Here is an 81639-nt window from a genome sequence, read left to right on the forward strand (position 1 = left end):
TTTGATCTCGCCGGGGCTTCTGCGGAAGAGGTCTTAAAACTCTGGCAGGGACTGGGGTATTATTCCAGAGCACGAAACCTTCATGAAACAGCCAGGTATGTGGCAAATGATCTGGATGGTGAATTTCCCCGAAACTACAAAGGTCTTATAAAATTAAAGGGTGTTGGAGATTATACGGCCAGTGCAATTGCTTCAATCTGCTATAATGAACCAGTGGCCGTGGTTGATGGAAATGTTTATCGTGTTCTTTCCAGAATTTTTGGAATAGATACCCCTATAAATACAACAAAAGGGAATAAAGACTTTAAGGCTCTGGCCGAAGAATTACTGGATAGGAAAGACCCGGCTACCTTTAATCAGGCACTAATGGAATTTGGAGCTCTGCATTGTAAACCTCAAAATCCGGCATGTGAGGTTTGCCCATTCAATGATAAATGTGTGGCTTTAAAGAATCATAAAGTCCGGGAATTGCCAGTCAAGCTTAAAAAGACAAAGGTGAAAAAAAGGTATTTTAATTACCTGGTTTTTGATCTTGAAAATAACAGGACTGTTCTCGAACAGCGCACAGGAAAGGGAATCTGGAATGGTCTATACCAGTTTCCTTTAGTTGAATCGGAAAAACTTCTGGAAGAAAGGGAGCTCATTTTAAAAAATGACTTCAAAACAATGGTTGATGGTAACTTTTGTATTGAACTTTTTAATGAAGAACCGGTGGTTCACAAATTGTCCCATCAGCATTTATATACGCGTTTCTGGCTCGTGAATGCTTCAGGAATGTCTAAAGAAGCAGTTGGCCTGGAGCAGGTGATGGATTATCCGGTACCAGTGCTGATTGAAAATTTTCTAAATGAATTTCTTCCTGAGGAGTATAAGTAATTCCTTGTTTATATCTTTGGCTGTTTTTGCAGATTTAGGTAGAATTTTTTAGTATTTTAGTTCTAATAAGGTTTAAAGCCAATAAAAAATAAAGAAATGACAGGTACATTGAACAAAGTAATGTTAATTGGGCATACAGGAGATGACGTGAAAATGCATTATTTTGAAGGCGGTGGCTCCATTGGGCGATTCCCTCTGGCTACTAATGAAAGTTACACTAATAGAACTACCGGAGAACGGGTGACCAGCACAGAATGGCACAATGTGGTGGTTCGTAACAAGGCCGCCGAGATCTGTGAGAAATACCTGAAAAAAGGAGATAAGGTCTATATTGAAGGACGTATAAAGACCCGTAAATGGCAGGATGACCAGGGGAATGAGAGGTATCAAACAGAGATTCACTGTTCCGAGTTCACCTTTTTAACTCCTAAAAATGAGTCTGGCGCTGAGCCTTCCGGAAACTCTCAAGCTTCTGCAAGTAAATCTGCAAAGCCTAAGAAGGATGACTATTCAAATCGTAATGAGACATATTCTCAGGACGAAGAGGAAGACGATTTGCCATTCTAAGTTTAATTTAAAATTTTGCCTTTGGATTCGGAACCTCCCAGTTTGCTTTTGTTTTGGGCCACAATGGGAATCACCCAGTTTATCAGCTTGATATTTTTATTCGTGCTACTACTATGCTCTGCTTTGATCTCAGGAGCTGAGGTGGCATTCTTTTCTCTAACCCCGGCTAATTTTATTACCGAAGATGGGAAAAGGACCAAAACCCAGAATATAGTTATCAACCTTCTTGAAAAACCCAAGAAGTTGCTGGCAACTATTCTTGTTGCTAATAATTTCATCAATATTGCCATTGTCCTGCTGTTTGATGATCTTGCCGACGATTTGTTTGCAGGAGTGAATACTGAGGTATATGGTGTTGATTTGCGTCTTTTTTTTGAAGTTGGGCTGGTGACCTTTCTTATCCTGCTTTTTGGTGAGATCCTTCCGAAGGTATATGCAAGCAGAAATAAGGTGCAGTTCTCCAATTTTATGGCTCATCCTATTAATTTCCTGGACAGTTTCTTTTCGCCCCTAAGTACACCTATGCGGGCAGTGACCTTGTTTTTTTATGAAAAATTGGGGAAACGGCGCTCTTTTATAAGTATTGATCATCTTTCACAGGCTCTGGAGCTTACAAGTGAAGAAGATACAACACGGGAAGAGCAGAAAATACTTCAGGGTATTGTAAGTTTCGGGAATACCGATACCAAGCAGGTGATGCGCCCCAGGATGGATATCTTCGCCCTGAACGAGGAAAGTCCGTTTAATGAGATCATCCCGGAGATAATAGAAAATGGATATTCCCGGATCCCGGTCTACAGGGAAAATGTAGATAATGTAATAGGTATACTTTACATCAAGGATTTATTACCGCATCTTGGCAGGAAAAGCTTTGACTGGAAAGGTTTATTGCGTGAACCCTATTTTGTTCCTGAAAACAAGAAGCTGGATGATCTTTTAAACGAATTCCAGGACAAGAAAAATCATCTTGCCATTGTTGTAGATGAGTATGGCGGGACCAGCGGACTTATCTCACTGGAAGATATTATAGAAGAGATAGTAGGGGATATTAGCGATGAATTTGATGATGAAGATCTTATTTATTCAAAACTGGATGAAAATAACTTCGTCTTTGAAGGGAAAACACCTTTGAAGGATTTCTATAAGATCGTTAAAATTGATGATCCTTCGGTTTTTGAAGATCAAAAAGGGGAGGCTGATACCCTGGCGGGATTCCTGCTTGAGATCTCTGGTGGTTTTCCAAAAAAGAATGATGTGATCACCTTCCTTAATTATGCCTTTACCATTGAAGTGATGGACGACAGGCGTATTAAACAAATTAAATTGAGTATAGCGCCGGTATGAGAAGACTGAATATGGCTTTCTGGGGAATCCTGTTTCTGACTATCTCGGCATGTAAGGATGATCCTAAGCCAAAACCTAGAGGTTTTTTAGCCCTTGAATATCCAGAACCTGAATACAGGAGGGTGGATATTGGCTGCCCCTACACTTTTGAAAAGAATGATCTTGCGGAAATAGCGCCTTCCAGGAACCGGATACCCTGCTGGATCAACCTGGAATATAAATCTATGAACGGGGCTATCTTTATCACTTATCAGCGGGTTGATAATAACCTCGACTCATTACTTAGGGACGCCCAGAAACTGCCTTTGCAGCATACTATAAAAGCCGACGTAATAGAGGGGGATATCTATACCAACGATTATAATAATACCTATGGAATGTTCTATGAAGTAGATGGGGACGCAGCCTCCCAGGCTCAATTTTACCTTACAGACAGTACAGACCATTTCCTTACAGGATCGGTTTACTTCAATTCACTTCCCAATTTTGACTCCATCGTTCCCGCAGCAGATTACCTTAAAGAAGACATAAGACATTTAATGGAGAGTTTAAAATGGGAAAGGAATAATTAGCCGGAATACCTTTTTCTTCGGATAAGAATGCCGATTTTTGCCGTTTCAATCGGTAAATATGCTTGCTAAAAATCTTAAATGGATATATCTGATTATACTTTCCGTAGTCTGGGGGAGTTCTTTCATACTTATAAAAAAAGCGCTTATAGGACTCACGGCCTTTCAGGTGGGGTCTTTACGAATAATTTTTGCGGCCCTTTTTCTTATCCTGGTGGGTTTTAAAAGTATAAACCGGCTAACCCGAAGACAATGGAAATGGATAATCATCTCAGGTTTCCTTGGTTCCTTCTTTCCTGTCTACCTTTTTTCTTTTGCTGAAACCGAGATCGATAGTGCAGTGGCTTCTATCCTGAATGCTACCACGCCTTTACTCACGTTGATTATTGGAGCTGTTTCTTTTCGGGCTGTATTCACTCAGAATAAGGTGCTGGGTGTTATAATTGGATTGATAGGAACGGCAGGGCTTATCTTCAGCGGAGCCAGTATTAACCCGGATCAGAATTATTTATATTCCTTTCTTGTAGTTATCGCAGCCGGCTGTTATGCGATGAATGTGAACATCCTGAAAAGCAGGATGAGCGATATTTCGCCTCTGGGTATTGCAGCGGGGAATTTTTCTGCTCTGCTGATACCGGCAGTGCTAATTCTTTATTTCACAGGTTTTTTTGAGCTTGCTGAATACTCTTCAAAAACTGAATGGTCTGTAATATATGTTGCTATGCTTGGAATAATTGGAACAGGGTTAGCTATGATCATATTCAATAAGCTGGTGCAGATATCAGACCCGGTCTTCACAACATCTGTTACCTACACCATTCCGGTAGTGGCTTTAGGCTGGGGGGTACTTGATGGTGAAGTCTTTAGTTTATGGCAGCTTATCTCGGCGCTAATAATTCTTGGAGGTGTATTTATTGTTAATCGATCTAAGGATATTATCTCCAGGTTCAGGAAACAGGCGACATAAAATTGGGGAGCTTCTTTTATCTCCGTGTAATTATTGGTGATGCCGTCATGGTTTGTGTTTAATCAGCCATATCTTCAAAAGAATTTAGTCAATACCGCCTGCGGTTTTTCTGTGATTTTTTCATTTGAACCAATTAAAATTAAGTGAGAACGCTAAAAAGTTTACAATTTGTTGGTGAAAGCCTTCAAAGAATGCGAAATGTGTTAAAATTAACAAGCTATTAAGGCAAAAAGAGGTTCATTTTTAGGAAATTTACTTTTAAATCATACTGTTTTATGACACATGTAAAAATTCCAATTCTATATGGCTTTATTATAGCGGCTTGTTTGGCTGCCTATTTTCTTATTCTTTCAATATTCGGGTTACACATAAATCCGGTCTATAGTATATTTAATGGTTTTATAATGGCTGTAGGACTGTGGATGGCACTGAAAGCATATAGGAAAAGCAAGGGGAATAAGTTCAAATATCAAAAAGGCTTTTCTCTCATCTTTATTACCGGAATTAATGCAACCATCATTTTCGTGATTTTCTTCGGATTCTATGCCACCGAGCTGAATCCAGGATTTTTAGATCAGCTCATTAATATGTGGGCAACATTTTATAATACGACTATTGGTATAGTCCTCTTCACAATTGCCTTAATGGGCTTTTCAACCAGTATTGTACTTGCGCTGGCCTATATGCAATTATTCAAGGATTCCTGGAATACCAAAGAAGGAAAAAAGCATACCTATTAGATCTGGTTTGAAAAAATAAAAAACCTTTGTCAATTAATTAATTAGGATTATATTTGCACCCGCTTGCGTGAAAACGTGGGTGTTATATTTGTATCAAAATTAATTAATCATACGCTATGTACGCAATTGTAGAGATAGCAGGGCAGCAGTTTAAAGTTGCAAAAGACCAAAAGGTATTTGTTCACCGTTTGGATGGTAAGGAAGGCGACAGTGTCTCTTTTGACAAAGTTCTTCTTACCGCAGACGGAGATAATGTAACCGTTGGCGCCCCGGCTATAGAAGGAGCTCTTGTAGGAGCCAAGATCAATCGTCATCTAAAAGGTGATAAAGTGATCGTTTTCAAAAAGAAAAGACGTAAAGGTTACCGTGTTAAGAACGGTCACCGCCAGGCCTTGACCGAGATCCTTATCGAAGGAATCGATCTTAAAGGAGGTAAAAAAGCAACTTCGGCTAAGAAAGAAGAGCCTAAAAAAGAAGAAGCTAAAAAAGAGTCTAATAAACAGGAGCCTAAAGCTGATAAAAAATCAGAAGACCTTAGCAAGCACACGGTAGTGGAGCTTAAAGAAATGGCTAAGGAAAGAGGAATTGAAGGTTATTCTTCCATGAAGAAAGCCGAATTAATTGAGGCTCTTAGCTAAATTTAAACTACTAAAAACGAAATAAAATGGCACATAAAAAAGGAGTTGGTAGTTCCAAGAACGGTAGAGAATCAGAATCGAAACGCTTAGGTGTGAAGATCTTTGGTGGTCAGGCTGCCGTTGCTGGTAACATTCTTGTAAGACAACGCGGATTCACTCATCATCCAGGTGATAATGTGTATGCCGGTAAAGACCATACATTACATGCCAAAATAGATGGCCTTGTAAAATTCACTAAGAAGAAAAATGATAAATCTTATGTTTCCATTGAGCCTTTTGAAGCTTAATTAGAAACCGATTTACCAAATATAAACCCTCTTCATCACGATGGGGGTTTTTTATTTTCTGTATTTAATGAGATCTTTAGGTATGCCGTCCACCGGATATGTGAGTTTCAGAGTTCTGTCATTTAAAGGGGATTGTAGAATGTATTTAATAACAGTTATATTTATGAAATCAATATTCGGTAAATCCAGATCATGAAAAATTTTTTATCTAAAAAGATTTGTCTGCTTTTTCTTATGGTATTTATAAACCATAGTTATTCCCAGCAGGCTGTAAAAGTAGAAACTAAATACGGAACACTTGAGGGAGTCCATGATAAAGAAAAAGGGATCGACCTTTTTCTTGGGGTTCCTTTCGCTGAACCTCCTGTGGGCGAATTACGCTGGAAAGCTCCCCGGCCTCCTAAGAAATGGCAGGGTATAAAACCTGCAAGAGAGTTTGGCCCGGCAGCAGTACAAACCAATGTTTTTGGAGATATGGTTTACCGGGGAAAAGGGACTAGCGAAGACTGTCTTTATTTAAATATATGGACTCCTGAGGCAAATGAGAATAAAGCACTTCCCGTGCTGGTCTATTTTTATGGCGGTGGATTGGTGGCAGGCGATGGCTCAGAGCCAAGATATGATGGGGCTTCAATGGCACAAAAAGGGATAGTGACGGTTACGGTGAATTATCGTCTCAATGTTTTTGGGTTTTTAGCACATCCTGAATTAACAGAAGAAGCTCCTTATGGTGCTTCTGGGAATTATGGGCTGCTTGATCAGAATGCAGCATTAAAATGGGTATACGAGAATATTGAAGAATTTGGAGGTGACCCTGAAAGAATAACCATAGCAGGGGAATCCGCTGGCTCCATTTCAGTAAGTGCTCACATGGCCTCGCCTTTATCCAGGGATCTTCTTGCCGGGGCGATTGGAGAAAGTGGTGCTTCTATAAAGCCCACGCTTGCTCCGGTTCCTCTTGCAGAAGCCGAAAAGACAGGAAAACAATTTGCCGGGAATATAGGGCACCCTTCTCTTAAAGAATTAAGATCGCTTAGTACTGATGAACTTTTTAAGCTTTATAACGAGTCCGGAAGATTCGGTTTTCCAACCGTGATAGATTCGTATTTCCTCCCTCAGTCCTTACCTGAGATTTTTAAAAACGGGGATCAGGCACAAATTCCGCTTCTTGTTGGCTGGAATTCTGCCGAAATGCCGTCGGTTAGTTTGATGCAGGGACAGGAATTTTCAGAGTCTAATTATAAGGAAAAGATTAAGGAGCTCTATCCTGAGAATTTTGATAGGGTTATGGAGTTATATCCTGCATCTCCTGTAAATGAAATCAGAAGCTCTGCAACAGCATTGGCTTCAGACAGGTTTATTGCCTATAGCACTTGGAAATGGGCCGATCTTCATTTAAATAATTCTGATCAGCCTGTGTACAGGTATATTTTTAGCCGAATCAGGCCATCAACGCAGGAAAATCCTTCATATAAACCTGAAGGTGCTCCTCATGCTTCCGAAATTGAATATTTCATGGGTAACCTGGGTTTGATAGACAATCCTAATTTAACCGAAGAAGATTTTCAAATTTCCGGAACCATTCAAAAGTATCTCGTCAATTTCATTAAAACCGGGAACCCTAATTCTCAGGATCTGCTTAATTGGCCATCTCTTAGGGAATCTAATGGCATCATTCCTGTAATGATAATGGATTCGGAATTTAAAGTTATTCAGTCCCAGGAGGAGGATAGATATGAGTTTCATGATGAGTTCTATGGAAATAACTAAACAAAAAATCCCTGTGTAAACAGGGATTTCAAAAAACCAAACAAAAAGGGGAAATCAATCCAAAGCAAAACTGCTTATTAAACTAATTTCGTTACCCTTGTAGGAGTACTGGTAAAGTATATTTTCCCCGACCATAAGCAGCTTATCCTCTAAAGGGATAACATCGTAGGTGCTAACGTTGCTGAATTGATCTATTAACCTTAGGTCGGGGGTGTCCTGAATATCGTAGACCTTTAAGCCTGCGTCACCATCGCATACAAATAACCAGTCGTCTTTGACGCCTAATCCGTAAGGATTATTCATTTGATAGGTCTTTTCTATAAACGGATTTGTCTTATCTGAAATATTTACCACATCAAGCTGGTTGAAATTCTGTCCGCACAGGTTCCCCCCGCGAATGGTAACATAGGCATAATCCTCTTTAACAACCACAGGATCGCAGCCTAATACATGTTGTAAATATGATATTTGTTGTGGAGAGGAAGGGTCTTCTATACTGTATATATACATTCCTCTGTCACTTCCCAGATACAAGTGGTCTTCATAGTTAAAAATTGTTTCGATATTCCAGCCAACCTGCAGGGCGCTAACCCGGTTCGTAGCTGAAGGATTAGAAATATCGAACGCTGAAAGTTTTGACTCATCAGCCACATACAGGTAATTGTCCTTTATACTGAATCTGGCCATACTTCCGCCTGTGCCCGCATTTCCCCTTCCGGCATCTGTTGCCATTTCAAATCTCCCCCAGTCGGGCTGTGCATATTCAATCTTTCTTGTTTCCAGAACATAACCAACGATCACTTGCCGGGCAGGATCAAAATTTTCAAAATCTACATAATGGGCACCTTCCGGTGCTACAGTATAATAATTGGGAAAAACATCCTTAACCCGGGCAATCTCCTTGATCTGGTTTATATCGCTTATGTCAAACACAACCAGGTCCATTCCGTTATCTGCATATAGCTTTTCGTCTTTTATGGCTATATCCATATTCCTTGGGATCTTAAGGAATTTTATATTTTCCGGGTTAAAAGGATCGGTATTATCAATTATATGAACCCCTTCATTTTTATCATTGACGAAAATATAGTCCCGCCAGGCATATATCTTGCCCGATTCGGCAATGATCCTCGGCTCCTGGATCTTGACGGAAGCCCTGAAATCGGCTACAGACTGGGTCACGGGAACAGCTACGGTAGATAATTGCGGATCTTCCTCATCGCTGCACGAAGTAAGAATTGAAAGTGCAAAAAATAAAGGAAGAAATAGTAGCTTTTTCATTTTTCAGGTCAATTAGTTATCTATTAGATGTCCGGAATTTGAAAAGGTTGCGTTTGAGTTTATAAATTTTTTTCTGTCACTTTGTCAGAACTCACTTTAGCCCTATCTTTGCCAATCTAAAAACCGAAAGGTTATTGAAGAATTATGGAGAAGATAATAGACGAGAAAAAACAGGGAAACTCTTTGGTAATGGAGGCTAAGTCAGAGAACAGTCGTAAACTTTTTATAGAAAGTTATGGCTGCCAGATGAATTTTAGCGATTCAGAAATAGTAGCTTCCATCCTGTCTAAAGAGGGCTTTAATACCACCCAGAATCTTGAGGAGGCCGATCTGGTTTTGGTGAATACCTGTTCAATTAGAGAGAAAGCTGAACAGACCGTACGTAAACGTCTGGAAAAATACAATGCTGTTAAAAGAATAAACCCGGGAATGAAAGTAGGTGTGCTTGGCTGTATGGCCGAGCGACTGAAAAGTAAATTCCTGGAAGAGGAAAAGATCGTGGATCTGGTGGTGGGCCCTGATGCCTATAAAGATCTTCCAAATCTTATCAATGAAGTTGAGGAAGGTCGTAATGCTGTGAACGTAATTCTTAGTAAGGAAGAGACCTATGGTGATATTTCACCGGTTAGGCTCCAGTCTAATGGAGTTTCGGCATTTGTTTCCATCACCAGGGGTTGTGACAATATGTGTACTTTTTGCGTGGTGCCTTTTACCCGCGGCCGCGAGCGTAGCCGTGATCCGCAGAGTATAGTTGAGGAAGTGAACGATCTGGCGGCAAAAGGTTATAAGGAAATAACCCTGCTTGGACAGAATGTGGATAGTTATTTATGGTACGGAGGTGGTTTAAAGAAGGATTTCAAGAATGCTAGCGAAATTCAGAAAGCTACCGCTACTAATTTTGCCGGACTTTTAAAATTTGTAGCCGAAGCTCAGCCAAAAATGCGAATCCGGTTCTCTACTTCCAATCCGCAGGATATGACCTTGGATGTGATAGAAGTGATGGCCAATTACAGGAATATCTGTAATTATATCCATCTTCCGGTGCAGAGCGGAAGCGATCGTATCCTGAAAAAGATGAATCGTCTTCATACCAGAGAGGAGTATTTCACCCTTATTGATAATATCAGGAAACTAATTCCTGATTGCGGAATCTCCCATGATATCATTACCGGTTTCCCGACCGAAACTGAGGAAGATCATCAGGATACTCTTTCTTTGATGGAATATGTGAAGTATGATTTCGGATTTATGTTTGCTTATTCCGAAAGACCAGGCACTATGGCAGAGCGTAAATTCGAAGACGATGTTCCGGAAGAAATCAAAAAAAGAAGACTGACTGAAATTGTGAATCTTCAGCAAGAACATAGCAGACACAATACTCAAAAATTCATCGGGAAGACAGTTGAGGTTTTAATCGAAAAGGAATCTAAGAAATCTGATGCTCACTGGAGCGGAAGGAATTCTCAGAATACTGTAGTGGTATTTCCTAAAGAGAATTACCAGGTAGGTGATTTTGTAAATGTAAAAATCAATGACTGTACCAGTGCTACCTTGATAGGAGAGGCAGTGGGATATAGTAAAAACAACTAAAAAAAGGTTAGGGTATATAGTTGTTAGTTTAAAAAACTTATTACTATTTACTGCATACTGAATACTTGGAAATGGAATCAGTTCAGGCAATAAAACAAAGATTTGGGATCATAGGGGACGATCCTAAACTGAATCGCGCTGTTGAAAAGGCGATCCAGGTGGCTCCTACAGATATCTCTGTACTCGTGACAGGGGAAAGCGGGGTTGGAAAGGAAAGTATTCCCAAGATCATCCATGCGCTTTCACATAGAAAACATGGGAAATATATAGCTGTTAACTGTGGGGCGATCCCTGAAGGTACTATAGACAGCGAATTGTTCGGGCATGAAAAAGGTGCCTTTACCGGGGCTACTCAAACCCGTAGCGGTTATTTTGAAGTGGCCGATGGCGGTACAATCTTTCTTGATGAGGTAGGTGAATTGCCTTTGCCAACACAGGTAAGGCTGCTTCGTGTGCTGGAGAACGGAGAATTCATAAAGGTAGGTTCTTCCAAGGTGCAGAAGACGAATGTGAGGATTGTTGCAGCTACGAATATTAACATGTTTGAATCCATTAAAAAGGAAAAATTCCGTGAAGATCTTTATTATCGTTTGAGTACGGTAGAGATTAATCTTCCACCCTTGCGCGAGAGAAAGGATGATATTCATCTGTTATTCAGAAAATTTGCTTCCGATTTCGGACTTAAATATAAGATGCCAACCATCAAGCTCGAGGATGAGGCAGTAGAGCTTTTGAAGAAATATCGCTGGGGTGGAAATATACGTCAGCTTAGGAATATCGCCGAACAGATCTCAGTTCTTGAACAGAAGAGAAGCATCAATGCAGAAGAGTTAAGACATTATCTTCCAGATGTGGGAAGCAATCTTCCGGCGGTAATTTCAGATAAGAAGAAGGAAGGTGATTTCAGCAACGAAAGAGAGATCCTTTATAAAGTGCTTTTCGACATGAAGAACGACCTGAACGATCTGAAAAAACTCACCTTAAAGCTGATGCAGGAAGGTGATACCAAACAGGTGCAGGACGAGAATGAGGGTCTTATACAGAAGATCTATGGGAACAGTGGTGGAGATATAGATGAAGCTGATATTGATGAAGATAAGCTGGAAGTGCTTCAGATCCCTCAGCAGAATGCTAACCAAAAACAGGAGGAAAAGGATAAGTATTACTTTGCCGAAGAGATAGAGGAAGAGGAGACGCTTTCTTTACAGGATAAAGAACTGGAACTGATCAAAAAATCCCTTGAAAGGCATGGCGGGAAACGAAAGGCCGCTGCGGAAGAACTTGGTATTAGTGAGAGAACCCTTTACCGAAAGATCAAACAATATAATTTGTAGCATCAGGTTTTAAGTCTAAAGCAAAAAGCTTTATTTAGTGTTGCTAAAAAAGCTTACAGCCTTAAACTTTAAGCTTTAACTTTCAAAAATGATTAAAAGAACACTCTTTATATTCTGTTCAGTTTTATTGTTCACTTTCCAGTCCTGCGGAATTTATTCCTTTACCGGTGCTGATACCGGGGAGGCGGAAACCTTTCAGGTGAACTTCTTTCAGAATAATGCCGATCTCGTGGAGCCGGGGATAGACCGGGCTTTTACCATTTCATTGCAGGATCTTATTCAGAATCAGACCAGTCTGAGCCTGGTGAACAATAATGGAGACCTGATATTTGAAGGCGAAATCACCGAATATTATATTTCCCCCATGTCAGCCACGGCCCAAAATACCGCCGCTCAAAACAGGCTTACTGTTACGGTGAATGTTCGTTATTACAATACCCTGGAGCCGGAAAAGGATTTTGAGAACCGTTTTTCTTTCTTTTATGATTATCCGGCCGCAACCCAGCTGGTAGGATCGAACCTGGAAACTGCCCTGGATGAGATCTACACCCGTTTGACCCAGGATATATTCAACGCAGCTTTAACCGACTGGTAATGGATGTAAAAGCTCTCACATATTTACTGGAAAATCCGGGGGAGATCACCGCGGAGCAAACCCGTGAGATCGAAAAAATTCTTGAAAAAGCACCATATTTTCAGGCTGCCCGGGCGATAAGATTAAAAGGGCTTAAAGAACATCAGGAATTCAGTTATAATTCAGCTCTAAAAAAGACGGCAGCCTATACCACAGATAGGAGTATACTTTTTGATTTTATCACTTCCGAAGAATTCCATCAGAACCAGATCGCCAGGCAAATCCGGGAGCAGGAAGAACGACTGAAGGATATAACCGTCTATGAACCGGAAGAGGTGCATGGCCGGAAGAGCATCGATATTAATGAGGCTATCCGGATGAAACAATCTGAGTCTGAAAGGGTGATGGACCCTGCTTTATTTGAAAGAGTTGAAAAACCTGATACTGAGATGCAAGCCGGAGAGGTGGAAAATGAGGATGCTACTTCAGAAGAGAAACTGGGTATAGGGAAGCCACTGGAGTTCGACCAAAAGGAATCCCATTCCTTTTCTGAGTGGTTGAAGCTTACCAAAGCACAACCTATAGAGCGGGAAAAAAATGATAGTTCTGATGAAGATACTGATGAGAATCGTTCCCGGAAATTTGAGCTTATCGAGGAATTCATCTCTAAGAATCCAAGAATAAAACCCGGTAAAACTGCCGCCAAAGTGAATCTCGCAGAGCAGAGCATGGCTGCGCCTGAATCCTTAATGACAGAGACTTTAGCGAAGGTTTATCTGGAGCAGAAAAATTATAAAAAGGCCATCCAGGCATATAAAATATTAATTTTGAAAAATCCCGAAAAAAGTGGTTTCTTTGCAGACCAAATTCGGGCAATAGAGAAATTACAGGATACTAATAACGAATAAGAATGAGTACATTCACTATTTTTTTAGCTTTAATAATTATCGTGGCATTTTTGCTGGTAGTTGTGATAATGGTTCAGAACCCAAAAGGAGGAGGACTTTCTTCTTCTTTCGGAGGTGGTGGTCAGCAATTAGGAGGTGTTAAGAAAACAACCGATTTTCTTGACAAAAGTACCTGGACACTTGCTACCTTACTTTTGGTTCTTATCTTACTTTCTAATGTGACCATTATGGATGCTCCGGGAGAAGTCGGGCCTGATGTTTTTGAAAGCGATGAACCTGTAGAAACTCAAGTTCCTGCTACACAAACTCCGGCGCAACAACCCATGGAAACTGACAGCGCTCAGTAGTTTTAAGAAAATATTACAATTTAAAAATGCCAGCTTATGACAAGCTGGCATTTTTTGTTGGCTATTGGCAGAAATAAGCCGCTGGCATAATTTTAGAAATATCCCTAACCGACTTTAAAAATTGATTAACCTAAAATAAAATTTGTAAAAAATGGGACTAAACATTAAACCGCTTTCAGACAGGGTTGTTATTGAACCTGCTGCTGCAGAGAATAAGACAGCATCTGGTATTATTATTCCTGAGACTGCTAAAGAAAAGCCACAAAAAGGTAAAGTAGTGGCAGTTGGTGCGGGAACAAAAGACCACAAGATGACCGTTAAGGAAGGCGATATGGTACTATACGGTAAATATGCCGGTACCGAGCTTAAACTTGAAGGTACAGATTATCTTATCATGCGGGAAGATGATATACTTGCAATAGTATAAGTTTCACCTCAATAATTTTCCCGGTATTCTGTCGGGAACAATTCATTAAAAAAATAATTAACCAGATTTTTTCAAAGTTTAAACGACTCTTGAAAAATTAAAATTTAATAAAATGGCAAAAGATATAAAATTTGACATCCAGGCCCGTAACGGGATTAAACGTGGAGTAGATGCATTGGCAAATGCCGTAAAGGTAACTTTAGGACCTAAAGGACGTAATGTTATTATTAGCAAGTCTTTCGGAGCGCCAACTGTAACCAAAGATGGTGTTACTGTTGCAAAAGAGATTGAACTTGAAGATCCACTTGAGAATATGGGAGCCCAGATGGTTAAGGAAGTCGCTTCCAAAACCAATGATCTGGCAGGTGACGGTACCACTACTGCGACTGTTCTTGCCCAGGCTATCGTGAAAGAAGGCTTGAAGAACGTGGCTGCAGGTGCAAACCCAATGGATCTTAAGAGAGGTATAGACAAAGCCGTGAAATCTCTAACTGCAGACCTTACTAAACAAACCAAGGAGGTTGGAGACTCTTCTGAAAAGATCAAGCAGGTTGCTGCTATCTCTGCAAACAATGATGATAAGATCGGTGACCTGATCGCCCAGGCTTTCGAAAAAGTAGGGAAAGAAGGAGTTATTACCGTTGAAGAGGCCAAAGGAACTGAAACTCACGTAGACGTTGTAGAAGGAATGCAATTCGACAGAGGTTACCTTTCTCCTTACTTCGTGACCAATTCGGAAAAAATGACTGCAGATCTTGAAGATCCTTATATCCTTCTTTTTGATAAAAAGATTTCTTCAATGAAAGATCTTCTTCCGGTACTTGAGCCGGTAGCTCAGTCTGGAAAGCCATTATTGATAATTGCTGAAGATGTAGACGGAGAAGCTCTTGCAACCCTTGTGGTGAATAAACTTCGCGGATCACTTAAGATCGCTGCCGTTAAGGCTCCAGGTTTTGGTGACCGAAGAAAAGCAATGCTTGAAGATATTGCTATTCTAACCGGAGGTACCGTGATTTCTGAAGAAAGAGGATTCACTCTGGAGAATGCAACTATCGATATGCTGGGTACTGCTGAAAAAGTGGCCATAGATAAGGATAATACAACTATCGTAAATGGAGCCGGAGATGATAATGCAATCAAGGAACGCGTAAACCAGATTAAAGCTCAGATCGAATCTACTACTTCAGATTATGACAGAGAGAAGCTTCAAGAGCGTCTGGCCAAGCTTGCCGGCGGTGTTGCCGTACTATATGTAGGTGCAGCTTCCGAAGTTGAAATGAAAGAGAAAAAAGACCGTGTTGATGATGCCCTTCATGCAACCAGAGCTGCAGTGGAAGAAGGTATCGTTGCTGGTGGTGGGGTGGCCCTGGTAAGAGCCAAGGCTGTTCTTGATAAGATAAAAGCTGAAAATGCTGATGAGGCTACAGGAATCCAGATTGTGGCCAGAGCTATTGAATCTCCTTTAAGAACTATTGTTGAGAATGCAGGAGGAGAAGGTTCTGTAGTTATCAATAAAGTGCTTGAAGGTAAGAAAGACTTTGGATACGATGCGAAAACCGACACATATGTAGATATGATGAAGGCTGGTATCATCGATCCCAAGAAAGTGACCAGAGTAGCTCTTGAGAACGCTGCTTCTGTTGCTGGAATGATCCTTACTACCGAGTGTGCACTGATGGATATTCCGGAAGATAATGCCGGTGGTGGTGGAATGCCACAAGGTATGGGAGGCGGAATGCCCGGAATGATGTAATTTCAAGCTTACTATAAATCAAAACCCGTTTCCATTGGAAGCGGGTTTTTTTAGGAATAATTATTTAAAGAATCTATTCTTTATCTTTTTTGCAATCACTTTCAATCTCTTCAAGGTGTCCCTGGTTGATCCATTCCATATCGCAGCAATGTCTGGCTGCGTCCAGGGTATCCTCGATCAAAAACATTTCAACATCATTATCCTTTACCTTTTTAGCAATTTTTTCAATCTCTTTATCTCTTTTATCAGGTGAAACATCCCTAATATAAATCGCTTTGATCCTGCCGGGATATTTTTCAACAATCTGGCTGTAAATCTCCGGGTCATGCTGACCGCTGTCCCCAATACAAATAAAATTTAGATCTGGATAGGTTTCCAGAATATGGCTGATCCTTTCCTGCTTATATTCGTTCTTATTGATAGAGAATTTGCCTTTGGTGCCTTTATCTTTAAGTAATAATGGACCTTTAGGTATTTCCTGGTATTCAAAGAAATTTACCAGCAGGTCGAAAAGATTCCATTCGCTTCCTGAAACGTAAAATAATGCATTTCTGCCACTACCATCTGCTCCTTTCAAAAGGGCCCGTAAAAATGCAGCTATCCCGGGAAAAGGACTCCTTTCTGAGGCATCTTTAAGAAGCATTAGACGAAGTTTGGAAATAAAATCGGTGATCTGTGAGACCAGTACGGTGTCGTCTATATCTGAGATAACCCCAAACTCGGCGTCCTTATCAGGTACAAAAATTCTTGCCCTGGCTTTCATTTCATCATCTTCTGTCTTTGAATCCATTAATTCCAGTGCTACCTCAAAACCATGCTTTTCATAATCTATAGGTTCGTCAAATTCGAATTCAAAGTCAAAGAAACCTTCTTTATCTGTCTCTATTTTTAATTCTTTACCGGCATAAGTTGCTTTTACTAGAATGTTGGGAATTTCATCGGTCTCATAGCGTTTATAGGTGTTTCGAATATGCTTTAGCTTACTAACACCTTCTTCCTTGCTTTTAACCTTTTCCTTTTCCAGAACCCTGCCTTTAACAAAAATGTATTTCTCATTGCCATAGCCATAATAGGGCATGATTTTTATAGGTTCAATAAGATCCAGATGATCCTTAATACTGTATTTGGCTTTCGATATTTCGTTTTCTGCTTTTGTAATCGCTTGCAGAAGTCGATCTTTAATTCCTTCGGTCGTACTAATCATAATTTTTTTCTGATTCACTGTAAGTGAGGTATTGATTTAAATAATTTGTCAGCAGCCTCTTAAATTCCATTTTTATACACTGAAAGTCTTTTTCACGGGCAGGTCCCTCACTCGCTGGCCCGTCGCGGCATAAATTGCATTAACGATAGCTGCTGAAGTAGCACCCTGGGCAGCCTCGCCTGCGCCTAAAGGCGGTTCGTAAGGCCGATCAATAATCTGTACTTCCATATGAGGGATATTTGCAATTCGGAAGATTGGGTAGTCTTGCCAATCCAGGCTGGTCACATGGGTTTTGTCAAATTTCACTTCTTCCATCATGGTCCAGCTTGCAGACTGGATCATACCTCCTTCGGTTTGATTTTTTAGGCCATCAGGATTGATGACCTCCCCTGAATCTATTACGCCCCACATATTTTTGATCCTTATCCTCTGGTCTTTTTCCCGGCTTACTTTTACCGCAGCTCCAAAATATGAATCGGTGTTCTTATACCTGGAAAAGGCAAATCCTAATCCTTCATTTCCTGCCAAATGCAGGTTAGAAGTCATCTCCTTCAATTTATTCAATATATCTATCGCCCGTTGGTCTGTAAGATGATCAAGACGGAATTCAAGAGGATCCTTTCCTGCCTTTTCCGCCAGCTCATCCATAAAGCTTTCAATGGCAAAAATATTGGCATAGGCTCCAAGACTCCTTAAAGCCGAAACTCTTAAAGGGCCCTCGAAAAAATGTGCGTCAATTTTTTTATTTTGTATGGTATAGTAAGGCTGTGCATTCCTGTAAGCCCCTCCAAGATAGCCTTGAGAAGGTCCGGTTCTGGTTCCTTCATAGTAAGAAGTGGGCAGTAGATTTTCCTTTCTTCCCCCAGGACGTGTACTATGGGTGTCAGACCATAACTCGTATTTCCAGTTGTTAATCTTCCCATTCTTATCAAGGTTCCCTTCCAGCTCCATAAGCATTGCAGAGCCGTAGGGTTCCCAGCCGTGTTCATCACTCCTTGACCATTGCAGCCGAATATGCTTTCCGGGATTTTCCAGGGCAAGTATAGCGACTTCAGCAGATACATCATCAGCAGCGTTGTGGCCATAGCAGCCGGAGCCCGGTACTCCGGTTACTTGCATTTTGCCTTCGTTGATATTCAGAAGGTCGGCAACTGCCCCCTGTAATGGATATACTCCCTGACTATGGGTCCAGATCTGGAGTTTGTCCCCGTCAAAGAACCCAACAGCACATGAAGGCCCAATAGACCCATGCATAATATAAGGTTTCGAATAAAAAGCCTTGACGGAATTATCCCTGAAGTTCAAATTTCCGGTACTTTCGACATTTTCAGATTTTGACGAAATTTCCTTTATATAATCTTTCCAGGCATCAGTTTGAGGTAAGCTGGCAGGGACAGACCATTTACAATCCCTTTCAAGGATTTCTTTGGCCTTCTGCGCCTGATATTCATCGCCGGCAAGTATCCCGATAAAATTGTTTTTCCTGATAATATTAATGATAGTACTAAGTTTTTCTGCTTTTTCCGGTTTAAATTCTTCCAATACAGAGTTATATGCCGGAGGTCTTATTACACGGGCATGGATCATATCCGGAAATCTAAGGTCCTGAACATATACAGGTTCACCGGTAACCATTTTAAGAATATCTTTCCTGGGAACCGGGGTTCCCACAAGCTGGTATTCAGATTTCCGTTTTAATTTTATTTCTGAAGGGATGGCAGCCTCTATCTGTTTTCCCTGAAGAACTTCTGGAAAGGAATAAGCTTTGCCATTTTCTTTATTGAGGATCTTGCCTTTTTGAAGAATTAGGGATTGTTTCTGTAAATTATATTTTTCTGAAGCAGTTTCAAGGAGTATATCTGCAGCAGTCGCTGCAGCCTTTCTTACATTCATGGCACTTTGGGTGATAGAACGGCTCCCCGCGGTATATCCTTCATTGGGTGTTGTCTTGGTTTCGGCAAGGTGTACTTCAACTTGGTCTATATCCATATTGAGTTCTTCTGCAGCCACCTGTGCGATCGCGATCCGTATTCCCTGTCCCAGTTCCATTTTACCGGTGAAGATGAGTATCCTGCCATCTTCCAGAACCTGGAACCAGTCCTTTACCCTTGGGTCCTGCATAATGACTTCTTCAAAACCACAACTTTCATAAGAAAGGACAGTCTCTGGGATCATGCTGAAACCAATGGCAACATAACCGGTGTTTTTAATAAAAGTTCTGCGGGTGATCTTCATCTTAATCGGCTTTTAGCTGCAGCTTTTTCAACTGCCTTTATAAACCTGCTGTGAGTTCCACACCGGCAGAGTACTCTTTTCAGTCCTTCATCAATGGCGGCCCTATCGGGATCGGGATTTTCCTTCAATAATGAAATCGTGGAGATAAGCATTCCGTTAAGGCAGTATCCGCATTGGGCTGCCTGTTCTTCAAGAAATGCTTCCTGTACAGGATGTAATTTGTCCCTGTTTCCCAGTCCCTTCAGGGTTATGATATCTCTATTCTGAACTACACTTACGGGAATCCTGCAGCTGGGATAGGCTTTATCGTCCAGCAGGACCATACATGCGCCACATTGTTCATAACCACAGCCGTATTTAGGCCCGTTCAATTCCAGCTGATTTCTAAGTACGTAAAGCAAAGGGGTTTCCGGATCCGTTTCCAGTTGATACTTTTTAGAATTTACGGTAAGAGATATTTTATCCATGCTTTCGCTTATTTAGGGATTGTGCCGGTGATTCCTAAATATAACGAAAATATAAATATCTGAATTTAAGGTTTTTATGGTTTGATGTTACGAGTTCTTCATGAAGTCGAAAGCTCCTTTCCTTAGATTGATATCATATTCAAGATAAGCCTTAAGGCAGGCCAGGAAATTTGCCCATCCTTCAGAATTTCTTCCAAACCATTCAATCCCTTTATCATTGGTATCCATTTTCCCTTCCGTAATTCTTACCAGGGTGTTGTTATCAGCTCTGGATTCAAGTTTGATGTCTACATTCAGCTTTTTACCCGGGGCTCCTTCCCATTCAAAAGCAATTAGCTGCGGCTGTATCACTTTGGTTACTTCTATATTAAATTTGTCATCAAATTCAGGGAATTTCCAGGTAATGGTTTCTCCCTCAATCATTTTACCACTGCCTTCTGCAATAAAATAATTAGACATTTTAGCCGGATCTATAATGGCGTCAAATACTTCATCTACTGGTTTCGAGATTTGAATGGCGGTTTTTATTTCAAGCTGTGTCATAAGATTTATTTAGGTAGAATTTTAAAGTTCGGAAAAATTATTCTTTTTACTAATTATTTATGCCTGGAAGTAAAGATGCGACGCATCAGATGAAGCCTTATTATTTTATTTATCTTGGTTGAGAAAACTGACTGACCTCATGAATCAAAATATTAAAAGACTCATTCTGCTTCTGGGCCCTTTGATGTTTATTTTATTACAAATACTGGGAAGACCGGCATCAATGCCCGAAGAAGCGTTTGAAGTATTATGTGTTACTATCTGGATGGCCCTGTGGTGGGTCTTTGAGGTCATACCTATTTCGGTAACTGCGATTTTACCAATAATCCTTTTTCCTTTAACCGGTGCGGTTGATATTGAAACAACTACCGCTGCATTCGGTCATAAATACGTTTTTCTCTATCTGGGAGGTTTTATACTAGCTGTGGCAATAGAAAAATGGGACCTTCATAAAAGGATCGCACTTTCAATTATCAATCTGATTGGAACCAATATCAAACTTATTATCCTGGGTTTTATGGTAGCTACAGCCTTTTTGTCTATGTGGATCTCCAATACAGCTACAACTGTTATGATGCTTCCTATCGGGACAGCGATAATTTCCCAGTTAAAGGATAATCCCAGTACCGCTGAGGATGAAAACAAAATTTTCGGAAAGGCACTAATGCTTGCCATAGCTTATAGCGCCTCTATTGGCGGGGTTGCCACCTTAATTGGAACGCCTCCCAACCTTGTTTTTGCAGGAATAGTAGAAGAACTCTATGGTATTGAGATCAGTTTTCTTAAATGGTTAATGCTTGGCTTACCTATTTCTATTGTACTTCTTTTCCTGTGCTGGAAGTATCTCACTGTAAAAGCCTTTAATTTTGGTCAAAGTCGGTTCCCGGGTGGGAAAGAGGAAATACGACGTCTCTTGCAGCAGCTCGGGAATCTGAATAAGCAGGAGAAAAGAGTATTACTGGTTTTTAGCCTGACAGCTTTCTGTTGGATCAGCCGAAGTTTTTTGTTGCAACCATTTCTGCCTTTTATAGACGATACCATAATAGCCATGTCAGCGGCGGTTGTCCTTTTTATAATTCCTTCGGGTAAACCAAAACAAAAACTTATTAGCTGGGAAGAAGCAGTTAAAATTCCATGGGGTATTATTCTGCTTTTTGGTGGAGGCATGGCACTGGCTAAAGGTTTTAGCGATTCCGGTTTGGCAGTGTGGATAGGAGAGCAGCTCGTAAACCTTGAAAATTTACCTCTATTCCTTCTCGTTGTAGTACTCATAGCTGCCGTGAATTTTCTAACAGAAGTCACTTCCAATCTGGCAACAACGGCCATGCTGTTACCTATACTGGCTCCCATGGCTGTGGCTCTTGATTTGCACCCTTATTTTTTGATGGTCGGCGCCACGCTTGCAGCTTCCTGTGCATTCATGCTTCCGGTGGCCACACCTCCCAATGCGGTGGTTTTTGGATCCGGTTATCTGCACATCCCCGATATGATAAGAACGGGAATATGGATGAATATAGTTTCGATAATTATCCTGAGCCTGGTGGTATATTTTGCCTTACCTATAATCTGGGATTTCGATCCTGAAGTGATACCCAAGAAATTTGAATTGTCAAAAATCTAATTCGTATCTCCTTGTATTTCCTCTTCTGAGTGATTTTTCTTTGACTTTAAAAAGTATTTTGGACTCACCCCATATTTTTCTTTGAATATCTTCGAGAAGTAACTGCGATTGTTCAGCCCAATAGATGTCACGATCTCAGAAATGTTCTTTTCGGAAAGCATCAGCATTTCTTTGGCAGCCTCAAGCTTTACATGCTGCATGTATTTGTTCACCGTAAGATTATAGACATACTTAAAACCATCCTGGAGTTTATTCACATTGGTACCCGCTTCTTTAGCAAGAGACTCAACAGTATGATTTGTGCTAAGATCTCCCTGGATGCGTTTGGCTACATAATCTACTTTTTGGATGTCAGATTTTCTGAGGATCTTTGGCAGGTTTTCACCGTTCTCATCGTCTTCATACTGAGCTATCTGTATTACCATCATCTCAAAGGCTTTTCCTTCCAAAAAGAGACTCCTCAGAAAACCGGTATAATCCTTAGTGTTGATCGCGTCCATAAGATCTGCCGCTTTAATACTGTAATTCCCCTGGTAAAAAAATTGGTTTTTAGAAACCGCGTCCTTGAAAAGTTCTTTCAGTGTAGGGTCCAGATCTTTGAAATCATAATTAGAACGGTGGGCAAAAATAGACCTTATAATTTCCAGACTTGAAACGTGAGTGGGAACATTCTTTTTGAAGTATAATATATGACCATCGTAGCCACTACTGCTCACTACGATATTTTGATACGGATCAATTTTATGGACCTTATCGCTCTTTTGAAAACTATGTTTAACGCTCCCTTCTGAACAGAAAATGAATTTAAGCGGATGCACGGTATTGATAGAGAAATGGATCTCTACGTCTTCATTAAATTTACAATTGTAGTTGACAAAACCTATTCCGGAATCAAAACTGCATCCCCTGATATATCCTTCACCTAGTTCTGAAGGAATCTCAATAGTCAGTTCACCACTGCTGTTTTTCAATTCCGTCTCCAAACAACCAGCAATATCTTCCAGGATCTCATTTACCGGTAAAGTTTTTACATTTATTCTCATATGCAGTAGTGGTGCTAATAACGCCCATTTAAAGTTAAGCGTTTTTAACAAATTATTTAAAAATATTGGTGGCGTAAAATTATAATTTGTGTGAAAAAATTAAGAATCGGAAAGAAATATATTATTCTTTGAGATAATTGTAATGCGAAAAACGTTATTCACAATCTTCCGAAAGCTATTATTCAGGCAGGTTTCAGTTTTATGAGGTCAAATTCCCGAATGAAAATAATTTGTTAAATGTTACTGCTGTCTTCTTAGTAGGTCCTTTTTATTTTAAATTCAGGAAAAGTAATATTATGAGTAAACATGACAGATCTTCACCGGTGCCTACCAAGCATCGTGAATCGGAAGAAGGAAGAAATCAATCAACAGAGACAAGAACCGATAAGTCCAGATCAAAATTATGGATCGTTATACTTATTGTTATTGTATTTTTACTTATTATTCTTGCCGTAACAGGCGTTGTAACCTTATAAAACTGATCGCCTTAATTTTTCGTAAATATTTTAAATGCTTAAAGCATAATTGATTCGCTATGTCTAAAAATTATTATGATCCTGCCGATTTGAGAAAATTCAGGGAGATAACTGAATGGAGTGAAGAACTGGGTACTAAATTCTTTGATTATTATGGAAAAGTGTTCGAGGAAGGAGCGCTATCTGCCAGGGAGAAATCCCTTATCGCCCTTGCTGTTTCGCATGTGGTGAAATGCCCTTATTGCATTGATGCCTACACCAAGGATGGGTTGCAGCGTGGGATTACCAAAGAAGAGATGATGGAAGCCGTTCATGCCGGTGCAGCCATAGAAAGTGGTGCGACCCTGGTCCATGGCGTGCAAATGATGAATAAATACAAAAAGCTGAGCATGTAAGTTAATTCAGAAAAACTGAACTAACTAATACTCAAGAAAACCTGTTTATGACAATTAAGTCTTTAAAAGCCAGAAAGGACGATCTTTCAAGCCCTGAAAACCAACTCGAATTTTTAAGTAATGGGATCTTTAAGAAAGGGGAACTGCCTCTTTTTAAAGAAAAGATCGCTGAATCTGGAAAATATCCTTTAAAGCCCAAAAAGCTTGAAATATTACAGATCAACCTTGGTTATATGTGTAACCAGGTTTGTTCACATTGCCATGTAGATGCGGGCCCTGACAGGAAGGAGATCATGACACCGGCAACAATGAAGCAGTGTCTGGAAGTGATCAAAAACACAGGAGCACATACGCTTGATCTTACCGGCGGTGCTCCGGAAATGAACCCTAATTTCAGGTGGTTTGTGGAAGAAGCTTCCAAAGCCGGGATCAAAGATTTTATCGTTCGTTCAAATCTTACCATTATTCTTGCTAACAAGAAATATCATGATCTGCCCGAATTTTTCAGGCAACATAATGTGCATGTGGTTTCTTCCCTTCCTTTTTATAAAAGGGAAAAGACAGATAAACAGCGTGGGAGTGGTGTTTTTGACAAGTCTATCAAGGCGCTTCAGATGCTGAATAAAGTGGGATATGCGCAGGAAGGGACTGGCTTGAAACTGGACCTGGTCTATAACCCGTCAGGAGCATTTCTTCCAACCAATCAGCAGGCCATGGAAAATGATTTTAAAGTGGCATTAAAGGAGGATTTCAATATAGATTTTGACAATCTCTTTGCAATCACAAATTTACCAATAAGTCGTTTTCTGGAATATCTTATCGCTTCAGAAAATTATGAAGATTATATGTATTCTTTGGTGGAGGCCTACAATCCTTCGGCTGTTGAAAACGTAATGTGTACAAATACGATTTCGATAAGCTGGGACGGCTGGTTATACGATTGCGATTTTAATCAGATGCTGGACCTTAAAGTGAATAGCAAGGTGAAGCACATCAGTGAATATAATGAAGACCTGTTAAACGATAGAAATATTATCATTTCTCAACATTGCTACGGTTGCACAGCAGGAGCCGGTAGTAGTTGTCAGGGAAGCGTTGCATAGGATTTTGGATATGATGAAGCCCCATTTATTTCTTTTGATACTTATGTCTGCTTTGCCTTCGTTGTACGCACAGCAATCTATCGGTGATCTTTTGGAAAAATATAACTCCGGGAATGTCCCGTACATTTCTGTCGAGGAATTAAGAATGCAGCAGCTGGATAGCAATGTGATCATCCTGGATGCACGTGAACAGGAGGAATTTGAGGTAAGTCATATTAAAGGTGCTCATTTTATAGGCTATAATGAATTCGATATTTCCCGGCTTAATAATTATCCTAAGAACAGGAAGATAGTGGTCTACTGTTCTATTGGGGTAAGATCAGCCAAGATCGGGGATAAGCTCCAGAATGCTGGCTTCAAAAATGTAAGAAATCTTTACGGCGGAATCTTTTCCTGGAAAAATAAGGGATATGAAGTTATGAATTCTGAAGGAAAGCAAACAGAGAAAGTGCATGCATACTCAAAGCACTGGTCAAATTGGTTAAAAAATGCCGAAAAGGTTTATTAAGTGAATAAAGAGAATCTACTTATAATTTTTACCAAAAATCCCGTTAGGGGTAAGGTGAAGACGAGGCTTGCCAAAGACCTTGGAGAAGAGAATGCACTGGAAATTTATAAATTCCTTTTAAAACATTCTTTTGATATAACTGTCTCTCTTGAGGTGACTAAACAGGTGTATTATTCAGATGAGATACCTGAGAAAGATATGTGGAATGATGGGAATTTCATTAAAAAACAACAGAAAGGAAATGATCTTGGCGAACGGATGGAGAATGCTTTTAAAGATGGATTTGCAGATGGTTTTCAAAGAATTGTAATCATTGGGACAGATCTTATCGAGCTGAAGACAGATGATATTAAGGAAGCTTTCAGGCATTTATATGATAATGATTATGTAGTGGGTCCTGCGGAAGACGGAGGATATTATCTTCTAGGTATGAATTCTTTAAATTCGGAAATCTTTAAAAATAAAGAATGGAGTACTTCCGGTGTTCTGAGAGATACATTGAAGGATATGGAAGGCTCTAAAATCAAATTATTACGAACCCAAAACGATATAGATGTGCCTGGTGACATTGAAGCTCACCCGGTCTTTCAAAAAATTATAGAATATGAGCGACAGAATTGATGAATCTGTAGACTATTTAAAATCCAAAGGCTTTGGCAAGCCTGAAATAGGTATTATCCTGGGAACCGGCCTGGGTCAGTTACTGGATGAAATCGATATTGAAGTAGAGACAAGTTATAACCATATTCCCTATTTTCCAACGGCTACCGTAGAATTTCACAAAGGGAAACTTATTTACGGTAGCCTGGAAGGAAAGAAGGTTGTGGTGATGCAGGGAAGGTTCCATCTCTATGAAGGCTACAGTCTTTTTGATGTAACCTATCCCGTAAGAGTCATGAAAAGACTGGGGATAAAAAGAATGCTGGTTTCAAATGCTTCCGGGGCGATCAACCTTGATTTCCAAAAGGGCGAACTAATGCTGATAGATGATCATATTAACCTGCAGGGAGGTTCACCTCTGGCTTTTCATGGGGTAGATCGTTTGGGAGAGCGTTTCGTAGATATGAGCGAGCCTTACGATCCCGATATGAACAGGCTTTTTGAAGAATCTGCAAAGGAGAATAATATCACTTTACATAAGGGAGTATATGCCTCAGTACTGGGTCCGCAACTGGAGACCAGGGCAGAGTACAGATACCTTAAAATCATCGGCGCAGATGCGGTAGGGATGAGTACCGTTCCCGAGGTGATTGTAGCCAATCACCTTGAGATTCCCGTTTCGGCAATTTCAGTGATAACAGATCAGGGAGATCCTGATAATCTTGAAAAGGTGAATATAAAGGATATCCTGGCCATGGCTGCGAAAGCGGAACCCGATATGGTAAAATTATTTAAAGGAATACTAAATAAAATTTAAGAATAAATTGATTTGAGGCATTTTGGAAGCTATCCCGGGAGATAAGGCTTTAATCTGATAGGAAGAATTCGCCACGAATATAAATTTCAAATTCTCAAATCATCCCATTGATAAATTAATAAATGAGCTATTTAGAAACGACAAAAGATGTATACAGGGAGGCGGCTTTAACGCCTGATGTTGGATTATGCTGCACCACCAATCCCATCTGGGAATTACCTGGATTAAAGATCCCGAAGATCATGCAGGAAATGAACTATGGTTGTGGAACCACTGTACATGCCAGGGACCTTACCAATAGTCCCAAAACGCTGTATGTAGGTGTGGGCGGAGGAATGGAATTGCTTCAGTTCGCTTATTTTTCAAGGCAGGAATCCGGGGTGGTAGGAGTAGATGTGGTGGACGAAATGCTGGAGGCTTCGAGAAGGAATTTTAAGGAAGCCGAGGAATTGAATCCCTGGTTCAAATCTGAATTCGTAGATCTGAAAAAAGGAGATGCCACAGATCTTCCGGTGGAGGACAATTCCATTGATGTGGCTGCCCAGAACTGCCTTTTTAATATTTTCAAGACCGAAGAGCTTACAAAAGCTTTAAAGGAAATGTATCGTGTTCTGAAACCTCATGGCCGGCTGGTGATGAGCGATCCTACCTGCGAGCAGGAGATGAACGAAGAGCTAAGGAATGATGAAAGGTTACGTGCCTTATGCCTTAGCGGAAGCCTTCCTATTAAGGATTATGTAAAAGCGCTGACGGATGCAGGCTTTGGTACCATTGAGATTCGTGCCAGGAAACCATATAGAATCCTGGATCCTAAAAACTATCCTACCAAAAATCTCGTATATATAGAGTCTATTGAAGTGGCCGCGATCAAAGATCCGATGCCGGAGGATGGTCCCTGTGTTTTTACGGGAAAAGCAGCGATTTATTACGGTGAAGATGATCATTTTGATGACGGGGCAGGTCATATTCTCATTAAGAATCAGCCTTTGGCGATCTGTGATAAAACTGCCGGAGCACTGGCTTCTCTGGGGAGAGATGATATATTTATTAGTGAGTCTACCTTCCATTACGATGGCGGGGGTTGTTGCTAAGAGATGTTTTGCCAGGCTGAGCTGAGTCGAAATCCATATTTTAAAAAGATATTATGAAAAAGCTTATTCTGATTTTTGCACTCCTGATTTGCGGAGTCTTCGCTTTTGCTTCCTGTAACCTTATTTCCAGCGCAGGTTTTAATAGTAAAGGGCTTCCAAATCCTGATGTAAATGATGAAATAAGGGCAGAAATGGGATCAGAGGTTCAGCTTGATCACGGTGCCTGGAATTCGCTTCTTCAGAAATATGTGGCTGAAAACGGCCTGGTGAATTATAAGGCTTTTAAGAAGGACAGAGAGAAGCTGGATGAATACCTGAAAATGTTATCAGATCAGGTTCCTGATGATAGCTGGTCTGATGCTGAGTTACTGGCCTACTATATCAATCTTTATAATGCCTATACGGTAGATCTTATCCTGAGGAATTATCCGGTAAAGAGTATCAAGGATATTGACGGCCCATGGACAAATGAATTCGTCAGGGTTGGTGATGCCAATATCTCGCTTGGTGCATTAGAGAACAGTATCCTCAGAAAGATGAATGAGCCAAGGATACATTTTGCGATTAATTGTGCGTCCATATCCTGTCCAAAATTAATGGATGAAGCCTATACGGCAGAAAAGATAGAAGAGCAGCTTGAAAAGGCTACCAGGGAATTTATCAATTCCGATAAGAATGAGATCACTGCCAATTCCGTTAAGCTATCATCGATCTTTGACTGGTATAAAGGAGACTTTACTGAAGATGGCATGACGCTTATAGACTATGTGAACCAATATTCCGACACCAGGATTAATTCAGGTGCCTCCATATCCTTTAAAGAATATGACTGGAATCTTAACGAAGCCAAGTAGTTGACTGATGATCAGTCTTGTTATTCCAGTCTATAATGAAGAAGAGCAGCTTCCGGTTCTTTTAAACCATCTGGAAAAGGTTTCAGCTGGTAATATTTCAGAAATTATAATCGTTGATGGTGGTAGTAATGATGGTACGGCAGAGGTTGTAAAAAATTTCGAAAAAACAGTTTATATAAATTCAGAAAAGGGACGTGCTATTCAAATGAATAAAGGTGCACAGGCCGCGAATTCTGATATTCTCTATTTCCTTCATGCAGATAGTCTTCCGCCGGAGGAATTCGATAAACTTATCCTGGAGCAGGTAGAAAAAGCTAATAAAGCCGGTTGTTTTCAGATGAAGTTCGATAAGGACCACTGGTGGCTTAATTTAATGGGTTGGCTTACAAGAGTAAATCATATCTCCTGCCGGGGTGGTGATCAGTCTCTTTTTGTGGAAAAGGAACTTTTTGAAAAGATCGGAGGCTTTGATGAATCCTATAAGGTCTATGAAGATAACGAGATCGTAAAACGTTTGTATGAGCAGAACCAATTTGTGATCATAAAGAGCTGGCTTACAACATCAGCACGCCTTTACGAAAAATTGGGCGTATGGAAAACACAGCTTCTTTTTGTGGAGATCTACTGGAAAAGAAGGTTCGGTGCAACAGCCGAGGAACTCTACACTCACTACTACAGGAGGCTTAATTCCTGAATTTCCTGTAATATTCCCTAACCACCTTTTCGGCAGGTTTATTTTGTGGTGTAAAGCGATTGTTCTCAATTCCTCCCGCTTCTTCATGCTGATGCCATTTCCATAAAAAACCTCCTGCAAACCAGTTCTCGGTCCAGAACTCTTCGTAGATTACAGAAAGTGCCCTTGCCTGCAGGTTATGGTTTATACTACTGATCTCTCTTTCCGAATTCCAGGGTTCTTTTAACGCGAAATCAACATTTCGGTAACCATATTCGGTAAACATAACCGGAATACGATGAGTGGAAGAAAGTTCTTTAAGCATTTCTTTGTGCTGTTTCCAGCCTTCCTGAATTTCTTCCTGGTTTGGGGATATTTTTTCACTTAAGGGGAAATAGGCGTCTGCACCAATATAGTCGAGGTCTTCCCAGATATCAGTTTTATCCACTTTATCCCAGTTCTCAGCATAGACTAATTTGCCATCGTATGTCATTCTTAATTCGGCGATCAGATCCTTCCAGAATTCCGGTCGTTCATTCACGAAATTGAATAGTTCCGTTCCAATACAAAACAGTTCAACATTATGTTCTGCGGCAATGGAAGCATACAAAAGAATATATTGGCGATATGAAGATTCAAACTTTTTCCAGTCCGCTTCAGAAGAAAAATCAAGATCTCCCGTAAACTGCCCGTTCCTTATCCAGATCTGAGGTTTTACCATGATCTTAAGATTCCTTGCCTGAACCAGTTTAATAGCCTGCTCAATCCCTTCTGCCCTTTCTCCAAACCATTGTCTATCAAGATTAAAATAAAGTTCGGCTTCATTGGTGTGCCGCATAAAGGCAAAGGGCATGAGAGCGACTGCATTTGAGTTTATATCAAGGATTTTTTCAATATGATCTTTAGTAAGACTATCCCTGGAAGCAACCAGGCTCAGGCCATTCAACTTTTTAGCATTGAGGGGAATATCAGCCTGGCAGGAACATAAAAATGTTCCGACTATATAAATGAAAAGTTTAAAATGCTTTTTCGGCAGGGTCATGTCTCAGCTATTATTTAAGCACAGTACTTGGGATTCTGGCTATTTTCTGCTTACTTTACTCGAATACAGTTCTGGCAAAATCAGCCTTGCCAAATTATGAAAAATTAATGGAGCATATCGTAATTATTGGAAATGGCATTTCCGGGATCACTGCCGCCAGGCATATCCGGAAAAGATCTGATAACAGGATCACTGTGATCTCTGCTGAATCTGACTTTTTCTTTTCCCGTACCGCCCTTATGTATGTCTATATGGGCCATATGAAGTGGGAACATCTGAAACCTTATGAAGACTGGTTCTGGGAAAAGAACAGGATTGAGTTGAAGAATGCCTGGGTTGAAAATATCGATTTTGATAAAAAGGAGCTTAATTTTTCTGAAGGGGATTCTATGACTTATGATAAACTGGTGCTGGCGACCGGCTCGGTCTATAACAAATTTGGCTGGGAAGGTGAAGACCTTGAAGGCGTACAGGGACTGGTGAGTAAACAGGATCTGGAACTGCTTGAGAAGAATACAAAATTCACAAAAAAGGCGGTCATTGTCGGTGGCGGACTGATAGGCGTTGAACTTGCTGAAATGCTGCGTACCAGAAAGATCGAAGTGACTTTCCTTGTGCGTGAGCAGGCTTTCTGGCATAATGTTTTGCCTCTTCCTGAAGGTGAGATGATATCCGATCATATTAAAGCCCACGGCATAGACCTAAGACATAATGTTGAACTTGATAAGATCCTTTCTGACGGAAACGGTAGAGTGAGGGCAGTAACTACCAGTGAAGGTGAAGAAATTGAATGCCAGTTAGTAGGTTTATGTACAGGTGTACGTCCCAATATTGAGTTTTTAAGGGATACTCCGCTGGAGACAGATAAAGGCATACTTGTCAATGAATATCTGGAAACGAATATCCCTGATGTATATGCCATTGGTGATTGTGTGCAGCATCGCCAGATTTCTGGTGGAAGAAAAGCTGTTGAACAGGTATGGTATACCGGCAGGATCATGGGGGAAACACTCGCGCAAACTTTAACGGGAAACCCCACGAAATATACTCCCGGGAACTGGTTCAATTCAGCTAAATTCTTTGATATAGAATATCAGACCTATGGCTGGGTTTTACCAAAATCCACGGCCAACGAATCACATTTTTACTGGCAGCACCGCAAGGAACTTAAGGCCATTACCATTGCATATAATAAGGATTCGGGGGAATTTATAGGGATCAATACTTTTGGAATCAGGATGCGGCATGAAGTTCTCGATAAATGGCTTACCGAAAAGAAGAGCATAGAGTTCGTTCTGGCCAATCTGAAACAGGCCAATTTCGATCCCGAATTCTACGACCACCATGAAAAGGAAATTTTCAGAAGTTTTAAGAATAATCTACAGGAAGCATAAAAATGTAAAGACCTCACTGGTCTTAAAACCTGTGAGGTTTAACTAAGAAAGATGCAATACGAACCATTGATAGCAGACAGATATTACCACGTTTTTAACCGTGGTAATAACAAACAGCAGATTTTCTTTGAAAGGGAGAATTATCATTATTTTTTAAAACTCATTAAAAAATATCTGGTCCCTGTTTGCGATGTCTACGCCTATTGCTTAATAAGTAATCACTTCCATTTACTCATAAAAACAAAAGGGGAGATTGCTGATAAGGCTATTTCCCAGGCTTTCTCTAATTGTTTTAACTCTTATACAAAAGCCATTAATAAATCTTATAATAGAAGTGGGAGCTTGTTTCAGGATAGGTTTAAAAGAAAAGTGGTGCAAGAGGAGAAGTATTTGCGTAAGTTGATTATTTATATTCATTTGAACCCGGAGCTTCATCAATTAATTGAAGATTTTACCAATTATGATTTCTCTTCTTTTAAAAGTTTCCTGACGGTAAAACCAAGTTTATTGAAAAGAGAGGAAGTTCTAGGTCTTTTTGGTGACCTCGAGAATTTTAAGTTTGTACATGCAGAACGAAATTTTGAAATTGAACAAAACAAAGAGGAGCTATTCTTAGAATAAAGGAGACCTCACAGGTTTTTAAAACCTGTGAGGTCTAAAAAAAAATTATATGAGCAGACTAGAACATAATATGGCAATGACGGGGGATGCGCCCGCCACACTTTCGGGAAAGCAGAAACTGGCTACCGGAATTGGCGTCGCAGGTTTATTTATACTAATACTTGCCATTGCTAATGTCAATTTTCCTAATAAAACCCTGTTTCTTTCTCTTTCTTTAGGTCTTATTGCCGCGGGAACCATCATTTTCGCCAATGATGCTTACCTGGGAAAACACAAAGGGGTAAAAAATGATGGAATCTGGTTCCGGTCTATGACGGGCCGGGGTTTCTGGGCCTGGATCGCGGGGATTTCCCTGACTCTTTTTTACATTGTTTTATACTGGTATCCCGAGTATTTAGGTTTGAATCCTGATGGGGAGAACACCGGGATAGTTGCCTTATTCGATCCCCTGAGCAAACTGATCAATGGCGGCCCTGCGAGTCAGTGGTTTGTTTATGGAACGCTGTATACCCTGGCGATCCTGGTCTTTGGATATAAGTTCATTCTTAAATACCGCCACAACAGGTATGAGGTGATAAGAACTTTTTCGGTCATGTTCTTTCAGCTTGGTTTTGCCTTTTTGATCCCTGAGATTCTGATCAGGTTAAATAAGCCTTATTATGACTTCAAGAATATCTGGCCGCTTAATTATGACCTTTTTGCCGGATATAAACTTGAGGAATTTCTTTCCGCCGGGAACCTGGGAATGTTCATGCTGATCTTTGGAATTGTTTCCATCTTTGTGATTACTCCCATCCTTACCTATAAATATGGAAAACGATGGTATTGTTCCTGGGTGTGTGGATGTGGAGGACTTGCCGAAACTGCCGGTGACCCGTACCGGCATCTGTCAGATAAGTCACTTTTTGCCTGGAAAGTGGAGCGCTGGGTGATACATAGCGTTCTGGTCTTTGTAACGGTAATGACTATCGCAGTTGTCTATAGTTTCCTGGGTGATGAGTCCCAGGGATACTGGCTAACCAAAGATGTTTTCCTTTGGGCCAGCGCTCTATTGCTTACCCTGGTTTTTGCACTTATCATGATCTTTAAAAGAGAAGAGCTTGCAAAAGACGCTAAAATAGGAGCGGTCTCCTATTTCGTGATCATACTGGCCATCATAGGGATCAATTATTTCAGCGGGAATTACAAGATCTTCTTCTTTGATGCCTACCTGTTAAGACAATGGTACGGATTCCTGATTGGTGCTGCTTTTTCAGGGGTTATCGGGGTTGGCTTTTATCCAATCTTCGGAAGTCGTGTGTGGTGCCGTTTTGGTTGTCCTTTTGCAGCGATCCTGGGAATGCAGCAACGGCTTTTCTCCAAATTCAGGATAACCACTAATGGAGGACAGTGTATCTCCTGTGGGAATTGTTCCGTTTACTGTGAGATGGGTATCGATGTACGCGCATATGCTCAGAAAGGTCAGAATATTGTAAGATCCAGTTGTGTAGGCTGCGGAATCTGTTCAGCGGTATGTCCCAGAGGTGTGCTGAAACTTGAGAATGGTTCAAGAAAGGACAGGATCAGATCTGAGGAAGCTGTGATGAGCGATAATGTAGATCTGATGGATTTAATCGACGAGAGTAGTAAATAAATGCCAAGCTTGTTCTAAATTTGCGCCCTTAAACTTCGCATAAAATAGAAACCAACTGCATGCCCCAGCATATAAAAGTTATAATCCCGGCCTTTAACGAAGCTGATTCAATTGCCCATGTTATTGGTGATATCCCTGATTTCGTGGAAGAGGTGATCGTGGTGAACAATAATTCCAGCGATGATACCGAAAAGAATGCGGCGCAGGCGGGAGCTACTGTTCTTACCGAGAAAAGAAAGGGGTATGGCTATGCATGCTTAAAGGGGATGGATTATATCGCTTCTCAAAAGCCGAAACCGGATATTATTGTGTTCCTGGATGGGGATTATTCTGATCATCCTGAGGAAATGGGCAGGGTGCTGCAACCGATTATTGAAGAAGATAAAGACTTTGTAGTGGGAGCCCGGGTGAAGAGATGGAGGGAAAAAGGTTCAATGACCGTTCCGCAGATATTTGGTAACTGGCTGGCCACAACCCTGATGAAATTATTTTTTGGTTCCACCTTTACCGATCTTGGTCCCTTCAGGGCGATTAAATATGAAAAACTGATTCAGCTGGAAATGCAGGATAAAACTTATGGCTGGACGGTTGAAATGCAACTCAAGGCTTTACGACAAAACCTAAGCTATGCCGAGGTGCCGGTGCACTATAAAAATCGTATTGGCTTCTCAAAAGTTTCAGGAACTGTGAAAGGTGCTATCTTTGCAGGAATAAAGATCCTCGGCTGGATTTTTAAATATAGTTTTAAATGATAGATTTAGCGGTAATTACAATTTATACTCTTGCCTTACTCGTTATCTTTATTTATAGCCTTTCCCAGCTTCATCTGCTTTTCAATTATCTAAAGGCCATAAGAGCTACAGATGATTCAGAGAAATTTGATTTTTCGGGCAAAGATGAATTGCCGCAAGTAACCATTCAGCTCCCTCTGTATAATGAATACTATGTAGTGGAGCGACTTTTAAGAAATATCGCTCAGATCAATTACCCTAAAAACAAACTGGAGATACAGGTGCTGGATGATTCTAACGATCATTCCGTGGAAAAGACCAGAGACCTGGTGTCAGAGATCAGTTCAAAGGGATTCGATATACAGCATATTAGAAGAATTGATAGAGAAGGTTTTAAAGCCGGAGCCCTGAAGGAGGGACTGAAAATTGCAAAAGGAGAGTTTATCGCGGTTTTTGATTCCGATTTTATGCCTGGCGAAGACTGGCTTTTAAAGACCCTTCCCTATTTTAAGAATGAAAAGATTGGCGTGGTGCAGACCCGCTGGGGGCATTTAAATCGGGATTATTCCCTGCTGACTAGGATACAGGCCTTTGCACTAGACTTTCACTTTATCCTGGAGCAGACAGGCAGGAACTTTGGTCGCAATTTCATCAATTTTAATGGTACCGCTGGTATCTGGCGTAAGGAGTGCATTATAGATGCAGGAAACTGGAGCGGGGATACCTTAACGGAAGATCTTGACCTTAGTTACCGTGCACAAATGAAAAATTGGGAATTCAAGTATCTTGAGGATGTGGAAACCCCGGCTGAACTACCGGTAGTCATCAGCGCGGCGAGGAGTCAGCAATTCAGATGGAATAAGGGCGCTGCCGAAAACTTCAGAAAGAACTACGGAAAACTCCTTAAAGATCCTTCGGTTTCATTCAGTACCAAGTTCCACGGTTTCTTCCATTTGCTTAATTCCAGTATGTTCCTGATTGTACTGCTGCTGGCTGTAATGAGTGTTCCCGTACTATACATAAAAAATACAAATCCCGATTTTAGCTTGTATTTCAATGTGCTGGCGGCATTTGCCGTGAGTACAGTAATCTTCTTTGCCTGTTATTATGTGGCCTATGTAAAAATTCACGGAAAAGGAATAAAGAATTTTTTCAGGTTCATTGGAATGTTCTTTACCTTTTTTTCAATCGCGATGGGCTTCTCGGTACATAATTCCCTGGCTGTGCTGGAAGGTCATTTCGGAAAGAAATCTGAATTTATCAGGACCCCCAAGTTCAATATAAATTCTTTGAAGGATAGCTGGAAAGGGAACAGGTACCTTAACAATAAATTTTCGGCTAATCTTATTATTGAAATATTGCTCTTTCTCTATTTTGGCTTTGCGATATTCAGTGCCTTTAAACTGAATGAATACGGCTTGCTTTTATTCCATCTAATGCTTTTCAGTGGCTTTGGTTTTGTGGTTTTTAAAAGCCTGAAAGCTGAAGTTTGATTAATTTAGCAGGAAGCTGACCAGATTCCCATGGATTTCCGAAAACTAAAACTCTATCAGACCCCGATTATCTTAAGTCTGGGCTGTATGGCTTTCTACCTTTCCTTTGCTTATGACCTTGACCGGAGTGATTTTATAAAACTGGCAGGACTCTATGGAGCTTTGTTTTTTATGAGCTTTAAACTTATCCAGGTCCAGAAGCATAACTTCTGGATACTGGTTTCTATTGCACTTATTTTCAGGCTGCTCTTTATCGTTTCGCTTCCTAATCTATCCCAGGACTATTTTCGGTTTATATGGGACGGAAGATTACTTGCAAATGGCTGGAACCCTTACGAATTTATCCCGATGGAACTTATAGGAGCGCAGGGTTTTACGATAGCACAAGCCAGGGAACTGCTGCAGGGGATGGGAAGTCTCAGCGCGGGAAATTTTACTAATTATGCACCGGTAAATCAATTGATCTTTTCCTTTGCCGGATGGCTAGGTCCAACCAGTATTTTATTCTCCGTAATTCTTTTAAGAATAGTGATCATCCTGGCCGATTTTGGCACCCTGTTTTATGGGAGTAAACTACTAAGGTCTCTGGGATTACCCGAATACCGGATCTTCTGGTACATACTAAATCCTTTTATCATTATTGAACTTACCGGGAACCTGCATTTTGAAGGGGTTATGGTTTTCTTCCTGGTCTGGTCGCTTTATCTCCTGCATAAAAAGAAATGGATATGGAGCGCCATTATTTTCGGGCTTTCGGTTTCAGTAAAATTACTGCCCCTGATGTTCCTGCCATTACTGTTCAGGTATTTTAAGACTTCTACTTCGCTTAGCCGTATAAATGATTCAAGCGGGACCAGCAATAGCATAAAAAGAAGTCGCCCCGATCGATGTCCGGAAGTCTTGAACATCAGGAAACTGATTCTTTTTTACCTGATCGTTCTCATCATTTTTATAGCTTTCTTTTCCCCTTTCTATTCCCCCGAAGTCATTCAGAATTTCACTCAGAGTATCGGACTATGGTTTGGAAAATTCGAGTTTAATGCCAGTATTTATTATATAGTTCGATGGATAGGATTCCAGGTGAAAGGTTATAATATTATTGAAACTGCCGGTTTGGTACTGGCGGTTATTACTTTTTTAATAATTCTGGCACTAAGCTTTTTCAGAAAAAATGCCACTACCAGGCAGCTTATTACCAGTATGCTTTTTGCGATCACTGCCTACCTGTTCCTTTCCACTACCGTGCATCCATGGTATCTGGCTATTCCTCTTGTGCTTTCAGTATTCACTGAATTCAGATATATGATAGTTTGGACAGCGGTGGTCATTCTCAGTTATTTTACCTATTCCAATGCTGAATTTCAGGAAAGCCTTTGGCTGCTGGCACTGGAATATATCATCGTATTTAGCTTTTTAGGATGGGAATTATTAAAGCCTGGGAAAACGATTAAGGTTTGATTTCGGCATCATACGGAATATAATTATTCCATTCCCAGGGAGTGTAAACATCTTTCAGGGCTACTTCCAGTAATTCTTTAAAAATACTTTCTCCGTTTTCGCTATTGGTCATTATTAAAATACCTTTTCCTACTTCCGGAAACAATACTGAAAAATGCTCAAAGCCGCTTCCGTGGCCACCCTTCGATGCTGCCCATCCATAAGGAGTTCTATATAAACCCCAACCCAGGCCATAAGAAAGATTAATATCATCGTTCAGGTTACCATCTTTTTCTGAAAGCGGCCCAAATTGCCTTAAAGAGCGTATCCTGATCTGTGGCCTGAATATCTCCTTCCAGGAATTCTCTGTAATAATTTTTTGATTAAGAGCAGCCAATAGAAATTTATTGTAATCTTCTATGGTAGTTTCCAGAGTACTTGGTGCTCGCGGTTCATTATCCTTATCTTTCTTATAAGCCTGTTCTAATTTATTATGCCCGTTTGCATAATCATTTTCGAATTCAGGTTGCCATTTAAAGCTGGAATTTTCCATTTTGAGTGGCTGGAAAACTATTTCCTGTGCAAGGTCTTCAAAGCTTTTTCCTGTTAGCTTCTCGAGGACTACCTGGAGATACACCATGCCTTCTCCGGAATACATGTACCTGCTACCCGGTTCCTGTTTTACCCTGAGTTTTTTATCCGGTTCAAAAAATCTCCAGTTAGGGAATCCACTGGTATGGGCCAGGCACATCCTTCCAGTTATCTTATGATAAAGGGTATCATTTCTAAGATCTGAATAATCATCATGCCATTTGGCCTGGGGCTCATACTCATAAATTTTCTTTGGTAAATAAGATTCTAGTGGAATATCCAGATCAATAACATTATCCTCTACCAGCTTCATTACAATCACACTAAAAACCGCTTTACTTAGCGATGCCCCATACATGTTGGTGGTTTCATTAAGAACGAGGCCTTCATTATTATTTCTGAAACCAAAACTTTTGGTATAGGCAATTTCATCATTATTAAATACACTTAAACCAATGCCGGTCACCCTGGCTTCCTGCATCAGGTATTCGATGTGCCTCTTTAGTGAATCCCTGGTAATAGTGGAATTATCCAGCCTTTGGATATTTTGCGAATAGCTGGAAAATGCCGTGGAAAAAACCAAAAAGATCACAGCTGCCGCGGTTTTGTTATTCTTATTGGAAATATTCTTTCTTTTTGAAATGAAGGGAATAGATAAAGGATAAAAACAGGTGCCTTTATTTACAGCAGAAATAACATTTAAAATCATAACTATAGCTGCCAAAGGAAGAATAGCAATGAATAGGAAAAAGCCGACCCCTTCTACCGAAACCAAAGCGATGAAAGAAATCAGGAATAGCAGGGTAATGGTGATCTGGAAATTAATCACTTTTCGGCCATGATTATCATAGACCGGATTGTCGTCTCGTTTGTGGATCCAAACAAAAAGAGGGATGAAGATATTAAATAGCGGTAATATAAAACCCAGAAAGGGAGTGGCATGAATCATCAGAAGCCATTTTTTTTGAATATTTTCCTCTTTCGGATCTTGTAGAGGTAGCAGATCTTCAACTTCGATCTCCAGTGCTGCAGCAAGTAGTTTTACCGTTTGGAGATGAGGTTCTGATTCCCCTTTTTCAATACGCTGAATGGTCCTTACAGTTACGTTTGTCTTTTCGGAAAGATCTTTTTGAGTAAGACCTTTTAATTTTCTTTGGTAAACCAGATTGCCTGAAATTGAATTTTGAGTTTCCATCTTTAATTTGTTTGGAACAAAACTAGGTTCAAAACCTTGAAATAAGGACGACATTTGGGTGTCATATAAATGTCATTTCACCTCAAAAAGCCTGATAAGTATGGTTTTGCGTAAAATGGTTCCTTTAAAACTGAAAAATACCAAAATAAAATGAAGACCGTATTTAGAATACAGATATAAAAAAAGCTGTCCGCAAATAGCGGACAGCTTCCCTCATTGAAAGTCGAGTGGTTTACATATCCAGAAGATATGCAAAGACCAGGGGGGCGACTATTGTCGCATCGCTTTCAATAATATGTTTAGGGGTGTTGATGTCAAGTTTCCCCCAGGTGATCTTCTCATTAGGAACGGCACCGGAATAAGATCCGTAACTGGTGGTGGAATCTGATATCTGGCAGAAGTAGCTCCAGAAAGGAGTATCTGTTCTTTCCATATCCTGATACAGCATTGGTACCACGCAAATTGGGAAATCTCCGGCAATTCCTCCGCCAATCTGGAAGAAGCCAATTCCGTTGCTGGAATTATCTGTATACCAGTCGGCTAAGAAGGTCATATATTCTATTCCGGACTTCATGGTGCTGGCTTTCAATTCACCTTTCAACACGTAAGAGGCGAAAATATTCCCAAGAGTACTGTCTTCCCATCCGGGAACTACCATTGGTAAATTCTTTTCGGCTGCCGCATACATCCATGAATCTTTCAGGTCAATCTCATAGTGTTCTTCCATAACCCCGCTTAACAAAAGCTTATGCAGAAATTCATGCGGAAAATAACGTTCACCTTTTTCCTCGGCATCTTTCCATATCTTGAAAATATGCTCCTGGATTCTTCTGAATGCTTCTTCTTCAGGGATACAGGTGTCGGTCACACGGTTGAGCCCTTTTTCCAGAAGATCCCATTCCTCCTGAGGAGTAAGATCCCGGTAATTTGGAACTCTTTTATAGTGTGAATGCGCTACAAGGTTCATTACATCTTCCTCCAGGTTTGCACCCGTACAGGAAATGATATGCACTTTATCCTGGCGAATCATTTCGGCGAAGATCTTTCCCAGCTCGGCTGTACTCATCGCACCAGCGAGGGAAACCAGCATTTTGGAGCCTTGCTCCAGCTGCTTTTCATAATCTTTTGCCGCATCTACCAGAGCAGCTGCATTAAAGTGTAAATAATATTTTTCTATGAACTGAGAAATCTGTCCTTTACTCATCTTCGTCGTCTTCGTTGTAATTTTGATATTTGAATTTATAGCTTAACATCTTGTAGTAAAGCTTTGCCGCAAGAAAGTCTGATGATTTTTCATTTTCATTAGGGCAAAGTTCCACGATATCAAAGCCAACCACATTTTTCTTTTTGAACAAGAGCTTCAGGAATTCCAGGGTTTCATACCAGAACAAGCCACCCGGCTCGGGTGTACCTGTAGAGGGTAAGATACTTGGATCAAAAGCGTCCAGATCTATGGTAATAAAAACATTAGGCGTCATCTGGCCAATGGCGTCATCCTGCCAGTCTTCGTAGAGGTCATGAGCAAAATACACCTGATTCTCATCCATATGATCCATTTCTGAAATGTCCATGGACCGGATTCCCACCTGTATAAGGTTAGTGGTTTTGCTGGCCTCGTGAACGGCACAGGCATGATTGCATTTGGAGCCTTCATATTCGGGTCTAAGATCGGCATGAGCATCGATCTGAACCACGGTGAGATCTTCAAAAGACTCATTAAAGGCTCTGATGCTTCCTATTGAAATGGAATGTTCACCGCCGAATAGGGTGACGAACTTGTCCTGTTTTATGTAGTTTTTTGTGGTTTTGTAAACAGCTTCTACCATTTTTTCGGGAGAAGAATTCTCACTTACAGGAGGAGCAAGGTAGACACCTTTCTTATAAACCTCACTTCGGGTCTCAATATCGAACAGCTCCATATTCTCGGAGGCATTCAAAAATGCATCAGGGCCTTTGTCGGCCCCTTTTTGCCAGGTACTGGTACCATCGTAGGGAACAGGAATCAATACCACCTTTGCTTCGTCTATGCGAGCATATTTATCGGGTATCCCGGCATAATTCTTTTTGCTCATGGCTAATTGAATTGTTTAGTTAGTTGATTTTTAAAGTTATAAAATATTAATTCTTTCCATTATAACCCAGAATCTTCAGCATATCTTCAGCATCCTGCTGTTTACTGAATAAACTGGTTTTAAGTTCTCCGTTTTCATCCCTGTCTATCAGAATATGTTTAGGCTGGGGTATCAAACAGTGCTGTAAACCTCCAAAACCTCCTATAGTGTCCTGATAGGCTCCAGTGTTGAAAAATCCTATATATAAAGGTTTATCCTTTTTAAATTTCGGAAGATAGATGGCGTTGGTATGTTGCTCTGAGTTGTAATAATCATCAGAGTCGCAGGTAAGTCCGCCCAGTAGCACTCTTTCATATTCATCGTTCCAGCGATTGATGGCCAGCATCACGAATTTCTTGCTTATCGCCCAGGTATCTGGCAGGGTGGTGATAAAAGATGAATTGATCATATTCCATTTCTCCCTGTCGTTTTGCTGCTTCTGGTAAAGCACTTCATAGATGGCCCCGCCGCTTTCGCCAACCGTAAAGCTGCCGAACTCGGTAAAGATATGTGGAGCTTCAACTTCTGCTTCCTCACAGGCCAGCTGGATCTGGTTGATGATCTCATCAACCATATACTGGTAATCATATTCAAAAGCCAGTGAATTCTTTATTGGGAAGCCGCCGCCAATATTCAGACTGTCCAGTGTTGGACAGATCTTCTTTAAGGCGATATATACTTTCAGACATTTATTCAGCTCGTTCCAGTAATAAGCAGTGTCACGAATCCCGGTATTGATGAAGAAATGCAGCATTCTAAGATCTACCTGCTCATTATCTTCCAGTTGCTTTTTGTAGAAGGGAACAATATTCTTGTAACCTATTCCAAGCCTGGAGGTATAGAACTCGAATTTTGGCTCTTCCTCTGAAGCGATCCTGATGCCCACCTGGAACTTTCCGTCAATATTTTCTGAAAGCAGATCCAGTTCTTCATAGTTATCTATGATAGGAAGGCAGTTCTTGTGTCCGCCGTTTAAGAGCCGGCTTATATTTTCAATATACTGGTCTCTTTTAAAGCCATTGCATAAAACCCAGGTTTCGTCGGTGACCTTCCCCGATTGTTTTAATTTTTCCACGATATTGATATCGAAGGCCGAAGAGGTTTCAATATGAATATCATTTTTTAAAGCCTCATTAAGAACATGCTCAAAATGTGAGCTTTTGGTACAATAACAGTAATTATAAGAACCCGGGTAATTATATTTCTCGATCGCGTTCCTGAACCAGTCTTTTGCGCGGTTAATATTATCGGAGATCTTCGGTAGATAGGTGAACTTCAGGGGAGCCCCATATTTATTCACCAGTTCCATCAGATCTATATCGTGAAATTTTAACTGGGAACCATCTAGGCTAAATTCTTCCTGGGGGAAGTAATAGGTTTGGTCAATTAGGTTGTTGTACTTGGTGTTCAATTTTTTGAAAAATTTAAAGGCTAAAAATTAGATAATAATTTATAGGGTCAAAAAAATCGACTGGTAAATTAATGTTAAGAATAGGTAGCATGGAAACAACAGGTTGTCAAAGAAGTGACTTTGAACGCTGGTGTGAATTTTGGCTGAATGATTTTCAACCTTTAAAAAAGTGATCTTTTCCAATTACATAAAAATCGATTGGAAGTCTTGTTGTTCCGACTTCTTTTTTGACCCGGTAAATGTATTAAAAAAATAAAATGAATAGCCTAAAAAAATCACTAGAGCATTCCAAGGTTAATTACCTCCTGCTCAGTTAGATTCCTATGTCTTCCGCGAGGCAGGTCCTTCTTGGTTAGACCGCCAAAAACCACACGGTCCAGGCTCTCCACTTCATAACCCAGGCTTTTGAAGATACGGGTTACTATATGTTCCTTTATACTGTTAAGTTCTATCCCGACTTCATTATGAGGGCGGTTTTCAATATAGCTAATGTCTGTGATAATAACTTTAGACCCTTCTATATAGACTCCTTTTTTCATGGAGTCCATATCTTCCTGGCTAAGATTCTTATCCAAGGTGACCTGGTAGATCTGTCTTATTCCATTCTTAGGCTTGGCTAGTTTCTTGGCGAGAGTACCATCATTGGTAAATAGTAGCAGGCCTTTTGCCTGGTTGTCGAGTTTGCCAACCGGACTAACCTTTGCTTTAGTAGCTTTAGAAACCAGTTCCATTACTGTTCTTCCTCCTTTTTCAGGATTTCCGGTTACAAAGAAACCAGCGGGTTTGTTAAGCAGGATGTATTCAGGTTTTTCCGGGTTAAGGCGTCTGCCATCAAAACGTACATCATCTTCCAGTTTTACACGGTAGCCCATTTCTGTAATGGTCTCTCCGTTCACCGTTACGTTTCCGGCAGCGATATACATATCGGCTTCCCGGCGTGAGCACACTCCGGAGTTTGCGATATATTTATTCAGTCTTATTCCGTCAGCATTGGACAAAGGACTTTTCTCCATTTTCTTTTTAATGGGTGCATTTCCTCTGGCATAAGATTTTTTCCTCTGGCCTCCGCCCTGTCTTCCGCTTTGCTTTCCACCGGAAGTTCTATCGCCTCTACTGCCTGAAGGTTTATTGTTTCTCCTACCTGAAGATCTGTCGTTCCTGCTCATCCTTAAATTTTTTGCAAAGATACATCATCGCCAATGAGCAAGCCAAGTATTTGAGAAAAGTTTTAGAATGAGGGGGTTAACTAGAAAACCCTGTTTAATACCTCGTCCAGATCTATGAGAAGAATACTGAAGACCCCTGCAACTATGATCAGTTTCAGGATATTATGTAAAATCAGGTATTGCCATTTTGCGGTGCTGAAGTAAAGAAGCAGCAAAAAGATGATCAATAACAGGAAGGAAGAGTAGAAGTAATAGTCCATATAGCCTATCTCATACCAGTTTACCAGTAAGTAGATGGGAAGAACTGCCAGAAGAGTACAGACGGCAAGAAAAAATTTGCTCCATTTCTCCCCGTATACCAAAGGGATGGTATGATAGTTCTGTACCAGGTCTCCCTGCATATTTTCCAGATCCTTTACCAGTTCCCGCATAACGATCATCAGGTAAAGAAAAGTGGCGTGGATAAAAATCACCGTTTCAAAATTCTTGTAGTATACAAAGACAATAAAGAATGGGGTGATGGTAAGTATTGAGGCTACCAGGTTTCCTAAAAAGAGTATTCTTTTAAGACGGTGGGAGTAAAGCCAGATCACGAATATATATATGGAAAAGAACACTACTGCTCTGAAGGATACGTAACTGGCAAAGAATATAGAAGCGAAATTCAGGATAAAATAGACCGATAATTTTGTGCGCTGACTTACCACACGGTCCAGCATGGTCTTTTTTGGCCTGTTGATCAGGTCTTTTTCACTGTCATAGAAATTGTTGATTATATAACCCGATGCGATTACACTGGCCGAAGCAAGTATTAGAAAGAACAGGTTTGGATCAAAGAGAATCTGGCTTATCGGGAGGTCTGGCGCAAGGATAAATGCCGAGGTAAGGTACTGGGCGATCACTACCACCAGGATATTATATCCCCTTACCACAGAAAACAGACTGAGTATTTTCAGTAGTAAGCGCTTGTTAGCAGAAGACGCCATGAACCGGATTTAGAAGTTGTAAACTACCTCCAGGTTATAACCTTTCAGGGATTTTCTGGCTTTTTCAATATCCTCGGTGAACCCGAGAATATATCCTCCGCCACCGGAACCACATAATTTAAGATAGTAATCGTTGGTTTCGATCCCTTTCTTCCAAAGCTTATGGAATTGTGCAGGGATCATTGGTTTGAAGTTATCAAGCACCGTATGTGAAAGTTTCTTCACATTCTTGAATAGTGATTTTACATCACCTTTAAGAAAATCATCCACGCAGGCATCGGTATGTTTAACGAACTGGTTTTTCAGCATTTTTCTGAAAGGCTCCTGTTTCATGTTCTCCATGAAGATACTTACCATGGGGCCTGTTTCGCCGGTAGTCCCGCTGTCAAGTAGGAATACGGCTCCAGTGCCGTTCTCTGTTTGAGAAGGGATGCCCGCAGGTTCAATATTTTCCCTGGAGTTTATAAGGATAGGAATGCTTAAATAGGAATTCAACGGATCCAGTCCCGAAGACTTTCCATGGAAGAAAGACTCCATTTCTCCGAAGATCTTTTTAAGTTTTAAAAGCTTATCTCTGGTAAGGTTCTCAAGAACGGTGATCTTATCATTGGCATATTTATCATAAATAGCTGCTACCAGTGCACCACTACTTCCAACACCATATCCCTGAGGAATACTCGAGTCGAAATACATTCCCCTGTCTATATCCTTCTGTAAGGCGTCAAGATCGAACTGAACCAGTTCCGGATTGCTTACCTCAAGGCTCTTAAGGTAAGAAGCAAATCTTCTCAGGTTTTCATTAGATCTCCTGGCGTCATCGCTCAGATCTTCATCCAGCTTGAGTGCCCCGTTATAAAAGTTATATGGAATGGATAAACCCTTGGAATCCTTAATGATCCCGTACTCCCCAAAAAGGAGGATTTTCGAATAAAATAGAGGTCCTTTCATAAGCATTTAAGATTCATTCAGGCGAATGTGAGCTGCAAAATTAGCGTTAAAGGGCTTAAAAACAGGTTTAAAATTACAATTTTTTTGCTCCCGTGCCAACTCTGTCGCAAATATAATGCCCGTTTTGACAATATGCAACTAACTCATTCTTAATGAATTCTAAAACTTTCGTTTCGTTAGCTGATGGATAAAGCAGGTGTACGTTCGCACCTGCGTCCAGAGTGAAACACACCGGGATGCCCGTAGCTTTCCGGTAAGCCCAGATCCTGTTTATGATCTCCAGGGTATTGGGTTTCATCAGGATGAAATAGGGTTCACTGCTCATCATCATTGCATGCAGGCTTAGGGCTTCACTTTCAACTATATTTATGAATTCTTCAGTATTTCCCGATTTAAGTACCGGGTTAAGCCTCTTTAAATTTTCACTGGCCTGCGCAAATCGTTTTTCGGCAAATGGATGCCCGTGCATCAGGTTATGACCTACACTGCTGCTCACCTGTTTTTCTCCTTTGTCCACGAGTAAAATGGTATCGCGATAATCCCTGAATATTTCATGAACTTCATGAGGGAAAGGAATTCCATAAAGGTCTGATGATCCATTAACAGCGCTATGCTCACCCCAAACTACCAAAGTTCCATCGATGCTTCGGCAGGCGCTTCCGGAACCCAGTCTTGCCAGGAAAGAAGCTTTTTGTTTGAAAAAGCTTTCATCCATGTTCGGGTACAATTTATTTTCTAGGTCCATAATACACAGGGCAAGTGCACTCATGCCACTGGCAGAAGACGCGATCCCGCTGCTATGCGGAAAGGAATTCTCACTGTGTATCTCCAATTTATACTGCCTGAGATACGGACAGTAAGCCTCGATCCTTTCAAAGAACTTGCGGATCTTGGGCTTAAAATCTTCCTTTTCCCTGCCTTCAAAATAAAAGCCGAAGTCAAAATCTTTCGCAACTTCTTTCTTTTTTGTAAACTTCAGGCTGGTAGTACTTTTGCAATGATCAAGGGTAAAACTTATAGAGGGATTTGCCGGAATCTGATGTTCCTTCTTACCCCAGTATTTCACCAGAGCGATATTGCTTGGTGACTGCCAGCTGACTTCTCCTGATTCTATATTTTCTGCCTTGCGTTTAGGGATAAATTCCTGTTGGGTCATCCTCAAAAAAATTTTTGCCAAAGTTAAACTTTTATGCGATGGTTTCCTTCCTGAACAATCCAAATAAATTCCTATTTTAGTGGAATCAACCGGCCAGTTATGACAAGAAAACTGTTAATAAGGAGCTCTTTTGCTGTTTTGGTATGTCTCATATTTGGTTTTATGGGAACAGTGGCTACTCAAACCGGAGTGGCAGAATGGTATCCGGGTCTCACCAAACCAAGGTTTAGTGTAGATGTGGATATAGTTAGTGCCGTGTGGATAGTGATGTATGTGCTTATGGGGCTGGCTGCAGGAATTGTCTGGAGCAAGGGCTTTTATCACAAATGGGTGAAAACGGCCCTGTACCATTTCGGGTTTCAGTTGTTCCTTAACGGTTTCTGGTTCCTGCTTTTCTTCGCGCTTGAAGAACCTTTTATCGCTCTGCTGGACCTGGTAGTGCTTTTTATAATGATACTTTTTACCATTAAATGGTTCCGCATAGTGAATGTTATGGCAGCCTATCTCCTTATCCCCTATGCGATCTGGGTGCTCTTGACCATCGCCTACAATTTCGAGATCTGGCGTCTCAACTCATAGCCTTAGCCGCAAGAAAGGCTCCCGTCCAGGCATTCTGAAAGTTAAAACCGCCGGTAATGGCATCGATGTTCAGGATCTCCCCGGCGAAGAACAGGTCTTTATGTATTTTGCTTTCAAAGGTTTTAAAGTCCACTTCTTTCAGGTCTATCCCGCCTGCCGTTACGAACTCCTCCTTAAAGGTGCTTTTTCCGTTCACTTTAAAGACTGCTTCGGTAAGCTCTTCGGAAAGTTTTTTTAACTGGTTCTTATTCAGATCTGCCCATTTTGCTTCTGTGCTTATGGCTGAAGCGGAAACTATACTTTGCCATAGTCTCCTGGGAAGATCAAACTGTGACCTCTTTGCTACCTGTTGTTTTGATAAAGAGAATTTGAGCTTTTTCAGTTCTTCCAGTAGCGCGGTGGCCGATCGTCCCGGCAGCCAGTTCACTGAGATCCTGAATTTATAATCCAGTTTGTTCAGCTCCCTTGCTCCCCAGGCCGAGAGTTTCAGAATGGCAGGGCCGCTCATTCCCCAGTGGGTGATGAGTAGCGGGCCCGAGCTTTCCAGGTGCTCTCCTTCCACATTTACTTCGGCTTCGGTCGATATCCCCGCCAGGCCTTTTATCCTTGGGTCCTGGATGTTGAAGGTGAAAAGTGAAGGTACAGCGGGAACGATGCTATGCCCCATCCTTTCAAGCAGGTTCCATACCTTGGTATTGCTCCCGGTGGCAAGCATAAGTTTCCCGCATTCAAAATCTTCTTTGCTGGTCCGGACCTTCCAGAACTCCCCTTCTTTTTTAAAATTCTTCAGGCTATGGCCTTTCAGGACCTCAATATTCAGGCGTTTGCATTCCTTTTTGAAACAGTCTATGATGGTCTGTGAATTATCTGTCACCGGGAACATACGCCCGTCTTCCTCGATCTTAAGTTCCACCCCGCGTTCTTCGAACCAGGCAATGGTGTCTCCGGTCATGAATTTATGAAAGGGTCCGCGCAGTTCCTTTTCACCACGGGGATATCTTTTCACCAGTTCTGCGGGGATGAATTCTGCATGGGTTACATTGCAACGCCCGCCCCCAGAGACCTTTACCTTGGTAAGCACTTCTTTCCCTCGTTCAAGGATAAGTACCCTTAACTGAGGATCATTTTCCGCGGCATTGATGGCGGTAAAGAATCCGGCGGCTCCCCCGCCAGCTATTATGATATCATATTTCTCCAAATTCCTTCCATTTAAGGCTGTAAAAATAGGCAGTTAAAAGCTGAAGCAGAAATTAGTTTCAGGGCTTTAGCTCCAGCAACGGATTATGTAGCCTGTTGGGGTAGTCTGAAATGATCCCGTCAACCCCAAAATCCATCATCCTGAGAATATCCTGTCGCTCGTTCACCGTCCATACATTCACCTTAAAACCTTCCGCCTGGCAGAGTTTGGTATTATCCCGGGTAATGATCCCAAGGGAAGGGTGAATGGCACTGGCATTCAGAAGCTTTCCAAGTTCGATCGCTTCAGGCACACTGGCTTTGCTCAGCACCCCAAGAGGCACATGATCGTCGAACTGCCGTACCTGGAAAAGTTCATTTTTCTGAAAGCTGGAAATGAGGAAACTGGAATACTCCCATTTACCTGAGGCCACTCTTTTCTGAACTTCCTTGCATACAGGTTCGGCGGTATTAAGTCCTTTTAGTTCAATATTGATATCGCATTTTCCTTCGATGAGGTCCAGCACCTCTGTTAGTAAAGGAATTCTATAATGTCCCTCCACTTTCAGTTTACTTATCTCTTCGGCCGAACGTTTTGCTATCTCACCACTGCCATCGGTAGTGCGGTCCAGGGTGAAATCATGTATCACCCACAGTTCCCCGCTGGCACATTTGTGAACGTCGATTTCCACCATATCCACACCTATATCCAGGGCTTTCCGGATACTTTCCAGGGTGTTTTCAGCTACATGGGCTTTGGCCCCGCGATGCCCGATCTTTAAAAATTCGTTCATACTCAAATGTATTCAATTAATTCATTCCAACCATCTATTGATGCTATTAGTCAGGGGATTTTAAAATTTACAAAGGCTTATGATTGCTTAACATTTATTTATCTGAAAAGCATTGTAATTTAGGGAACTGACCAATTAAAATGACCTATGAGCAAAGTAAAAAATGTCCCAGATCAGGATCAGGAACAGCCGGGCGATGAGTATAAAATGCATCCGGAACCCGAGATCATCCGGAATGATTACCGGGGCAGTGATAAACTGAAAGGACGAACAGCACTCATAACCGGTGGCGACAGTGGTATTGGCCGTAGCGCGGCAGTTCATTTTGCCCGGGAAGGAGCCGATGTTGCCATAGTTTACCTGGAAGAAAAAGAAGATGCGCTTGAAACAAAAAAGCTGGTAGAAAAAGAGGGAAGGAAGTGCCTGATTATTGCCGGAGACCTTAAGGAAGAAGCTTTCTGCCGGGAAGCCGTACAGAAGGTAATTTCAGAATTTGGCAAACTTGATATTCTTGTGAACAATGCAGCCATGCAATTTCCCAAGGGAGAGGTGGAAGAGATAAGTTCCGAGCAATTCAAAATGACCTTCAGTACCAATATCTATCCTTATTTCTACATGGTCAAAGCCGCCCTGGAACATCTTAAGGAAGATTCGGTCATAATTAATACCACCTCGGTAACAGCCTACAGGGGGAGCTCGCACCTGCTGGATTATTCCAGCACAAAAGGAGCGATCGTAAGCTTTACACGCTCCCTGTCAAAAATGCTGGTGGAAAGGAAGATCAGGGTGAACGCCGTGGCCCCCGGACCTGTGTGGACACCATTGATCCCTTCCACCTTTGATGATGTTTCAGAATTTGGAAAGAAGGTGCCCATGGGAAGACCCGGGCAGCCCAGTGAAATCGGGCCGGCCTATGTTTTCCTTGCAGGCAGGGACAGCAGTTATATCACGGGACAGGTGATCCATATTAATGGTGGAGAAATAATAGGAAGTTAGATATGGATATACACAAATGGTTTATATACGATGAAAATGAATTTATTGCGATAGTACTTACCGCGATCGGGATCTATCTGGCGGTCATAATTTTTACACGACTGGCGGGAAAAAGAAGTTTCTCGAAAATGTCCAGTTTCGATTTTGCGATGACCGTTGCCATAGGTTCCATGATCGCAACAACGGTACTTTCTTCCGGAGTGAAATTATGGGACGGGATTATTGGCATTGGCGCGGTTTATATTTTACAGATAGGCGTAGCCCTGCTCAGGAGGTTCAAAGTGGTAAAAAAGGTAGTGGACAATTCTCCATTGCTTCTTATGGAAGGGGAAAATATCCTGGAAGACAACCTCAGGAAAGCCAGGGTAAGTGAGGCCGACCTGCGCTCTAAACTCAGGGAGGCGAATGTTTTAAAATTCGACCAGGTGAGGGCCGTGATCTTTGAAACAACCGGGGATATTTCGGTGCTGCATACAGATGATCCGCAGGTCCAGATAGAGGAATGGTTATTAAAGGATGTTGAAAGATGAGCCTGAGCAATGAGGAAATACTGGGGCTGGTTGCGGGAGTATGTACTACTATCGCTGTGATCCCACAGATAAAAAAGGCATGGAAGACCAAAAAGGTCAAGGATGTATCCCCGGGAATGTTTGCCATCCTGATGCTGGGTGTTGGTTTATGGGTGGTATACGGGATCGTGCAGAACGACCTTCCCATTATCGCCACCAATGGGGTCTCACTGGGACTTAATTCGGTCATGATGTACCTGATGATCCGTTACCGGGAAAAATAGAATGAAAAAGAAAATTAAGAGGAAAGAGATCTATGAGATTAGTAGAAGACAGACCAGAGTTGAAAAAAGTGAAGGAATACTCTGATGAGAAAATGTTGAAAAGACAGTTCGAGGATTTTATCCTGGAGAACGACCACCCATGCGTCATGGCGCAGACCGTCTTCAGTATGGAGCAGGTGGAACTGCATGCTTATAAGGATTTTGGCTCGGCCGGGGCTGCACGGAAGCTGATAAAAGACCTGGAAGAATATGTGGCCGGCTACGATTTTGAGTCGAACGATTTCAGGACTTTTCTGGCAGTCTTTCCTGATTCGCCAAATTATTCCGAAATTGAATTCGAAAAGCGGCTCTGGAAACAGCTGAAGGCTTTGAATGAAGCTGATAAGTGCGATTGGGATGCCCGGGTAAGTTCAGATCCTGAAAGCGAACATTTCAGTTTCAGCATTGCAGGCAGGGCATTTTATATTGTAGGCATGCATCCCGGAGCCTCAAGAAAGGCAAGGCAGAGCCCCTGCACGGCCATCGCGTTCAACCTGCACTGGCAGTTCGAGAAGTTGAGGGAAATGGGAACTTATGAGACCGTTCGGGATAAGATAAGGGAACGTGATAAGGAATTGCAGGGGAATATTAACCCCATGCTGGAAGATTTTGGAAAAAGAAGTGAAGCGAGGCAGTACAGCGGAAGAGAGGTTGGTGATGACTGGAAATGTCCCTTTCACCATAGCAAATAAATTATATGTACAGACCACCAAAATACCGGAAAGACGATAAGGAGTTCATCTTCTCATTTATTGAAGAGAATCCGTTTGCGAGTTTTATCCTGAAAGGCGAAAGACTGCTCGCAACCCATATTCCGGTGCTTGCTGAAGGCAATGCGGAAGACTTCAGGCTGTATTCACATATCGCCAACCATAATGAACAGAAAGCATTCATAGAGGACGGGGCAGAGGCGCTGCTCATCTTTCATGGCCCCCACGCTTATGTTTCGTCGTCATGGTATAAGGAAAAGGATATAAGCACCTGGGATTACACGGCGGTACATGTGAATGCGAGGATAAGGATGCAGACTGCTGAAGAGCTGGAAGCTTCACTTGAAAGAATGGTGGAACGATTTGAAAAGAAGCAGGAAAGTCCGCTTTATTATAAGGATATCCCAGAGCTCATGCTGAAGGAACACCTGCCGCTTATCACCGGTTTCTGGCTGGAGCCTTTCAAAATTGAGGGAGTGGCAAAACTGCACCAGGCCTATGCTAAACATGATATAGCCGCGGTCACCAAAAAGCTGGATAAGTCAGACTCCTCCATGGAGCGTGAGCTTAGCGCGGCGATAAGAAAAGAGAACAAGACAGATTAAATCTTTTGAAAGATGGGAAAGAAAGGATTTTTAGAGAAGTATCACCGGAAGCGAAATTTCGATATCTCGTCTGAACCTTTCGGCGATGAAAGCAAAAAGAAGGATAAGGACAAACAGATCTTCGTGATACATAAGCACGATGCTACCAACCTGCATTTCGATTTCAGGCTGCTGGTAGACGGGGTGCTTAAAAGCTGGGCGGTTCCCAAAGGTCCTTCCACCGATCCCAAAGTGAAACGACTGGCCATTCCCACTGAAGACCACCCGCTGGAATATGCCGATTTTGAAGGCGTGATCCCCGAGGGGCAGTATGGCGGGGGAACGGTGATGGTATGGGATGCCGGGAAATTCGACAATGATAAGAAGGACGATGAAGGCAATCCTATCCCGATGGAAGAACAGATAAAGAACGGGCATACCACCTTTATTCTCCATGGAAAGAAACTAAAAGGCGGTTACACCCTCATAAGGACCTCAAAAGGGGATGATGAAAAATGGTTCCTGAAAAAGGTGGATGATGAGGAAGCCGATGCCCGACGCAATCCCGTTAGTACCGAGAATGAATCGGTGCTTACCGGAAGGAGCATGGACGAGATCGCAAAAGAAGAGAAAAAGGATGACTGATGCGCTCAGGGAAATACCGGAAGAGCTTCAGGAGAAGCTGAAAAAGAAAAAGCAGCCGGACTGGATGTCGCCCATGCTGGCAAAACTTACCCATGAGGTATTTTCAGATGAGCACTGGATCTTTGAGCGAAAACTGGACGGGGAGCGCTGCCTTATCTTTAAGAAAGGCAAAGAGGTGAACATCATGTCCCGAAACAAGAAGAACCTGAACGCGGTCTATCCCGAGATAGTTTCGGCACTGGAAGAGCAGAAGACGGGTAACTTTATAGCCGACGGGGAGATGGTAGCCTTCAAGGGAAAGATCACCAGTTTTGCTGAACTACAGAAGCGCATGCACCTTAAAAAGGAGAAGGAAGTAAAGAACAGCAAGACAAAGGTCTATTTCTACTTTTTTGACCTGATGTTCCTGGAAGGCCATGACCTTACTAAATTACCGCTTACCGAAAGAAAGAAGCTGCTCAACAACAGCATAAGTTTTAAAGACCCCTTACGCTTCACTGCGCATCGCAACGAGAAGGGCGAGGAATTCTATAAGGAAGCCTGTAAAAAGAAATGGGAGGGCCTTATCGCCAAAAAGGCCGACAGCAGTTATGCGCACAGCCGCTCTTCCAACTGGCTTAAGTTCAAATGCGAGAATCAGCAGGAATTCGTGATAGGCGGTTATACCGATCCGCAGGGGGAAAGAAAGGGCTTCGGGGCTTTGTTGCTGGGATTCTATGAGGATGGAGAACTGCAGTATGCCGGGAAAGTAGGCACGGGTTATACCGATAAGATGCTGGAAGAGCTTCAGGCGAAAATGTCAGAAATAGAAGTAGACGAACCGGCATTTGCGAAGAACGGCGACCTGCCCGCTAAGAACGTACACTGGCTGAAACCCAAGATGGTGGGCGAGGTGGCCTTTACCGAGTGGACAAAGACGAACAAATTAAGGCATCCCCGTTACCTGGGCCTGAGACGGGACAAGAAAGCAAAGGATGTTATAAAAGAAGCATAAAATGGGAGAGGAAAAGAAATTTGGCAGCCATAGTTTTGAGGTGAGCAACCTGGATAAGGTCTTCTTTCCAAAGGAAGGCTATACCAAGGGCGACCTTATAGATTACTACGAAAAGATAGCCGATACCATGCTGCCCTATATCAAGAACCGGCCACTCACCATGATAAGGTTTCCCAACGGGATAGAAGACAAGCAGTTCTACCAGAAGGATGCGCCCGATTATTTCCCGGCGTGGATAAAGACAAAGGCCATTGAGAAACAGGAGGGTGGCACCACCAATTATGTGGTATGCAACGATAAGGCGACCCTGGTGTATCTCGCCAACCAGGCCTGCATCACTCCGCATATCTGGCTGAGCCGGCAGGACAGGCTGGATTTCCCGGACAGGATGATCATAGACCTGGATCCTTCGCATGATGATTTTGGTGAGGTAAAGGATGCCGCGAAAAAGATCAGGGAACTGCTGGGAGAGGAGCTGGGACTGCCGCTTTATCTTATGACCACCGGTTCACGCGGGCTGCATATCGTGGTGCCCATGAAACGGACCCGGGATTTTGATGAGGTTCGCAAATTTGCCCAGAAGGCGGCGAGGTTCCTGGAACAGGAATATCCCGATACCATGACCACGGCAGCGAGGAAGAACAAGCGGGGGGATAAGCTTTTTCTCGATGTTGGCAGGAACGCTTTCGGGCAGACGGGCGTGGCTCCCTATTCAGTAAGGCCGATCAATGGCGCGCCGGTGGCGACCCCGCTGGACTGGGACGAGCTGGACCGTTCTTCCCTTTCGGCGCAGAGCTATAACATAAAGAACATTTTTAACAGGCTGGGCAGTAAGGAAGACCCATGGAAAGATATGGACGCTTCAGCAGTGAGCCTTACTGCAGCCAGAAAGGAACTCAATAATATATTCAAGGAAAATTAGGATGACGCAGGTGATCGAAAAACAAAGCGGAACCGCTTTCAGAATAAAAAAAGGACAGAAACTAAAGGTTACAGACCCCCAGGGCGGGCAGGTGAGCGATATGGTGCTCTTCAATGCCGAAGACAAAAGGGAAAAGATCTCCAGTGGCAAGACCCTGGATTTCGAGGAAAACATACTTATCACAAAGGGTGATTTTCTATGGAGCAACCGCAGCAATAAGATGATGAAGATCCTGGAAGATACCAATGGCAGGAACGATTTCCTGCTGGCGCCCTGCAGCCCCGAGACCTTTAAGATCATGTACAATAATAACGAATATCATCCCAGCTGTTTCGAGAACCTCTATACCAGCCTGGAGCAGTACGGGATAGAACCCGATGATATCCCCACGGCCTTCAATATCTTTATGAACGTACAGTTTGAGCCTGACGGAAAGCTTAGCGTGGAACCGCCATTAAGCAAAGCCGGCGACCATGTGCTCTTTGAGGCGCAGATGGACCTTATCGTGGGGCTTACCGCCTGCTCGGCCGAAGACAGCAACGGCGGCAGTTTTAAGCCCATTCATTACGAAATTACTGACTAGTATTCTTTTTACGGTACCTCATGTTAAGCATCTCTATGGCTAGAGAGAAGAAGACCGCGAAATAGATATAACCCTTAGGCACATGATAATGCGCGCCTTCCACGATAAGCATCACACCTATCAGGATAAGGAATGAAAGGGCGAGTATCTGTATGGTAGGGTGCTGGTTCACGAATTCCCCTACCGGTTTGGCGAAGATCATCATTACAATTATGGCGACGACCACCGCGATCACCATCAGGATGATCTCATCGGTAAGTCCCACTGCGGTTAGTATGGAGTCAAAAGAGAATACAAGGTCCAGCAAGACTATCTGTACGATGGCGGTGCTGAAGCTCATGGTCTTGTTTACCTTTTTCCCGGTCTCGTCTTCCTCATACTGGCCTTCCACCTTATGATGTATCTCCAGGGTAGACTTTACCAGCAGGAAGACACCACCGGCTATGAGGATGATGTCGCGCCAGCTCAGCTCAAAGTCGGCGACGGTGAGTATGGGTTCTGTAAGGCCAATGATCCAGGCGATACTCAAAAGCAGGAGTATCCTCATGACAAGGGCGATGGTAAGACCTCCCAGCCGGGCCTTCTTCTGGCTCTCTTCCGGCACTTTTCCGGCTACCAGGGAGATAAAGATGATGTTATCTATTCCAAGTACTATTTCCAGAAAGGTCAGGGTAAGCAGGGCTACCCAGGTATCGGGCTGTAAGAAGATCTCCATGTCGAAAATTGGTTGATAAGCCGCTAAATTATGCAAAAACCCACGCTTTTCGGTTAAAATTATGCAAAGGAAGGGAGGGACTTCGGTAAAATACTGTTAATCAAAGCCGAACTTAACAGAGACCCCTCCATAGACCGAGACCTGGAAGAAATCATAATCGGTGCGCCAGCGCGATTCCCCGCGGGCATAGATAAAAAATCGGTCAAAGTGGTATTCTAACCGGGTGTTGATGGCCAGGGAAGGGTAGGTCTTCCAGGGGCGGCGTATAAAGGAAAAGCTGAGGTCGGCGACGGGGATAAGCATTTTTCCGGGCCTGAAGACATAACCGGGATTCACACCCATGGACTCGTACCTGATGGCAGCAAAGGTCTCGTAATAGGCCAGGATGCTGAAACCCGCGTTGCGGTAACCCACGCTCAGGGTACCGTCGTAGGAGGCGTCGTTCACGGTCCCGCCAAAGATCGCGTTGCGAACGTCCACGCCGGTGCTAACAAAGAAGTAGTCTTCATCGCGGGTAAGCCAGTACTGGGCGAAGCTGTGTGCCGGGAGCAGCAGTAGAAGAAGGAAGAGAAGTCTTTTCATTGCACAGGGACCAAATGGGGGCTATTTCGTGTTCATTCTGAAAGGCTTATGAATATACATCATAATTGGGAATTGAGAAGCGACAAAATAGAACAACGGTAAAAATATAAATGCCCTGGGATCCTGACAGGTGATATGTATAGGGCTTTAAATCAAATAGTTAAACAGGTTTATCTTGAGTTTTTCATAGGTTGTCTTCCTTCAATTGACTAAATTGTATGCTTATTTTTTAAATTTTCTCTTATGGACAGACGCAGTTTTTTAAACCGTACCGGAATTGCCATGGGGGCAGGGATCGGCCTCCCCGCTCTAAGCGCTTTTGAAAGCATTACTCCCCGGGAGCTAATTGATCGTGATATCCCCGGGAGCTGGGGCGATCTCAGGGATATGTTCCAGCTGGAACCCGGCAGGATACATATGGCCCTTATGCTGCTGGCTTCCCATCCCCGGCCGGTGCAGAACGCCATCGCCAGGCACAGGGAAAATTTTGATAATAACCCGGCAGAGTACTGGGAAAGTAATTATATGGCCGCGGAACCCAGGGTGATTGCCGCCGCCGCGGAATATATGAATGCCGATCCCTCTGAGGTCGCGCTCACCGATAGCACCACCCAGGGCCTGGGAATATTGTATACGGGCTTTAAACTTAAGGAAGGCGAGGAGATACTTACCACCATCCACGACCATTACTCCACCGAAAAATCACTGGAGTTCGGGGCAGAGAGAAGCGGCGCAAAGATCAAGAGGATAGCTCTTTACGATGAGCCCTCTCAGGTATCGGCCGATGAGGTGCTAAGCAGGATCAAAAAGAACATCACTCCCAAAACCCGGCTTGTGGCGGTTACCTGGGTGCATTCCTGTACCGGGGTGAAACTGCCCGTAAAGAAGATAAGCGGACTCATTAAGGAATTGAACAGCTCTAGGGCAGAAGAAGAGCGTATCTATTTCGCGGTAGACGGGGTGCATGCCTTTGGCCTTGACAATATAGACATCCAGGATCTTGGCTGTGACTTTTTAGCGGCCGGCACCCATAAATGGCTGTTTGGTCCACGGGGCACCGGGATCTTATTTGCGAAGAAAGATGCCCATGACATGGTGGTTCCCGTGATCCCGGCCTTCTCGGCCGCGTACGGGGAATGGCTGGGCGTTGTGCCCAAGGACCAGCTTAACTTTAGTCATTTGAATTCTCCCGGTGGTTTCCATGCTTTTGAACACCGCTGGTCCCTTGATGAGGCCTTTAAGCTTCATATGAACACGGGCAAGGAAAATATCGCCGCGAGGAGCAAAAAGCTGAATACGATGCTTAAGGAAGGCATGAGCGAGATGGCTCATGTGAGATTGCTAACGCCGGTCTCCGACGAATATTCAGAGGCCATCAACTGCTTTGAAGTGGATGGATTAAGCCCGGGCGAGACGGTACAAAAACTTCATGAAAAGAAGATCATAGCGAGCAGCTCACCTTACCGGAAGAGCTATGCCAGGCTTACTCCAAGTGTGATCAATACCGAAGAGGAGGTGGAACAATGTCTTAAGGCAATTGAAGAATTGGCGTAAAATTTAATTTTAATATTGGAACCCGGAAGCTGCTGGCTTGCCGGGGTTTCTTATTCATAGATAACCGCTTTTATGGGCAATTGTTAGTTAAATTGTTGAAAACGATTTTACAGGAAAGCGTTATAGAATAAAAAAATGGCTGTAGTTTTATAAAAACATCATGTTATGCCACGAATCTCATTGGTAAAGAGAAAAAAATTAGTGGATATAACGAGTTAGCGTTCATTTTTCAATAAAATTAGATGTATATATCCAAATTAGAAATAAAGAATTACAAAAATTTTAGAGATTTTGAGATTCAATTAAAGCCCCTAACCTTAATAATTGGAGAAAATAATATTGGTAAATCGAATTTACTAAACTGTTTAGGTTTAATCTTCAGCCAAGATGTTTCAATATATAAAAAACGAAATCTAGAAATTTCAGATTTTAATTATGACTGTATATTAAATTATAAAAGAGACGTTCTTAATAATGAAAAACCCATAGAGGAGATTGAATTTCCAGAAATTGAAATTGCTGCTACATTAAAGGATTGGAATACTGATCAAGAATCAGTTATAGGTGATTGGTATATAAATGAAGAATTAACAGAAGCTAAACTAACTTACATCTATTCTCCTGTTTCTTCATTTAATCAATTAGAAGAGTTACAAAATCAAAGAGATTTCATAAATGCTTTTAAGAAAGATATCGGTGCTGAAAAACTTTCGCAATTTTCTGAAAAAGATTTACTTGATTTAATTAATTTCCCCATATCTAAATACTACTATTCAATAATTGGAGGAAATCAAAATGAAACGCAAGCAAACGCTTACCATCTTAATCAATTAAAATTTGAACTATTAGATGCTTTAAGAGATGCTAAAACTGAATTATCTGCAAATAACAGAGGCAACCTTTTATTTAGAGTTTTAAACGCGAAAGAAGAAAACGAATATCAAGACTTAAAAAAACAGTTAGTTGGTTTACAATCATCAATACAAGAAAACACAGCCATTCAGAGTATTATCTCTGGTATTTCAACTCAATTAGATAAGGTATCATTATCGACTGAAAACTCTAATAATGAAATTGATTTAATCTTCTCGTTGCCAAATGTTGAAGATATTCTAAAAAAGTTAAGTCTTATTTACGGAGAAAACCCTCTAAAAATTGAACATAATGGAACAGGTCGTAATAATTTACTTTTTATGTCCCTAATCCTATCATACATTGAAGATCCTAATTCAGCACAAAGTAATTATTTTAGAGTAGTAGGTATTGAAGAACCGGAATCTCATCTACACGCAAATTTACAGAACCATCTAGCTTCCAATATAGAATCCTTAATTAAATTAGAGGGTTCAGCAGAATATAGAAAAGATATTCAACTACTATTGACTTCTCATTCAAATCATATTACTACTAAAATAAAATTTGAAAGTACTGTGGTTTTATATAATAAAGATGGAAACTTAGCTACTCATTATGTTCTACAAGGATTTTCAACTAATGCAGAAGACACAAAGAGAGTTAAATATTTAAGAAAGTACTTAGATTCTGAAAATATAAATCTTTTCTATTCCAGAAAAATTGTTTTAGTCGAAGGAATCTCAGAAAAACTCCTATTCCCAGTATTTTTTGAAATTGAAAAATCCGAAACTATGGATAAATTGAGTACTTGCATAGTTAACGTGAACGGATTAGCTTTTAAAAACTTTTTGGATTTAATAAAAAACGGATATCATACGAAATGTTTGGTTTTAACGGACAGTGATAGACATACCAAAGCTGAAGATAGAGCTGAGAATTTAGTGAAAGAATACTCTAAATTTAATGTAATTTCAATTTGCATAAGTTCTGAGTCGACTTTTGAGAAAGATATTATAGCGTGTAATAAGAGTGGTTTAGGGAAAGAAATTTTAATTAAAGTACTAAAATTAGTGAGACCAATTTCAGGTAAAACTTACGACGAGGGACTTGGAGAAGATGATATAAATATAGAAGATTACTTTTCTCTTATTGAAAATTTTAAATCTGATTTTGCATTTCAATTATCATTGGAGCTACAAGAAAACAATAATGGTTTCATTATTCCTAAATATATAAAATCAGGAATTTCTTTCTTAAATCCTGAAACAACTGATTAATGCTTAAAAAGCCAAAGCTTGTTATTGCTGGTCCTGGTGCCGGAAAAACTTTTGGAATGGTGAATGAAATTATTCATTCATTAAGTAAGCTGTCTCCAGCAAGGTATATGATTGTAATTACTTATACTAATTCAGCAACTAATAATATCAAAGACAGATTAGCTAAACGCATTCAAATACCACCAAATTTATTTATTGGAACAATGCATTCCTTTTTAAATAAGTTTATTGTCATTCCTTTCTCTTCTTTCCATAATAATGAAATTAAAGGTGAGAAACTTTTTATTCAGTGTCAAACAGATGATATTTTTGAGAAACTAAAAAAGGAATCGGGAAAAACATATGATTTTAAAGTAGCAAATTTCATCAAAAAAAAGATTCGAATTTCAATGCAGAAAAACGGCTATATAACTTATGACCAAACTGTCACATTAGCTAAGGAATGTTTTGAGAATAAAAGAATTAAAAGAATTATTTCAAATCGTATTCAATATTTATTTGTAGATGAATTTCAAGATACTAGTAATAATATTTTTTATATCATAGATTCAATTAGGAAAGAGAAAATGACTCAAATATATTGTGTTGGTGATCCCGAACAATATATTCAGAGTTTTGCTTCAACTATTAAAAACTTTAGTAACATCCCCATCTTAAAATCTTCAAAATCCAAATCTTATGAATTGAGTGTTAATAACTCAAATTACCGCACAACTGAATCTATTACAACTTTTCTTAACAATTTTAATGGTAGAAATTTTGGATCAGTTACTTTCAAGCAAAATTGTATTAACAAAAGTGAAAGTGTACCTGTAAAATTTTTAAACGAATTTGAGAATGTCTCAAATTTGGTTCCACCTTTTTTTAGCGAATGCGATAAACTAAACATAGGTAATAATGATAGATGTATACTTGCTAAGAAAAATGATATAGTCAGAAGAGTTATCTCTGCTCTAGATGATAATTATATTCCACCTCTAAAAAGTAATAATCTAAATCCTATTAAGGAGATTATGGCTACACTACTTTCCTCATTGAATTTAAATCAATCTGAATATTTGAAAAAATACAACTCGTCAATTTTTGATTTAAGAAAAATTTGTATTCAAATATTAAAGAGAATAAAGGATGGTACGATTTATAATGAAAATACTTTTTTTAATTATGTAAGAACGGAATTTGAATTAGACATTAAAACTACCGTACCCGTTAAAATTCAAAATCTTAGAATTAATAATTCCACAATTTCCAAAAAAGATGCTGTAGTTGTTTCTAACATACATAATTATAAAGGCCTTGAATCTGAAGCAGTTTTAGCTATTGCTAAAACAGAAGAGGAATTACTATTATGGATTGAAACAGATCAAAAAATTAGAGATTCTAAAAGGAATATAGAAACTACAGATTATCCAAGATTAGGATATGTTGCATTCAGTAGAGCAAGGAAATTATTATGTATTTCCTGCTTAGAGAAAATTTCCAATGAAACAGAAAAAAAATTAAATGCATTGGATGTTCAAATTATATAATAGAAAGAAAAACGAAACGCTAACAACGGTTATCACAAATAGCGGGTAACCTTTCAAAGAAAATAATTAACTTCACCAAAAAACCAGGTCTAAGCCGACAAGTTCGTATCCCTACTCCCGCTACTTGTGTTAACCGAGACCGTTGGCAAATATTTAAAATGATCCAATTAACGTTTTGAACTTAAAAAATTGAATAAAGTTTTAAAAGTATTATTGATGTGGCTGCCTTCAGTTATAATTAGCCTGTTCTTTATTCCAAACGCACTGGATAAGATCCTTAACTCTGATCAAATGGATAAAATCGTGACCAATAGTACCATCATGATCAGTACAGGAATTTTCCTTTTGATAGCAACAGGATTGTTCCTGTATAATAAAACTATACTCATCGGGACCACGCTCCTGGCTCTCTATATGACTTTTATAGTCTTCATTCATATGTACAAGGGAAAACCATATGAGGTTGCAATTTTAATTGTGATGGCCACAATATTTGCCTCTTATATTAGAAAACCCCAATTGTTCTATCAAAAACAGGAATTGTAGATTGATGATCAATAAGTTTGATTTGGCAATAGTAAACTAAAACAGGCGATACCGTTAGAAAGAAAAAATTGACCTGGCCAGCAAGCCATTTCTAAGGCATTAACTCGCAATAATCGAAACGCTTGGCTGTAATTTAAAAATATGGATATAGAAAAAATCTTTCAAGACCTGAAGTTTGACTTACAATCGATAAACAGAAGAGCAAATGAAAGATTGCTAAAAGAAGAACAGATTAGGTCTAGTATTTATTGTTCTCTACGAAACCAGGGGTATATAGTTGCGGCAGAAAGGAATTATGATAAGAATTCAGAGGTTGAATGCGATTTGGTCTTTTGGGGAAATTCGAAATCAGAATCCTGGATGGAGATAAAAACTGCCAGGTATTCAAAAGCAATAAATGATGTTAGAAAATTAGATAAATTCGGGAAGGATAGTTGGAATAACGGAGAAAAAGGTCAATTCAGAAGCTGGAAAAAGGATATTGAAAAATTTGATCTATTAAAAAATAAGGATGTTGGGAAATACTTTGTTCTTGTAGAACAATGCTTTGATGAATCACTATTTGATAAATTGTATTCACAGGATAGATATGAGATGAAACAGCTTTTCGGGAAATTTGAATACAAAAAAATTGAATTTGAATTAAAATGGAATAAAGCCCCGGTCAATAAATGTATCGTAAGAATATTTGACCTAAAGAACTACAGCCAAGAACGAATACCTCAAATGGCGGGTTTTACAGAAAAGAATTAAATTAGTTTCCATAACAAACAAAACCGTAACCCAACCTGCGATAAGGGAGATCACTGGTGCATTAAAAACAAAAAGAAAGGCCTGGAATGTCAAGAAATAAAGAGCTCGCAAACAGGCTGGCCGAAGTCCTGTTGAACGGAGGCTGGATAGCAAACACGAATTACAAATCGCAGATAGAAGCTGTGACCTGGAAACAGGCGACTCAGAAAATCGGCACCCTGAACAGCATTGCTGCCCTCACCTTTCACGTGAATTATTATTTAGCGGGAATTATAAATGTTTTTAAAGGCGGCGGGCTTGAGATACGTGATAAATATAGTTTCGACATGCCCCCGATCGAATCTCAATCTGATTGGGAAAGGCTCAGGAGTGAATTTATCATTAATTCGGAAATTCTTGTTCAGGAAATTTCTGAGCTGGCCGATAGCAAACCGGATGAGCCATTTGCTGACGAAAAATACGGAACCTATTTAAGGAATATTGAAGGAGTTATCGAACACAGCTATTATCATCTTGGACAAATTTCGCTGTTAAAAAAGATGATTACAGAAACCGATAAATAATTACTGCCACCAATAAAGATTACCAGAAAATAGGCGATAGCCATAGAAATAAAATAATTATCTTAACCAATGAACCGGGTATAAGCCGTAAGCCCTGCTTCGAGAGCTTTCTATAAGCGAAACCGGTGTGTGCAATTAAAAATAATATTATGGATCATAAGCTTATAAGATTAATAGTACTGCTGATACTATTTCAGGTAAGTGTCATCCAGGCCCAGGTTAAAAAAGCTGAACTGGTTAAGGGTGAATTTATTGAATCGGGAATCAATTCAGAAGAAAAACATCACTACAGCATCGATCTTAAGAAAGATCAGTTTGCATTTTTTAAATTGATGCAAAATGGAATAGATCTAAAGGTCACAACCTATAGCCCGCTGGGGGAGAAACTGGAGGAATTTGACAGCCCCAACTACAGGAACGGTTATGAAATGTTTAGCATATCTTCTAACCAGGAAGGCAGGTTCCTTATAGAAGTTGAATCGATCGGTGAAAAAGATCATGCCGGCCAGTACACATTGTTTGTACAGAGTATAAAACCTAAGGCAGTTACCCAGGAAGACCAGGTTGATGAACTTTTTACTGCCTGGGACACTAATGATACTCCGGGAGCGGCGGTGGCGATCGTTAAGGATGGGTCTGTCCTGTATAAAAAGGGCTATGGCATTGCTAATCTGGAATACGACATCCCTATAACTCCTTCTACCGTATTTCATATCGCTTCCGTCTCAAAACAGTTTACTGTTTTCTCAGTTCTGTTGCTGGAAAAACAGGGAAAATTGAGTCTGGATGATGATATAAGGAAATATATTCCCGAAGTGCCCGACTTTGGAAAGACCATCACTTTAAGGCATTTGGCTTCTCACACCAGCGGGTTAAGAGATCAATGGAATTTATTGACGATGGCCGGCTGGCGAATGGACGATGTTATTACCAAAGAACATATTCTGAAACTCGTGAGCAGGCAAAAGGAATTAAACTTTGATCCCGGTGATGAATTCGCATATTGCAATACAGGGTTTACGCTTCTGGCCGAAGTGGTTTCAAGGGTCTCTGATATGTCTTTTGCTGAATTTACCAAAGCGAACATTTTTGAACCCTTAGGAATGAAGAATAGCCTTTTTTACGATGATCATGAGAAAATTGTAAAGAACCGGGCCTATTCCTATAAATCTGATTCAGATCAATATAAAAAGAGCGTGTTGAATTACGCGAATGTGGGAGCCACCAGTCTTTTTACCACCGTGGAAGATCTAAGACTGTGGGCCATGAATTTTACAGACATTAAGGTGGGAGATGCATCTATTATTACTAAAATGAATACGCCTGCCGTACTGAACAACGGCGAAAGCTTTGGAGGAGCTCTTGGTCAGTTCGTTGGTGATTATAAAGGATTGAAGGAAATACAACATGGAGGCGCAGACGCCGGTTACAGATCTTATTTAACCCGCTTTCCTGAAGAGAGCTTTGCGGTGGCTGTACTCAGTAATTCCAACGGATTCAATACCAGTAGAATAGCGCATAAAGTGACAGACATTTATCTGAAAGGTAAAATTAAGATCGAGGAGACACCTGAAGAAGTTAAAGAAGAAAACGAACCGGAGGTCGTGGCCATTGATCAAAGCATATTAGAGAAATATACTGGCGATTTTGAATTAGAACCAGGCTTTATTCTTACAATAAGCTCTGAGGATTCTCAATTAATGGTCCAGGCAACAGGACAACCAAAGGCTTTACTGCAACCGGTTTCCATGGCAGAATTTACGGTAGAAGGCGTTGAAGCTAAAATTGAGTTCATCCCTAATGAAGAAAATAATATAGATCTTCTAAAACTCCATCAGGGAGGGCAGATCATGGAAGCTCCAAGAGTGAAAAAATTCGACAAGGCTTCTGTGGATCTTTCTGACTTTGCAGGGGAATTTTACAGCGAAGAACTGGCCACCACATACTTCTTCAGGCTTGGTAATGATGGTCTGGTTGCCAGACATAACAGGTTAAGCGACTTTAAACTGATTCCTGTAAAGAAGGATATGTTTAAAAGTGACGTCTGGTTTTTTGGGCAGGTTGAATTTATCAGGGACGAGAATGATGTCATTAAAGGATGTAAGGTATCCAATGGGCGGGTGCGAAACCTGTTTTTTGAAAAGCGAGAGTAATTGGTAGGCCCGCATCCGTACTCCGACAGTTCCCTGTAAAACTAAACTTCAATACTCTAAAAAAACCTTGAAATTTTGCCCGGTGAGAACAGGAGGTGATAAAGTATGATTTAAACAGGTGCCAGCCTTAGAAAGAAAATAATTAACTTCACCACCAAACCGTGACCAGGACGTAATCCCTGCTTTGACAGCTTTCGATAGTCCGGACCGGGAGTAATAATTTCATAAATCATATGTTTCCAGAAGAGCTCTATACCTATTTAGCGAATAATACATTAGTTGAAATAAAAGGAGGTACCACCAGACTGACCTTTTTAAAGATCTGGATGGTAGAAATAGATAAACGAATTTTCGCCAGAAGCTGGAACAAAAGCGAAAGAAGCTGGTTTACGGAATTCCAGAAAACAGGAATCGGGGAATTGAAATTCGGTGAAAATATAATCAGAGTAAAAGCTGAGAAAATTGATCCGGGTAACCCGATTAATCAAAAAATTAGTGAAGCATACCTCGGGAAATATAACCAGCCCGGGAATTTAAAATATGCAGAAGGCATTTCGCAGCCTGAATATTTCGATTATACAATGGAATTTTCACCTCAGGATTCTGTTTAGAATTGCTCATACAGGCGGTAGCCTGGAAAGAGAATAAGTATCCACACAACATAGTTAAGCCTAAGCATCCACCTGTGAAATATCATGATAAACCTATGTATCGATCGTAATAACTTTTAAATCAAATAGTTATATATTCTTAAAGTAAAAATGCTTAACTTAAGCATTTCTAAGTTTTCCGCAGAAATTCCCTGCAGCTGCCGGAATCTTTCCCCACACGTCCAGCTTTTGATATGACAGCCCATGGGGCATTGTATTTAATGAATATTTCAGTTAAATATTATGGGAAAATGGACATTGATACTATCTTTTTTTCTTTTCAATATTCCGGTAATTCAAAGCCAGATCATTGATAAATATTCAATTTCCGGAAAAGGGACCATGGACATTTTTACTGATTCCTTTTTTGAAGGAATCGATCTAAATATCTTTTCCAGATCTTATATATATACCATCGGGTACTACGATGGAGAAGAGTATTTTAATGATTTTCTTTTCCCTGATTCCCCGGAAGAAAAGTTTTATCAATTCAACTTATTATTTGGAAAATATATTGACTTGCAACGCCAGAATTTCAGAATTCGATACCAGGCTGGAATAGGACGGTTTTGGGGAACTTTAAGAACTGATGAGTTAGATCCGGAGTTCGGTGATTTTAATGTTAGCCACTATCTTTCAGAAGAATTTTCAACGATTGGTTTTCCAGTTAAAATTGGGGGAAGATATATTCCTTTTAACTTTCTAAGTATTGGAGTAGATATACAGGCTAATCTGAACGCTGAAAGAGTTATAATCAGACCCATGTTGTGTCTGGACATTGGAAAATTAAAGGATTGAAGAAAAGCACTAAGCACAACAACGCATAACCCAAACAGGCGGTACAGTTAGAAATAAATTAATTAACCTGGCCAACCCAGGTCTTAATATAGATGAAATGAAAAGGAACAATATATCTCTCTGGTATTTTATTGCATCAGGCCTATTGCTAATTCTCCTATTCATTATACAATTAAAGTATCCTGAAATATTAGAATTGGAAACAAAATGGCTGATAATAGCCTTGGTACCACTTTTAGTTGGAATAATCTTAAAGGGATTAGTAAGGAAAGTAAAGGGATTTGGAATTGAGTTAGAAATTTCTCCTTCTAGTAAACCTATTGGAGATAATGAAAAAGAAGAGAAACTTGAAGATGTTTATAGGGATTTAAAAAAGTTGCCAGCTGACTATTATTATATTAATCATACTTCATTTTTGAGACAACAAAAACAAGATGAATTTAAGAAAAGAACAAAATTAAATCGACCTCATTACGATATCCGTGTGATAATTGACTCCTACTATAATTGTGCTTTAAGTCGGATTAAATATGTAAAATACTATTTGCATAAGAATTACCCTGAACCAATTCAGTTAAGATCTAATTCGAAAAATAAATTTTGCCTTAAGGAAATTGCATGGGGGGAGTATGTTATTGTGGCAAAAGTGTACATGAAAGATATTTCGAAGCCTATAATTCTCGAAAGGTATATTACCTTATGGGATAGCGGACCACGGCTAGATTGATAGTTAAATTTATTTTATTTAGTCCTTATTGAAAGTAGTAAAAGAAAATAATTAACCTAATCAACAAAGCAGGAGGAAAGCCAGGTATGTTTCCCTACTCCCGCAACCTGTGCTGGCTGTTACGGATAAAATATTTTATCCGGTCAGCTCACAAAATTCAAAGCTTTATCTTCTCAAAACCATTCTTTTAATTACGGTTTCATTATTTGAACTAATTCGAAAAATGTAAATTCCTGAAGGTAATTCAGCTCCATTATAGGTTATGGATTTAGGTCCGGGTTTTTGAATACCATTAAAAAGTACATCTATCTCTTTTCCCCTCATGTCATAAACAGCTATCTTGATCATTGTTCTGTCATTTAAATTGTAGTCAATAGTCGTATAGGAACTAAAGGGGTTGGGATAGATCATTGCAGGCTTTTTTTGTGAATTATCTTCAAATAAATCTATGTCTGGTATCTCCCTGTTAATTTGATTGAGCCTATTGGTGAAAGATGGTTGTTCTATAACCACATCTTCAGATTTTAATGTAGAATTTCCTGAATTATCGGTGGCCTGATAGGTTACAGTATATATTCTTCTGGTATACTTTCCACTTCTTTCTGCTCGTAATTTAAAGAACAGATCTTCAGTACCATATTCGGCTCCCAGAATATCGGGAGTTGTGTTACCACTCCCGATCTCAGAAGCATTATCTGAAGAAACTATACTATACAAAGTGATGCTTTCTACATACCCGCATAGATCTTCTGCTTCCACGGTCGCACTTATATCGATCATCTTATGATTTGGGGGCCATAAATAATCCGGGGTTAAAGTGACCAGCAACTCAGGACCTGTTGTATCCAAAACTTCAACAACAACCCAGTCCCTGTCTATATGACCAACCAAATCTGTTATGATTAACTCAATACAATTCTCGCCAAATGGTAATAGAACTTCTGTTTCTTCTCCATAAACTGTCCCGAAATCACCCGTCCAGGCATATCTAAGTGAATCCCCATCCGGATCTGTAGACTGAGATCCGTCCAGTGTTACTAAAGCTCCATCCTGGCCTGTACAATCCACTACCTGGTCTTCTCCCGCGACCGCCGTAGGTGGTTTATTTATTTCTTCATATAAACTGATCAATCCTTGTGAAACTTTACAAAGATCAGGGTTATAAGGACGATCTGGCCAGACCTGATTAACAGGCAGGCTTTCCAGGGCCATTAGTTTCTGTTTTCTTAAGGTGCCATTTCCGTTTGACCATCCGCTCAAAATAGATCCCGTTCTGGCTGGCCAGGAAAGACCTGTACATCCATTTCCACATTCAGGGCTCGTTTTTAATCGAACACCTAAGGGAACGGTTAAATCTGGACCACGGTAACCCACAATTTCACCATGCCCATCAAAATTCCAACCGACGCCTTCTCCAGCCGGACAACATGCAGTGTTTGAGATGGAAGGAGCAATTGGCCAGCCTCCGGGATCTTTATTACGAGAAATCCCGGTAAATGCATCCAGCATAACAACTGCTTCCTGTGATGAAATTCCTCCTGTTGGTCTACTGTGCCCAAAACGGTAGGAAGATTCAAAATCAAATGGAAATAAGGCTTCCTGTTGATAGCGGTGATGTAGATTAATGATATTTCTTTCAAATCTTATGGCAGGCGCGTCCCAGTCAAAATAAACAGATAAGGCACATAAAGGATCGTTTGATCCAATTACCGGAGGTCTTATCAACCATTCACCTGCAGGGGTACAATTTGGTCTTAATATTGTGCCTGTATTTTGAGTCTTTCTGTATCCTCTAAATCCATCACGGCTAACCCGCCATCGGGTCCAGTTAAAATCCGGGTTTGTACCTAAGCTTGATTCACCAGAAAAAGGGATGTTGCGGTTACCTACGGGGTCAATGGGTGCCAGAATATCAATGAGCTCATTGGTTTCCGATCCCAAATGTACAACCGCTCCTCCTCCCATACTGTGGCCTGCCACTATAATTATAGCATTGGGATTATGTTCTCTAATCTCCTTAAGAAAAATCTTTGCATCTTCGAGGAATTGATAATCCTCTCCAGGCAAGGCTTTTTTCGCCGCGGCCTTCAGAGTTGCAAATTTAAGACCATCCTTAACTAAATTACCAGGATGCGAATCGTTATGGTGTAAGGGCCTTTCCATATACGGAGCCAATAAATTATTCCACCATGCATAATGCACATAAGCTCCTTTATCCATAAGAAATCTGGCAAAGTTATATAACATCATCTCGTCCAAATACTTATTTGAGGCATAACCACTTACAATTAACGCATAAATGGGACGGCCATTAGGAATATATATCGTTTCATCTCTGGGAGTGACGTCATTCCAGATTGGTGGAACTGGAAATCCTACCTCAGTTATACCGGTGTTTTTTACTGGAAGATGGACCGCAAAGGTATTAGCTGGCGGATCATTACTGCAGTTTTCCTGTCCTAAGAGATAGGAAAATTGAAAAAGAATTAATAATAAAATTATGGAATGCCCAGGTTTGAATACTGTTTTCATCATAATAGTGATTTAACAAATACCATTATGAAGCAGGACAACAAGTATCTATAATTTCTTAAAGCTATAAAATACTTTTTACATACAGCAAGGTTTTCTTTTATAAAATACTGAAAATCAAATTATTAAATACTTTAATTAGTTTTAAATCGATAAATTTATAGTTTCAAATATTTGTGAATTTAAATTTTATCAGGGCATAAGACCTAATCCGGCAACTTGTTTAAGCAGGACCGCTGTGTGATATGATAAAAGGATTTATAGCGATGAAATCGATAAGAAATTTTCGAAAAGAATGGGTTATAACAACATCCCTGGGATATCTGCTGGGATTTTTATGTTTTATCCTAATTGGATCAATCGCTTCATTAATTGCTCCCGAGGCGATCGCAGATATCAGTCCTGCTAATAGGCCTCAACAGCTTGACCCTGCCAATCTTCCTGACTGGCTGGATCGCTCCACCTACGAGGCTTTGTATCTACATAATCTCTGGCAACATCTAATAATGTATCCTGTTTTTGGAGCATTACTGGGAAGTTTGCAGTCTATGGTACTGAAAAAATATATTCTGAAAGTATGGCCCTGGATTTTGGCGTCCATCTTCGGATTCCTGATAATTATATCTGGTGAGCTTATTCAAAGGCATCTTGTTATAGGTCCGCATGCGGGACCGGTTGAACCAATATTCATCGTTTTAGGCGGAGGGGGTATTACGGGTATTATACAATGGTACTGGTTGCGAACACAAAATATTACGGCTGCTAAATGGCTGATATTATGGATCTCCGGAATAATACTGGGAATTATTGCAGCAATAGCTTTTTTAATGGGACTTGGTGCGTTGATTGGAGATGCTATAGCTTTTCTCGAAGAGAATGCGCCAAAAGTTGCTTTCGGTATTGAACTCGGACTTTTTGGAGCAATTACCGGTGCGGTGGCAGGATGGATAAGTGCAAAACCTCTCTATCAGCAACTGAACAAAAATAACACTGGTAATATTAGTTGATCATTGGGAATAGTTCATAACACAAATTGCGGGTAGCATTAAAAAGTAATTAATTAACTTCACTATTAATTCAGGCCTTAAGCCGGGATCCTGTTAACTATCGGGTCTGCATTCCCTGGCCCGTTAACCTGGAGTAAGCGGATCCTGTGACATGCATTTTCCCAAACCAGGTAACACTGGAATTGTAACAATACCAATAAATGGCCGTCCAATTGAGGTACTAACCACTTAGAATGACTTTCCATACTCATAATTCCACTTCACAACCTGCCAGTTACAAAGGCTTTCTTATTGACCTTATCATCTACATTACAGTGATGTTTCTGATCAGGGAGGTTTATATACCAGAAGCAGGTTTTCTTGCGAATGGACTTTTTTGGTCATTAACAACTTTGATCGTAGCTAGCTGGAGGATGAAAGTTAGAGGTGTTTCCTGGAAAGACCTGGGATTGACCAAACCCGGAAATTTATGGAGAACATTAGGAATTTCTGCCATTATTGTGGTTTTGGTAATGATCTCTATCATAATCTTTGAGATAATAAAAGACCAGCTTCCAATTTCTTTAACTTCAGATTCATCCTCCGAAAGTGCAGTATCCAAATTCGGAAATCTTAAAGGAAACTGGATAGGGTTTTTTCTGGTTATCCCCTTGGTTTGGTTGGAATCCATGTTAGAAGAACTACTCGATAGAGGGTTTTTAATGAACTGGATTGAAAAATTGTTTTCTTCAACCAGGTTTGCTACAGCCATAGCGGTAATCCTGCAGGCCGGTATTTTTGGATTCAGGCATTCCTACGACTTGTCAGACAGGTCAATAACCGTAGGACTTATTGGTTTAATTATGGGATTAGCCTATGTAAGTTTTGGAAGAAATTTATGGCCTTTAATAATTGCGCATTGCTTATTAAATAGTATCTCAATGTTTGAAAGAGTAATGTAATGCAAAGTAAAAAGCGCACGCCGGGGACACACAGATCAAACAGGCGGTACAGTTAGAAATAAATTAATTAACTTCAACAATGAATCGGTCTAAACGGCTAATAATGCAATAGCTAATTAAAATTTTTTATCATGAGAAAAAATATGGGTTCAGCAGACAGGATTATCAGGATAATAATCGCTGCAATTGTGGGCGTCCTTTATTTCACGGGAACAATTTCAGGAACTTTAGGGATAATACTTTTAATACTGGCAGGAATATTTCTGTTAACCAGTTTCATTGGTTTTTGTCCGCTATATGCTCCATTTGGAATGAGCACATGCCCTAAGGAAATTAAATAAGGCGTAAGCTTACTGTTAGCCACAAGGCTGAAACAAATTTTAAGTTTAATCCAGGTATAATCAAATAGGAACCGTGAGAAAATTCAGATTGATTTTAGCAATTGTGATAGGTCTAACAGGCTGTAAGGAAAAACCTCCCTCTAAAAAAGAGGCCTGGATGGATCAGCCAGCATCAGAATGGCCTCACTTCTCATTGACCAATGAAATAAGTTTTGCTGATACAACTTATACGAATCTGGCTAATTCATTCCTGGTAAATACAGGTAAGGATACACTGGGTGTAAGCTGTAAGCACATCTTTATGGTCTTTCAGGATCAGTTAGGATTACAAAATATCGATCTGGGCAGTGGGTTTAATTATTGGAAACTCTATCCGAAGAATTATAAAGAAGAATTCATCTATATAAAAAGCTTAATTAATTCCGATTCAAAAGAAGAAATAGGAGATTTTAATACTTTAAAAGTCCGGGACTGGCTCATCTTTGAAATCGATGAACAAAATTCAAAACTATATCCACTTAAAATAAGATATACTCCAATAAGGAAAAACGAAATAGTCTATTCTGTTGGCTGGGGAATGAAACAGGAAGATAACAGTTATCCCGGATTACAAAAATTCAAGTCCATTGATAATTTAGGAGATTATTATTATGCTGCAAATTACAAGTCTGATGTTCTGCCATATGGCAGAAGCGGTTCTCCGGTAATTGATGAAAACGGATACCTGGTTGGAATAATTTCGGGCGCAGAAGGAAATCTGACTGTGATTGGAAGCGTACAATACCTGAAAAAACTTTTTGACCAATACAAAGTCAGATATACTGAGCCCGGCCGCTAACAAGGCCTGGCTCGAACAGGCGTTGCCTTTAGATAGAAAATAATTAACCTGGCCAACAAAGCAGGTCTTAAGCCAACAACCCGATAACTATCGGGATCGCCTCCCTGCCCCGCCAACCTTGCCGGTTCCGATACTTCGGGAGGTTATACATTACACCAGGAGTTGGAATTACTCGTAAAAGGTGGTTTGTCTCCCGTTGAGGCCCTGAGAACCGCTACAATTAATCCAGCCAGATATCTAAAGAGGGAGAACGAAATAGGTACAATAGAAAGTGGTAAAATTGCCGACTTAATTCTTTTGAATGCAAATCCACTTCAGGATATTAGCAATACTCAAAATATTGAAGCGGTTATGTTTCAGGGACACTTGCTAAACCGTTCTAAACTGGATAAAATGTTATTACAACTTAAGAAAGATGCTGAAAACTGGTCTGACTGATTTCTGTTTTGGAATTTACAGAAAAATTGATTTATTCAATATTGCAGCCAATAACCAGTAAGGAAAGAATTCAAACATGTAATTATAGATTTTCAAAATGAATGTAGTGTTAGAGTCCAAAATTACCTGTCCGCATTGCGGGCATAGTAAAATAGAAAAAATGCCTACGGAGGCATGTCAGTTTTTTTATACATGTGAGAAATGCGATAAAACCCTGAAGCCAAAACAAGGTGACTGTTGTGTGTTTTGCTCGTATGGAACAGTGCCATGTCCTCCAATCCAAAAAAACTCAGGTTGCTGCTAAAAGGGGAGTGCCACCTGGTTTTGTTTCAGGAAATAAATTTTCTGCAGGCCTCGTTGAAACAGTGTTTATGAAGTCAGGGAACGAATTGGCGGGAATGCACCTGAGGTAACTACCACACAGGAATAAGGATTCCGGAAGCAAACTGAATTAACCTTCAAAATAATGAAGATCATATGAGAAAAAGTCTAAAATGGTTAATACCTGTTATTGTTGTTTCAGGAATAGTGATCTATTTATTTTCATCATCCGGAATGGGAAAGGTGACCACCGACCTCGCCCAGGCATATGCAGATAAGGGGCTTTATAAAAATGCTATAGAAAAAGCGAACTCAAACCAGGAGGTGATTAGTGCGGTTGGCAGGATCAAACCAATAGATAAGCTGACAATACTGAATGGAGAGGTGATCTTTTCAAATAACAATAATACCGTGAATTCCACCATTAAAATTATTGGTGAAAAAGGCCCAGGCAAACTGGATATTACGGCTAAGCGTGAAAATGAAAACTGGCAGTATGAAAAAATAAACCTTCGGTTCAAAGATCCTTTGGAGAATAGAAAGATCATTGAAATAATTGAAGTGCCTTACAAAGAATGAGATAAAAATTCAGCATCTATCTATTCATCATCTTACCTTTTAATAGAACTGAATATGAGGATAGTATTCTTCAACTGAAAAATAAAAACTACTTAACACCATTGAGTTTATCTTCAAATAGCTGGTATTCAGGTAAAAAGTGATATTTTAGGTTCCGGTTAGTACATATTTAGCCTAACACGAACGCATCCCTTCACAAACAAACCCTATAGAATGCCAAAAAATCATGTCTTAGCCTTTCTTTTTATTGCGAGCGCTATATGCCTGCAGGCTCAAACCCAGGTTACCGAAGAATCCTGGATTGGGGATTTAAAAGGCGGTGCCAGGATCCAGAAAACCCAGAAACTCTATTGGGAAAATGGTTTTGCTTTAGATCTTACCAGTCCTAAGCTGGTAGATAATCGTGTACATCTTGGAGTGAGCTATGTTACTTCCAGGCTTGGAAGCGCTATGGGCACGAACGCCATTAAGCAGGACAATTTCCTGCTAAGTATGGGATACCATTTTCGTCCTCAAAAAGACCTGCAACCTTTTACCCGGTTAAACACGGGATATTTTCATGCTGATTATGAGTATGAGATCTTTGATGTCCTGCCCAATAATGCCTTCCTGTTATCTATAGATGCAGGATTGTCTTATGAATTCAAGGTTCCGTTTACGGTTAATTTAAGTGCCGGATATAATTTAAATACCGGCAACGGTTCTTCAGGACCGGGAACTCTGTATCCTGTTTTTTACCAGATGAGCCTTTACTATACCATATTAAAAAAGAGATCTAATGATAACTAGAAATATATTTTTCGGCTTGCAGGTAGTTTTTCTGTTTTTCCTTTCTGCCTGTTCCAAAAGCCCCGATATTGACGATGCCACAATGCTGGACGGAGACCAGATCTTTGATCCATCCCTTTATGATCCTGAAGCCTACCTGGTTTCCATGGCTATTGATGATCCCAGTGATGCTCAAAAGAACACACCTGTTGTGATCACGGTTCATGGTTATTCGGCATCCACTTTTGAATGGGATGAATTCAGAACTTATACAGATGCAAATGCAGATATTCTTGTTTCTCAAGTTCTTCTGGGTGGGCATGGTCGTACCTATGAAGACTTCAAAAATTCCTCATGGCACGACTGGCAGGAACCAATTATGGCTGAATATAATGCCTTACGTGAAAAGGGTTATACCAACATCAGCTTCGCCGGATCGTCCACGGCCTGTCCTTTGGTGCTGGACCTGATAAAGAAAGGTAAAATTGGCGCAAATGGGATGAAGAATATCTTTCTGATAGATCCTATCGTTATACCCTCAGATAAATTGCTGACTCTTGTTGGCCTGGTGGGACCCATGTTAGGATATCTGGAAACGGATAATTCCGAAGGTGAAGAAGGTCACTGGTATCATTTCAGGCCACAGGAAACCCTGCAGGAATTAATGGACCTTATAGATAAAGTGCGCAGGGACCTTCAAAAAGGATATGATCTGCCGGCAGGTACCAACATGAAGGTTTATAAATCCATTAAAGATTCCAGCGCAGATCCTGTGAGTGCTGTGCTTATTTACAAAGGACTTAAGAACAGCGATGGATCTGATATAGATATGGAAATGATGGATTCAGACCTGCATGTGGTGACCCGGTTGGATGGGCGTGAGAACATTACCCAGAAAGATCGTGATATCCAGAAAGGTGTTTTTGACGATATGCTTATGCGTATTGAGCAATAGAGAAGGGTCCTGAAATAAACCACTTTTAGGGCAAGTCCCATATTATTAGTATTTTACAGGGAATCTCACAGACTCTTCTATATATGCAATTGAAATTATCCTGGTTTATAGTACCCTTTTTAGTTTTATTTCTGTTTTTGTTCACTAATTGCGAGAAGTCCAAAAAGACGGTCACAATTGCTGAAGAACCTGCCCTGAAACGTGATCTGGAGGCCATCAAAAAAGATGGTAAACTTAAAGCACTTACTGTCTATAGCGCAACAAGCTATTTTCTTTATAGGGGCCAGCCCATGGGCTATGAGTATGAATTACTTAAAAGATTTGCCGAGCACCTGGACCTTGAACTGGAAATGGTGGTGGTTAAAGATCTTGATGAACTTATTACCAAACTCAACCAGGGGGAAGGTGATATTCTGGCTCACGGACTTGCCATTACCGGAAACCGGAAAGAATCTGTATCCTTTACGAACTATTTGTACCTGACCAAACAGGTGCTGGTTCAAAAAAAGCCGGACAACTGGCGCAGCATGCACTGGCATAAACTGGAAAATGCGTTGATCCAGGATGCTATAGAATTATTACAGGACACCGTGTCCATTCGTGAAGGTTCGTCATACAGTGAAAGAATTATAAATCTTAGTGATGAGCTGGGTGGTAAAATCCATATTGAAAAACTCCCGGGAGAAATGGCTACAGACGAGATCATTAAACAGGTTGCCCAGGGGAATATTAAATATACGGTTGCAGATAATAATATCGCCAGGATCATGGCATCCTATTATCCGATCCTGGATATTCAGGTTCCCGTAAGTTTTTCACAAAGAATTGGATGGGCAACGCGTAAGAATTCACCTGAGCTATTAAAAGCCACGAACCTATGGCTCGAAGACTTTAGAAAAGAGGTGGATTATAACGTGATCTACAATAAGTATTTTAAGAATAAAAAGAATTTTAGACGACGTGTAAAAAGCGACTTCTACAGTTTGAACAAAGAGGAGATTAGTCCGTACGATGAGCTTATTCAAAAGCATGCTGAAAAGATCGACTGGGACTGGCGCCTGGTAGCTTCCCTGATCTATCAGGAATCAAGATTTGACCCTAACAACAGCTCCTGGGCAAATGCCAAAGGGCTGATGCAACTGATGCCTAAAACTGCCGAAGAACTGGGTGTGCAGGATCGCAGTGATCCATCCCAGAGTATTAGTGGAGGTACTAAATACCTTAACCAGATCTGGAATAAATTTGAGAAAATTGAAGACTCCATACAGCGAACTAAATTTACGATGGCCTCCTATAATTGCGGATTGTACCATGTAAAGGATGCCCAGAACCTAGCCACCAAAAGAGGTCTGGATGCCACTGTCTGGGATGACAATGTTGAGGATATGATCCTGGCCCTGAGCCTTCCCAAGAACTATAATAATCCTGTAATCAAATATGGTTATGTGAGAGGTATAGAGCCTTATAATTATGTAAATCAGATCTTTGAGCGCTATGCCCATTACACCCAGTTTATTGAGGAATAGCCTGACAGAAAACAATTAAACTTACCTGCAGGCATATCCTGAACTAATTTTCCGGCCGGGCGAAATTGCTGACCTGTGAGGGGGAATTTTTATTTTGGGTGACCTTTATAATCCGGAATAAATGAATAATTTAAACTTCTGATAAAGAGATTTTAAGGTTTGTAAAGCTCAAATAACCCTATGAGAAAAGTAATTGCAGCTATAAATATGACTCTTGACGGGTTTTGTGACCATACCGCAATAGACCCTGATGAGGAAATACATAGGCATTACGCATCCCTGCTAAGTAATGCGGATATCATCCTGTATGGCAGGATAACATATCAGCTTATGGAATTCTGGCGGGGCCTGGTAGAAAATCCATCAGGGGATAAATCAATGGACGAATTTGCTGTTGAAATGAACAAAATCCCGAAAACTGTTTTTTCTCACAGCCTTCAACATGTGGACTGGAAAAGTGCAAAACTGGCAGATCAGGACCTGGAAGAAGAGGTTTTAGAACTCAGGAAACAATCAGGTAAAGACATTTTTGTTGGCAGCCGTAGCTTAATCATGCAATTAATGAAACTTAAATTAATAGATGAATTCCAGCTTTGTGTTCATCCGGTTATAGCGGGAAGCGGTTTACCATTATTTGAAAATATCCATGAGAGAACTATTCTTAAACTGATAAAAACAAAGACTTTTAGTGGAGGCGCAGTGATTCTATATTATCAACCAGCAAATGAAAAAGAATGAACCGCTAACATAGGTTAAAGAGAACAGGAAAAGAAAAAACTGCTGCAACAATTACACAGATAGAGGATATTATGGAAAAAAATGTAACTTGAACTCATAAGCCCGCCTGTTCCTAAATCTAAGACCTGGGTGAACTAAACCTTTCGCAACACGATTCTAAATGCTTAAACCATAATGAAAAGAAATCTCCTATTTATATTTTTATTCAGTTTGATCTCCTGTAATTCTGATGACACAACAGAAGTAGAGGTAACCCACCTCGAAGGGAACCTGGAAATTCGCTCAACCCAGGATTTAGAAGATCCTCAAGTTAAAGCATATCAATCAATCAATGGTAATTTAGTTATAAAAAACACCTTTGAGGTAGAGGACCTGAGGGCCTTGCAAAACCTGAAACAGGTTGATGGTATTTTAATTAAGGATAATAAGAATTTAAAATCCTTAAAGGGATTGGAAAATATTCAGGAAGTAAAGTCTATAGAAATCGAAAACAATCCGGAACTATCTTCCTTAACCGGACTTGAAAATCTAACCGAGGTTTCGGAAAACCTGATCATAAAAAATAACGATGCATTAACTGGTTTGAATAACCTGAATAAATTATCCAAAATAGGAGTTCAGCTTTTTATTTTTGATAACCTCTCATTGACAAGTTTAAACGGATTAGAAAATTTACAAGAAGTCCCTCAGCTATTGATCACTAATAATATCAACTTAACGAATATTAGTGCTATAGGAAGTGTAAGCCTGTCTTCTGATATACGAATTGATTCCAATGATTCATTATCAGATTTTTGTGCATTGACCACTTTGGTAAGCCAGAATAGTGAGTCTATTTATTTTATTGCCAGGCATAATAATTATAATCCCAGCATAGAGGATTTGAAAGACGGGAATTGTTCTAACTAAACAATGTGATAGCCAGGGATTACTGATTAATTAGCGGCAGATCCTTCAGGAATAATTAGCAGGCCGAGTTTTAGTCCCGTTACCTGAATAGTAATTCAGCATTCAGCCATTTGCTGAGCTCTGATATTGTTGAAATATTCCATATTTTGGCAATGTTCAATTAATTACCAAAAACTTTTTATGACTAAGATTGTACCTGCAATCACTAGAGATAATATAGAGATAGTAGCAGATCTGGCTCAAACTATCTGGACTGAACATTACACTCCGATAATTGGAGCAAAACAGGTGACTTATATGCTTGACAAATTCCAGTCGGTAAAGGCTGTTCAGGACCAGATCAAAAAAGGCATCAGGTATTACCTTATCCAGCATCAGGATGCATATGTCGGCTATTTATCCTTTAGCATACAAGAAGATCTTCTTTTCCTGAGCAAGTTCTATGTGCTGAAACAGGAAAGAGGTAAAGGAATTGGTAAAGCGGCACTGCTTTTTATTGAAGACCAGGCCAGGGAACTTGGATTAAAAAAAATAAAACTTACCGTAAACAAGCATAATTCCAAATCTATTACCGCCTATGAAAGAATGGGATTTACCAATGTAGATGCCATCGTCCAGGATATTGGTAATGGATATGTGATGGACGATTATGTCCTGGAAAAAGACATAACCTGACCTACTGCCTGGATAACTCCCTGCCGGATAGATAAAA

Annotated in this window: 84 protein-coding genes and 1 pseudogene; 65 read left to right on the forward strand and 20 right to left on the reverse strand. The window is 40.6% G+C overall.

The genetic code is table 11. The annotated features are described in order from the left end of the window. The 9 genes from LU635_RS02290 to LU635_RS02330 all read left to right on the forward strand — a co-directional run. Nucleotides 1-876, forward strand: an 876-nt coding sequence (locus LU635_RS02290) for an A/G-specific adenine glycosylase (protein WP_240095775.1), incomplete at its 5' end; no start/stop codon positions are given. A gap of 96 nt (nucleotides 877-972) precedes the next feature. Next, on the forward strand, nucleotides 973-1443 hold the full coding sequence (locus LU635_RS02295) for a single-stranded DNA-binding protein (protein ID WP_240095777.1): 471 nt from the start codon (nucleotides 973-975) through the stop codon (nucleotides 1441-1443). Nucleotides 1444-1464: 21 nt separating this feature from the next. Then, nucleotides 1465-2787, forward strand: a complete 1323-nt coding sequence (locus LU635_RS02300; protein ID WP_240095779.1) for a gliding motility-associated protein GldE — start codon at nucleotides 1465-1467, stop codon at nucleotides 2785-2787. Further along, a complete protein-coding gene (gene gldD / locus LU635_RS02305; RefSeq protein WP_240095781.1) occupies nucleotides 2784-3359 on the forward strand; it encodes a gliding motility lipoprotein GldD in 576 nt (191 codons plus the stop codon). The genes LU635_RS02300 and gldD overlap by 4 nt, the downstream gene beginning before the upstream one ends. A gap of 58 nt (nucleotides 3360-3417) precedes the next feature. Continuing rightward, complete coding sequence (locus LU635_RS02310; protein WP_240095783.1) at nucleotides 3418-4323, forward strand: DMT family transporter; 906 nt, start codon at nucleotides 3418-3420, stop codon at nucleotides 4321-4323. A 275-nt stretch (nucleotides 4324-4598) separates the two neighbouring features. After that, nucleotides 4599-5063 carry a DUF4199 domain-containing protein gene (locus LU635_RS02315; RefSeq protein WP_240095785.1) on the forward strand — a complete coding sequence of 155 codons (465 nt, stop codon included), beginning with the start codon at nucleotides 4599-4601 and terminating at the stop codon, nucleotides 5061-5063. A 116-nt stretch (nucleotides 5064-5179) separates the two neighbouring features. Next, entirely contained in the window at nucleotides 5180-5701 is a 522-nt protein-coding gene (gene rplU, locus LU635_RS02320) for a 50S ribosomal protein L21 (RefSeq protein WP_240095787.1), read from the forward strand. Nucleotides 5702-5727: 26 nt separating this feature from the next. Beyond that, nucleotides 5728-5988 carry a 50S ribosomal protein L27 gene (gene rpmA / locus LU635_RS02325; protein ID WP_240095789.1) on the forward strand — a complete coding sequence of 87 codons (261 nt, stop codon included), beginning with the start codon at nucleotides 5728-5730 and terminating at the stop codon, nucleotides 5986-5988. A gap of 192 nt (nucleotides 5989-6180) precedes the next feature. Next, the gene (locus tag LU635_RS02330; RefSeq protein ID WP_240095791.1) at nucleotides 6181-7758 is read left to right on the forward strand and encodes a carboxylesterase/lipase family protein; all 1578 of its coding nucleotides are present in this window, start codon (nucleotides 6181-6183) and stop codon (nucleotides 7756-7758) included. Between the two features lie 54 nt (nucleotides 7759-7812). Here the strand turns inward: LU635_RS02330 and LU635_RS02335 are convergent, their stop codons facing one another. Next, nucleotides 7813-9039: an LVIVD repeat-containing protein gene (locus LU635_RS02335; RefSeq protein ID WP_240095793.1), complete on the reverse strand. Its 1227-nt coding sequence runs from the start codon at nucleotides 9037-9039 to the stop codon at nucleotides 7813-7815. Between the two features lie 144 nt (nucleotides 9040-9183). Here LU635_RS02335 and miaB point away from each other — a divergent pair, with 144 nt between their 5' ends. The 7 genes from miaB (at nucleotide 9184) to groL (ending at nucleotide 15972) form a co-directional block, all read left to right on the forward strand. Next, nucleotides 9184-10629, forward strand: a complete 1446-nt coding sequence (miaB, locus tag LU635_RS02340; protein ID WP_240095795.1) for a tRNA (N6-isopentenyl adenosine(37)-C2)-methylthiotransferase MiaB — start codon at nucleotides 9184-9186, stop codon at nucleotides 10627-10629. Between the two features lie 71 nt (nucleotides 10630-10700). Further along, nucleotides 10701-11963, forward strand: coding sequence for a sigma-54 interaction domain-containing protein (locus tag LU635_RS02345; RefSeq protein WP_240095797.1), 1263 nt, complete (start codon nucleotides 10701-10703; stop codon nucleotides 11961-11963). Between the two features lie 88 nt (nucleotides 11964-12051). Continuing rightward, complete coding sequence (locus tag LU635_RS02350; protein ID WP_240095799.1) at nucleotides 12052-12558, forward strand: LptE family protein; 507 nt, start codon at nucleotides 12052-12054, stop codon at nucleotides 12556-12558. After that, on the forward strand, nucleotides 12558-13445 hold the full coding sequence (locus LU635_RS02355; RefSeq protein WP_240095802.1) for a hypothetical protein: 888 nt from the start codon (nucleotides 12558-12560) through the stop codon (nucleotides 13443-13445). The genes LU635_RS02350 and LU635_RS02355 overlap by 1 nt, the downstream gene beginning before the upstream one ends. Before the next feature lie 2 nt (nucleotides 13446-13447). After that, nucleotides 13448-13792 (forward strand): preprotein translocase subunit SecG, encoded by a 345-nt coding sequence (gene secG, locus LU635_RS02360; protein WP_240095804.1) that lies wholly within the window; start codon nucleotides 13448-13450, stop codon nucleotides 13790-13792. A gap of 151 nt (nucleotides 13793-13943) precedes the next feature. Next, the gene (locus LU635_RS02365) at nucleotides 13944-14219 is read left to right on the forward strand and encodes a co-chaperone GroES (RefSeq protein ID WP_240095806.1); all 276 of its coding nucleotides are present in this window, start codon (nucleotides 13944-13946) and stop codon (nucleotides 14217-14219) included. A 112-nt stretch (nucleotides 14220-14331) separates the two neighbouring features. Next, nucleotides 14332-15972: a chaperonin GroEL gene (groL, locus tag LU635_RS02370; protein WP_240095808.1), complete on the forward strand. Its 1641-nt coding sequence runs from the start codon at nucleotides 14332-14334 to the stop codon at nucleotides 15970-15972. Between the two features lie 73 nt (nucleotides 15973-16045). On the opposite strand, the gene LU635_RS02375 is transcribed toward groL, so the two are convergent. The 4 genes from LU635_RS02375 to LU635_RS02390 all read right to left on the reverse strand — a co-directional run bounded on the left by LU635_RS02375 (nucleotide 16046) and on the right by LU635_RS02390 (nucleotide 20421). Beyond that, nucleotides 16046-17176: an App1 family protein gene (locus LU635_RS02375; RefSeq protein ID WP_240095810.1), complete on the reverse strand. Its 1131-nt coding sequence runs from the start codon at nucleotides 17174-17176 to the stop codon at nucleotides 16046-16048. Nucleotides 17177-17248: 72 nt separating this feature from the next. Next, nucleotides 17249-19411, reverse strand: coding sequence for a xanthine dehydrogenase family protein molybdopterin-binding subunit (locus LU635_RS02380; RefSeq protein WP_240095812.1), 2163 nt, complete (start codon nucleotides 19409-19411; stop codon nucleotides 17249-17251). Further along, nucleotides 19408-19878 carry a (2Fe-2S)-binding protein gene (locus tag LU635_RS02385; RefSeq protein WP_240095814.1) on the reverse strand — a complete coding sequence of 157 codons (471 nt, stop codon included), beginning with the start codon at nucleotides 19876-19878 and terminating at the stop codon, nucleotides 19408-19410. The genes LU635_RS02380 and LU635_RS02385 overlap by 4 nt, the downstream gene beginning before the upstream one ends. Nucleotides 19879-19965: 87 nt before the next feature. Continuing rightward, nucleotides 19966-20421, reverse strand: a complete 456-nt coding sequence (locus LU635_RS02390) for an SRPBCC domain-containing protein (RefSeq protein ID WP_240095816.1) — start codon at nucleotides 20419-20421, stop codon at nucleotides 19966-19968. 139 nt (nucleotides 20422-20560) lie between these two features. Here LU635_RS02390 and LU635_RS02395 point away from each other — a divergent pair, with 139 nt between their 5' ends. Next, complete coding sequence (locus LU635_RS02395) at nucleotides 20561-22042, forward strand: SLC13 family permease (protein WP_240095818.1); 1482 nt, start codon at nucleotides 20561-20563, stop codon at nucleotides 22040-22042. On the opposite strand, the gene LU635_RS02400 is transcribed toward LU635_RS02395, so the two are convergent. Next, nucleotides 22039-23085 (reverse strand): helix-turn-helix domain-containing protein, encoded by a 1047-nt coding sequence (locus LU635_RS02400; RefSeq protein ID WP_240095820.1) that lies wholly within the window; start codon nucleotides 23083-23085, stop codon nucleotides 22039-22041. The two genes, LU635_RS02395 and LU635_RS02400, sit on opposite strands and share 4 nt — an antisense overlap. Nucleotides 23086-23381: 296 nt before the next feature. On the opposite strand from LU635_RS02400, the gene LU635_RS02405 reads away from it, so the two are divergent. From LU635_RS02405 to LU635_RS02445, 9 genes are all read left to right on the forward strand, one after another. Continuing rightward, nucleotides 23382-23561: a hypothetical protein gene (locus tag LU635_RS02405; protein WP_240095822.1), complete on the forward strand. Its 180-nt coding sequence runs from the start codon at nucleotides 23382-23384 to the stop codon at nucleotides 23559-23561. 59 nt (nucleotides 23562-23620) lie between these two features. Continuing rightward, the gene (locus LU635_RS02410) at nucleotides 23621-23956 is read left to right on the forward strand and encodes an arsenosugar biosynthesis-associated peroxidase-like protein (RefSeq protein WP_240095824.1); all 336 of its coding nucleotides are present in this window, start codon (nucleotides 23621-23623) and stop codon (nucleotides 23954-23956) included. Between the two features lie 47 nt (nucleotides 23957-24003). Next, nucleotides 24004-25059, forward strand: coding sequence for an arsenosugar biosynthesis radical SAM (seleno)protein ArsS (arsS, locus tag LU635_RS02415; protein WP_240095826.1), 1056 nt, complete (start codon nucleotides 24004-24006; stop codon nucleotides 25057-25059). Nucleotides 25060-25069: 10 nt separating this feature from the next. After that, nucleotides 25070-25567: a rhodanese-like domain-containing protein gene (locus LU635_RS02420; protein WP_341482106.1), complete on the forward strand. Its 498-nt coding sequence runs from the start codon at nucleotides 25070-25072 to the stop codon at nucleotides 25565-25567. Beyond that, the gene (locus LU635_RS02425) at nucleotides 25568-26188 is read left to right on the forward strand and encodes a TIGR04282 family arsenosugar biosynthesis glycosyltransferase (protein ID WP_240095828.1); all 621 of its coding nucleotides are present in this window, start codon (nucleotides 25568-25570) and stop codon (nucleotides 26186-26188) included. Further along, a complete protein-coding gene (locus LU635_RS02430) occupies nucleotides 26172-26984 on the forward strand; it encodes a purine-nucleoside phosphorylase (protein ID WP_240095830.1) in 813 nt (270 codons plus the stop codon). The genes LU635_RS02425 and LU635_RS02430 overlap by 17 nt, the downstream gene beginning before the upstream one ends. Before the next feature lie 122 nt (nucleotides 26985-27106). Next, nucleotides 27107-28075, forward strand: coding sequence for an arsenosugar biosynthesis arsenite methyltransferase ArsM (gene arsM, locus LU635_RS02435; RefSeq protein ID WP_240095832.1), 969 nt, complete (start codon nucleotides 27107-27109; stop codon nucleotides 28073-28075). 53 nt (nucleotides 28076-28128) lie between these two features. Next, a complete protein-coding gene (locus LU635_RS02440; RefSeq protein WP_240095834.1) occupies nucleotides 28129-28929 on the forward strand; it encodes a DUF547 domain-containing protein in 801 nt (266 codons plus the stop codon). Nucleotides 28930-28936: 7 nt separating this feature from the next. Continuing rightward, nucleotides 28937-29623 carry a TIGR04283 family arsenosugar biosynthesis glycosyltransferase gene (locus LU635_RS02445; RefSeq protein WP_240095836.1) on the forward strand — a complete coding sequence of 229 codons (687 nt, stop codon included), beginning with the start codon at nucleotides 28937-28939 and terminating at the stop codon, nucleotides 29621-29623. Here LU635_RS02445 and LU635_RS02450 read toward each other — a convergent pair. Next, nucleotides 29613-30644 carry a glycoside hydrolase family 113 gene (locus LU635_RS02450; protein ID WP_240095838.1) on the reverse strand — a complete coding sequence of 344 codons (1032 nt, stop codon included), beginning with the start codon at nucleotides 30642-30644 and terminating at the stop codon, nucleotides 29613-29615. The two genes, LU635_RS02445 and LU635_RS02450, sit on opposite strands and share 11 nt — an antisense overlap. 107 nt (nucleotides 30645-30751) lie before the next feature. Between LU635_RS02450 and LU635_RS02455 the strand changes: the two genes are divergently transcribed. The 6 genes from LU635_RS02455 to LU635_RS02480 all read left to right on the forward strand — a co-directional run bounded on the left by LU635_RS02455 (nucleotide 30752) and on the right by LU635_RS02480 (nucleotide 37974). Next, nucleotides 30752-32038: an NAD(P)/FAD-dependent oxidoreductase gene (locus tag LU635_RS02455; RefSeq protein ID WP_240095839.1), complete on the forward strand. Its 1287-nt coding sequence runs from the start codon at nucleotides 30752-30754 to the stop codon at nucleotides 32036-32038. A gap of 51 nt (nucleotides 32039-32089) precedes the next feature. Further along, complete coding sequence (locus LU635_RS02460; RefSeq protein WP_240095841.1) at nucleotides 32090-32659, forward strand: transposase; 570 nt, start codon at nucleotides 32090-32092, stop codon at nucleotides 32657-32659. Between the two features lie 49 nt (nucleotides 32660-32708). Beyond that, nucleotides 32709-34292 carry a 4Fe-4S binding protein gene (locus LU635_RS02465; RefSeq protein WP_240095843.1) on the forward strand — a complete coding sequence of 528 codons (1584 nt, stop codon included), beginning with the start codon at nucleotides 32709-32711 and terminating at the stop codon, nucleotides 34290-34292. A 59-nt stretch (nucleotides 34293-34351) separates the two neighbouring features. Beyond that, the gene (locus LU635_RS02470; RefSeq protein WP_240095845.1) at nucleotides 34352-35044 is read left to right on the forward strand and encodes a glycosyltransferase family 2 protein; all 693 of its coding nucleotides are present in this window, start codon (nucleotides 34352-34354) and stop codon (nucleotides 35042-35044) included. Further along, nucleotides 35041-36516, forward strand: coding sequence for a cellulose synthase family protein (locus LU635_RS02475; RefSeq protein WP_240095847.1), 1476 nt, complete (start codon nucleotides 35041-35043; stop codon nucleotides 36514-36516). The genes LU635_RS02470 and LU635_RS02475 overlap by 4 nt, the downstream gene beginning before the upstream one ends. Nucleotides 36517-36603: 87 nt before the next feature. Next, nucleotides 36604-37974, forward strand: coding sequence for an MptA/MptB family glycosyltransferase (locus LU635_RS02480; protein WP_240095849.1), 1371 nt, complete (start codon nucleotides 36604-36606; stop codon nucleotides 37972-37974). Here LU635_RS02480 and LU635_RS02485 read toward each other — a convergent pair. The 8 genes from LU635_RS02485 to LU635_RS02520 form a co-directional block, all read right to left on the reverse strand. After that, the gene (locus LU635_RS02485) at nucleotides 37964-39739 is read right to left on the reverse strand and encodes a serine hydrolase (protein WP_240095851.1); all 1776 of its coding nucleotides are present in this window, start codon (nucleotides 39737-39739) and stop codon (nucleotides 37964-37966) included. The two genes, LU635_RS02480 and LU635_RS02485, sit on opposite strands and share 11 nt — an antisense overlap. A 232-nt stretch (nucleotides 39740-39971) precedes the next feature. Then, entirely contained in the window at nucleotides 39972-40943 is a 972-nt protein-coding gene (locus LU635_RS02490) for a deoxyhypusine synthase family protein (protein WP_240095853.1), read from the reverse strand. Next, entirely contained in the window at nucleotides 40936-41811 is an 876-nt protein-coding gene (gene speB, locus LU635_RS02495) for an agmatinase (RefSeq protein WP_240095855.1), read from the reverse strand. Before speB ends, LU635_RS02490 begins: the two co-directional genes overlap by 8 nt. Before the next feature lie 46 nt (nucleotides 41812-41857). Then, entirely contained in the window at nucleotides 41858-43261 is a 1404-nt protein-coding gene (locus LU635_RS02500) for an arginine decarboxylase (RefSeq protein WP_240095857.1), read from the reverse strand. Nucleotides 43262-43539: 278 nt separating this feature from the next. Beyond that, nucleotides 43540-44427 (reverse strand): pseudouridine synthase, encoded by an 888-nt coding sequence (locus tag LU635_RS02505; RefSeq protein WP_240095859.1) that lies wholly within the window; start codon nucleotides 44425-44427, stop codon nucleotides 43540-43542. Between the two features lie 80 nt (nucleotides 44428-44507). Next, complete coding sequence (locus LU635_RS02510) at nucleotides 44508-45413, reverse strand: geranylgeranylglycerol-phosphate geranylgeranyltransferase (protein ID WP_240095861.1); 906 nt, start codon at nucleotides 45411-45413, stop codon at nucleotides 44508-44510. Nucleotides 45414-45422: 9 nt separating this feature from the next. After that, nucleotides 45423-46361 carry a mevalonate kinase family protein gene (locus LU635_RS02515; RefSeq protein WP_240095863.1) on the reverse strand — a complete coding sequence of 313 codons (939 nt, stop codon included), beginning with the start codon at nucleotides 46359-46361 and terminating at the stop codon, nucleotides 45423-45425. Nucleotides 46362-46434: 73 nt separating this feature from the next. Continuing rightward, complete coding sequence (locus tag LU635_RS02520) at nucleotides 46435-47517, reverse strand: diphosphomevalonate decarboxylase (protein ID WP_240095865.1); 1083 nt, start codon at nucleotides 47515-47517, stop codon at nucleotides 46435-46437. A gap of 99 nt (nucleotides 47518-47616) precedes the next feature. Between LU635_RS02520 and LU635_RS02525 the strand changes: the two genes are divergently transcribed. Further along, the gene (locus LU635_RS02525) at nucleotides 47617-48096 is read left to right on the forward strand and encodes a TspO/MBR family protein (RefSeq protein WP_240095867.1); all 480 of its coding nucleotides are present in this window, start codon (nucleotides 47617-47619) and stop codon (nucleotides 48094-48096) included. Here LU635_RS02525 and LU635_RS02530 read toward each other — a convergent pair. Both LU635_RS02530 and LU635_RS02535 read right to left on the reverse strand, forming a co-directional pair. Then, the gene (locus tag LU635_RS02530) at nucleotides 48086-49294 is read right to left on the reverse strand and encodes a BaiN/RdsA family NAD(P)/FAD-dependent oxidoreductase (RefSeq protein ID WP_240095869.1); all 1209 of its coding nucleotides are present in this window, start codon (nucleotides 49292-49294) and stop codon (nucleotides 48086-48088) included. The two genes, LU635_RS02525 and LU635_RS02530, sit on opposite strands and share 11 nt — an antisense overlap. Before the next feature lie 58 nt (nucleotides 49295-49352). Further along, a complete protein-coding gene (locus LU635_RS02535) occupies nucleotides 49353-50066 on the reverse strand; it encodes a glycerophosphodiester phosphodiesterase (RefSeq protein ID WP_240095871.1) in 714 nt (237 codons plus the stop codon). Nucleotides 50067-50213: 147 nt separating this feature from the next. On the opposite strand from LU635_RS02535, the gene LU635_RS02540 reads away from it, so the two are divergent. The 9 genes from LU635_RS02540 to LU635_RS02580 are packed head-to-tail and all read left to right on the forward strand — an operon-like array spanning nucleotide 50214 to nucleotide 56332. Next, nucleotides 50214-51062 carry an SDR family oxidoreductase gene (locus LU635_RS02540; protein ID WP_240095872.1) on the forward strand — a complete coding sequence of 283 codons (849 nt, stop codon included), beginning with the start codon at nucleotides 50214-50216 and terminating at the stop codon, nucleotides 51060-51062. Nucleotides 51063-51070: 8 nt separating this feature from the next. Beyond that, entirely contained in the window at nucleotides 51071-51592 is a 522-nt protein-coding gene (locus LU635_RS02545; RefSeq protein WP_423738483.1) for a DUF421 domain-containing protein, read from the forward strand. Beyond that, nucleotides 51589-51855: a SemiSWEET transporter gene (locus LU635_RS02550; RefSeq protein WP_240095876.1), complete on the forward strand. Its 267-nt coding sequence runs from the start codon at nucleotides 51589-51591 to the stop codon at nucleotides 51853-51855. The genes LU635_RS02545 and LU635_RS02550 overlap by 4 nt, the downstream gene beginning before the upstream one ends. A 32-nt stretch (nucleotides 51856-51887) precedes the next feature. After that, nucleotides 51888-52586 (forward strand): guanitoxin biosynthesis heme-dependent pre-guanitoxin N-hydroxylase GntA, encoded by a 699-nt coding sequence (gene gntA / locus LU635_RS02555; RefSeq protein WP_240095878.1) that lies wholly within the window; start codon nucleotides 51888-51890, stop codon nucleotides 52584-52586. Nucleotides 52587-52591: 5 nt separating this feature from the next. Continuing rightward, on the forward strand, nucleotides 52592-53209 hold the full coding sequence (locus tag LU635_RS02560) for an FMN-binding negative transcriptional regulator (RefSeq protein ID WP_240095880.1): 618 nt from the start codon (nucleotides 52592-52594) through the stop codon (nucleotides 53207-53209). A 12-nt stretch (nucleotides 53210-53221) separates the two neighbouring features. After that, complete coding sequence (locus tag LU635_RS02565; RefSeq protein WP_240095882.1) at nucleotides 53222-53833, forward strand: DNA polymerase ligase N-terminal domain-containing protein; 612 nt, start codon at nucleotides 53222-53224, stop codon at nucleotides 53831-53833. Next, the gene (gene ligD, locus LU635_RS02570) at nucleotides 53826-54827 is read left to right on the forward strand and encodes a non-homologous end-joining DNA ligase (RefSeq protein WP_240095884.1); all 1002 of its coding nucleotides are present in this window, start codon (nucleotides 53826-53828) and stop codon (nucleotides 54825-54827) included. The genes LU635_RS02565 and ligD (LU635_RS02570) overlap by 8 nt, the downstream gene beginning before the upstream one ends. A 1-nt stretch (nucleotide 54828) precedes the next feature. Beyond that, nucleotides 54829-55749, forward strand: a complete 921-nt coding sequence (gene ligD, locus LU635_RS02575; RefSeq protein ID WP_240095886.1) for a non-homologous end-joining DNA ligase — start codon at nucleotides 54829-54831, stop codon at nucleotides 55747-55749. Between the two features lies 1 nt (nucleotide 55750). Next, on the forward strand, nucleotides 55751-56332 hold the full coding sequence (locus LU635_RS02580) for a DUF1989 domain-containing protein (protein ID WP_240095888.1): 582 nt from the start codon (nucleotides 55751-55753) through the stop codon (nucleotides 56330-56332). Here the strand turns inward: LU635_RS02580 and LU635_RS02585 are convergent. Further along, complete coding sequence (locus LU635_RS02585; protein WP_240095941.1) at nucleotides 56322-57047, reverse strand: TerC family protein; 726 nt, start codon at nucleotides 57045-57047, stop codon at nucleotides 56322-56324. The two genes, LU635_RS02580 and LU635_RS02585, sit on opposite strands and share 11 nt — an antisense overlap. Nucleotides 57048-57143: 96 nt before the next feature. Next, the gene (locus LU635_RS02590) at nucleotides 57144-57629 is read right to left on the reverse strand and encodes a hypothetical protein (protein ID WP_240095890.1); all 486 of its coding nucleotides are present in this window, start codon (nucleotides 57627-57629) and stop codon (nucleotides 57144-57146) included. Nucleotides 57630-57872: 243 nt separating this feature from the next. Between LU635_RS02590 and LU635_RS02595 the strand changes: the two genes are divergently transcribed. The 10 genes from LU635_RS02595 (at nucleotide 57873) to LU635_RS02640 (ending at nucleotide 69034) form a co-directional block, all read left to right on the forward strand. Next, on the forward strand, nucleotides 57873-59183 hold the full coding sequence (locus LU635_RS02595) for an aminotransferase class V-fold PLP-dependent enzyme (RefSeq protein WP_240095892.1): 1311 nt from the start codon (nucleotides 57873-57875) through the stop codon (nucleotides 59181-59183). 242 nt (nucleotides 59184-59425) lie between these two features. After that, entirely contained in the window at nucleotides 59426-61315 is a 1890-nt protein-coding gene (locus LU635_RS02600; RefSeq protein ID WP_240095894.1) for an ATP-dependent nuclease, read from the forward strand. Further along, the gene (locus LU635_RS02605) at nucleotides 61315-62844 is read left to right on the forward strand and encodes a UvrD-helicase domain-containing protein (RefSeq protein WP_240095896.1); all 1530 of its coding nucleotides are present in this window, start codon (nucleotides 61315-61317) and stop codon (nucleotides 62842-62844) included. Before LU635_RS02600 ends, LU635_RS02605 begins: the two co-directional genes overlap by 1 nt. 189 nt (nucleotides 62845-63033) lie before the next feature. Next, nucleotides 63034-63390, forward strand: a complete 357-nt coding sequence (locus tag LU635_RS02610; RefSeq protein WP_240095898.1) for a hypothetical protein — start codon at nucleotides 63034-63036, stop codon at nucleotides 63388-63390. Between the two features lie 141 nt (nucleotides 63391-63531). Further along, complete coding sequence (locus LU635_RS02615; protein WP_240095900.1) at nucleotides 63532-64143, forward strand: hypothetical protein; 612 nt, start codon at nucleotides 63532-63534, stop codon at nucleotides 64141-64143. A gap of 86 nt (nucleotides 64144-64229) precedes the next feature. Further along, nucleotides 64230-64706: a DinB family protein gene (locus LU635_RS02620; RefSeq protein WP_240095902.1), complete on the forward strand. Its 477-nt coding sequence runs from the start codon at nucleotides 64230-64232 to the stop codon at nucleotides 64704-64706. Nucleotides 64707-64855: 149 nt separating this feature from the next. After that, entirely contained in the window at nucleotides 64856-66859 is a 2004-nt protein-coding gene (locus LU635_RS02625) for a serine hydrolase (RefSeq protein WP_240095904.1), read from the forward strand. Nucleotides 66860-67092: 233 nt separating this feature from the next. Further along, complete coding sequence (locus tag LU635_RS02630) at nucleotides 67093-67470, forward strand: DUF2255 family protein (RefSeq protein WP_240095906.1); 378 nt, start codon at nucleotides 67093-67095, stop codon at nucleotides 67468-67470. Nucleotides 67471-67752: 282 nt separating this feature from the next. Next, on the forward strand, nucleotides 67753-68307 hold the full coding sequence (locus tag LU635_RS02635; RefSeq protein WP_240095908.1) for a hypothetical protein: 555 nt from the start codon (nucleotides 67753-67755) through the stop codon (nucleotides 68305-68307). A gap of 97 nt (nucleotides 68308-68404) precedes the next feature. Beyond that, the gene (locus LU635_RS02640) at nucleotides 68405-69034 is read left to right on the forward strand and encodes a pYEATS domain-containing protein (protein WP_240095910.1); all 630 of its coding nucleotides are present in this window, start codon (nucleotides 68405-68407) and stop codon (nucleotides 69032-69034) included. Nucleotides 69035-69199: 165 nt separating this feature from the next. Here LU635_RS02640 and LU635_RS02645 read toward each other — a convergent pair whose 3' ends face one another. Continuing rightward, entirely contained in the window at nucleotides 69200-71569 is a 2370-nt protein-coding gene (locus tag LU635_RS02645) for a T9SS type A sorting domain-containing protein (protein ID WP_240095912.1), read from the reverse strand. A 263-nt stretch (nucleotides 71570-71832) separates the two neighbouring features. On the opposite strand from LU635_RS02645, the gene LU635_RS02650 reads away from it, so the two are divergent. The 13 genes and pseudogenes from LU635_RS02650 to LU635_RS02710 all read left to right on the forward strand — a co-directional run bounded on the left by LU635_RS02650 (nucleotide 71833) and on the right by LU635_RS02710 (nucleotide 81602). After that, the gene (locus tag LU635_RS02650) at nucleotides 71833-72573 is read left to right on the forward strand and encodes a hypothetical protein (RefSeq protein WP_240095913.1); all 741 of its coding nucleotides are present in this window, start codon (nucleotides 71833-71835) and stop codon (nucleotides 72571-72573) included. A gap of 233 nt (nucleotides 72574-72806) precedes the next feature. After that, entirely contained in the window at nucleotides 72807-73514 is a 708-nt protein-coding gene (locus LU635_RS02655) for a CPBP family intramembrane glutamic endopeptidase (protein ID WP_240095915.1), read from the forward strand. A gap of 131 nt (nucleotides 73515-73645) precedes the next feature. Beyond that, complete coding sequence (locus LU635_RS02660; protein ID WP_240095917.1) at nucleotides 73646-73855, forward strand: YgaP family membrane protein; 210 nt, start codon at nucleotides 73646-73648, stop codon at nucleotides 73853-73855. A gap of 73 nt (nucleotides 73856-73928) precedes the next feature. Next, a complete protein-coding gene (locus tag LU635_RS02665) occupies nucleotides 73929-74693 on the forward strand; it encodes a serine protease (protein ID WP_240095919.1) in 765 nt (254 codons plus the stop codon). 138 nt (nucleotides 74694-74831) lie between these two features. Further along, nucleotides 74832-75131, forward strand: a pseudogene (locus tag LU635_RS02670) (amidohydrolase family protein); the annotation flags it as partial. Between the two features lie 97 nt (nucleotides 75132-75228). Further along, nucleotides 75229-75435 carry a DUF1178 family protein gene (locus LU635_RS02675; RefSeq protein WP_240095923.1) on the forward strand — a complete coding sequence of 69 codons (207 nt, stop codon included), beginning with the start codon at nucleotides 75229-75231 and terminating at the stop codon, nucleotides 75433-75435. Nucleotides 75436-75608: 173 nt separating this feature from the next. Beyond that, nucleotides 75609-76031 carry a cytochrome c oxidase assembly factor Coa1 family protein gene (locus LU635_RS02680; protein WP_240095925.1) on the forward strand — a complete coding sequence of 141 codons (423 nt, stop codon included), beginning with the start codon at nucleotides 75609-75611 and terminating at the stop codon, nucleotides 76029-76031. Between the two features lie 213 nt (nucleotides 76032-76244). Then, on the forward strand, nucleotides 76245-76820 hold the full coding sequence (locus LU635_RS02685) for a hypothetical protein (RefSeq protein ID WP_240095927.1): 576 nt from the start codon (nucleotides 76245-76247) through the stop codon (nucleotides 76818-76820). Further along, nucleotides 76810-77754, forward strand: coding sequence for an alpha/beta hydrolase (locus LU635_RS02690; RefSeq protein ID WP_240095929.1), 945 nt, complete (start codon nucleotides 76810-76812; stop codon nucleotides 77752-77754). The genes LU635_RS02685 and LU635_RS02690 overlap by 11 nt, the downstream gene beginning before the upstream one ends. A gap of 83 nt (nucleotides 77755-77837) precedes the next feature. Further along, nucleotides 77838-79280 (forward strand): MltF family protein, encoded by a 1443-nt coding sequence (locus LU635_RS02695; protein WP_240095931.1) that lies wholly within the window; start codon nucleotides 77838-77840, stop codon nucleotides 79278-79280. A gap of 180 nt (nucleotides 79281-79460) precedes the next feature. Beyond that, on the forward strand, nucleotides 79461-80018 hold the full coding sequence (locus LU635_RS02700) for a dihydrofolate reductase family protein (RefSeq protein WP_240095933.1): 558 nt from the start codon (nucleotides 79461-79463) through the stop codon (nucleotides 80016-80018). A 174-nt stretch (nucleotides 80019-80192) separates the two neighbouring features. Beyond that, a complete protein-coding gene (locus tag LU635_RS02705; RefSeq protein ID WP_240095935.1) occupies nucleotides 80193-80927 on the forward strand; it encodes a hypothetical protein in 735 nt (244 codons plus the stop codon). Nucleotides 80928-81107: 180 nt separating this feature from the next. After that, nucleotides 81108-81602 carry a GNAT family N-acetyltransferase gene (locus tag LU635_RS02710; RefSeq protein ID WP_240095937.1) on the forward strand — a complete coding sequence of 165 codons (495 nt, stop codon included), beginning with the start codon at nucleotides 81108-81110 and terminating at the stop codon, nucleotides 81600-81602. Nucleotides 81603-81639: the final 37 nt, after the last annotated feature.

It is taken from the genome of Christiangramia crocea (assembly GCF_022410465.1).
Lineage (GTDB): Bacteria > Bacteroidota > Bacteroidia > Flavobacteriales > Flavobacteriaceae > Christiangramia > Christiangramia crocea.

Excerpts from the sequence above, each read along its gene's own strand:
- LU635_RS02605 (WP_240095896.1), top strand. The coding sequence starts at position 61,315 with ATGCTTAAAAAGCCAAAGCTTGTTATTGCTGGTCCTGGTGCCGGAAAA.
- LU635_RS02480 (WP_240095849.1), top strand. The coding sequence starts at position 36,604 with ATGGCTTTCTACCTTTCCTTTGCTTATGACCTTGACCGGAGTGATTTT.
- LU635_RS02625 (WP_240095904.1), top strand. The coding sequence starts at position 64,856 with ATGGATCATAAGCTTATAAGATTAATAGTACTGCTGATACTATTTCAG.
- secG (WP_240095804.1), top strand. The coding sequence starts at position 13,448 with ATGAGTACATTCACTATTTTTTTAGCTTTAATAATTATCGTGGCATTT.
- LU635_RS02505 (WP_240095859.1), bottom strand. The coding sequence starts at position 44,427 with ATGAGCAGGAACGACAGATCTTCAGGTAGGAGAAACAATAAACCTTCA.
- LU635_RS02385 (WP_240095814.1), bottom strand. The coding sequence starts at position 19,878 with ATGGATAAAATATCTCTTACCGTAAATTCTAAAAAGTATCAACTGGAA.
- LU635_RS02510 (WP_240095861.1), bottom strand. The coding sequence starts at position 45,413 with ATGGCGTCTTCTGCTAACAAGCGCTTACTACTGAAAATACTCAGTCTG.
- LU635_RS02465 (WP_240095843.1), top strand. The coding sequence starts at position 32,709 with ATGAGCAGACTAGAACATAATATGGCAATGACGGGGGATGCGCCCGCC.
- LU635_RS02355 (WP_240095802.1), top strand. The coding sequence starts at position 12,558 with ATGGATGTAAAAGCTCTCACATATTTACTGGAAAATCCGGGGGAGATC.
- LU635_RS02490 (WP_240095853.1), bottom strand. The coding sequence starts at position 40,943 with ATGAGTAAAGGACAGATTTCTCAGTTCATAGAAAAATATTATTTACAC.
- LU635_RS02620 (WP_240095902.1), top strand. The coding sequence starts at position 64,230 with ATGTCAAGAAATAAAGAGCTCGCAAACAGGCTGGCCGAAGTCCTGTTG.
- LU635_RS02615 (WP_240095900.1), top strand. The coding sequence starts at position 63,532 with ATGGATATAGAAAAAATCTTTCAAGACCTGAAGTTTGACTTACAATCG.
- LU635_RS02345 (WP_240095797.1), top strand. The coding sequence starts at position 10,701 with ATGGAATCAGTTCAGGCAATAAAACAAAGATTTGGGATCATAGGGGAC.
- LU635_RS02335 (WP_240095793.1), bottom strand. The coding sequence starts at position 9,039 with ATGAAAAAGCTACTATTTCTTCCTTTATTTTTTGCACTTTCAATTCTT.
- LU635_RS02645 (WP_240095912.1), bottom strand. The coding sequence starts at position 71,569 with ATGATGAAAACAGTATTCAAACCTGGGCATTCCATAATTTTATTATTA.
- LU635_RS02565 (WP_240095882.1), top strand. The coding sequence starts at position 53,222 with ATGGGAAAGAAAGGATTTTTAGAGAAGTATCACCGGAAGCGAAATTTC.
- LU635_RS02485 (WP_240095851.1), bottom strand. The coding sequence starts at position 39,739 with ATGGAAACTCAAAATTCAATTTCAGGCAATCTGGTTTACCAAAGAAAA.
- LU635_RS02365 (WP_240095806.1), top strand. The coding sequence starts at position 13,944 with ATGGGACTAAACATTAAACCGCTTTCAGACAGGGTTGTTATTGAACCT.
- LU635_RS02525 (WP_240095867.1), top strand. The coding sequence starts at position 47,617 with ATGACAAGAAAACTGTTAATAAGGAGCTCTTTTGCTGTTTTGGTATGT.
- LU635_RS02410 (WP_240095824.1), top strand. The coding sequence starts at position 23,621 with ATGTCTAAAAATTATTATGATCCTGCCGATTTGAGAAAATTCAGGGAG.
- speB (WP_240095855.1), bottom strand. The coding sequence starts at position 41,811 with ATGAGCAAAAAGAATTATGCCGGGATACCCGATAAATATGCTCGCATA.
- LU635_RS02600 (WP_240095894.1), top strand. The coding sequence starts at position 59,426 with ATGTATATATCCAAATTAGAAATAAAGAATTACAAAAATTTTAGAGAT.
- LU635_RS02650 (WP_240095913.1), top strand. The coding sequence starts at position 71,833 with ATGAAATCGATAAGAAATTTTCGAAAAGAATGGGTTATAACAACATCC.
- LU635_RS02445 (WP_240095836.1), top strand. The coding sequence starts at position 28,937 with ATGATCAGTCTTGTTATTCCAGTCTATAATGAAGAAGAGCAGCTTCCG.
- groL (WP_240095808.1), top strand. The coding sequence starts at position 14,332 with ATGGCAAAAGATATAAAATTTGACATCCAGGCCCGTAACGGGATTAAA.
- LU635_RS02420 (WP_341482106.1), top strand. The coding sequence starts at position 25,070 with ATGATGAAGCCCCATTTATTTCTTTTGATACTTATGTCTGCTTTGCCT.
- arsS (WP_240095826.1), top strand. The coding sequence starts at position 24,004 with ATGACAATTAAGTCTTTAAAAGCCAGAAAGGACGATCTTTCAAGCCCT.
- LU635_RS02310 (WP_240095783.1), top strand. The coding sequence starts at position 3,418 with ATGCTTGCTAAAAATCTTAAATGGATATATCTGATTATACTTTCCGTA.
- rplU (WP_240095787.1), top strand. The coding sequence starts at position 5,180 with ATGTACGCAATTGTAGAGATAGCAGGGCAGCAGTTTAAAGTTGCAAAA.
- LU635_RS02460 (WP_240095841.1), top strand. The coding sequence starts at position 32,090 with ATGCAATACGAACCATTGATAGCAGACAGATATTACCACGTTTTTAAC.
- LU635_RS02680 (WP_240095925.1), top strand. The coding sequence starts at position 75,609 with ATGAGAAAAAGTCTAAAATGGTTAATACCTGTTATTGTTGTTTCAGGA.
- LU635_RS02295 (WP_240095777.1), top strand. The coding sequence starts at position 973 with ATGACAGGTACATTGAACAAAGTAATGTTAATTGGGCATACAGGAGAT.
- LU635_RS02350 (WP_240095799.1), top strand. The coding sequence starts at position 12,052 with ATGATTAAAAGAACACTCTTTATATTCTGTTCAGTTTTATTGTTCACT.
- gldD (WP_240095781.1), top strand. The coding sequence starts at position 2,784 with ATGAGAAGACTGAATATGGCTTTCTGGGGAATCCTGTTTCTGACTATC.
- LU635_RS02580 (WP_240095888.1), top strand. The coding sequence starts at position 55,751 with ATGACGCAGGTGATCGAAAAACAAAGCGGAACCGCTTTCAGAATAAAA.
- LU635_RS02375 (WP_240095810.1), bottom strand. The coding sequence starts at position 17,176 with ATGATTAGTACGACCGAAGGAATTAAAGATCGACTTCTGCAAGCGATT.
- LU635_RS02685 (WP_240095927.1), top strand. The coding sequence starts at position 76,245 with ATGCCAAAAAATCATGTCTTAGCCTTTCTTTTTATTGCGAGCGCTATA.
- miaB (WP_240095795.1), top strand. The coding sequence starts at position 9,184 with ATGGAGAAGATAATAGACGAGAAAAAACAGGGAAACTCTTTGGTAATG.
- ligD (WP_240095884.1), top strand. The coding sequence starts at position 53,826 with ATGACTGATGCGCTCAGGGAAATACCGGAAGAGCTTCAGGAGAAGCTG.
- LU635_RS02405 (WP_240095822.1), top strand. The coding sequence starts at position 23,382 with ATGAGTAAACATGACAGATCTTCACCGGTGCCTACCAAGCATCGTGAA.
- LU635_RS02475 (WP_240095847.1), top strand. The coding sequence starts at position 35,041 with ATGATAGATTTAGCGGTAATTACAATTTATACTCTTGCCTTACTCGTT.
- LU635_RS02675 (WP_240095923.1), top strand. The coding sequence starts at position 75,229 with ATGAATGTAGTGTTAGAGTCCAAAATTACCTGTCCGCATTGCGGGCAT.
- LU635_RS02695 (WP_240095931.1), top strand. The coding sequence starts at position 77,838 with ATGCAATTGAAATTATCCTGGTTTATAGTACCCTTTTTAGTTTTATTT.
- LU635_RS02700 (WP_240095933.1), top strand. The coding sequence starts at position 79,461 with ATGAGAAAAGTAATTGCAGCTATAAATATGACTCTTGACGGGTTTTGT.
- LU635_RS02535 (WP_240095871.1), bottom strand. The coding sequence starts at position 50,066 with ATGAACGAATTTTTAAAGATCGGGCATCGCGGGGCCAAAGCCCATGTA.
- LU635_RS02660 (WP_240095917.1), top strand. The coding sequence starts at position 73,646 with ATGAGAAAAAATATGGGTTCAGCAGACAGGATTATCAGGATAATAATC.
- LU635_RS02655 (WP_240095915.1), top strand. The coding sequence starts at position 72,807 with ATGACTTTCCATACTCATAATTCCACTTCACAACCTGCCAGTTACAAA.
- LU635_RS02400 (WP_240095820.1), bottom strand. The coding sequence starts at position 23,085 with ATGAGAATAAATGTAAAAACTTTACCGGTAAATGAGATCCTGGAAGAT.
- LU635_RS02690 (WP_240095929.1), top strand. The coding sequence starts at position 76,810 with ATGATAACTAGAAATATATTTTTCGGCTTGCAGGTAGTTTTTCTGTTT.
- LU635_RS02395 (WP_240095818.1), top strand. The coding sequence starts at position 20,561 with ATGAATCAAAATATTAAAAGACTCATTCTGCTTCTGGGCCCTTTGATG.
- LU635_RS02330 (WP_240095791.1), top strand. The coding sequence starts at position 6,181 with ATGAAAAATTTTTTATCTAAAAAGATTTGTCTGCTTTTTCTTATGGTA.
- LU635_RS02380 (WP_240095812.1), bottom strand. The coding sequence starts at position 19,411 with ATGAAGATCACCCGCAGAACTTTTATTAAAAACACCGGTTATGTTGCC.
- rpmA (WP_240095789.1), top strand. The coding sequence starts at position 5,728 with ATGGCACATAAAAAAGGAGTTGGTAGTTCCAAGAACGGTAGAGAATCA.
- LU635_RS02470 (WP_240095845.1), top strand. The coding sequence starts at position 34,352 with ATGCCCCAGCATATAAAAGTTATAATCCCGGCCTTTAACGAAGCTGAT.
- LU635_RS02455 (WP_240095839.1), top strand. The coding sequence starts at position 30,752 with ATGGAGCATATCGTAATTATTGGAAATGGCATTTCCGGGATCACTGCC.
- LU635_RS02705 (WP_240095935.1), top strand. The coding sequence starts at position 80,193 with ATGAAAAGAAATCTCCTATTTATATTTTTATTCAGTTTGATCTCCTGT.
- gntA (WP_240095878.1), top strand. The coding sequence starts at position 51,888 with ATGAGATTAGTAGAAGACAGACCAGAGTTGAAAAAAGTGAAGGAATAC.
- LU635_RS02440 (WP_240095834.1), top strand. The coding sequence starts at position 28,129 with ATGAAAAAGCTTATTCTGATTTTTGCACTCCTGATTTGCGGAGTCTTC.
- LU635_RS02390 (WP_240095816.1), bottom strand. The coding sequence starts at position 20,421 with ATGACACAGCTTGAAATAAAAACCGCCATTCAAATCTCGAAACCAGTA.
- ligD (WP_240095886.1), top strand. The coding sequence starts at position 54,829 with ATGGGAGAGGAAAAGAAATTTGGCAGCCATAGTTTTGAGGTGAGCAAC.
- LU635_RS02450 (WP_240095838.1), bottom strand. The coding sequence starts at position 30,644 with ATGACCCTGCCGAAAAAGCATTTTAAACTTTTCATTTATATAGTCGGA.
- LU635_RS02315 (WP_240095785.1), top strand. The coding sequence starts at position 4,599 with ATGACACATGTAAAAATTCCAATTCTATATGGCTTTATTATAGCGGCT.
- LU635_RS02595 (WP_240095892.1), top strand. The coding sequence starts at position 57,873 with ATGGACAGACGCAGTTTTTTAAACCGTACCGGAATTGCCATGGGGGCA.
- LU635_RS02540 (WP_240095872.1), top strand. The coding sequence starts at position 50,214 with ATGAGCAAAGTAAAAAATGTCCCAGATCAGGATCAGGAACAGCCGGGC.
- LU635_RS02430 (WP_240095830.1), top strand. The coding sequence starts at position 26,172 with ATGAGCGACAGAATTGATGAATCTGTAGACTATTTAAAATCCAAAGGC.
- LU635_RS02520 (WP_240095865.1), bottom strand. The coding sequence starts at position 47,517 with ATGACCCAACAGGAATTTATCCCTAAACGCAAGGCAGAAAATATAGAA.
- LU635_RS02590 (WP_240095890.1), bottom strand. The coding sequence starts at position 57,629 with ATGAAAAGACTTCTCTTCCTTCTTCTACTGCTGCTCCCGGCACACAGC.
- LU635_RS02560 (WP_240095880.1), top strand. The coding sequence starts at position 52,592 with ATGTACAGACCACCAAAATACCGGAAAGACGATAAGGAGTTCATCTTC.
- LU635_RS02630 (WP_240095906.1), top strand. The coding sequence starts at position 67,093 with ATGTTTCCAGAAGAGCTCTATACCTATTTAGCGAATAATACATTAGTT.
- arsM (WP_240095832.1), top strand. The coding sequence starts at position 27,107 with ATGAGCTATTTAGAAACGACAAAAGATGTATACAGGGAGGCGGCTTTA.
- LU635_RS02710 (WP_240095937.1), top strand. The coding sequence starts at position 81,108 with ATGACTAAGATTGTACCTGCAATCACTAGAGATAATATAGAGATAGTA.
- LU635_RS02515 (WP_240095863.1), bottom strand. The coding sequence starts at position 46,361 with ATGAAAGGACCTCTATTTTATTCGAAAATCCTCCTTTTTGGGGAGTAC.
- LU635_RS02635 (WP_240095908.1), top strand. The coding sequence starts at position 67,753 with ATGGGAAAATGGACATTGATACTATCTTTTTTTCTTTTCAATATTCCG.
- LU635_RS02585 (WP_240095941.1), bottom strand. The coding sequence starts at position 57,047 with ATGGAGATCTTCTTACAGCCCGATACCTGGGTAGCCCTGCTTACCCTG.
- LU635_RS02640 (WP_240095910.1), top strand. The coding sequence starts at position 68,405 with ATGAAAAGGAACAATATATCTCTCTGGTATTTTATTGCATCAGGCCTA.
- LU635_RS02550 (WP_240095876.1), top strand. The coding sequence starts at position 51,589 with ATGAGCCTGAGCAATGAGGAAATACTGGGGCTGGTTGCGGGAGTATGT.